A 113,631-nucleotide genomic window follows, 5' to 3' on the forward strand; every position below is an offset into this window, starting at 1 on the left:
CGTATGCCACCGAGCTCGGCGAGGCCGTCGCGTCCGGCCCGTTCTTCAACTCGTACATCCAGAATCTGCTGCCGATGCAGGTCATCGAACCGGCCCTCACCGCCGCGCTCGAGAACGCGGGCATCACCGCTCCGGGAGGTACACCGTGACGCGACTGCGTCCCCTGATCTCGTGGGGTATCCCGATTATTCTTCTCGCCGTCGTCGCGGTGGTGTCGTTCACCGTCGCACCGTGGCGGTCCATCGATGAGTACGCGGCCGAATTCACCTCGAGCCGTGGACTGTACGTCGGCGACGACGTGCGCATCATGGGCGTCGAGGTCGGTCGCGTGACGGAGATCGAACCGCGCGGAGATCGTGTGCTCGTGCGTTTCGATATCGACTCCGACCGCCGTATCCCCGCCGACGCGCACGCCGCGATCATCGCCCCCACCCTGGTCTCCGCCCGCTTCGTCCAGCTCACCCCGCCGCATACGGGAGGTCCCGAACTGCTCGTGGGCGCAACGATTCCCGTCGAACGTACGGCGGTACCCGTCGAATGGGACGAGATCACCGAACAACTCACGCGGTTGACCACCGACCTCGGCCCCAGCGCGACCGACCCGCAGGGCGCGCTCGGCGAGGTGCTCGACGTCGCGGCCGCCAACGCCGACGGGCACGGTCCCGCGCTGCGCGACAGCCTCCAGCAACTCGCCGGGGCGATGCGCACGATCTCCGACGGCCGGCACGACCTGTTCGGCACCCTCGGCAACCTGCAGGTCTTCGTCGAGGCGCTGTCGATGAGCGGCGATCAGATCGTCTCGTTCCACGACCGGCTCGCATCCGTCACGGAGGTCCTCGATGCGAACCGCGACGACATGGGCGCCGCGCTGGCGGGACTCGACGCCGTCCTCGTCGACGTCGAGCGGTTCGTCCGCGACAACCGCGGAGGCGTCGACATGACCGTCGATCGCACGGCCGCGCTGACCGAGACCCTGGCGGCGCAGCGTGACGGCATCGCGCAGGTACTGCACGTCGCGCCGACGGCCCTGTCCAATCTGCAGGGCATCTACCAGCCCGCTCACAACACGGTGGTCTCGGCGTTGTCGCTGACCAACTTCGCGAATCCGGCCCAGTTCATCTGCTCTGCGCTCGCCGCGGCCGAACAGGTCGACGCGCATACGGGCTCGGAGTTGTGCGTGCAGTATCTCGGCCCGATCCTGCCGTTGCTCGCGATGGACTACCCGCCGGTGCGCATCAACCCGACGCGCGACGTCGGTGCGCTGCCCGACCAGCTCGTCTACACCGAGCCCGAGCTGAGGCCGGCACCAGGAGCACCGTCGCCGACCTCGCTGGCCGACCTGCTCGCCCCGGGAGCGCCGTGAGAACACGAGTCCTCCGCACGATCGGCGTCCTCGCCTGCCTGACACTCACCGCCGGGTGCGACTGGCGAGGACTGAACAGCCTGCCTCTTCCCGGCACACACGGACGCGGCGACGACGCATTCGCCGTGACCATCGAGATGCCCGACGTCACGACGCTCGAACGCAACTCGCGGGTCCGCGTCGGCGACGTCACCGTCGGGCGGGTCGCCGACCTGCAACTCGGGAACGGTCACGCGCTCGTGACGGTGATGGTCGACGGCGGCACGGTGCTCCCCGAGAACTCGGTCGCGAAGATCGGGCAGACGAGCCTGCTCGGTTCCGCCCACGTCGAACTGTCCCCTCCCCTCGCCGAACCCGCCCGTGGCCGGCTCGGCGACGGGGACGTCATCCCCCTCGAGCGGGCCGGCGCATTCCCCACTACTGAGCAGACGCTGTCGTCGTTGTCGCTGGTGCTCAGTGGCGGTGGCCTCGCCCAGGCCCAGGAGATCACCCGCGAACTGAACCGGGCACTGGACGGGCGTCAGGAATCGGTGCGGGCTCTGCTCCCCCGCCTCGACGCGGTGCTCGCCGGGCTGGACGGTCAGAAGGAGCAGATCGTGAGCGCGATGGAATCGCTCGACGCCCTCGCCGTCGAGGTCGCCGAACACAACGCCGAGATCGCCGCGGCGTCCGACGACCTCGCCCCCGCCATGGAGGTGCTCTCCTCCCAGCGCGACGACTTGACGCGCGCCGCCGACGCCCTCGGACAGTTCGGGCGCGTCGCGAACGAGGTCGTCGGGGCGAGCGGTGACGACGTGGTCGCGAACCTGCGCGATCTCGAACCGGTGCTGGCGTCGCTCGCGTCGACGGGCGAGTCACTCACCGAGTCGTTGCGCTACTTGCTGACCTTCCCGTTCCCCATCGACACCTACCGCAACGCGGTGCGCGGCGATTACGCCAACGGCACGGTCATCCTCGACCTCACCCTGCCCACCCTCGAGAACGCGTTGCTGCTCGGCACACCTTTCGAGGGCGCACTCACCGGCGGACGACGCGTGCCGGATCTGGTGTCGCTGCTGGTCCCACCTGTATCGGAGCCGACCCGGTGAGCCCGGCCGCGGCGCTGCGCCGCAGACTGCTGGTGTTCTTCACCGTCGGTGTCGCCGCGGTGCTGATCGTCGCCCTGTTCGTCGTGAATCTGCCAGCCCTGTTCGGGGTGGGGCGGTACGAGGTGCGTCTCGACCTCGCCGACGCCGGTGGCCTGTATCCGTCGGCCAACGTCACTTACCGCGGCGTCGAGATCGGCCGGGTGACCTCGTTGACGATGACCACGAGCGGTGCCGAGGCGGTCCTGTCGCTCGACTCGGATGTCCCGGTGCCGGCCGATTCGGCGGCGCAGATCCGCAGCATGTCGGCGATCGGCGAGCAGTACGTCGAGTTCCTGCCCGACGGTGAGGACGGCCCGTATCTGGCTGCGGGCTCGGTGATCCCGCGCGATCGCATCTCCGTTCCGGCACCCATCGGCGGTGCCCTCGATCAACTCGACGCGACCCTGCAATCCGTCGGTCCCGACCGTCTCGCGCTGCTGCTCGACGAAACCCATACAGCAGTAGCCGATTCCGGCGACGCGCTACGAATCCTCATCGAGGCCGGTGCGGCGGTGAGCGCCGAGGCCGCCGCGAGCGCGGACAGCATCGCGGCACTGATCGATCAGGTCGGCCCACTGCTCGACACGCAGGTCACGTCGTCGGATGCGATCACCCGATGGGCATCCTCCCTGGCCGGTACCACCGGGCAGTTGCGCGACTCCGACAGCGACGTGCGGACGCTCCTCGGCGTGACGGCCCCTGCCGCCGCACAGGTGCAGGCGCTGTTCGAGGAGGCCGAACCGACCCTGCCTCTGCTGCTCGCCAATCTCGTCACCGTCGAGCAGGTCGCCGCGGTGTACCGGCCGTCGCTCGAACAGATGCTGGTGCTGTTCCCCTCCATCATGGCGTCGACCCAGTCGGCGGGTCTGCCCAACGTCGACAATCCGGCGCAGAACACGTACTTCACGGCGACCTTCAACGACCCGCCGCCGTGCATCACCGGCTTCCTGCCGCCGGAACAGCGACGTTCGCCCACCGAGTTCGACGTGCCCGAGACGCCGCCCGATCTGTACTGCACACTCCCGGCGGATTCACCGATCGCGGTGCGCGGGGCTCGGAACATGCCGTGCATCGAGTACCCGGGCCGTCGCGCTCCCACCGTACAGTTGTGCCGCGACGGGGGTTATTCGGCGACGATCTTGGAAGGGCTTCTGTCACCGCCGAATTGAGTGTTTCGACGGTGATCGTTGTTCGTCGTCGTTAGATTCGGTTCATGACCGCGGACCGCACCGACGACGGCCGGTACGTCGTGATCGACGGCCGACGGTGGCGAGCGACCGATCCACGGATCCCCGAACCACTCCGGAAACAGCTGGTGACGGAGCTGATGCGCGCCCGCCGTCTGGTGAAGACCGACGGGGACTCCGCGCGGCATCGTGTTCAGGACGCGAAGGTCGCGCTCGGCGAGCGTGGGCAGCCCTGGTGGGAGCCGCGTGAGGAGGACGCTGCTCGCGAACGACTGGCGGCCACGATCTGCGCGCTGCTTCGGGAGCGGAACCCGTCCACGATCTGTCCCAGCGACGCGGCGCGGGTTGCGGGCGGGGACTCGTGGCGCGACCTGATGGACGCCGCCCGCTCGGTGGCCGCCGATCTGGAACACAGCGGTCACGTGGTGATCACCCAGAAGGGTGAGCCGGTCGACGTCGAGACTGCCCGAGGTCCGATCCGGATCGCACCCGGACCTGACCTCGAACAACCACGCCCTACTACTTGAAGATCCGGTGTTCTCGACCTCGCTGTGCGCGGTCGAGAACACCGGATCTCAGCCGTTCACGCGTTCGCGGCGTCGTTCAGCTTCTCGAGCGTGCCGGTCGCCTCGAGGTACTCCTGCACCCAGCGTTCGATGACCGTCGAGGTCTTGTCGACCTTCGTGAACTGCCCGACGACCTGGCCGACGGGGTTGAACGCGACGTCGACGGACTCGTCCGGGTATTTGTGGGTGGCTGCGACCGCCATACCGGACACCATGTACTGCAACGGCATTCCGAGGGGCTTCGGGTTGCCCTCCTGCTCCCAGGCCTCGGTCCAGTCGTTGCGGAGCATGCGGCAGGGCTTACCGGTGAACGACCGGCTACGCACGGTGTCGCGGCTGCTCGCCTTGATGTAGGCCTCCTGCTGCACCGGGGTGTTCTCGGCCTCCTCGACCATGAGCCACTGCGAACCGGTCCATGCGCCCTGAGCTCCGAGTGCAAGCGCGGCCGCGATCTGCTGGCCGCTGCCGATGCCGCCGGCAGCCAGCACCGGAACCGGCGCGACCTCCTTGACGACCTGCGGCCACAGCACGATCGAGCCGACCTCGCCGCAATGGCCACCCCCCTCGCCACCCTGCGCGATGATGATGTCCACCCCGGCGTCGGCATGCTTGCGGGCCTGCTTCGGGGAACCGCACAGCGCCGCGACCTTGCGACCCGCATTGTGGATGTGCTCGATCATGTCGGCAGGCGGAGTGCCGAGCGCGTTCGCGATGAGAGTGACCTTCGGGTGCTGCAGTGCCACCTCGACCTGTGGGGTGGCCGTGGCCTCGGTCCAGCCGAGGAGCTGCAACGCGTTATCGTCACCCTCGGGCAGCGGCACCCCGTGGTCGGTGAGGATCTTGCGGCCGAATTCGAGGGTCTCCTGCGGGACCATCGACTGCAGCATCTTCGTGAGTTCCTCGGCGGAGAGGTTCGCGTCCATGCCTTCGTACTTGTTGGGGATGACGATGTCGACGCCGTACGGGCGGTCGCCGATGTGTTCGTCGATCCAGTTCAGCTCGATTTCGAGCTCTTCCGGCGTGAACCCCACGGCCCCGAGGACGCCGAAGCCTCCGGCCTTGGCGACGGCAACGACGACGTCGCGGCAATGGGTGAACGCGAAGATCGGGAACTCGATGCCGAGTTCGTCGCAGATGGGCGTGTGCATCGGGCACTCCTCATAGACGTTCGCAAGACTGTAACACGTTCTACCTTAGTGCCATATAGGTCTCCGGGGAAGCAGGCAACGACGAAAGAAGGCTCGCAACACCAGCAGTGACTGCCGATGTTGCGAGCCTCATGTTCGTGTTGCGTGTCTCAGATGATGCCGCGTGCGCGCAGTTCCTTCTGCTCGACCTCGCTCAGGCCGAGCACCTCGCCGTAGACCGCCGCGTTGTCGTATCCCGCGATGGGTGGGCCCGCGCGGCGCACCGAACCGGGCGTCTCACCGAGCACCGGCACCACACCGGGGCCGAGCACATCGGTGTCCGTGCGCTCGTCGTGGTGAGGCACGATCATGTCGCGCGCACGGAACTGCGGATCGGTGACCACCTCGGCCACGGTGTTCACCGGGCCGGCCACCACACCGGTCTCCGACAGATGCGCAAGCAGGTCCTCGAGCGTCGACGTCGCGGCCCAGTCACCGATGAGCGCGTCGAGTTCGTCCTGATTCACGCCGCGAGCGAGATGATCGGCGAAGCGCGGATCGTCGGCGAGCTCGGGGCGATCCATCGCTGTGCACAGCCGGCGAAAGACCGTGTCCTGGTTCGCGGCGATGATGATCCACATATCGTCGGACGTGCGGTAGAGGTTCGACGGCGCGATGCCCTCGAGGCGGGTTCCGGACGGGCCCCTCACCACGCCGGCCGCGTCGTAATCCGGAATCACCGACTCCTGGACGGCGAGGCACGCCTCGGTGAGCGCCACGTCGACGACCTGACCGCGACCTGTACGTTCGCGGCTCAGCAGTGCGGCGAGCACGCCCTGCACCGCGAACATGCCGCCGAGAGTGTCCCCGAGCGACAACGCGAGTCGCGGGGGTGCCTGTCCTGGGTAACCGTTGAGATGCCGTAGTCCGCTCTCCCCCTCGGCCACCGAGGCGTACCCCGCGCGACCGGCCTTCGGACCGGTCTGCCCGTAGCCGGAGACCCGCGCCAGGACGATGCCCGGATTGATCTCGGAGAGCACGTCGTAGGCGAGACCCCACTTCTCGAGCGTTCCGGGACGGAAATTCTCGACGATGACGTCCGACTCCGCAACGAGGCGCCGGAAGAGTTCCTGTCCGTCGGGTGCCCGGAGATCGAGGGTGATGCAGCGCTTGTTGCGGGCGTGCACCGTCCAGAAGAAGCGGTGCCCGTCCCGCTCACCCTGTCCCCAGGTGCGGAGCGGATCGGGACGCTTCGGGTCCTCGATCTTGACGACGTCGGCGCCCATGTCGCCGAGCAGGCGTCCTGCATACGGGCCGGCGATCAGGGTTCCCAGTTCGAGCACCCTGATCTCTGCCAGCGCTCCAGTTGCCTGCGACTCGGCCTGTGTCACTGCGTCTTCCGTCCTCTGGTCAGTAACCGAGGTGAACCGTCTTCTCCTCGGTGAACGCTTCGAGTCCGCTGCGGCCCAGTTCACGACCGATGCCGCTCGCGTCACGTCCACCCCAGGGTAGTGCGGGATCGGGCACGCCCCAGCCGTTGACCCACACAGTGCCCACGCGCAGTTGCGGGATCACGCTGTGCACGGTCGACAGGTTCTGACTGAAGATGAACGCGTTGAGCCCGTACTTCGTGGCGTTCGCCAGCCGCACGGCCTCCTCGGTTGTCTTGAAGGTGATAACTGTGGCGACCGGGCCGAAGATCTCCTCGCGGGCGATGGTGAGGTCGTTGGTGCCGCGGAAGACTGTCGGCTCGACGAAGAAGCCGCGCTCCCCCACCCGCGACCCGCCGGTGAGCAGCTTCGCACCTTCGCTCTTGCCCATCTCGATGTAGCCGAGGATGCGGTCGAGCTGCTTGCGGTTGACGATCGTGCCCTGGGTTGTCGACGCATCGAAGGGGTCGCCGATCACCGCACCGCGGGCGAATTCGACGAGTCCCTCGACCACTTGGTCGGCGATTGATTCGTGCACGATCACCCTGGTGCCGGCCGCGCACACCTGGCCCTGGTGGTAGAAGTTGCCCATCGCGATCCACGGCAGCGACGCCTCGAGGTCGGCGTCGGGGAAGATCAGCTGTGGCGCCTTGCCGCCGAGTTCCAGGGTGACCTTGCGGAACTTCTCGCCGGCGAGCGACGTGATGGTCTTGCCGACGGCCGGGCTGCCGGTGAAGGTGATCTTGTCGATTCCCTCGTGCGCGGCGAGCGCGGCACCGGCTTCGGGGCCGAGACCGGACACGACGTTGAACGCGCCGTCCGGCACACCCGCCTCACCGAGCAGGTCGGCGAGCTTCAGGGTGGACAGCGAGGCGTCCTCGGCGGGCTTGACGACCACCGAGCAACCGGCAGCGAGAGCCGGCGCGATCTTCCAGGCAGCGACTACGGTGGGGTTGTTCCACGGCGTGATCGCACCGACCACACCGAGCGGCTGCCGCAGGGTGAACCCGAAACGGTGCTGCGGACCCACATCGGGGAGGATCATCGCCTCACCGGCGATCTTGTCGGCCCAACCGGCGTAGTGCCGGAACGACGCCGCGGCGGCGGGGATGTCCCCGGCGACGGTATCGGCGTAGAGCTTGCCCATCTCCGCGGTCTCGAGCGCCGACAGTTCCGGGGCGTGCTGCTCGATGAGGTCGGCGGCACGGGAGAGGACCCGGCCGCGCTCGGCACCGGCCATCCGCGACCACGCACCGGATTCGAAGGTGTCGCGGGCCGCGGCGACGGCGGCGTCGATGTCGGCGGCCCCACCGGCAGCGACCTCGGCGACGACCTCCTCCGTCGCCGGGTTGATCGACGAGAAGTGGGCGCCCGAGCGTGCGGGCACGGCTCGGCCGCCGATCCGCAACTGCGGGTCTGGAACGACGACGGGTGCGGGGGCGGACAGTTCGGTCATCACGACTCCTGGGGAGAAGGTGGGGTGAAACGTCGGGTGAGGCCGGACCACGAGGAGTCGTAGTTCGGTTGGCGATGCGCCGCGCGGTGGGCCGCGTCGGTAACGGAGAGGGCGAGTCTCGTCTCGAACATGAACGACAGGGTGTTCACGAGCTTGACCGGCTTCAACTCGGCCGACGTGGCGAGATCGAAGGTCTCGACGTCGGGCCCGTGGGCGCCCCACTGGTTGTGGAGCGAGGCACCGCCCGGGACGAATCCTTCCGCCTTCGAGTCGTGCTGTCCACGAACCAGTCCCATGAACTCGGTCATGACGTTGCGATGGAAGTGCGGTGGCCGGAAGGTGTGCTCTCCGACCACCCAGCGATCCGGGAAGACACAGAAGTCGACGTTGGCCTGCCCCGGAATGGAGGTGGGCGAGGTGAGCACGGTGAAGATCGACGGATCGGGATGATCCCAGCCGGCCGTGGTCATCGCGTTGAACCGGCCGAGATCGTACTTGTAGGCACCGTGCGTGCCGTGCCAGGCGACGACGTCGAGCGGCGAGTGGTCGAGTTCGGTGGCCCACAGGTGCCCGCCGAACTTCTGCACGACTTGTACCGGCCCCGACCGGTCTTCGTACCAGGCCGTCGGGTAGACGAAGTCGCGGGCGTGGGCGAGGCCGTTCGCCCCGATGGGACCGAGTTCCGGCAGGGTCAGAGCGGCACCGTAGTTCTCGAGCAGGTAGCCGGTTGCGTTGCCGCCGGGCAGGTCCACCCGGAACCGCAGACCCCGCCCGATCACGGCGATCTCGCCGGGTTCGACGAGGAGCCGGCCGAGTTCGGTGCACAACAGCAGCGCGCCGTCCTGCGGTACGAACAACAGTTCCCCGTCGGTGTCGACGAAGTAGCGGTCGGCCATCGACTGCGACACCGCGTACAGATGGATCGCGATGCCGGTGCGGCACCGTACATCTCCGTTGACGGCGTAGGTCGTCACACCGTCGACGAAGTCGGTGCCGGACACCGGCGTCGGTTGCGGGTCCCATCGCAACCGGTTGGGGGTGAGCACTCCCCCGGCATCGGGTGCCGACACCCAGCCGGCGTCGTCGATCCGCTCGAACGGGCCGTGTGCTGCGGACGGCATGATCCGGTACGTCCATGTGCGACGGTTGATCTCGCGCGGCTCGGTGAAGGCGGTGGCAGAATGCTGTTCGGCGTAGAGACCGTACGCCACCCGCTGGGGTGAGTTCTGGCCCCACGGAAGCACACCCGGAACGGCTTCGCTGTGATGCTCGTTGCCGAAGCCGGGAAGGTATTCGAGACCCGCGCCGGCATCCGCACCGATGTTCATGTCAACGCGACCATCTCGTGCAGTGTCGAACCCGAACGCTCGTGGTCGGTTCCGTCGACGGTCACCGTCATCGTGAAATCGGAACGGAACCGGAAGTAGCCGGGATGGCCCACGAGCCGGTTGACGAGCGGCTTGAGCAGCTTGCTCGACGCGAGCGGAACGTCGTCGAGCAGATTGTGGGCGTGCACGATCTCGCGGACGGTGAGTTTCACGTCGAGGGACCCCGGGATGCGGATGCGGATCCATGCCGGATAGGTGCGATCGGCGACCGTGTTGTGCACGGTCGGCCCCTCTGTCAATTCCACCTCGCCGTTGCTGAGGATCACGTCGCGGCCGTGCGCGACCATCACCGGCTGCGACCAGTGCGAGCCGTACTTCTTCTGGGTGTGCACCATCGCGTAGACGAGGGTGAAGTCCTCGGTGTACAGGCGGCCCCAGTACCACTTGTCGATGAGACGCTTCATGTCGCCGACGCCCCAGTTGTGGTCGTGGTAACCGCGTCCGGTGACCTCGGTGGTCTTTCCGTCCACCGTCACCGTTCCCGCGACCCGCGCGCGGGGTGCACCGACGACCCATGCGAAGAACTCACGTTCGTTGTAGCTGGTCTGTCCGCGTCCCGGCATCCACGGCGGGACCTCGGCGGTGAAGGTCAGGTCGAAGGCGAGATCGCCTTCGGATACCGATACGTGGTAGACGGGCAGCCCGTCCTCATCTCCGACCAGTTTCGCGAAGCTCTGTCCGACCCGGACGTCGCATCGCTCGGTGGACACCGCGAGGTCGGCGTCGGTGTACGACCGGCTCGCCTCCCGCCGCTTGCCGTCCGCGCTGTAGACGTGGATCTCGACACCGGGCTTGCGGTGCACCAGTTCCCGGGTCTGGATCATCGCCACGACGATCCGCCCGTCGTCGAGATGGGCGTCGAAGTACCAGTGTTCGAAGGCGTGCTTGTCGGTGGAGGGGTGGGCGCCGTTGTCACCGGCGGCGACGGTGGTGATCTCGCCGTCGCGGCGCCCGGGCCCGTTCCAGGCTTCGACGATCTGTAGGGTCATGACTTCTCCGGTCTCGGTGTGGTGAGGAGTGAAGCGGGACGATCAACGGCGTAGTGCTCCATCGGCGCCTATCGCCGCAGCGCTCCGCTGGCATCGAATTGCGCTTCGCGTCCGTCCATCTGGGCGCGGTACCAGTTCTCGCGGTGGGCGCACATGATCTTCTCGTGCACACCCGCGGCACCGGGGACGAACCGCCGGACGAGTTCCATCGCGGTGATGAGTGGGAAGCGGACGATCGGGATGATCATCCATGGAAGTACTGTCGGCATCGAGTACTTGCGGCGCGTACCCGGCCCCATGAACATCGCCGAGTACACCGAGTTGATGCGGAAGTTGTACTGCTCGCGCAGCTTCTTCAGACCGCGGTGCCCGTCACGCGGGGCGAACGCCTGCGGGTAGGACTCGATGAGTTCCTTGCCGTGCTCGCCGGAGTCGTAGGAACGGGAGATCACAGTGGTCATCAGCGCGCGGATGCTGTCGGCGATGGTCTCGGGATACCACTGCATGCGCACTCCGAGCAGGTAGCCCATGTACTTCTGGAAGTGTATGAGCGCGCGGATCTCTCGCGGTGTGGTGTGGTAGCCGAGGGTCCACAGGGCCAAGCCCGGGGTGAGGCTGCCCGCGATGAGGGTCAGCAGCATGTAGGTCTGGCTGATCGGCAGTCCCCATTTGGCGACATCCCATTCCGGGTGCCTCGCCACGCGGGAGCGCACCGACACATGCATCACGCGCACCTTCAGCGCGGTCGCCCGCCCCTTCGAACCCGGGGTGAGCAGCGCACCGGGTTCGGACACGTCGATCCAGAACCGGCACGTCTCGAGGAAACGTCGTAGCGCGTTGTCCCCGGCGTAACCTCCGGCGAGCGACAGCGGGGTCGCGACCGCCGCCTCCGTGTAGATCTCGAGGGTCTCGGCGCCGGCGAAGCTGAACAGCATCGTGCCCCAGCGCCGCCAGATCGCGGCGCCCTGCTCGACGAGTTCGGGCTGCACCCAGTCGGGGACGGTTTCGAACTCCTCGAACAGGGCCTTCATCGCCTCGGGTACGTCGTCGAGTGAGTCGATGCCGTCGACGAGGGCCGTGTCGAGCATCTCTCGGGTCGTCTGCGGCCCGGTCTTGCCGTGGTAGACCTCGTCGACGAAGCGTTCCGCCGTGGGGTCGCCGCTGAACAGATCGTTGCACAGGGCCCGGGCCTGGTCGTCTGTGGGCAGGAAATCGAAACCGGTGAGGCGGCGGACGAAGGCGCGGGTGCGTTTCACACCGGGCTTCTGCAGGGCCTGCCAGTAGGGGAAGGCGCTCGGGCACCGGTCCTGTGTGGTGGATGCGGGAGGGGCGAGTGTGCCGGTCATGCCGATACCTCCTCGAGTACCGTTCGGCGGATCCATCCGACGAGCCGTCCGACGACCTCGGAGAGCCCGTGCGGTTGATCCACGAGATAGTGGTTGAGGTTCCGCATCTCGATCAGTTCGTTGTGGGTGCCCGCGAGCGCGTCGTACATCAGCCGCGAGTCCTCGGCGAAGGCCGCCTGGTCGCCGAGCAGGCTCATCACCATCGTCGGGGTAGTGACGTTGCGGAGGTCGGTGAGGGCATCGGCGTGGGTGTGGTCGACGCTCCAGGTGCTCAACCAACTCCGCACGGTGACGAAGCGCGCCAATCCCCCTGCGGCGGTGTTGGCGGCCTTCGGATCTCCGTACATCGAGCCGAGTTCACGATCGCTCGGGTCGATGCTCAGGTCGACGAAACGTGGATCCGCGACGGTGCGGTGCACCACGAATCCACGGTCGGAGGCGCCGCTGCGTTCGAGTTCGACGAGCTGGTCGAGCGCCCACGCGTCGATCCGTCGCATCCGCGCGAGCTGCGCAGCGCGGTATCGCTGCAACCATTCGAGGTCCAGCGGTGCGGTGCGGCCCGGGGCGTACAGGTCGAGGTCGGGATCGGTGGCGTAGGGGTCGGATTCGTCGGTGACCGCGCCGTCTATCCAGTGCCGGAGCACGCGTGCCCGACCCGGGTGCGCACCCACGAGCATCACGGCGTCGGCCGGTCGCAGGTTCGCCTCGGCGAACGGTGCCGGGTCGCCGGCGGGGGTGGCCGTCACGGTGGGGTTCTGTGCCTGCGACTGGTAGAACGACGCGAGCGATCCACCGCCGCTGAACCCGAGGAGCACGACCTTCTCGAAGCCGAGTTCGTCGGCCATCCAGCGCACACCGGTGCCGAGGTCGAAGGCGGCCCGCTCCATGATGAGCGCCGGTTCGTTGGAGGAGTAGCGGGTGTTGAGTCCCATTGCGGGAACACCTGCTTCGGCGAAGGCACGGAGCAGGAAGTGGCTCAGGAAGTTCGATGCCGGGTGGCACATGACCACGCCGACGTCCTTCGAATACCCGGGCTGTGCGACCAGGTTGCCGTGCAGTGTCGGGTAGTGGCGGCTGAGTCCGGAGTGCATCTCGACGCGACCGTCGTTCGCCGGCTCGTACGGGATGCGCTGGAAGTGGTCTCGGGTGGTGGTGGAACTGATGGAAGTCATGTCACCGTCCGGTATTTGAGCATCATGTCGTGGTCTTCGTGGTCGAGGATGTGGCAGTGCCACACATATCCCTGCAGGTCGCCGTGGCCGGTATGGCCTGAGTGATCGCCGGGCGCGCCGTGCCCGGCGCGATGCGGATCGAAGGTGTGCACCTCGCGCGAGAACGCCGCATCGGGGTCGAAACCGAGTTCGTCGGCCGTCGGGAAATAGGCAACGATGCGGGTCACCGAGTTCGGATCGCAGATGACGGTGTCCTTGTATCCCGTCTCCCACGGCTCCGGTCCCCGCATCGGTTCGACCACGTACGGGTCGGGATCAGGTGTCCACTTGATCCCGATGGGCGGTTGCGGCTGCCGCGCGCACATCGCGAGCGTGTTGATCGCCTGCCGCCCCAGAACACGGAAGTGCACGAGATGCAGGTGGATCGGGTGAGGGTCGGGGGTCGCGTTGACGATGTTCCACTGCTCGACGGTGCCCTGACGTGGCATCTCGATGTCGTCGCTGTGGTAGTTCAGGTTGTTCAACGACATGATCGACGGCGGAATACGCACGGCCGAAGGCTGACTCAACGACACGTTGCGGATGTTCTGCGGCGTCGGGATCGGACCGACGAGCGGTGGCAGCGCCGGACCGCCGCGCAGCCGCTGCGGCACCGGGCCGGTGAAACCCTTCGACCGGCCGGCTCGGATGCGCAGGAACAGTGGCATGTGGACGGCGCCGATCTGCGCGGCCTGCGGCGCGGCGGGTTCGGAGTTGCGCAGTTCGACGGTGGCATCCGCATCGAGGTGCGCGAAATCGACGAGTAGGTCCACCCGTTCGCCGGGCGACAGTCGCACGCGAGTCGTGGGAACCGGTGCGTCGAGCAGGCCCCCTTCCATGCCGATCACCCAGAACGGCATGCCATTGGAGAAGTGCAGATCCCAGATGCTGAACGAGGCCGCGTTGAGCAACCGGAGCCGATAGAGACCGCGCGCGACCCGCGCCTCGGGCCAGATCTTGCCGTTGACGACTCCGACGTCGCCGACGGCGCCACCCTCCCACCGTCCCTGCGGGACGATCGGGGTGGAACGGATGCTCTGTGAGCCGTCGCCGTTGACGATCTTCTCCTGCAACACCAGATCGAGTTCGAACTCACCGGTGGGCAGGCCCAGCGGATTGCCGGGCAACCCGGTGTCGTATTCGTCGCGGAGCAGGTAGAGACCTGCGAGACCCGCATAGGCGTTCAGACGCGTGACGGCCATGGCGTGGTCGTGGTACCACATCGTCGTCGCGCCCTGGCGGTTCGGGAACCGGTAGGTGAATCCTTGTCCGGGACGGGATATCTGCTCCGGATTGCCGTCGAACTCGGGTGGCGTCACGCCGCCGTGCAGGTGCATCGAGGTGGGGACGTCGGTGCGGTCGCGTTCGCTCAAACCGTGCAGCGTGGTGTCGAAGTCGGGGGCGAAGGGGTGCCTGTCGATCACGTTGCGGTACTCGATCGATGTCTCCTGCCCACGGTGCGCAACGAGAGTCGGGCCGCCGTAGGTGTTGTCGCCGTACGCGAGGGTGGGTCCCGGCGGAAGGTCGCGGTGGAAACTGTGCGTCGCGCTGACGGCGTCGATCCGGTACGTCGCCGCGTCCAGACGCGGTAGGACGGGCAGTTCGTCGACGAAGGGTTCGAGTCGCGGGGAGCGGAACAACAGGGGGCGGGAGACGTCCGGGCCGTCCGCGAACGCCCGCCCGCCGAGCAGTACCGCGCCGGTTCCTGCGGCGAACCCGGCGAGAAGGGTTCTACGGGTGATTCTCTGCATGACGCGACTTTCTCTGTTCCGGATCGGGAATCGACGCGGACATCATCGTGATCGCCGCCACAGTACCATACGGTATGGTTTGGTCAACAGTGCGTACGGAGGTGTGCAGATCACCCGATTTCCAGAGCTACATCGCATCGTCTTCCATTGCGACGGACTCGTGGCGCCGCCCGGAAGCGGGCACTGCCCAGCTCTACCGTCGTCACGCTTCCCGGACAGGATTCGGCTCCATGCGTGCACTATTGGCCCGTCCCGTACCACGACTCGGCACGTGATGCCATCCTCACGGCACTGTCCCGGTCGGACATGTAGTCTCGATTTCGGATCCGACCGAGACGAGGTGACCATCCGTGGCAGAGCAACCGGCGAAGAGTGGTCGCCGGTCGGGCAGGCGACCACGGTTGTCCCTCGACGACTGGACCGGAGCGGGTCTGCGCCTACTCGTCTCCGAAGGCCGCAGCGCCGTGAAGATCTCGCGCCTGTGCGACGACCTCGGAGTCACCAAAGGTAGCTTCTACTGGCACTTCTCCGATATCGACGATCTGATGAAGGCCATCGCCACCCGCTACACCTCGCAGGACAACGACGCCGCGCGCGGCTTGACGAGCCTCGAGGAACTGCCCGTCGACGAACGGCTCGCCCGCATGGGTGCGATGCTCGTCGACGAACGTGCCTGGGAGGCCGAGGTCGCGGTGCGAGAATGGGCGCGCAGCGACCCGCAGGTCGCCGAGTCGGTCCGCGCGCTGGACCAGCGCATCATGGCCGTCGTCCGAAACTGTTTCCTCGAACTGGGTTTCGACGAGGACGAAGCGGAGCTACGCGCCGGCACCCTCGTCTACGCGGGGATCGGTTTCCTGTACGGCCGCGACAGTTTGCCCTCCCCCACCGCCACACAGATTCAGGAATTGCTGAAGATCCTGGTCCGGCGCTGATCCCGAGCGGACGATGCCCGGGGCGGATCACTCCGCCCCGGGCATCTGCCACCCCACCACTGTGGACTTGTCGAGCCGTGTCGTCTATCGGGCTCTGTTCAGCCGATCGACCGCCTCGTCGTAACCCCGGACGAGTTCGGCCATGATCTCCGCGACCGGACGGATCTCGTTCATCCGCCCCACCACCTGCCCGACCGGCATCGCGACAGCCTCGGGATCGTCGGCCGCCGACATGCGCTGGTGCGCTTCACTCACCAGGATGTTCTGCAGCGGCATCGGCAGCGGTTCGGGCGCATCGGGTTTCGACCACGCTTCTGTCCACTTGGTCTTGAGCAGACGCGCCGGCTTGCCCGAGTAGATCCGCGACCGCACCGTGTCGGACGAGCTCGCGCCGAGCAGAGCACGCTGGATCGACGACGGGCCGTGCGCGGCAGAGCCGAGTTTGTACTCCGCAGTGGTGAGCCAGTACGAACCCATCCACACACCCGACGCGCCGAGGGCCAGCGCCGCCGCGACCTGCCGTCCCGAACCCACACCCCCGGCCGCGAGCACGGCTGTCGAATCGCCCAGAGCGTCGACGATTTCGGGCCACAACACCATCGACGCGATCTCACCCGTGTGCCCGCCGGCCTCGTAGCCCTGCGCGATCACGATGTCGACACCGTTCTCGACGTGCCGCTTCGCGTGCTCGACCGCTCCCGCAAGTGCCGCGACCGGCACTCCCTTCTCGTGCGCAAGGTCGATGACGTCCTTCGGCGGGGAGCCGAGCGCATTCGCGATCAGCGCAGGCCGGTGGGCGAGGGCGACCTCGACGTGCGAACGCGCCACCGAATGCAGCCAACCCAGCACACCGCTCGCCTCGGCGACGTCCCCCGACAACGGTGGGACACCGAGTTCGTCGAGTGTGCGGTTCACAAAGGCCCGGTGTTCGGCCGGGATCAGCTTGTCGAGGTCGACGGCGGCACCCTCGGTGGGCACCTTGGCGGGCATCACGACGTCGACGCCGTACGGTTTGCCGTCGGTGTTCTCGTCCATCCACGTCAGGACGGCGTCGAGTTCCTCCGGGTCGTTGAACCGCACACACCCGAGGACACCGAGTCCACCTGCGCGGCTGATCGCCGCCGCAACGTGCTCGGAGGGCGTGAATCCGAAGATCGGATACTCGATGCCGAACTTCCTGCTGAGGCCGGTCTGCATGTGCCCTCTATCCCGTCGCCGCGGCGCCGTTGCCGTCGCCGTTGTTGTAGACCTCGTCGGCCGGGCGCAGTCCCGTCTGGTCCTTGGCCCACCGGTAGTCGGGCTTGCCGGCCGGCGACCGCTTGATCTCACCGACGAACCACACCGCGCGCGGCACCTTGTACCCCGCGATCTTCGACCGTGCCGTCGTCATGAGTTCCTCGAGCGTCGCCTGCGCCCCCTCGCGCAACGCGACGACAGCGGAGACCCGCTCACCGAACCGCTCGTCGGGAACACCCACCACCAGCGCATCGAAGACTGCCGGATGCTCCTTGAGCGCACCCTCGACCTCTTCGGGGTAGACCTTCTCGCCACCACTGTTGATCGAGACCGAACCGCGGCCGAGCATGGTGACCGTGCCGTCCTCCTCGACACGGGCATAGTCGCCCGGGATCGAGTAGCGGACACCGTTGTACTCCCGGAAGGTCGCCTTCGTTTTGGCTTCGTCCTTGTAGTAACCGAGCGGGATGTTGCCCGTACGCGCGACCATGCCGACCTTGCCGGAACCCGGTTCGATCGGGTTGCCGTCGTCGTCGATAACGGTGGTCGACTCGTCGATCTTCACCGTCGGCCCGCCGCCGAGAGTCTTGCCCTTCTCGTGGATGCCGATGCCGCCGAATCCCGTTTCGGACGAGCCGATGGAGTCGGTGATGACCTTGCCGGGAAGGAGTTCGAGGAAGCGGTCCTTGATGGACGGAGAGAACAGGGCCGCACTCGATGCCATGGCGAACAGGGTCGAGAGGTCGTAGGGCTTACCGGTTGTCGGGTTACCCTCCTCGAGTGCGTCGAGCATGGGGCGGGCCATGGCATCGCCGGTGATGAAGATGACGTTGACCTTGTGGTCGTCGATGATGCGCCACACCTCGTGGCCCGAGAACTCGGGGTGCATGACGACCTTGCTGCCGCTGAACAACGACTGGAACAGCGCCCACTGGGCACCACCGTGGATCATCGGCGGGATGGGATAGCGCACGAGACCGGGATTCTCGGCGCCCTCCTTCGCGAGTTGCCACTCGTCCTTGACCCACTCACCGGTCATGAAGTTGATACCGCCGCCGAGGACGCGCCACACATCCTCGTGGCGCCACATCACGCCCTTGGGATGACCGGTGGTGCCGCCGGTGTAGAGCATGTAGATGTCGTCGGCGCTGCGTGCCTCGAAGTCGCGTTCCGGGCGGCTCTGTGCCAGCGCCGCTTCGTATTCGATGCCGGCATAGGACGAGAAGTCGGCGTCGGTGCCGTCCTCCACGACCACCACGGTCTTCACCAGCGGCGTGCTCGGCAGGACGTTCGCGACCTTGTCGGAGTAGCGACGTTCGTGGACGAGCGCGACCATGTCCGAGTTGTCGAAGATGTACTGCAACTCGTTCTCGACATAGCGGTAGTTGACGTTGATCATGATCGCGCGGATCTTGAAGACCGCGATCATCGCCTCGACGGCCTCGATGGTGTTGCGCGAGTAGATGCCGACCTTGTCGCCCGGCTTCACACCTTGTTCGCGCAGGTAATGAGCAAGTCGGTTGGCTCGTTCCTCCAGCTGTGCGTAGGTGACCTCACGTCCGTCCGATGCCAGCGCGACGCGTTCGGGAACGAGGTCGATTGCGTGTTCGACGAGGTCTGCGATGTTTAGGGCCACGCTGACAAAAGTAGAACGTGTTACCGTTCCTGACAAGACCCGAGTATGATCCAGTTCACAACACCGCGAGGAGTCCCGCCAGTGTCCGCTACCGAAGCCCCCGGCGCAGCCGATTCGGACATCTCGTCCCGCGAACCGCACTGCCTCGTCGAGCAACGCGGCCACGTCCTGATCGTCACACTCAACCGCCCCGAGGCGCGGAATGCGCTGTCCGGCGAAATGATGGCGATCATGAACGAGGCCTGGGATCGCGTCGACAGCGATCCCGAGATCCGCGTCGCGATCCTCACCGGTGCCGGTGGAGCGTTCTGTGCGGGAGCCGATCTCAAGGCGATGAACCAGTCCGCCCCCGGCGACAAATTCGAGGGTGGGGGTTGGGACCTGTCGAGGTTGCCGGCGCTGCTCAAGGGACGCCGCCTGACCAAGCCGCTCATCGCAGCGGTGGAAGGTGCCGCCATCGCCGGCGGCACCGAAATCCTGCAGGGCACCGACATCCGCGTCGCCGGCGAGAGCGCGAAATTCGGTGTTTCCGAGGCGAAGTGGGGACTGTTCCCACTCGGCGGCTCCGCGGTGCGCCTCGTCCGGCAGATCCCGTACACGATCGCCGCCGACATCCTGCTCACCGGCCGCCACATCAAGGCTGCCGAGGCCAAGGAGATCGGCCTCATCGGCTACGTCGTTCCCGACGGCACTGCGCTCGACAAGGCCCTCGAGATCGCCGAGACGATCGCGAACAACGGGCCGGTCGCCGTGCAGGCCATTCTCAAGACGATCCGCGACTCGGAAGGACTGCACGAGGAGGAGGCCTTCCGAATCGACGCCGAACTCGGTGCCGCCGTCTTCAAGAGCGCAGACGCCAAGGAGGGCCCGCGTGCGTTCGCCGAGAAGCGCGCCCCCAGGTTCACCGGCTCCTGACCTGTCGCTGCAGACCGCGCTCCCACCCATGAGAGCGTGGCCACAGTCATCTCCTTAGCTCTGCTACATTGCCCGCTGTGACCCAGGACACAGGGTCACAGCGTTCGTCGAGGCAATGAGGAGCCCCATGTATCCAGGAGTGCACGCCAGGACCGCCCCGGACAAACTCGCCGTCGTCCTGGCCGACAGCGACCGGAGCCTGACCTACCGCGAACTCGACGACCGGTCGGCAGCGCTGGCCCGCGTCCTGCACGATGCGGGTCTGCGCACCGGTGACGTCGTCGCCCTGCTCACCGACAATCAGCCCGAGGCCTTCGAGGTCTTCTGGGCCGCTCTCCGGTCCGGTCTGTACATCACGGCGGTCAACAGTCACCTCACCCCCGGCGAGGTTGCGTACATCGTCGAGGACAGCGGCGCGAAGGCACTGATCGTGTCGGCGACGCTCGGCGAGCTCCCCGAACAGGTCGGCGAGAAGGTCGCGATCGGCTCGGTGCGACTCGCGTTCGGCGGCGCCGTGCGCGGCTTCGGGTCGTACGACGACGCCCTCGCCGCGGCCGGCCCTCGCCTCGACGAGGAGCCGTGCGGCGCCATCATGTTGTATTCGTCCGGAACCACGGGCTTTCCGAAGGGGATCCAGCCGCCACTGCCGGAACGTCGCGTCGACGAACCCGGCGAAGCGCTGGTGACGGTGGCGCAGTTCCTCTTCGGCATCACCGACTCCGACATCTACTACTCCCCCGCCCCGATCTACCACGCGGCGCCTCTGCGCTGGGGCGGCGCGATCCACGCGCTCGGCGGCACCGTGGTTCTCGCCGAGAGGTTCGACGCCGAGACCGCGCTGCGGCACATCGAGGAACACAAGATCACCGCCGGTCAGATGGTGCCGACGATGTTCGTCCGCATGCTCAAGCTCGACGACGACATCCGTGCCCGCCACGACCTGTCGAGCCTGCGCGTGCTCGTCCACGCCGCAGCTCCGTGCCCGCCGGAGGTCAAGCGGGCGATGATCGACTGGCTCGGACCGGTGATCTACGAGTACTACAGTTCCACCGAGGCCAACGGGATCACCTTCATCAACAGCCAGGAATGGCTCGACCACCCGGGTTCGGTGGGCAAGAGCGTGCTCGGTCCCGCGCACATCTGCGACGAGAAGGGCCGGGAACTGCCGGTCGGGGAGGTGGGGACCATCTACCTCGAAACCGAGAACGTTCCGTTCTCGTACCACAACGATCCCGCGAAGACGGCGGCGTCTCAGCATCCCGAGCATCCGAACTGGACCACGGTCGGCGATCTCGGTTATCTCGACGAGGACGGTTATCTGTATCTGACCGACCGCAAGTCGTTCACGATCATCTCCGGTGGCGTGAACATCTATCCGCAGGAGATCGAGAACATCCTCGCGCTGCACCCGGCCGTCGAAGACGTCGCCGTGATCGGCGTGCCGCACCAGGAGATGGGCGAGGAGGTCAAGGCGGTCGTCCAGGTGTCGTCGGGCACTACCGGATCACCCGATCTCGCCGACGACCTCATCGCGTACGTCCGCGAGCGTGTCGCGCACTTCAAGGTGCCGCGGTCGGTGGACTTCGTCGACGAACTGCCCCGCACACCCACGGGCAAGCTGGTGAAGGGAAAGCTGAAGGCGGCCTACACCTCCTGAGGCCCGCAGGCTACGCCTGCTGAGGCCCGTCACCCGACAGCGGGCGTGAACCGTCCTCACGGAACGGTTCACGCCCGCTGTCGCGTTCCTGACGCAGAACCACGTCGGCGATCGTGTGCACCTGGTCGACGTCGCGACAACCGACCAGCAGCATCGTCACGCCGGCCTCCTCCCAGCGCTTCACACCCTCGCGGACCTCGCCGGCGTTGCCGACGATCATCGTCTCGGTGACCATCTCGTCCGGAATCGCCGCCGCCGCTTCGTCCTTGCGACCGGCACGGAACAGCGCCGTCACCTCCTCGACCACGGCGTCGTAGCCCATCCGCCGGTAGACCTGCGCGTGGAAGTTCAACTCCGGCGCACCCATTCCCCCGACGTACAGCGCGGTCACCGGTTTCATCGCCGCGATCGTCCCTGCGCGATCGTCCGTGACGACCACTTGGCAGGTCGCCGCGATCTCGAAATCCTCACGGGTGCGCCGGGCGCCCGGCCGAGCGAATCCTTCGTCGAGCCATTCGTCGTACATCGACGCCAGCCGGGGGGTGTAGTAGATCGCGAGCCAGCCGTCGGCGATCTCGGCGGTGAGCGCGACGTTCTTCGGCCCTTCGGCGCCGATCCAGATGGGGATGTCCGACCGCAGCGGGTGCGTGATGGGCTTGAGCGGTTTGCCGAGCCCGGTGGATCCCGCACCCGCATAGGGCAGCGGGAAGTGCGGACCGTCGCTGGTCACCGGCGCTTCGCGCGCAAGCACCGTGCGGATCACGTCGACGTACTCGCGGGTGCGCGCGAGAGGTTTCGCGAATGGCTGCCCGTACCAGCCCTCCACCACCTGTGGCCCCGAGACACCGAGCCCGAGGATGTGCCGGCCGCCGGAGAGGTGATCGAGTGTCAGCGCGTGCATCGCGCAACTCGTCGGGGTACGCGCGGAGATCTGCACGACCGACGTGCCGAGCCGTACCCGTTCGGTGGACGAACCCCACCACGCCAGCGGAGTGAATGCGTCCGACCCCCACGACTCGGCGGCGAAGACGGCGTCGAATCCTTCGGCCTCGGCCGCAGCGACGAGTTCCGGTGCGTTCGAGGGCGGCTGAGCACCCCAGTAACCCAGTTGCAGTCCCAGTTTCATTGGACGCCTTTCCTGTCGGACGAATTGCGACGAGGTGCAGTTCGCGCGCCGCTCTTGCCAGCAACACTAGAACCTGTTCTACTCGAAATTGTGAGCCTGGGAAAGAGCGCGGTTGCCGAGCCACCGCTGAACGCACCGCTGAATCTGAAGTTCGACTACACACGATCCACCGGGCCGACCGTCGGAGCCTTCGTCACCGGACTGCGCGACGGCCGCATTCTCGGCGCCCGCGGATCCGACGGACGGGTTCTCGTCCCGCCCCCCGAATTCGACGCGGTCACCCATGAGCCGCTCACCGATTTCGTCGAGGTCGGTCGGACCGGCACTGTGGTGAGCTGGACGTGGAACGCCGAGCCGCTGCCCGGGCAGCCGTTCGACCGGCCGTTCGCGTGGGCGTTGATCCGCCTCGACGGAGCCGACACGACGCTGCTGCACGCGGTCGACGTCGCATCCCCGGACGAGATCGAGACGGGTCTGCGCGTGCGGGCCCGCTGGGCCGCCGAACGTACCGGCGACATCCACGACATCGAAGCCTTCGAACCCGGCGAGGCGACGATCACCGTCGCAGCGACCGAGGGCGAACCGGTCACGATGATCACCACCCCCGTCGACCTGCACTACCGACATGCAGCCTCCCCCGAAGAGTCCTGGTACCTGCGAGGGCTCAAGGAAGGCAAGATCATCGGCGGCCGCACCGGACCGGGCGGCAAGGTCTACGTGCCCCCGCGCGGCGCGAGTCCCACCGACGGGGTGCCCACCAAGGAACCCGTCGAGCTTCCCGACAGAGGCATCGTCACCACCTTCTGCATCGTGAACGTGCCGTTCATGGGCCAGCAGATCAAGCCGCCCTACGTTGCCGCGTACGTGCTGCTCGACGGCGCCGACATCGCGTTCCTGCACCTGATCCTCGAGTGCGACGCATCCGAGGTGCGGATGGGGATGCGCGTCGAGGCGAAGTGGCGTCCGCGCGAGGAGTGGGACCACACGCTGCGCAACATCGAGTACTTCCGGCCCACCGGCGAACCCGACGCCGATTACGACACCTTCAAACACCACCTCTGAGAGCGGCGAATTCATGACAGACATTGCAGTCGTCGGCTTCGCGCACGCTCCGCACGTGCGCGAGACGTTCGGCACCACCAACGGCGTCGAGATGCTCGTCCCGTGCTTCCAGGAGCTGTACGACAAGCTCGGCATCACCAAGTCCGACATCGGTTTCTGGTGCTCGGGTTCCTCCGATTATCTTGCCGGACGCGCATTCTCGTTCATCTCGGCGATCGACGCGATCGGCGCCGTTCCTCCCATCAACGAGTCACACGTCGAGATGGACGCGGCCTGGGCGTTGTACGAGGCGTGGGTCAAGCTCATCACCGGTGAGGTCGACACCGCCCTGGTGTACGGTTTCGGCAAGTCGTCGGCCGGCACCCTGCGGCGCACGCTCTCCCTGCAGCTCGACCCGTACCTCGTGGCGCCACTGGGCGTCGACTCCGTCTCACTCGCCGGCCTGCAGGCGCGCATGGGTCTCGAATCCGGCAAGTGGACGGCACGCGAGATGGCCGAGGTTGCCGTCCGCAGCCACGCGGCTGCGAAGGGCAATCCCAGGGCGCAGCTCTCGGGAGACCTCGACATCGACGAACTGCTCACGCAGCCGTACATCGCCGATCCGCTCCGCAAGCACGACTGCGCTCCCGTCACCGACGGTGCTGCCGCCATCGTCCTCGCGACCGGCGACCGCGCTCGCGAACTGTGCGAGAACCCCGCGTGGATCACCGGGATCGAGCACCGCACCGACTCACCGAACTTCGGTTCGCTCGACCTCACGGTGTCGCCGTCGACGCGGGCCGCAGCGCAGGCCGTCACCGGCGGCGACACCGCCTTCGACGTCGCCGAACTGCACGCGCCGTTCACGCACCAGGAACTCATCCTCCGCGAGGCGATCGGCCTGGGCGAGTCGACGACGATCAACCCGTCCGGCGGACCGCTGACGGGCAACCCGATGTTCTCCGGCGGTCTCGAGCGCATCGGCTACGCCGCGCAGGCGATCATGACCGGCACCGCCGGACGCGCACTCGCGCATGCGACGAGTGGTGCTGTGCTGCAACAGAATCTGGTAGCCGTTCTGGAGGGACGCAACTGATGGCGAAGCAACCCGCAGCTGTCCTCGGCACCGGGCAGACCCACTACGTCGCCAAGCGGCACGACGTGTCGATGTCCGGACTCGTCCGCGAAGCGATCGACTGCGCCATGGCCGACGCGCAGGTCGGCTGGGACGACATCGACGCCGTCGTCATCGGCAAGGCCCCCGACCTGTTCGAAGGTGTCATGATGCCCGAACTGTCGATGGTCGACGCCATCGGTGCCACGGGCAAACCGATGCTGCGCGTGCACACCGCCGGGTCCGTCGGGGGTTCGACGGCGAACGTCGCGGCAAGCCTCGTGCAGGCCGGTGTCCACCGTCGGGTGCTCGCGGTGGCCTGGGAGAAGCAGTCGGAATCCAACGCGATGTGGGCGCTGTCCACTCCGGTACCGTTCACCATGCCGGTCGGCGCCGGTGCCGGCGGATACTTCGCGCCGCACGTCCGCTCGTACATCCGCCGGGCCGGCGCTCCCGAACACATCGGGGCAATGGTCGCCGTCAAGGACCGTCTCAACGGCGCGAAGAATCCGTATGCCCATCTGAAGCAGCCCGACATCACCCTCGAGAAGGTGCAGGCCTCGCAGATGCTGTGGGATCCGATCCGGTACGACGAGACGTGCCCGTCGTCCGACGGTGCGTGCGCGGTGGTGCTCGGCGACGAGGACACCGCGAAGGCTGCCGAGCAGGCAGGCCGCCGAGTGGCCTGGATCCACGCCACGGCGATGCGCACCGAACCGACCACCTACGCGGGTCGCGACCAGGTCAATCCCGAAGCCGGCCGCATCGCCGCCGCAGCCTTGTGGAAGCAGGCCGGTATCACCGATCCACTCACCGAGATCGACTGCGCCGAGATCTACGTGCCGTTCTCGTGGTTCGAGCCGATGTGGCTCGAGAACCTCGGTTTCGCCCCCGAAGGTTCGGGATGGAAACTCACCGAGGCCGGTGAGACCGCTATCGGCGGTCAGTTACCGATCAACATGTCCGGTGGCGTGCTCTGCTCCAACCCGATCGGTGCGTCGGGGATGATCCGGTTCGCGGAGGCCGCGATCCAGGTGATGGGCAAGGCCGGGGAACATCAGGTCGACGGTGCCCGCAAGGCACTCGGGCACGCCTACGGCGGTGGATCGCAGTACTTCTCGATGTGGGTGGTGGGCTCCGACCGGCCCACGAATTAGGAGGCGTCATGGTCTCGTTCACCGTCGGGGTCGCGATGACCCCGCTCGACCAGCTCACCGGCATCGCGCAGACGGCCGAGGAGTGCGGTTACACCTCGATCACACTGCCCGACTCGCTGTTCTTCATGGAGAAGCAGACGGTCGACTATCCGTACACGCCCGACGGTTCGCGGATGTGGACACCCGACACCCCGTGGGTCGATCCGCTCATCGCCGCGGCATCCATGGCGGCGGCTACGTCGACGATCCGGTTCTACACGCAGGTCCTCAAGCTCGGCTCCCGCAATCCGGTCCTGCTGGCACGCCAGGTGGGGTCGGTCGCGAACCTTACCGGCAACCGGTTCGGTCTCGGTGTCGGGATCGGCTGGGCACCGGAGGAATTCGAGTGGTGCGGTGTTCCCTATGCGAAGCGGGGTAAACGCGTCGACGAGATGATCGACGTGCTGAAGCTGATCCTCGGTGGCGGCATGGTCGAACACCACGGCGAGTTCTACGAGTTCGACCGGTTGCAGATGAGCCCGGCACCCACCGAACCGGTGCCCTTCTACGTGGGCGGGCACACCGATGTCGCGCTTCGCCGTGCCGCGCGCATCGGCGACGGTTGGACGTCGGCGATGATCAAGTTCGACGATCTCGTCGGTGTCGTCACGCGGCTGCGTGAACTGCGTGACGAATACGGCCGCAGCGACCTGCCGTTCGAGATCCAGGCGGTATGCATCGACAGGTTCGGCTCGTCCGGATATGCGGAACTGGCCGACGCGGGGGTCACCGACATCATCGTCGTGCCGTGGATCTTCGACGGCCACGGATTCGACTCCCCGCTCGAGGCGAAGCAGGAATCGTTGCGGAAGTTCGCCGACAAGTACATTCACGGAAAGGGCTCGGCATGAGCGAGGAGCACCCCGCACGGGTGGCGGCACGGGCGTCGCAGGCGGCGGCGAGCGGCAGACGCAAGTACGAATGGTTGGCGTTGTTCGCCGAGGACGCGTGTGTCGAGGATCCGGTCGGACCGTCCGGTTTCGACCCCGAGGGCAAGGGCCATCACGGCCACGAGGCCATCGGCAAGTTCTACGACATGACCATCGCGAACACCGAGAAACTCGAGTTCCTGATCGACGACGTGCTGGTGTGCGGTGACGAGTGCGTGAACATCGGCACCATTCGTACGACGATGGGCGGAAACCTCATCGACGCGGAAGGGGTGTTCGTCTACCGGGTGAACGGGGACGGGAAGATCGTGTCGTTGCGCGCGTTCTGGGAAGTGGATCGAGCGATGAAGACCATCCGACCTGTCTCGTAGAGTCGGGCTATGGGCACAGCCGGGATCGTTCTTGCGGCAGGGGACGGCTCGCGATTGGGTGGACGTGCGAAAGCGCTGCTCCCCCACCGCGGCCGCCCCCTGCTGCATACCGTCGTCGATGCTCTGCTCGACGGCGGATGCGACGCCGTCGTGGTGGTGACCGGCGCGTACGGAGACGACGTGGCGACGGCATGCCCGCCCGGCACCACCGCCGTACACAATCCCGACTGGCCCGACGGTATGTCGACCTCCCTGCGCCGTGGGGTCGATGCCGCGCGGGCCCACGACCGGATCGCGCTCACCGTCGTCGATTTTCCCGGTATCACAAGCGAACTGGTTCGATATCTTCTCGATGTGCACCGCCCGGGTACGGTGACGCTCCCGATCTTCGGCGATCGCCCCGGTCATCCGGTGGTGTTCGATATCGCCGACGCTCTCGTCGCCGCCGACGAAGCCACCGGCGACGAGGGAGCACGATCATTCCTCGCCCGGAACCGTGAACGGGTGCGCCGCGTCGAGTGCACACCCCTCGCCGATGCCGGTGATATCGATACTCCCGAGGATCTGCAGCGCCTCGACTGATTTCGCGTAACGGATCAGGCGAGGGTCGTACGGGACTTCATTTTTTCGGCCCATTGCTCGGCGTCGTCGACACCCAGCACGAGCGCCGTGCGCCTGTGGCCTTCCAATTCGATGCGCACGGCGGGCTGCCCACGCCGCACGGAGACGAGTTCGTTGCGTCCGCGACCACGCCAGGAACCGATCTTGCGCACACCCGGCAGTCCGAGACCCGGAGCGCGGATTCCGCGTGCCGCAGCAAGCCCGTCGGCGTGCGCTTCCACCTTCCGGATCGCGGTCAGCGGCACATCGACATTGCCGATCAGTCCGGCGATCTTCTCGAAGACCGTGAAACGCACCTGCAAGGTTTCGTTGTTCCAAGCCATCGTTGTCATATCAACGATTATTCTCATTTATGAGAACAATGTCAACTGTGAGAAGGTCGAGCATGGAGGGAGAGCATGACGACCGCAGAACTGTTGTTGCATCCGGTACGCCTACGCATCGTCCAGGCGCTGCTCGGAGACCGAACCGCTACCCCTGCACAACTGAAAGCGTTGCTCGACGACGTCTCCACCGCGACCCTCTACCGGCAGATCGCCGTCCTGGCCGATGCCGGCATCCTCGAGGTCGTGGCCGAACGCCGCGTCCGGGGCACGGTCGAGCGCACCTACCGTCTCGTCGTAGAACGCGCGCAGGTGACCGGGGACGACGCGGTCGCGATGAGCAACGACGAGCACCGGCGAGCCTTTCTCGCGTTCACCGCGCAGTTGCTCGCCGACTTCGACGCCTATCTCGACGACCCGGCGCGTCGCAGCCTGGCCGAGGACGTCGTCGGCTATCGGCAGGTCGCCCTCGACCTGACGGACGAGGAGGCACTGTCGATGGTGTCCGAGATCGGCGGGGTACTCGCGCGCTTTGCGGAACTCGGCCCGGCACCGGACCGGCGGCGCCGGCTGATCAGTAGAATCATCATGCCGGGCCGAGACGTCGCGGACTGATCCGCTCCCGATGCCGGGAGGGCGAGCCCGCTCGGACAACGCACGAGACCCCCGACCACGCAACGGCAATCGGGGACCTCTTCCGAGAACTCGGATCAGTGCTGGACCGGGCACCCACCCGAAGTCTTGTAGTCCACCTTGAATTCCTTGATGCCGTTGAGCCAACCCGACCGCAGGCGGTGCGGGTCGCCGATCTTCGTGATATCCGGGACGTGATCCGCGATCGCATTGAAGATCAGGTCGATCTCCATGCGGGCGAGATTGGCGCCCAGGCAGTAATGTGCTCCCGTCCCACCGAATGCCAAGTGCGGGTTCGGATCCCGGAGAATGTTGAACTCACGAGGGTTCTCGAACACTTCTTCGTCGTTGTTGGCCGACGCGTACAGCATGACCACGCGCTCGCCCTTGCGGATCGTCTGCCCGCCGAGTTCGGTGTCCTCGAGTGCGGTGCGCTGGAACGAGGTGACCGGCGTGGCCCAGCGAATGATCTCGTCGGCGGCGGTCTTCGGACGGTCGCGCTTGAAGATCTCCCACTGCTCCGGGTTGTCGAGGAAGGCGGCCATGCCGTGGGTGATGGCGTTGCGTGTGGTCTCGTTGCCTGCCACCGCGAGGACGATGAAGAAGAAGCCGAATTCTTCTGGGGCGAGTTCGTCGCCGTCGATGTCGGCTTCGATGAGAGTGGTGACGATGTCGTCCGCCGGGTTCGCCTTGCGCTCGGCTGCCATCTGGTACGCGTACCCGAGCACTTCCATCGACGCGGCCGCCGGGTCGGCGGTGTTGTCCGGGTCGTCGTAGCCCGTCATCTGGTTGGACCATTCGAAGATCTTGGCGCGGTCCTCCTGCGGCACACCGATGAGATCGGCGATGGCCTGCAACGGGAGTTCAGCGGCGATCTGCGTGACGAAGTCGCCACCGCCGGCCTCACACGCCTCTCCGACAATGGCCCTCGCGCGGCGATCCAGTTCGTCGCGCAGGCCGTTGATCGCGCGCGGCGTGAACCCGCGGGCGACGAGTTTGCGCAGTTTGGTGTGTTCGGGAGCGTCCTTGTTGAGCAGGACGTGACGCTGCAGTTCGATGGCTTCGCGCGGCATGTCGTCGTTGAACCGCGGAATCGCAGTGTTCTCCCAGTTGGAGAACACGTCGCTCCGGCGGGAGACCTCACGGACCTCCTCGTGCCGGGAGACAACCCAGAATCCGTCGTCGTGGAACCCACCGACGTCGGGAGACTTCTTGTTCCACCACACCGGCGCCGTCTTCCGCAGTTCCGCGAACTCTTCGAACGGCATACGGTCTAGATACAGATCGGGGTCGGTGAAGTCGATGTCCTCGGGGATGTTCGGCTGCGCCACTGATATCTCTCCTGCCCTGGCGAGTACCGCTCGCGTGATATGGAACACGTTCTAAAACCATTCAAACACAGCTCTGCCGCGCGACCAAGGGATCCGCACGTCCCGTGGGATAATCGAGTTCTGTTGCCTGTCGAGGAAACCTGTTCTATTTTGCGAAGAACGTAGGAGAAAGGAGCCCGAAGTGGGCACACCAGTCATCGTCGAGGCCGCACGGACCCCGATCGGCAAGCGAGGTGGATGGCTCGCGGGCCTGCACGCTGCCGAGATCCTGGGCGCCGTCCAGGGCGGACTCGTCGAACGCGCCGGTATCGACGCCGAGCTCGTCGAACAGGTCATCGGTGGCTGCGTCACCCAGGCGGGCGCCCAGTCCAACAACATCACCCGCACCGCGTGGCTCAATGCAGGCCTGCCCTGGCAGGTCGGCGCGACCACCATCGACGCCCAGTGCGGGTCGGCGCAGCAGGCCAACCACCTCATCGCGGGTCTCATCGCCACCGGCGCCATCGACGTGGGCATCGCGTGCGGCATCGAGGCGATGACCCAGGTCCCCCTCGGTGCCAACGTCGGTGATCAGGCCGGCCCGCGCCGGCCGGAGTCCTGGAACATCGACATGCCCAACCAGTTCGAGGCGGCCGAACGTATCGCGCGGCGTCGCGGCATCACCCGCGAGGACGTCGACGCGCTCGGAGTGCGATCACAGCAGCTCGCGAAGCAGGCCTGGGACGAGGGCCGGTTCGACCGCGAGGTGCTGCCGGTCGTCGCGCCCGTCGTGGACAAGGAAGGCAACCGCACCGGCGAGAAGATGACGGTCACCCGCGATCAGGGTCTGCGCGAGACGTCGACCGAGTCGCTGGCGAAGCTGAAGCCGGTGCTCGAGGGCGGCATCCACACGGCCGGCACGTCGTCGCAGATCTCGGACGGGGCCGCAGCCGTGCTGCTCATGGATTCCGACCGGGCGAAAGCGCTCGGATTGAAGCCGCGGGCGCGGATCGTCGCGCAGGCGCTCGTGGGGGCCGAACCCGAATTCCACCTCGACGGTCCCGTGCAGGCGACCGAAAAGGTGCTGAGGAAGGCAGGCATGAGCATCGACGATCTCGACCTGTTCGAGGTCAACGAGGCCTTCGCGTCGGTGCTGCTGTCCTGGGCTCAGGTGCACGGACCCGACATGGACAAGGTCAACGTCAACGGGGGTGCCATCGCACTGGGCCATCCCGTGGGTTCCACGGGTTCCCGACTGATCACCACCGCACTGCACGAACTCGAGCGTCGCGACGCGTCGACTGCACTGATCTCGATGTGCGCCGGTGGCGCGCTGGCGACGGGCACGATCATCGAGCGCATCTGACGTGGGCAGCGAAGCAGCACCGAAGGGCCTGGATTCGAAGGCCACCGTCTCGATCATCAAGTGGATGTCCCGATTCAACGTCGCGGCGTACCGGGCAACAGGAGGGCGCCTCGGCGGGAAGTGGCGAGTGGGCAGCGCCTTCCCGTGGGGCATCCCGGTGTGCCTGGTGACCACGATCGGGCGGAAGACCGGACAGCCGCGCACGGCCCCGCTGCTGTTCCTCGAGGACGGCGACAAGGTGATACTGGTGGCATCCCAGGGAGGACTTCCGAAGCACCCCTTGTGGTTCCGTAACATCCAGGCGAATCCTGAGGTCACCGTCCAGATCAAGTCGCGGATCCGGACGATGCGGGCTCGCGTGGCGAGCGACGAGGAGCGGGCCGCGTACTGGCCGAAGCTCACGGCGATGTATCCGGATTTCGACAACTACCAGTCGTGGACCGACCGGGTCATTCCCGTCGTCGTGTGCGAGTGAGCCGGGTTCACGGACTGCACGGTCGCCCGGATCGTCTCGGGCGGGAATACTGAGTCCCGTACGTCCATGTTCTCGACGAAGGGATGTCGCACGATGGCAACCACGAATCACGACAAGGTACTCGACCGGCGCGAGATCGCAGCTGCGCTGCTTCGAGCACTCGAGAGACGCCACGAGGTGCTCGACGTGATCGTCGAAAGCAAGGACCGGGCCGAGGCCGTCTCTGAGCTCGCCTCGCTGCTCGACACCGACGAGTTCTGTGCGGAGGCCGTGCTCAATCTTCCGTTCCGCCGCCTGACGCAGGCGGAGCGGAAGAAGATCCGCGAGGAACTCGACGATCTCGATGCGGTACTGCAGTGGACGACGGCGGCGCGGCCGTACGCGACCGGCGCGCATTTCCGGCTGCGTCCCATCTCCCACAGCGCGGCCGACACCGCGCTGTTCACGGTGCGCTGCGCCGACCAGCTGGGCGACGACAGCGACGAGCGGGTCGAGTCGGAACGACAGCGTGGCGCCGAGTTGATGGACGACGAGTCCGGGATGTGGCTTGTGGCCGAAGACCTTTCGGGCGACGAGCCGAAGGCCATCGGGTTCGCGTTCGGTGAGCTGACCGGCAACGAGGTCGACGTGCGGATCTGGGTGCATCCCGAGTTCCGCAAGCAGGGTTACGGCACCGCCACGCTCAAGCAGGCGCGTTCCGAACTCGCCGCGTACTTTCCCGGCTCCACCCTCATCATCCGCACACCGGCTTAGGCGGCTGCGCCGCTCGTGCGCGTTTCCGGTAGCAATTGCTACCGGAAACGCGCACGGGGGCCGTCAGGCCCCGTATACCGGAGTCGGCGGCTGTGACGCCGCGATCAGCTTTTCGACGACGGGGCCGAGTTCCTTGGGATCCCAGCGGTCGCCCTTGTCGATCGCCTCGCCGTGCCGCCACCCGTCGGCCAGCGACACCTTGCCGCCCTCGGCCTCGAACACGCGACCGGTCACGTCCTTCGCTTCGGCACTGCCGAGCCACACGACCAGCGGCGAGACGTTCTCCGGCGCCATGGCGTCGAAACCCTCGTCGGGCGCAGCCATCATCTCGGCCATCGCGCCCCCGGCGCCGACGGTCATCCGGGTGCGTGCCGACGGTGCGATCGCGTTGACGGTCACACCGTAGCGGCCGAATTCGGCTGCGGCCTGGATGGTGAGCGTTGCGATACCGGCCTTGGCGGCGGCGTAGTTGCCCTGACCGATGCTGCCCATCAGACCGGCGCCCGAGCTGGTGTTGATGATGCGGGCGTCGACGGGGTTACCGGCCTTGGCCTCGGCGCGCCAATAGGACATGGCGTGACGCATCGGCGCGAAATGCCCCTTGAGGTGCACGCGGATGACGGCATCCCACTCGTCCTCGCTCATGTTGGCGAGCATGCGGTCGCGCAGGAAGCCGGCATTGTTGACGAGCACGTCGAGCCGGCCGAAATTGTCGAGCGCCGTCTTCACGAGGTTCTCGGCACCGGCCCAGTCGGCGACGTCGTCACCGTTGACGACGGCTTCGCCGCCTGCGGCACGGATCTCCTCGACGACCAGTTCACCCGGGCTCTCACCCGTGGCGGATCCGTCGCTGCCGACACCGATGTCGTTGACGACGACCTTTGCCCCCTCGGCCGCGAAGGCCAGGGCGTGGGCGCGGCCGAGGCCACGCCCGGCGCCGGTCACGATGACGACGCGCCCGTCCAGCAGTCCACTCACTTCGTCTCCTTCGTTCGGGCCGCTGCCATATAGGCAGGGCGTTCACCGCCGCCGTGGACGGTCAATGTCGATCCGCTGACGTAGCTCGACAGCGGAGAGGCCAGGAACGCGGCGCAGTGGCCGATGTCCTCGGGCTGAGCCAGCCGGCCCAGTGGGACGGTCTCGCCGACTGCGGCGACACCCGCCTTGTCTCCGTAGAACAGGTGCGACTGTTCGGTTTCGACCAGGCCGACCACCACCGAGTTCACCCGTACCTTCGGTGCCCACTCGACGGCGAGCGACTGTGCAAGGCTGTCGACGCCCGCCTTGGCCGCACCGTAGGCCGCGGTGCCCGGGGAGGGGCGGGATCCGCTCACGCTCGAGATGTTGACGATCGATCCCCCGGTGTCCTGCTTCTGCATCACCGCGTTGGCGGCCTGCGCGACCAGCAGCGGGGACAGCAGGTTCAGCTCCACGATCTTGGCGTGGAACTTCGGGCTGGCATCGGCTGCCAGCGCGAACGGCGAGCCACCGGCATTGTTCACCACGACGTCGAGCCGGCCGTGGCGGTCCACGATCGTCTCGATCAACGTGCCGACCTGATCGGCGTCGCGGACGTCGCACTTCAGGAACTCCGCGGTCCGCCCGTCTGCTTCGAGTGGCTGTTCGGGTTCGTTGCGTGCACACGTCACGACTGTCGCGCCGGCGCGGAGGAACACCTTGGTGATACCTGCACCGACTCCTCGTATCCCCCCGGTGACGAGCACGACCGCACCGTCGAGTCCCAGATCCATTCGCTGCCTCCACGTCGTTCACCCCGCAGGATGCGCGGGTCTCACGCCGACAACTTACCAAGCAATCGCTTGGTTTGGTACCGGCTCCCCCGCCCTCCGACCTCCGCTCCTGCTCAGTGGGAATCGAGGGATGTTGCTTGTCGACCCCACTTAGCGTGACGACGAACGCGCGTGCCGAAGAGGAGTGATTGGCCATGCAGACCGTCGAGCAGGATTACGAGAAATACGTCGGGCAGGTGGCCGAACCACCCCGCGTGGCGCGATACGCGGTCAACGACGCCATGATCCGCAACTGGGTCGAGGCCCACGACGACTTCAATCCGATCTACGTCGACGCCGAGGTCGCCCGCGAAACCGGACGCGATTCGATCGTCTGCCCGCCCGCCATGATCTCCACCTGGATCATGGCCGGCTACCGCCGCTGGCGTGAGGTCCAGCGCAAGCGCGCCGAGGGCGTGGTGGAAGACTTCGCGTACTCCCGGATGCTCGCCGACCTCGATCGTGAGGGTTTCACCTCCGTCGTCGCGACGAACGTCGAGCAGGACTACCACCGCGAACTCGCCCCGGGCGACCACATCACCGCCCATTACACGATCGAGTCCGTATCCGAGGTCAAGCGAACGGGTCTCGGCGACGGCCGATTCTTCACGCTCTACAAGCGTTACGAGGATCAGAACGGCGAACTCGTCGCCGAAGAACGTTTCCGGATGCTCCGGTTCGACCCGAACACCGACAAGGAGACGCGATGACCGCCGTCCCCCGGCTCACCATCACCCAGGACAACCAGTTCTGGTTCGACGCCGTCCGTGAGGGCCGACTCGAGATCCAGCAGTGCAACGAGTGCGGTACCCTGCGCCACCCTCCGGGTCCGGCATGCCCGGCGTGCCGCTCGTTCGAGTGGAAGACCGTCGAATCCTCCCGGCGCGGAACGCTTCACAGCTGGACGATCATCCACCATCCCCAGGATCCGGCCTTCGAGTACCCGCTCGCCGTCGGACTGATCGACCTCGACGAAGGAATCCGCATCGTCGCCGACATCGCCGGCGTCGACCACGACACCCTCGAGATCGGCATGGAACTCGAGGTGGGATTCGCCGAGCACGCACACGGCGAGATCCTGCCTCAGCTGCGCAAGCCCGGAGGAGACGCATGAACCTCGTCGAATGCACTGTCGGGCAGGAACTTCCCGAACTCGTCCTGCCGATGGATCGCACCACCATCGTGGCCACCGCGATCGCCTCGCAGGATTTCGAAGATGTTCACCACGACCCGGATGCCGCACTCGGACGCGGCACCCCGGACGTCTTCATGAGTATCAACGCCACGAACGGTTTCGTCGACCGGTACGTCACCGATTGGACCGGACCGTCGGCGCGGGTACGCCGCGCGTCGTTGCGCCTGGGCGTGCCCTGCTTCCCCGGTGATCCCATGCACATGAACGGTGAGGTGACCGCCGTCGACGGCGCGACCGTCACTCTGAAGGTGCAGGGCCGCAACAGCAGAGGCGTCCACGTCACCGCCGAGGTCGTGGTGGAGCCCTACGAGAGGAAGGCACGATGACCGTCAAGGGCTTCTCCGGAACCGCTGCTATCGCCGGCATCGGAGCCACCGAATTCTCCAAGAACTCCGGTCGCAGCGAATGGCAGCTCGCGTGTGAGGCGGTACTCGCAGCGCTCGCCGACGCACAGATCGGCGTCGAAGAGGTCGACGGCTTCGCGTTGTTCACCATGGAGACGAACCCCGAGATCGCGGTCGCCCGCGCACTCGGCATTCCCGAGCTGAAGTTCTTCAGCCGCATCCCGCACGGCGGCGGTGGTGCCTGTGCCCCCGTGCAGCAGGCCGCACTGGCCGTCTCGAGCGGTGTCGCCGACGTCGTTGTGGTCTACCGCGCCTTCAACGAGCGCTCCGGCCACCGATTCGGTGCCGGACCGCCGCCGTTCGCCTACAACTCGAGTACCGACCAGGAATACCGGAACTGGATCAACCCGTACGGCCTGCTCACTCCCGCACAGCAGGAAGCCTTCCTGGCGCGCACCTACATGCACAAGTACGGCGCCACGAGCGCGGACTTCGGGCAGATCTCCGTGCTCTCGCGCAAGCACGCGGCGAACAATCCCAAGGCCTGGTTCTACGAGCGACCCATCACCATCGACGACCACCAGAATTCGCGGATGCTCGCCGACCCGCTACGTCTGCTCGACTGCTGCCAGGAGAGCGACGGCGGCCAGGCCCTGGTCATCGTGAGTGCCGAACGCGCACGTGATCTTCCGCATCCCCCTGCGATCATCACTGCCGCAGCGCAGGGCGTCGGTCCCCAGCAGATCTCGATGAGCAGTTACTACCGTGACGACATCGACGCGATGCCCGAGGTCGAACTCGTCGCCCGGCAGATGTGGGCCCAGGCCGGTTTCGGCCCCGAGGGCATCGACGCCGCGATTCTCTACGACGCCTTCACCCCCATGGTCCTCCTCCAGCTCGAGGAGTACGGCTTCTGCGGTCGTGGCGAGGCGAAGGACTTCATCGCCGACGGCAACCTGGAGGTGGACGGGCGGCTCCCGATCAACACCCACGGTGGTCAGCTCGGCGAAGGCTACATCCACGGCGTCAACGGCATCGCCGAAGGCGTCCGGCTCATCCGCGGCACGTCCGTGAACCAGCCGGCCAAGAACCTGGACAACGTGCTCGTCACGGGTGGATCGCCGGTGCCGCACAGCGCGATCGTCCTCTCGGCCGACCGTTAGGCCCGTAACCCGGGCCCCGAACACCTCTCAGGAGACCACATGCATCCCGAGCTGTCCGACACGTCACGGCGGCTGCGTACCGAACTGCGGGAGTATTTCGCCCGCATCATCGACGACGACGATCGACGTGCCCTGGTCGACCAGACCGAGGGCGGACCGGTCTTCGACAAGATCTACCGGCAGATGGGCTCCGACGGCTGGCTCGGCCTGGGATGGCCCGAGGAGTACGGCGGACGCGGCGAGGACCCCGAGGCACTCTACGTCTTCTACGACGAGACGATCCGCGCCGGCGCGCCGGTCTCGCTGGTCACGCTCAACACCGTCGCCCCGGCGCTGATGAAGTACGGCACGCAGGAGCAGAAGGACTTCTTCCTTCCCAAGATCCTCACGGGTGAACTGAAGTTCGCGATCGGGTACACCGAGCCCGGTGCCGGCACCGACCTTGCCGCACTACAGACCAAGGCGCGCGTCGACGGGGACGAACTGGTCATCAACGGCAACAAGCTGTTCACGTCTTCCGCCATCTTTGCCGATTGGATCTGGCTCGCCGTCCGTACCGATCCGGATGCTCCGCGCCACAAGGGGATCTCGGTCGTGCTCGTACCGACCTCCTCGCCGGGCTTCTCCGCCACCGAGATCAAGACCGTCGGTGGCATCAGCACCGCCGTGACGTACTACGAGGACATCCGCGTCCCGCTGAGCAACGTCGTCGGCGAACTCAACGGCGGCTGGACTCTGATCACGAGCCAGCTCAACCACGAGCGTGTCGCGCTGGCCGCCCGCGGGGGCATCGCCAACGAGATGTACGACGAGGTCCTCGCCTGGGCGAAGCAGGAACCATTCGGTCCCGGCGTGCTGTTCGACGTCCCGTGGGTACGTTCGACTCTCGCCGAGGTCTACGCGCTGCTGTCGGCAGCCGACCTCGTGAACCTGCGCCTGGTGTCGGACATCGCGGCCAACACACTCGACGGTGGCGACTCCGCCGCTGCGAAGGTGTTCGGAACCGAAGGCGTGGTCGCGGCGTACGGAATGTTGCAGGAGGTGCTCGGTGCCCGTGGTCTGCTGCGTCCCGGCAGCCCCGGAGCGGTGATCGAGGGCCGCGTCGAAGCACTCGGTCGACGCGCGCAGAACAACACCTTCGGCGGCGGAAGCAACGAGGTGATGCGCGAGATCGTGGCGGCCAGGACCCTCGGGATGACACTCGGCGCCCGACGACGTCCCGATACAACGGCCACGAAGACACCCGCCGAGACGAGGAGCTGACATGGAATTCGAACTCGATGACGACCTGATCGCGGTCGAGGATCTCGCCTCACAGGTCTTCGGCTCGCTCGCCACGGTCGAGCGGGTCGTCGAGGTGGAGCGCACCGAGGGCGGTTTCGACACCACCCTGTGGAAGGCACTCGCCGACTCCGGCCTGCTCGGACTCGCCCTGCCCGAGTCCGCCGGTGGTGCCGGCATGGGGATGCTCGGACTGACGACGATCCTGCAACAGCAGGGCCGCCGCGTCGCGCCCGTCCCCGTGTGGTCGACCGTCGCCGGTGCCGCTCTCCCGATCGCCCACTTCGGGTCGAGCACCCAGACAGCCCGGTTCCTGCCGGGCCTCCTCGATGGTTCCGTCGTCCTGACCGGCGCGTTCGACGACACCCCCGGCACGAGCCCGACCGTCACCGCCATCCGCAAAGGCGACGACCTCGTCGTCAGCGGTGAAATCCCATCCGTCCCGTGGGCTCCCGCCGTTGCGGGAGTCGTCGTCCCCGTCCGGTGCGACGACGACTCGGTTGCCGTCGTGATCGCACCGGTGGATGCGACCGGTGTCGAGACCACCCCGGTGGACGTGACCGGTCGGGGTGCCGAGGCGGCCGTGCGGTTCGCCGACGTGCACATCGGCGCCGAGGACGTCCTGATCGGTGACGGTGAGGAGATCGCCGCCTGGACCCGTCGTCGCATCCGCGTCGCTCTGGCCGCCGTCCAGCTGGGGGTGTGCGAGGAGACGCTGCGGGCTACGGCGAAGTACACCTCCGAGCGCGTGCAGTTCGGTCGTCCCCTGTCGACCAACCAGGCCGTCGCCCTGCGCGCAGCCGACGCCTACCTCGATACCGAAGCGATCCGACTCACCATGCGCAAGGCAGCGTGGTTGCTCGACGTCGGACGGGAGGACGAGGCCGACTCCGCGGCCCTGGTCGCGAAGTGGTGGGCGTCCCGCGGCGGTGTGCGTGTCGGCCTGACCGGTCAGCATCTGCACGGCGGCATCGGGGCCGATATCGACTACCCGATCCACCGTTACTTCCTGTGGGGACGGCAGTTGGCGTTCACCTTCGGAGGCGCGGACGCCACAGCAGCCGCTCTGGGTGACGTCCTGGACACCGCACCCCCGATCGGTGCGGCCGGATAACGAGCCGACTGTGCGACGCGAGTCCCCCTCCCCACGACCGTGGAGGGGGACTCGCGCGTTTCCGGCCCCTACTCCGACAGGTGCACGAGGAGCAGATCGCAGCTGCTCCGCACATCCGCCTCGGTCTCCTCGAGGGTCGCTGCCCCGTTGAGGTACGCCACCAGCAGCCCGGACCACATCATCGACAACAACCGCACGGCGTTCCGATCCTGTTCGGTCGGGTCGTCGAGGCCGGCCTTCTCGAACAGGATCCGATGGAACGTCCGCCTCACCTCTTCGGAGTCCGGCACCACCGCCGCCGGGGCGGTGCTGTTGGACAGCAGCATCGCCGAGGCCAGGCGAGGCCGGTCGACGAACCGCCTGGTCATCTCGACGAGCACCTCGGTAATCGCCTCGCGCGCGTTCACACCCGGCTTCCGCTCGGGGAGCCGGTCGGCGCCGAGCTCGAGTCTGTGGAGCAGCAACGCCACGAACAGATGCGTCTTCGACGGGAAATACCGGTACAGGGTGCCGATCGCGACCCCAGCGTTCTTCGCCACCTCGGCCATCTGGACACGGGACAGCTCGTGCTCGGACCCCAGTTCCGCCGCGGCCTCGAGGATCCGCACCTGCCGTCGCCGCTGCTCGGCCGAGGTCGGCTCCGCTCCGTCCCGTGCATTACCGATTCTGGGCACCGGTTCCCCTTTCCCTGATGACGGCCCGTCGATTCTGCACCGAACCACCGGGCAGATTGTCGCATCGCGGATTCTTCGCGGTCCCGAACGGTGGGATCCGAAGCTCGAAACGGCGTGCAGACACGGCGCTGCGGCCGGAAGTCCACTCAGCGAGAAGTTGCTCTGGCGTGTCGCGCGTCACCCATACGCTCGATTCCGAAGGACGTCGCCGCAGGCAGCGACCAGAACGAATCGGAGTGAGCCACATGCAGACCCGGATACCGACCCACGCAGCCGAGTTCGGCGTCGACCTGCCCACTCCGGACGAGATGCGTCGCGCCATGGGTCGTTTCGCGAGCGGAGTCACCGTCGTGACCGGTCTCGACGAGGACGGACCCACCGGCTTCGCGTGCCAGTCGTTCGCGTCGGTCTCACTCGAACCACCCCTGGTGTTGTTCTGCGCAGACCATCGCGGACGTGCGTGGCCGCGAATTCGCAACACCGGCCGGTTCACCGTCAACGTACTCGGTGCCGACCAGAGTGATCTGTGCGCGCGCTTCGGGTCGAGCCGCGGCCTGAAGTTCGACGGTCTCGACTGGGAACTCTCCCGCTGGGGCACTCCGTCGCTGCCGGATGTTCTCCTGCGGGTGCACGCGACGGTGGAGGACGTACACGTCGCGGGTGATCACGACGTCGTCATCGGGCGCGTCACCGAGCTCGAGTGCCTCGACGACGACAGCCCGATGGTGTTCTACCGCGGGGCGTTCGGGATCGAGCGGCGGTAAGGGCCCGGGGCCGGGCTTCGCAGACGACGACCTCCCACTCGCCGTCCTCCAGCGCCGAAGCCGACTCCTCCGCGGTGAACAGAAAGGAACGGTCACCGTGACGGAACCCTGTCGCCATATCGTCCGGATGGTGCCCCGCGACCAACAAGGTACCGCCGGGCGATCTCGACTCGGCTCGGTACGGAACCTCATAGGGCACCGTGCGCCGGTAACAGCCGCATCCGTCGTGCGCAGCTGCACGACAGTGGCGGGTTCGGTCTCTCGCGTGCGTGTGCGTATTTCGGGACCCTCGATGGATAATCACCGCTGTTCCCTCCAGTGTCCGGATAGGGCCGTCCGCCCCTATGGCAGAATCGTGGGAGCTGTGGAGGGGAGTATCCCCGAGTCCGCGGCGGTCTCGTCAATACGTTCGGCACCGATGCCGTTCCGGGGCCGCCGGTCCGGGAACGCTCCGGACGGGAGAGACCTCCGGCAGGTACACACCTACCGGAAGACGGGGCATTCCCATGCAAGTTTCCTTGACGACCTGGTTGATCACCATCGCCGTCATCGCGGCGCTGTTCGTGTTCGACTTCTATGCGCACGTGCGTAAACCTCACGCGCCGACCCTGAGAGAGTCGGGATTCTGGTCGGCGGTGTTCATTGCGATCGCACTCGTGTTCGGTGTGTTCGTGTTCCTGAACTGGGGATCGACCTACGGCGGTGAGTATTTTGCAGGTTATGTCACCGAGAAGGCACTGTCGGTGGACAACCTGTTCGTGTTCGTCATTCTCATGGCGACATTTGCAGTACCGCGTGAGTATCAGCAGAAGGTCCTCACCATCGGCATCGTTCTGGCGTTGGTCATGCGCGGGATCTTCATCGCCGTCGGCGCTGCCGCGATCAACGCCTACAGCTGGGTCTTCTATCTGTTCGGGATCTTCTTGATCTACACCGCCGTCAAGCTGATCCGCGATCACGGCAACGAGACCGAGAGCGTCTCCGAGAACAAGATGGTCGTCCTCGCCCGCAAATTCCTGCCGGTGCACGACGAGTACGACGGCGACAAGCTGGTCACCAGGATCGACGGCAAGAAGATGGTCACCCCGATGCTGCTCGCGCTTCTCGCGATCGGTTTCACCGACATCCTGTTCGCACTCGATTCGATCCCGGCGATCTACGGACTGACCGAAGAGCCGTATCTCGTGTTCACCGCCAACGCATTCGCCTTGATGGGCCTGCGCCAGTTGTTCTTCCTGATCGGCGGCCTGCTCGAACGCCTGGTCTACTTGTCCTACGGACTGTCGGTGATCCTTGCATTCATCGGCGTCAAGCTGGTGCTGCACGCGCTGCACGAGAACACCCTGGGCTGGATCAACGGTGGCGAGCACGTGGCGGTTCCGGAGATCTCCACCGGATTGTCACTGACCGTCATCGTCGGAGTTCTCGTCATCACGACCGTCGCGAGCCTGCTGAAAACGAAGCAGGCGAAGGACACTGTCGACAGCTGAGAACACGTCGGCGGCTCCCCGATGGCGCCGCCGGTCGCGGCAACGACGACCTCACTGTTCGGCCGCTATCGAATATGTGTCCTCAGGTGGCGCAACGCCATTCGAGGCGGCCGGTGGCCGGTTCCCGGAAAAGGGAACCGGCCACCGGTGTTCGAGGTGTCGGTCAGGCCGCGGTGTCGGCGGTGGGCATGAGTCGGGTGAGCACGTCGTTGAGGGTGATCAACCCGACCACTCGTCCCCCGTCGGTCACCGTCGCCAGGTGGTTACGACTCTCACGCATGGTGCGCAGCGCCTCGTACACCGGGACCTGAGCCTCCAGGGTCAGCGCCGGCCTCATGAGCCGCGCCGCGGTCGCTCCCGGCTCGGCCGCAAGAGCATCGCGCACATGCACCACCCCGTCGACGTGGCCGTTGCCGCGCACGAGCAGTCGAAGATGCCCGGTGCGGCGGGCGGTGTCGCGGATCAGTGCCGTATCCGCTTCGGGTGGGACACTGCTCGGATGGGCGTTGGGACGGACGATGTCACCGACCGTCAACGCCTCGAGTTCGAGCGCGCTGGTCAGGTGCCCGTGGTAACGCTCGTCGAGGGTGCCGACGGTAGCCGAGTGCTCGACCAGGTGTCGTAGAGCATCGGGATCCTGACCTGCCGCGACTTGGTCGACCGGGTCCACACCGACCTTGCGCAGGCACCAGTTGGCCATGTGGTTGAGCTGGACGATCAACGGTCGAGCGAACCACATGAATGCCCGCATCGGGATCGCCAGCATGGTCGCCGACTTCTCCGGGTGCGCGATCGCCCACGACTTCGGTGCCATCTCCCCCACCACCAGGTGCAGGAAGGTGACGATGATCAGCGCGAGGACGAACCCGACCACATCGGCCAGCCACAGCGGAGCTCCCCAGCTCTCGAAGGCCGGAGTCAGCCAATGGTGCACCGCGGGTTTGGTCACAGCACCCAAGGCCAGGGTGCATACGGTGATGCCGAGCTGGGAGCCGGCGAGCAACACCGACAGTTCGGAGGCGCTACGCAGCGCGGCACGGGCCGCACGGCTGTTCGGAGCGGCGTCCTCGAGACGATGGCGGCGGGCAGCGATCAGCGCGAACTCGACTGCGACGAAGAACGCGCTCGCCGCGATCAGGCCGACAGTGACCGCCAACACGATCCACGGGTTATCCATCGGTGTTCTCCGCTTCGTGAGTGCCCGCCGTGGAGGTCGAGGTACTCACCCGCACCAGGGACGGCACGTGCTTGTCCACCTCGAGCACCTCGGCATGCAGAGCCCGCCCACGCGGTGCATTCTCGTGCACCAGATCGGCAGGGTCCGGGACGAGTTCGATCGTGACGGTCTGTCCCATCTCGGGCAGCCCCCCGTATTCGGCGATGACCAGGCCGGCGAGGGTTTCGAAATCGCCCTGGGGTAGTTCGTGGTCGAGGGTGCGGGCGACCTCGTCCAGGTGCACGTCGCCGCGGATACGCCAGCCGTCACCATCGGGCACGATGACCTGCGCTTCGAAAGCCGGGTCGTGTTCATCGGCGATCTCGCCGACCAGTTCTTCCGCCATGTCCTCGATGGTGACCACACCGGCGAAACCACCGTACTCATCGATGACCAGGGCCATTTCCTCTTTCTCCTCGGACAGACGGGTCAGCACGTCCGGCAAGGGCAGCGTGGTCGGAACGATCACCGCCGGACGCAGAGCCTGCTCCACGGATCCGGCATCGGACTCACGGTCGAGCAGATCGTGCAGGTGCACCACCCCACGCAGATCGTCGGCGCTGTCGCCGACGACCGGATAGCGGGTATGCCCGGTGCTCATCTTCGCCAGCACCTGGGTGAGCGGTTCGTCGGCGCGGACGTAGTCCACCCGAGCCCGCGGAATCATCGCGTGTTCGGCGGTGCGGGTAGGGAAGTCGAGTATCCGATCGAGCAGCGTCGACAACTCCCGCGGCAACTCACCGGTATCGCGGGACTCGGCCACTATGTGCTCGAGATCGCGCGGCGTCGCCGAATGCTCCACATCGTGCACCGGTTCGATACGCAACATCCGCAGTAACAGGTTCGACGAAGCGTCGAACAGGGTGATCAGCCACCCGAACACTTTCAGGTAGATCGTCGTGGAGAATGCCAACCACCGGGCCACCGGCTCGGGACGGGCGATCGCAAGGTTCTTCGGGAACAGTTCGCCGAAGACCATCTGCACCACGGTGGAGAACGCCACCGCGAGCACCGTGCCGATCGCGATTCCGACCGCCGTGGGAATCCCGACGCCGCCGAGCAACTCCCCGAGACCACTGCCGATCAGCGGTTCGGCGACGTAGCCGACGAGCAATCCGGTCACGGTGATACCCAACTGGGCACCGGACAGCATGAAGGAGGTGCGGCGAGTGACCGACAGGGCGCGGGCGGCGGCGTTGTCACCGGCCTCGGCGCGGGCTTTGAGCCGAGAACGATCCACGGCCATATAGGCGAATTCCTGCGCGACGAAGTAACCGGTCAGCGCGGTAATGCCCAGGACGACGAGAATTCCGAGCACGATACCGGCGGCGGTCAGCACGGTCGGCTCCGATGTGCGGTGACGGGAAAATCGTCACACAGGGGCTGGGAGGGTCTTCGAGGTTTGCGCTTGGCGCGTCTCATGGCTCTCTCTGCGGTAGGAAACAACTACCCGATCCAGTGTATGGGCATTCTCTTACTCCATCCTGTCGATGTCGCCGGTACCGCAAACTCCCTCGTGGGTGTCACGGCGAGTCCGGTCGTGGCCGGTTACTGTGGTCGTCACTGGTGGCGTGGCCGTGCTGCTGCATCGGAGGATTCGTGATGGCCGGTAGGTTGCGGGTGCCGCTGCGACGCTCGGACACACTCACCGACCGCCCCGACTTCGCTCTGGTCGGGGTCCTGCGGGTACCGGAGGAGCAGACCAGCCCGGGCCGCGCGATCGTCCGCCGGATCGGTTACGCCTTGGCCGCGCTGACGGTGGCGGTGATCGTGGTGTATCTGGGTCGGGACGGTTACCGCGATGCACAGGACACTCCGCTCTCGCTGCTCGATTGCATCTACTACGCCACGGTGTCGCTGTCGACCACCGGTTACGGCGACATCACCCCGCTGACACCCCAGGCCCGGCTGATCAACATCCTGGTCATCACGCCGTTGCGGGTGTTCTTCCTCATCGTGCTGGTCGGTACCACCCTGTCGGCGTTGACCGAAAGTTCTCGACAGGCGTTCAAGATCCAGCGGTGGCGCCGCCGCACCCGCAGTCACACCGTGGTCGTCGGTTACGGCACCAAGGGCCGCAGCGCCGTCGATGCGCTGCTGGCCGACGGACTCGCTCCGTCGGAGATCGTGGTGGTCGATACCGATCCGGTGAGTCTGGACATCGCATCGCGTCAGGGTCTGGTGACCGTGCAGGGCTCGGCCACCAAGTCGGACGTGCTGCAACTGGCCGGGGCCCGGCACGCCGGCTCGATCATCGTGGCCGTCAACCGGGACGACACCGCGGTACTGGTCACCCTCACCGCCCGGCAGCTCGCGCCACAGGCACGCATCGCCGCCGCGGTCCGAGAGGCGGAGAACACCCACGTGTTGCGTCAGTCCGGCGCCGATACGGTGGTGGTCTCCGCCGAGACGGCGGGCCGGTTGCTGGGGTTGGCCCCCGCCACCCCGACTGTGGTGGAGATGATCGAGGACCTGTTGACCCCGGAGGACGGCTTCGCCGTCTCCGAACGCGATGTCGAACCGCACGAGGTCGGTCTGCCGCCGCGGGAGCTGTCTCAGATCGTGCTCGGCGTGGTTCGCGGGGGACAGCTGATCCGCGTAGATTCACCCGAGCTCGGCGTTGTCGCCGCCGCCGACAGGCTGCTGTATCTGCGTCTGGTGTCGAATTGACACCGCATGGACCAGGATCCCACAGCACACGCGACGAACACTTCGAGGACGATGCACCGCGCAGTGATGGGGCGGGATCCTGAACTCCTACCGTCCGACCACCACGATCCGAACAGCGGAGGCACGATGACCGACGACGATATGACCGGAGCTCCGTACCGCAACGGTGTCGGCAGCACCTCCCTGATAGCCGGTATTGCCGCTGCAGTGTTCGCTTTCGTGCCCTTCATCGGTGACTTCATCACCATCCCTGCCGGGGTGATCGCCGTGGTGTGCGGATGGATCGGGTTGAACCGCGTCGACAAGGGAGTCGCGTCCAACCCGCGCGATGCCGTCATCGGCGCAGGCCTCGGGGTCGCGGCACTATTCGTGGTGTTCATCGTCTATGCCGCGACCTACAGCACCCCTTAGTACATCGCCGACTCGAGAATCTGTTCCCGAGGATGCCTGCGTGTCCTTCGACGCCGGCATGGCAGAGTAAACCGCGTATCACTTCCGAAACTCGACCCGAAGGACAATCGTGGCATTCTGGGACCAGCTCAAGGCCAAGACCACCGAGCTGAGCGCGCAACTCAAGACGAAAAGTGATCAGTTCCGCAACAAGGAGTTCGCCAATGCCAGCATGGCAATGTGTGCACTGATCGCAGCGGCCGACGGAACCATCGATCCCAGCGAGCGTCAGAAGACCGCTGCACTCATCATGAGCAACGACACCCTCGCGGTGTTCCCGTCGAGCGAGCTGCGGGAGAAGTTCGACTGGTACTGCAGCAAACTCGAATCCGATTTCGACTTCGGCAAGGTCGAGGCCACCGCGACGATCGCCAAACTGAAGGCCAAACAGGATCAAGCACGCGCGGTGATCCAGATCGGCATCATCATCGGGGGCGCCGACGGATTCTTCGACGACGACGAAAAGGCCGTGGTGCGCAGCGCCGCCCATGCCGTCGGCATCGACCCTGCCGAGTTCGATCTCTGACCGACGTAACCCTACGGTTCGGTATCTCGCAGGATGGTTCCAGCGCGAGCGATCCCGACGTGCAGGGGAGCCTGCTGTACCACGTCACTGCGAAGCGGCACGTATCCCCGCACGTCGGCCGAAGAAGCTGCCGTCTCCCAGTGAGATACCGCTGCAGTAACCCCACGCCGCCAGACCCGATGTGCACCGGCCCGCCGCGTACAGGTCGGGGATCGGATCTCCGTCCACGTGAAGGACTTCCGAGTCGACCGAGGTCTGCAGTCCGCCCAGGGTGAAACCGCCGGTCATGTTCCGCAGGTCGATCGCCGCGATCGGCGAGCCGATCGGTCGCACCCATTCGGATTTCTTCCCGAGTACCGGGTCCGTCCTCGACTCGGCGTGCCGATTGTAGAGCTCCACCGTCGCGGTCAGGGCTCCCTCGGGCAGTCCCATCTCGGATTCGAGTTCGGCGACCGTCTCGCACACCCAGGTCGGCTGGTGACGCAACTGCGGGCTCGAACTCGGCGCCGCCATTCCTTCCTCGTAGGCCTGCTCGTCGAGGACGAGGAACGCCTGATTGTCGTTCTGGTACATGGTGAGCTGCCCGACGCGGCCGGGATAGGTGTCCTCGGTGACATAGCGCTGTCCGCGAGCGTTGACGAGGATGCCGCGCGCGATCAACTGGGGGTCGCAGAAGAACGCGACCTCGCACGCGTCCATGTGTGCCAGACGCGCACCCAGCGCCTGCGCCATGAGGATGCCGCGACCGTCGTGTTCCTCGACCGTGGCCGCGGGGCGCTTGTACAGCCGCGGCGCGTATGCCTGCATCATCTCGTCGTTGTAGGCGAACGAGCCGGTGGCGAGCACGACGCCACCGCGCGCACGGACTGCGAGCGTCTCGCCGAACCTCGTGGCGACGATACCCACCACTCGTCCGGTCTCGTCGACGACGAGTCGCTGTACCCGAACGTCGGATTCGACGCGCACGCCGAGGTCGGCAGCCTTCGCGATCAAGGTGGTCATGAGCACGTAACCGGCTGCCTGCTCACCGTTACGCGGCATGGGTACCCGGGCGAGGTGTCCGCGCGGAGCCGGCTCGACGAGTGCGGTGAACGGCGCGGCGTTCTCTCCGCCGCTGTACATCAGGGAGTCGCCCACCGGGCACTCCCATCCTGGCTGCGACCAGAAGCTCTCCTTGTAGGCACGCCGCACGCTTCGAGCCAGTCGAAGTGGCCGACGCTACCCTCGCAGTAGGCGTCGAGCTTGTCCTCGTCGACACCCGGACCGAGGGCCGCGGCGAGGAACGACTTCATGTTCTTGGGAGTGTCGTCGAATCCACAGGCCTTCTGAAGTCGTGTCCCGCCACCGAGATAGACGATGCCACCCGACAACGCCGCCGCTCCCCCACCGCCGCCGGTACGTTCGAGCACCACCACGTCCGCACCACTCTCGGCCGCACCGATCGCGGCGGAGACACCGGCGATGCCGAAGCCGGCAACCACGACGTCTGCTTCGAGATCCCAGCGTCCGATATCCCCGACGGACACCGGGCGGACCGGAGAATTGCTCATGGCGACAGTTCCTTCCGACGACGGAGTGCGGCACGCACGATTCCGCACGAGGGGTCGAGTGATCCCCTCGGGACCGTAGAGGTCGTCCCATATCGGCGGCGAGAAATTCCCGGTGGTCGAGAAACAGGAGGAAACGATCGAGCTCCGGGGGGATCCTCGCTCACCGATCGACTGTCACGACCCGGAGCATTTCTTCCCAGTGCTGCAACGGCAACAGATGCCCTTCTCTCTCGCGGAGGACCAACTCGGCGTTCGGCAACTCCGCTGCAAGCCATGTGCCGTTGGCCGGCGGCGCCATCATGTCTCGGCTGCCGTACCAGAGGTGGACGGGGGATGAGACATCGTGGATGTCGAAGCCCCACGGTCCGACGAACGCGACGTTGTCCCAGGCGATGGCCATGGGTCCTTGCCGGAGCGCTTCCCGGAAGGAGACGTGGAGTGCCTGCCGCAGCGCAGGTTCGGCGACCACATCGGGGTCGCTTTCTCCCCAGAGCCAGTCGATCCACGGTGCCGTTTCGTCGTCCTTCATCGACATCATGGCGTCGAGAAGCTGCCGGTTACCCGCAAGAAACTGATCCGCTGCCTTCGCCGGATCGTCGGGAAGAAAGGACAGGGCAAGGAGATCGTTCTCGGTCAGCGCTTCTCGCGCCTCAGGAACATGCTGCGCGGGAGCCGGCCCGCCCGATATCCCGACTCGGGTCACGCGCTCGCCCAGCACGGCTGCTGCGGCCAACGCGAACGGCCCGCCACCCGACCACCCGAATGCGGCGAAGTTCCCCACCTCGAGGCTGTCGAGAACCGCTTCGACGTCCCGTGCCACCAGCCCGAGATCGGTCGCGCAGGCCGCGGACCGCCCGTAACCCGGTCGGTCGAAACTGATGACGCGAACCCCCGTCCCGAGGGCGATCTCGTCCCCGAAACCCACTTCGAGCCGCGAGCCCGGGGTGCCGTGGAAATACACGAGAGGAAAGCCGTGTTCATCTCCCGCGTCCCGGACCATGACCGATCTGTTCCCCGCGACGGAGACTTCGAATTGATCCATACGGGAAGGCTATGCCGCGTCCGGCGGATCGGCAGGCTGCCGCGTGTCGCTCGCTATACAAGGTTGTCTTCGACCGGCAACCCGAACGCATCTCTTCCGTAGAGCGCATAGGCACGTTCGGGTTCGTTCGCGACGTGGACGCTTCCGGCATGCGCGTCGCGCCACGCGCGTTCGACGACGCCGCCGAGGAACAACGACGTACCGCCGGCAGTCTTGAACAACAGGTCGATCGCCTCGACCGCCCGCTCGGTGGCGCGTACCTGATCGCGCCGGGTGCGCAGGCGCAACTGCATCGGGATCTCTTTCCCCGCCTGCGCCAACTCCCACAGTTCGCGGATGTTGCGGTCGAGTTGCAGCGTCGCGGCATCGATATCCGACGCGGCACGCCCCACCGCGACCTGCGCGAACGGATCATCCACGAACCGTCCCCCGCCCAGGCTCAACCGTACTCGTTCGCGCATCGCCGACAGGTACTCCTCGTAACAGCCCGCGACGACTCCGACGACGGGGACGGCCACGCTCGTGGTGAACAGCGCGGCGAACGGAAGCCGGTACAGCGGGCCGGTGTTCACCTTCCGCCCCGGACCCCGGAATTGCGACGTCTCGTAATTGCTCTTGACACGATGGTCGGGCACGAAGACGTCGTCGACCACGATCTCGTCGCTGCTCGTCCCCCGCATACCCACGACGTTCCAGACGTCGCGGATCGTGTAGTCACCGCGCGGCACGAGCACCGTGACGAAATCGACCGGCCTGCCCTCGGATCCGACCACCACCGCGCCGAGCAGCGCCCACGAGGCGAACCTGCATCCGGAGGAGAACATCCACGTGCCCGACAACCGGTAACCGCCGTCGACGGGGATCAGACGACCGACCGGGGCATACGCCGACGACACGAGTGTCGAGTCGTCCTCACCCCAGACGTCGCGCTGCGCCCGGTCGTCGAACAGAGCCAGATGCCAAGGATGGACGCCGACGACGGACGCGATCCACCCCGTCGATCCGCAGGCCCCCGAGATCGTCCGCACGACCTCGAAGAACCGTGCCGGTTCGGCCTCGAACCCGCCGTGCCGGCGTGGCTGCAGCATGCGGAACACACCGGCGGCGACGAGTTCGCGAACCGTCTCGTCGGGGACGCGGCCGAGTCTATCGGTATCGACTGCGCGAGCGGCGATTCCGGGAATCAGGCCACGGATCGAATCCAGGACGTCGTCGGCGACCATCGGACGTCGAGGGTCAGCCTGCCGGAGGTGAGAACGCCGCGAGAGGTTCGGAGCCCGACCAGTCGTGGCCCCAGTAGCTGTCCGCGGTGATTTCCTCTGCGGTGTAGAAGGTTTCGTCGACGAGCATGCCTTCGGTACCGAATTCGATGTCCCACCCACCGGGAGCGCGGACGTAGAAGGAGACCATCTTGTCGTTGGTGTGCCTGCCCAGGGTCGACGAGATCGAGAAACCGAGCTTGTCGACCCGGTCCAGGGCTTGGCCGACCGCGTCGAGCGTCTCGACCTCGAGCATCAGGTGCACGAGACCCGGGTCGCTTCCGGGCGGCGCCGGGCACAGCGCGAGGCTGTGATGGCGACGGTTGACGCCGAGGAAGCGCACGCGCCGGACCGGCGGAGGCGCCGACAGGCCACCGAGGCGTGTCGCTCCGCGCGGCAGGAAACCGAGGACCTCGGTGTAGAACTCGTACGATTCGGCGAATGCCGCGGTGGGAAGGACGACGTGCCCCAGCCCTTCCTCGCCGGTGTGGAAGGTGCCGCCGAACGGCGTCACGATCGGACTGTGGTCGAGCACCGGACCGAAGAACACCTCGGTGCGGGTGCCACCCGGATCGTCGAATGCGATGACCTGCTCGGCATCGCGATAAGTCGACTCCTCCTCGGACAGGACCTCCACGGCGATGCCGGCCTTCTCGACCGCTTCGCGCACGCGACGCAGCGCGAACTCGTCACGCACCTCCCAGCCCACGGCGAGTGCCTTGTCGACTTCGCCGGGCAGCACGATCAGCCGTGCCCGTCGCTCGTCGATGCGCAGGTACAGACCGTCGGTTTCGGGCCCGGTGCCGACCGCCATACCGAGTCCGTCGACGACGAGTTCCCGCCACCGGGTGATGTCTGTGGTCTGGATCCTGAGATAACCCAGGCCCCGGATGTCCGTCATATCCGAATATTCCTTCGCCGTAATGGATGTGATGTCAGATCATCGACCGCATCATGCCCTGCGGCTCTTCGCCCAGTTGGCAGAGCGTCGAAGCATGGAAGATCGATCCGGGGACGTGGATGGCGTGGCTCAGGCCCGCATGGGCGTCGCGCCAGAAGCGTTGCAGCGGATTGGTCATCTGCAGTGCGCCACCGCCGGCACGGGCGAAGATCTCGTCGACGGCTGACACCGCGCGCCAGGCAGCAGCGGTCTGCGTGCGCCGACCGATCGCGCGCTGCTCGAAGGTGACTTCCACGCCCTTCTCGGTGAGATCCCAGAATCGATCGACGGTCTCGAGGATCGCGGCGCGGGACGCGGCGATCTCCGCGGCAGCGTTCCCGAGGGCCGACAAGACGTAGGGGTCCTGCTTGATCGCCGTGCCGGACACCGTGACCCGCTCGCGCTGCGACTCGATGTAGCAGTTCAATGCGCCCTCGGCGATGCCGATGAGCGACGAGGTGATACCGAGCGGGAAGATGCACGAGAAAGGAAACTTGTAGAGCGTCTCGTCGCGTCCCGCGTCCTTCCACGCCACGCCACCCATGACGCGCTCGGCACGCAGGGTGCGGTATTCGGGGAGGAAGGCGTTCTCGACGATGAGATCCTTCGATCCGGTGCCGCGCAAGCCGACCACGTTCCAGCTCTCGTGATCGATGCGGTAGTCCGACCGCGGCAGCAGAACGTGCAGACTCTGCGGGGGGCTCAGTCGATTGCCGTCCTTGTCGCCGACAGCGGCGCCGATCATCACCCAGTCGCAGTGATCCGTACCCGAGGAGAACGACCAGCGGCCATTGAGGATGTACCCGCCGTCGACGGGGGTTGCGACACCCATCGGTGCGTACGGCGAGGCGATCCAGGTGTCGGGATTCTCGCCCCACACCTCCTGCTGGGCCTTCGGATCGAAGAAGGCCATCTCCCAGGGGTGGACACCGACGATGCCGCTGACCCAGCCGGTCGCACCGTCCATCGCTCCAATGGCCATGGCGGTTTCCGCGAACTCGCGCGGGTGTGCTTCCAGACCTCCGAATTCCTTCGGCTGAAGAAGCCGGATGACGCCGGCATCACGAAGCCGCTTGGCACTGCGGTCGGTCAGACGCATGAGCGTGTCGCCCTCGGCGCCGTCTGCGCGGATCTCGTCAGCGAACTCCGAAACGGAGTCGAGCACCTGTCCCATGATCTCTCCAGCTCTGTAAAGGGTGACGCCCCCGATACGGCATGGCGAGCGTCCGTTCCGTCTGCGCTCACGGTCTCAGGAGTACGGCCCTCGCATCGTCGGCTTTCCACTGAGCGGGAACCGTCTGGACGGGTGCCGGGACGGCGGACGGCGTCCCGGCACCCGGTCGTCTAGGCGTCCTGCCGGTTCAGGAATGCGAGGACGGCCGACAGCCACGCGTCGCGGGCTTCGATCATGGTCCAGTGCCCGCAGTTGGGGAACACGTGCAGTTCACCCCGGCGCAGTTCGCGCATGGGGAGCATCGCCATGTCGACGGGGCTGACCCGGTCGTCACGTCCCCAGGTGAGCAGGGTCGGTGCGGTGATCTTGTGGAGCTGCGCCCAGTAGGGGGTGGCGTCGGAGGCGGCAGCTGCCTTCGCGGATGCGGCGAATGCCGCAGTGCTGTACATACGCCGGGCGATCTCGAGGGTCTTCGGCTCGGTGGCGAGCGCCCACCTCTCCTCGATGAGTTCCTCGGTCACGATCGCCGGGTCGTAGACCATCGAGCGCAGCCAGCGGACGAGCTTCTCGCGGGTCGGGTCGTCCGTGAACTCCATGAGCAACCGGATGCCTTCACCGGGTGCGGGCGCGAACACCGAGCGTCCCGCCCCTCCGATGCTGACGAGCTTCTTCACACGCTCGGGCTGCGCGATCGCGAACTGCGTCCCGACGATCCCCCCCATCGAGTTGCCGATGATCGAGACGCGGTCGAGGCCGAGTCCGTCGAGGAAGTCGGTCACCGCGACCGACGCCATGGCCATCGGGTGTCCTTCGCACGGGTCGCTCACGCCGAAGCCGGGGAACTCCAGGACGAGGCACCGATAGTGCTCCGCGAGGTCGGCGAGCACACCGCGGTAGTTCCGCCAGCCGGTGACGCCCGGCCCGGAGCCGTGGAGCAGCAGGAGTGGTTCTCCCTGACCGGCTTCGTGGTAGCGGAGCGTGCCGCGGTCGGTCGCGAGTTCTCTCGCCGTGTTCTCGAAACTCAATTCCGTCGTCATGACGCCGAGGTTCCCAGTGATACACCTCACGTCGCTCGGACGCTCCCGATCACCGGGATGTTTCCTCCGCCGAGAGCCGCGGCGTGATGCCCTCGATTCAGGACGTCAGATCCAGCCGTTCGACTGCGTGGCGAGCATCCGCTCCATGACCTGCGGCGACCACGATGCCTCGGACGTTCGCGCGGCCCGGTTGCGCCGAGGGGCGTCGAGTTCGGGATAGAGGGTGCGCGAGATCGTGCGGACCGCATCGGCGACCAGGGGTGCGATGCGTTCGAGGTGGCCGGGGCGGGTGGGGCCGCACAGTGAGATCGCGGCGACCGGCGACGCGGGGCTGCGGATCGCGGCGCCGACGCAGGACATGCCGGCCGTGGCCTCGCCCGTCTCGAAGGCGAGGCCGTGACGGCGGCGGATGCGGTTGAGTTCGAGGTGCAGAGTGGACAGGTCGGTGATGGTCCGCTCGGTGCGAGGCGGCAGTGCCGGTCCGCCGTAGAGGGCATCGACCTGTTCCGGTTCGAGACCGGCGAGCAGCGCCTTGCCTCCGGCGGTCGCGTAGGCGGGTGAGCGTCCACCGACACGCGACGGCAGCGCCGCGGCGAGTTGACCGCCGATCTTGTCGAGGTAGACGCAGTCGCCTCCGTCGAGTACGGACAGGTGCGCGACCATGCCTGTGGTCATGTGCAGTTCGTGAAGGTGCGGCGCCGCCGCCTCCCGGATACGGATGTGCCCGTTGTCGCCGTCGCCCATGGCCTTGGCGCGACGTCCGAGGCAGTAGCCGAACGACGCGTGGTCGATCCAATCGAGCCGCACCATCTGGTCGAGGATGCGATGGACGGTCGACCGCGGAAGCTGTGTACGACAGGCGACCTCCTCGAGGGTGAGTCGCGAGGAGAGATCATCGAAAGCGTCGAGGATCAGGGTCATACGTTCGACCATCGAAGCGGGCAGTTCGCGCTTCGGCGCTCGGGATACCTGCTCATGTTGCGACGGGGACATCGCCACCCTTTCTCCGAAGAACCGATCACCCACCGGCGAAAACTGAAATTCATTCTTGTGGGTACCGCTCAGAGTACTAGGGCAGTGACCTATTGCACAATTCTCTGCGAACACGCTCGGTACCGGACGGCGTATCTCACTGAGCAGGAGACGCCTGCCCCCTCCGCCCGACCCTGGGTACAACTCGGATGCGGATCGAATCCGCCCGCACCCGTCACCCGCCCGAGCCGAAAGAGTCGAGACCACGATGCCGGATACCGAGTCCCCCCTCTTCCGCCCCCTGACGGTGCGCTCCCTCGAGCTCCGGAACCGCATCGTGATGTCGCCGATGACCCGGTCCCATTCGCCCGGCGGCGTCCCCGGCCCCGACGTCGTCGAGTACTACCGGCGCCGTGCAGCCGGCGGCACGGCACTGATCATCACCGAGGGTGTTGCCATCGATCACCCGACAGCAGTCGACAATCCGCGCGTACCCCACATGTACGGCGCTGCCGCCCTCGAAGGCTGGAGCCGTGTCGTCGATGCGATCCATGCCGAGGGTGGACGCATCGTCCCTCAGCTCTGGCACGTCGGCCCCCTGTGGGGTGCGATGACCGCCGACGTCGATCCCGCACTCACCCCCATGCGCCCGTCCGGGATCTGGGGAGAGCCGGGTGTGACCTCCTACGGCGAGGATTACGTCACGCGAGCATCCGCACCCACCCGGGCGATGACGACCGAGGACATCGAGCAGGTGATCTCGGCATACGCGCACGCCGCCGCCGACGCTGCGGAGGTCGGTTTCGACGGCATCGCACTGCACGGAGGGCACGGCTACCTGCTCGACGCATTCCTGTGGGAAGGCACCAACCTCCGCGACGACGAGTGGGGCGGCGATATCGAGCGCCGTACGCGCTTCCCTGCGGCGGTCGTGGCAGCCATCCGCTCCCGGATCGGCACCGAACTACCGATCTTCTACCGGTTCTCGCAGCACAAGCAGCAGAACTACGAAGCGCGGATCGCCCACACCCCGGACGAACTGAAGGCCGTCCTCACCCCCTTGAAGGAAGCCGGCGTCGACGTGTTCGACGCGAGCATCCGCCGCTTCGACATCCCGGCCTTCGAGGGAAGCGATCTGACGCTCGCCGGATGGGCGAAGAAGGTCACCGGCGCCCTGTCGATGGCGGTGGGCAGCGTCGGTATCGCGACGTCGTTGCGCGAGAGCCGCATGCAGGGAAGCGCGCCCGTGCGCAACAACGTTCCCGAACTCGAGCGACGTCTCGGCGAGGACGAGTTCGACCTCATCGCCATCGGACGCCTGCACCTCGCAGACCCGTCCCTCGCGACGATCCTTCGTGAAGGCGCCGAGTTGCCCGAGTTCGATCGCACGGTACACGAGGCCGCATTGATCTGATCTGCGCGTCGGACGTGGTCTCGCTCAGCGAGAGTGCGCGGCGAGACGACTCTCACCTGCCCTAGAAAGTGATCCGAACCACTCCCTTTTCTGGGGTCAGGAACTGCGGCCCGTGATCGGGCCGCCGAGAGTCTGGAATGTGCCGTGACGTCCTACGCGAACGAACTCTCCCCATCGGAATCCGCAATCCCGAAGGGGCGTGGCCGATTCGACCGGAAGAAGCCGGTATGGGTGATCGTATCGGTCCTGATCGCCGTCGAGATCATCAGCGCGTTCGAAACATCGATGATGTTCGCTGCGATCCCGACCCTGATCACCGAATTCGACAGCAACGCATCGACGGTCGGATGGGCGGTGACGGCGTTCCTCCTCGTCTCCGCCGCCTCCGCTGCCGTCTGCGGCCGGCTCGGCGATATGTACGGCCGCGAACGGATCCTCATGGTCCTTCTCGCCGTCGCGGCGCTGGGATCGATCGTCAGTGCCGTCGGTGACAGCCTCACCAGCATCATCATCGGTCGCGCGATCCAAGGTGTGGCCGGCGCGATCCTGCCGCTGTGTATCGGCTTGGCACGCGAGCACCTTCCCGCAGATCGTGTTCCTGTTGCAGTCGCGCTGATCTCCGGTTCGGCCGTGGCCGCGGGGTCCGCGTCGCTGCTCGTCGCCGGCCTGCTGATCGACAACGCCAGCTGGCACATGATCTTCGTCGTGGCCGCCGTGTACGCGATCTTCGCCCTGCTGCTGGTGTGGTTCGTCCTGCCCTGGAGCCGGCCGACCGGCACCTCCCAGAAGATCGACTATCTCGGAGCCGTCGCCTTCGCGGGTGCGGTCGCCGCGATTCTGCTCGGCGTCAACAAGTCCCAGGCGTGGGGCTGGTCCGATGCACGCACCCTCGGCCTGATCCTCGGTGGCACCGTCGCGTTGGTCCTGTTCGTGCGCTGGGAACTGCGGATCCCCTCCCCCATCATCAACGTGCGCCTGTTCACCGATCGCAAGTTCTCCCTCACGATGCTGGCCACCGTGGCGATCGCGGCAGGACCGCTGGGTGTGATCACCATGATCATCCCGATCATCATGCAGACACCGTCGACCGGCGACTTCGGCCTCGGTCTCAGCGCGACACACGCGGGCTGGCTGTCGTTCATCGGCTCCCTGTTCGGATTCGTGTGCACACCGCTGAGCGGACGGATCTCCGCCGCAGTGGGTTCACGAGTGTCGATGTTGCTCGGCACAGGTCTGTTCATCGTCGGCACCGTCGTCATGCTCACCGCGCACCACTCGGTGATCGCGATGACCGCGATGGTCGTGGTGGTCTCGGTCGCCACCGCCTTCGCCTACACGGCGATCCCGAACCTGATCGTCGAATCCGTACCCGAGCACAACACGAGCGAGACGACCGGCACGAACGCCGTGCTGCGCACCGCCGGTCAGGGTGTCGGTACTTCGATCGCGACCATGCTGCTCGCCTTCGCGGCAACCCCACTTGCCGGAATCAACATGGTCGGCGTCATGCTCATCGTCCTGTCCGTGGTGACCATCGGGATCACGCTGCTGATCCCGCGTGCGCCCCGCGCGGCCTGATCCGGAAAGCGCGTCTCCTCCCGGTGTCCCGATTACCGGGAGGAGACGCGCTTTCGGTCGGGTGGCGTTCTACCGTGGTCCGATCGAGAAGTTGTTGTATCGAAGGGAACCGCTCCGATGACAGCCGTCCAGGCACCGGTCAGTTCACGTTCTGCTGTGCTGACCGTCAGTGCAGTCGTCCGGGAGACCACCGACGCCGTTTCACTGGTGTTCGACGTACCTGCCGATCGTCGAGCGGACTTCACCTACAAACCCGGCCAGTTTCTGACGCTGCGCATTCCGAGCGACCGGACGGGTTCCGTGGCGCGGTGCTACTCCCTGGCGAGTTCACCGCACGCCGACGAACCGCTCAAGGTCACGGTCAAACGCACCGCGGACGGGTACGGATCGAACTGGCTGTGCGACAACATCACCGCGGGCCAGAGCATGGAGGTGCTGCCTCCCGCAGGAGTCTTCACCCCGGTCGACCTCACCGAGAAACTCGTACTGTTCGCCGGCGGAAGCGGAATCACCCCCGTCATGTCGATCCTCAAGTCGGCACTGCACAGTGGAAACCGCAATGTGGTGGTGGTCTACGGCAATCGTGACGAGAAATCCGTCATCTTCGCCGAGGAACTCCGTGAGCTCGCCGCCCGGCACGCCGATGCTCTCACCGTCGTCCACTGGCTCGAGAGCGTGCAGGGCCTGCCGTCCCCACAGCAACTCGCGACGCTGATCTCCTCCTTCACCGATCACCGCGCGTACATGTGCGGACCCGGCCCCTTCATGGACACGGTCCGCGAAGGACTGCTCCTGGCCGGCGTGCCGAAGGACCGGATCCACGCAGAGGTCTTCACCTCGTTGTCCGGCGATCCGTTCGCCGACGTCCCGGCCGTCGAGATCGACGAGTCGGATGCCGACGCGACCTCGGCGACAGTACAACTCGACGGTGAGGAACACGAGCTCGTGTGGCCCCGCAGCGCCACCCTGGTGGACATCATGCTGTCGAAAGGCCTCGACGTGCCCTACTCGTGCCGGGAGGGCGAGTGCGGGTCGTGCGCGTGCACCGTCCTCGAAGGCGAGGTGGACACCCCGCCGTCCGCGATCCTCGACGAGGAGGACATCGCCAACGGTTACGTCCTCGCGTGCCAGGCCAGGCCCAAGAGCAAGAACGTGCGCATCGACTTCTGAGCCGACGAATCGAGCAGAAGGCCCCGTACCGCGTCCGCGGTACGGGGCCTTCTTTCGTCCGGACAGGATCGTGCCGGGCGGGGATGCCGTGAGCGAAGGGTCGTGAAATGGGGCGTCCCCGGGTGCCGTACGGCATCCGGGGACGAGTAGGGGGATCCGCTGCGGATCAGCGGTTCAGAAGAGCTCGCATCGCTGCGGCTGCACCTTCGACGAGCTTGTTGCGAGGGAAGCCGCTGCGCTTGACGGCGGCTTCGTAGTTTCCTCCGGCCACCCACACCGGGCCGTCCTGGAGGTGCTCGAGGCCCTCACGCGCGACGTCTTCCGGTTCGGCGACGAGCATCCCGGGGATGTCGAAGTTCAGACCCGCGCGCACCATCGCCGGCGTGCGGGTGACACCGAGCACGAGTTCGACCACGTGCACACCGTGCGGCGCGAGCTCGAGCCACAGGCTCTCGGCGAAGACGCGGCTGAACGCCTTCGACGCCGCGTAGATGCTCTGATGTTCGGCGCCCATGTACCCGGAGAGCGAGCCGAGCAGCATGATGCCGCCACGTCCGCGCTCCTTCATCGGTCCGCCGAACAGATGCGACAGCTCGATCTGCCGGTGGACGTTGAGTTCTATGACACCGCGGAAGCCGTCGAGATCGCCGGTGACGAACTCGTGGCCGTAGCTGTTCGCCCCGGCGTTGAAGATGAACAGGCCGACCTCGATGTCCTCGGTCGCCTTGCGGATCTCCTCGACGGCGTCGTCGTCGAGCAGGTCGAGTGCGAGGGTGCGCACCTGCACCCCGTTGCTGCGGGCCTTGTCCGCGGTCTCCTCGAGCGGGCCGGGTTTGCGCGCGATGAGCACGAGATCGAAACCCGCGCGGCTCAATTCGTCGGCGAATGCCGCGCCGACGCCTTCCGATCCGCCGGCGATGACGGCCCACGGGCCGTAGTGCGAGCGGTCGAGGTCGAGGGTTTCGGTCATCGTTGGTCCTTCGAGAAGTAGTGGGAAGCTTGCGGTGTCACTGCGCGAATGTCACTACACGAATGTCATTGCACGATGGGAGCTCGGACCGGAGTGTCGTCGAAGACCTCGATGACACCTGCGGTGGCCGCTCGGGCGATCGCTGCGTCGAGATGTGAGCACGACATCCGGGGTGCACCGGGACGGCCGTCACGTCCGCCGTCCTCCTGTACGACAGGACAACGACGGCGTGCGTCGGCGTTCCACTGGATGGACGTGTGCTCCCAGCTGTTCTTCTGGACCAGCACCTGCGCGGCACATTCGCCGCACCGCAACGGTTCCATCCGGTTCTGCATGATCGTCGCTCCTAGCCCGTGGTGGCGGACTGCTCCGCGGAGTCGGCCTTACGAGCGAGGTTCTCCTCGACTTCCTTCATCCACGCGGCCACCGGACGAGTGGTGTCCATCTCGAATTCGAAGCGATCGGTCATTTCCGGCGTGACGTTCTCGACGTCGACGTAGAACTGCTCGTACCAGCGACGCAGCTGGTAGACGGGACCGTCCTCCTCGCACAGGAGCGGGTTGTCGATGCGAGTCTTGTTCCGCCAGATCTCGATGTCCTGCTCGAAGCCCTTCGCAATGAAGTTCCCGAACTGCTGCGCGGTCTGCAGCGCCTTCTCGCCTTCGAGGCGGTCGGACTTCTTGACGATCATGCCGTACATCAGGACGAACTTGTCCTGCGACACCGGATAGTGGCAGTTGATCAGGACCGACTCGACGTCGTATCCCTCGTACTTGTAGACGAGATCGTCGATCATGAAAGACGGTCCGAAATAGCTTGCATCGGAACTGCTTCCGAGCATCTTCGGCTGCCCCTCCGTATTCGGACGGGTATCCTCGCGGGCCTGGCCCCGCATGAACTGGCTGGCCACGTGACCTTCGAAGACGTTCTTGAAGTAGACCGGGAAGGAGTAGTGCACGTAGAAGAAGTGCGCCATGTCGACGATGTTGTCGATGATCTCGCGGCAGTTGGTGTCGACCTCGGTGGTGTACCAGACCCAGTCGGTCCACTCGTCACTCGTCGCGCCTTCGATGCGCGGGATGGTCACGTCGGCCGGCGGTGGGTTCCCCTGGGGGTCGTGCCACACGAAGAGCATGCCGTCCTGGTCGAGGGTGTGCCATGCGCGGGTCTTCGCGATCGGAGGGACGCGCCGCGCGTACGGGATGTTCTTGCAGCGGCCGTTGCCACCCCAGCGCCAATCGTGGAACGGGCACGCGATCTCGTCACCCTTGACGGTGCCCTGGCTGAGATCGCCACCCATGTGCCGGCAGTACGCGTCGAGAATCCTGATCTCGTCGTTGCTGTCGGCCCACACTACGAGCTTTGTACCGAAGGCATGGACGGAGTGCGGCTTGCCGTCCTTGAAGTCCTTCGACAGACCGAGGCAGTGCCAGCCTCGGGCGAAGCGGGCAGGAGCCGACCCGGCGACGATCTCACGGATTTCGGATTGTTCGGAAGTGCCGAGGCTCACGGTCGTCCGTCCTTTCGGGAGGCAGGAAAGCTTGGGGAATATCCGGCGGCGGAGTCCGCCGGGCGTTCCGTCGCGATACGACCGAACGCTAGGTGATCGGCATCACCCCAGGTGGGGACATCTCACTGGTCGAGACCTTCCGCCGCGGTCATGCGACCGAGGCGGGCTCGGCGGTCGGCAACAGCGCCGCCCGGCCGCTGGCGACGAATTCCTGTTCGATGCGAGCGCGCATCTCGTCGTCGAGCAGGACGTACTCGGGCGTCCGTCCGACGCGCACGTAGACCGGGTCGGTGGTGTTCCACGCGACCGCTCGCAGCGGCGCCTTGTTCACCTTGTTGCTTCCCGTGAGTGGGATCCCGTCGGTGACCCGCACGAACCGCGGCCACCACTTGTCGCCCATGTCGGGTTGCTCGGCGAGGAACGTCCCGAACGTCACCGGATCGAACTCCGCGCCGGACTCGAGTTCGACGGCGCACATGACCTGGTCGCCGGTCGTGGGATCGGGTACGGCAAAGACGGCTGCCGACAGGATGCCCGGTGCTCGGAGGACGATCCGTTCGACGGGGGTCGCGGAGAAGTTCTCGCTGTCCACACGCAGCCAGTCCGACGACCGGCCGGCGAAGTAGAAGAAGTCGTTCTCGTCGCGGTATCCGAGATCCCCCGACCAGAAGTCGTCGCCCTTGATGCGGTCGGCCATCGCCTCCGGGTTCTTGTAGTAGCCCTCGAAGGTGTGCGCGGTACCGCACGCGACGATCTGGCCGACGGCGTCGCTGTTGAGGAGACGCCCCGACTCGTCGAACCGCGCGCGGGGGCACTCCTGGCCGGTGGCCTCGTCGAGGATGCGGACGTCGACCCCGCCGACCGCGACGCCGAGCGACCCGGGCGGGGTGTCGGGGGTGCGGTTGATGCGGAAGACGCCTTCACTCATTCCGTAGCCTTCGACAACCGTGCATCCGAAGCGTTCGGAGAAGCGGGCGACGTCGGCTTCCGACGCCTCGGTGCCGAATGCCAGTTCCAGGGTGCTCGTGCGGTCGCGCGGGTCCTCCGGCCGGCTCAGGACGTACGACAGGGCGCGTCCCACATAGTTGACGAAGGTGGCGCCGTAGCGGTGGATGTCCTCCGAGAACCGGCTCGCGGAGAACTTCCGGATGAGGCAGACGGTCGCGCCGGCCCGCATGGCCGTACCGAGGTTGAGCATCAGCGCATTGCCGTGGAAGAGCGGCATGCACAGATAGGCGACCGAATCCTCGCGCATGCGAACACGTTCGGTGAGAGGGCCGAGGAGCCGCGCGAGTCGGCCCTGGCCGACGATCACGGCCTTGGGGGCCCCGGTGGAACCGGAACTGAACAACAACAGCGCGATGTCGTCGGCGGACGGGATCGTGTCCGGCAGATCCGCGCCGCGGAAGGGCGCGAGGAACTCCTCGTAACGATCGTCGTCGATGTCGAGGATGCGGTCGGCCGGCAATCCGTGGCCGGTGCCCTCGAGCAGGTGGGCGAGGCGGGATTCGGTGACGACCAGGTCGATGTCCGCGTGCTCGATGTCGCGGGCGATCTCCGGGCCACTGCGGCTGGCGTTGATGCCCACGACGGCCGCACCGGCCATCGCGCCGGCACCGATCCAGAAGACGAAGTCCGGGACGTTCTCGAGCAGCACCCCGATGTGGCGCTGCCGATCTGCGGGAACAGGCACGGCCGCGACGAGCGCGGCGGCACGATCCGCACTCTCCTGCACGACCTCCCCCCAGGTCCACTGCCGGTCCTCGAAACGCAGACCCACCTTCGGGTCACCGTGACGAGCGCGCACTACTTCGGCGAACGTGTCCAACTCTTTCCTCCAGACAGTTGTGCGGATCAGGCGAATGCGGCGCGGCCACCGGACAGGACGGCCCCGGCGTCGGTGACGACGTCGAACCGGGCGTCCGTCGCGTCACCCCAGGCACGTACCTGTGCGGTGTGACCGGGGAAGACGGGGGCCGCGAACCGTCCGAACAGCGTCGTCAGGTCGGCGGGGTGGACTCCGAGCATGTCCGCCAGCGGCAGGGTCGCGGCCGCGAGCGTGCACAGTCCGTGCAGGATGGGGCGCGGTTGACCGATACGGGCAGCCGCAGCGGGATCGATGTGGATATGGTGCCGGTCGCCGGTGAGACGGTAGAGCGCGGCCTGGTCGGCGTGCGTGGCGAGCGTGCCGACCACGTCCGCCTGCCCTTCCGGTGCAGCCGGTGCCGACGGTCCACGCTCACCACCGAAGCCGCCCGCTCCCGGTGCGAACAACGACCAGGTCGCCACGAAGAAGGCGCTCTCTACGACGACCTCGAAGACCGCCGCGCGACCCTTGTCCCAGACCTCCCCGACACGCGCCGACATCATGATCTCCCCCGACCGGGGCAACGGAGCGAGAACCTCGAGGCTCTGGGAGCCGTGCAGTGCGGTGCTCGTGTCGAATGCACCGAGTGCGCCGAGCGCATCGGGTGCCCACTGGGCCAGTGTGAGGGCGAACGTCGGCAGCACCCGTAGCTGCTCCTCGAACACGAGGTCGAGATCGGTGGCAGAGGCACCCACGGCGAGCGCGTACAGGATCGCGTCCCGTTCGTCGTAGCCGATCGTGCGGGTGCCCAGGTCGTGGCCGCGCCACTGCGCGGGCGACACCGTCGTTGCGGTCATGGGATCGGATGTCCTCTCTCGGGTACGGCGCCGGGCCGCGGTCCCACGGACACAGGACCTCGGTTGCCTACAGACGCCCAGGTCGAAGGCTAAAGAGCCCGACGGTGCCCGTCACCGCTCGTCTCACTCACCGGTACATTCGAAACCTGGATGACGGGTCGTGAGATTCTGGCGAGACGCACTCGTCGGAGGAGGGACGTTCGTGAAGCGCGCAGGGGCAACGGTGGGAGACGCGCGATGACCATCCCGTCCGATCCCTCCCATTTCCTCGACCAGCTGGTCTCCCGGCTCACGGGTCCGGGCGGCGAGTTCGAGATCGTCATGCAGGAAGTCCTGGGCACCGAGATGCCCGTCATGCGCAAACGCGACCTTGCCGTCGCCGACCTGCTGTCGCAATCCCTCGTGTGGGGCGACCGCGAGTACCTCGTCACCACCGATCAGCGGATCACCTTCGCCCAGAATGCCCGCATGTCCTATGCCCTCGCCGCCGGGCTTCACGAGCGGTACGGGGTGGGCGTGGGCGACCGGGTCGCGATCCTGTCGGCGAACAGACCCGAGTGGGTCACCGCGTTCTGGGCGACGCAGGCCCTCGGTGCGATCGCGGTGGGCCTGAACGCGTGGTGGGTGCAGCCGGAACTCGAGTTCGGTATCCGCCATTCGCGGCCCCGCGTGGTGTTCGTCGACGGTCCGCGCGTTGCGGCCGTGGCCGGCATCGATCGCACGGAGACGGTGGTGCTGTCGATCGAGGAGGACCTGCCGCGTCTGATCGCCGAATTCGACGGCGCACAACCGCCGCCCCCGAGGATCGCCGAGGACGATCCGGCCGTCCTCCTGTACACCTCCGGCACGAGTGGCGACCCGAAGGGTGCGCTGCACTCGCAGCGGAATCTGCTGGCGGTGGTCGACTACCACCGGTACCTCGACGCGATCGCGACGATCTGGACCGGAGCGGCCTACGACCGGTCGGTGCCGTCGGATTCGCGATACCTGCTGACGTCGTCGCTGTTCCACATCACGAGCCTGCACAACACGATCGTTCCGCGTCTGGCCACCGGCAGCGCCGTGGTGATGAACCAGGGATGGTTCGGGGTGCGCCCGGTGCTCGAGCTCATCGAGGCGGAGCAGGTCACCCACTGGATGGCCGTGCCGTCGATGGCGGCGCGGATGCTCGAGGACGAGGATCTGGATCGTTACGACCTGACATCCCTGAACCGCTTCACGTTGTCCTCGGAGCCGTCGACGCCGGAGTTCAAACAACGACTGCGCGAACGCCTTCCGTTCGGCAAGCACGCCATGGTCGACAGCTACACCATCACCGAGTGCAGTACCTCGATCGCCGTGGCGTCCGCCGCGGAACTCGAACGGTATCCCGGCACGGTGGGCGCGCCGATCATCACGGTGAGCCTGGAGATCCGGGATCGGACGGGCGCCTGGCTCCCCGACGGTCACGTGGGCGAGGTGTGCGTGCGCAGCCCGTTCGTCATGTTGGGTTATTGGGACGACGAGGCCGCGACGGCCGCGGCGATCACTCCCGACCGTTGGTTGCGCACGGGTGATTTCGGCGTCGTCGAGAACGGCCGGTTGCGGCTGGTGGGCCGGCGGGCCGATCTCATCGAGCAGAACGGCGAGAACGTCTATCCCTCGGAGGTCGAAGGCGTACTGGCGCAACACCCGGCGGTCCGCGAGTGCATGGTGACCGGCGCACCCCATCAGGAGTGGGGGCAGGAGGTCGCGGCGGTGGTGGTGCTCGTCGAGGGCCGTTCGGTCACCGCCGAGGAACTGACGACCTTCGTCTCCGAGAAGCTCGCGTATTTCAAAGTGCCCACACAGTGGACACTGACCCGTGAACTGCTGCCACGCAACGCGACCGGGAAGATCATCCGCAAGGGCTGGCGCGACACGTCCGGCCCCTGGTAGCCGCACGCCGCCTCCCACGCCCGCCACCGGGTGGACCGGACCGGAGCCCGGTCCACCCGAACGGGGTGTGCTCAGCTCAACCGCTCGAGCACCATCGCCATGCCCTGACCGCCGCCGACGCACATCGTCTCGACACCGAACTGCTTGTCGTGGGTGCGCAGGTTGTTGATGAGCGTCGTGGTGATGCGAGCACCGGTCATACCGAAGGGATGACCGAGGGCGATCGCGCCACCGGCGACATTGAGCTTGTCCTCGTCGATCCCCAGTTCGCGGGCCGAACCGAGCACCTGCACGGCGAACGCCTCGTTGATCTCGAACAGGTCGATGTCGTCGATGCCCATGTTCGCATTCGCGAGGGCCTTGCGAGTCGCATCGATGGGTCCGAGGCCCATGATCTCCGGCGACAGGCCCGAGACACCGGTGGAGACGATGCGCGCCAGCGGGGTGAGCCCGAGTTCCTTCGCCTTCGTGTCGGACATGATCACCAGAGCGGCGGCACCGTCGTTGAGCGGGCACGCGTTGCCGGCGGTCACGGTCCCGTCGGGACGGAAGACCGGCTTCAACTGGCTGACCGCCTCGTAGGTGGTGCCCGGTCGCGGACCGTCGTCGGTGCTGACGACCGTGCCGTCGGCGAGGGTCACCGGGGTGATCTCCCGTTCGAAGAAGCCGCTCTTGATGGCCTCCTCGGCCCGATTGTGCGAGCGCACGCCCCAGCGGTCCTGGTCCTCGCGGGAGATCCCGGTGTGGGACGCGACGTTCTCGGCGGTCTGCCCCATCCCGAGGTAGACATCGGGCAGGAGACCCTCTGTTCGCGGGTCGGTCCACGGCACTCCGCCTTCGGCGAGCTTCGCACTGCGCGCCTGGGCGTCGTCGAACAACGGGTTCTTGGTGTCGGGCAGACCGTCGGCATTGCCGGTCACGAAGCTCGACACCGATTCGACACCGGCGGAGACGAACACGTCGCCTTCACCGGCTTTGATGGCGTGCAGCGCCATGCGCGTGGTCTGCAGCGACGACGAGCAGTACCGGTTGACCGTCACCCCGGGAAGGAAGTCGTAGCCGAGCTGCACCGCGACCACGCGGGCGATGTTGAAGCCGGACTGACCTGCGGGCTGTCCACAGCCGAGCATGAGGTCGTCGATCTCGGTGGGATCGAGGTCGGGGACCTTCGCGAGCGCCGCGGCGACCATCTGGGTCGCCAGGTCGTCCGGACGGATCGACGCGAGCGAGCCCTTGCGTGCTCGCCCGATCGGCGACCGTACTGCGGACACGATTACTGCTTCGGGCATCTTCTCTCCTCGATGTTCCGGTCGTACTGCGACCTTACGACCCTCTGGGTCCAGCGGCTATCCTGTGCTAACTTACCAAGCAATCGCTTGGTTCGGTACAGACGTTAGGAACATGCCATGGGCATCACCTCGACCTCCGACAGCGCCGGTATCACCACGGTCACCGTCGACTTCCCGCCCGTGAACGCTCTCCCCTCACAGGCCTGGTTCGACCTGGCCGAGGCCGTCACCACGGCCGGGCGCAGCCTCGACACCCACGCGGTGATCCTGCGCGCCGAAGGCAGAGGCTTCAACGCAGGTGTGGACATCAAGGAAATGCAGGCCACGGAGGGCTACGACGCCCTCATCGCCGCCAACCACGGTTGCGCCGCCGCGTTCGCCGCGGTCTACGACTGCGAAGTACCGGTGATCGTCGCCGTCAACGGCTTCTGCGTCGGTGGGGGCATCGGCCTCGTCGGCAACGCGGACGTCATCGTCGCCTCCGACGACGCCGTCTTCGGCCTGCCCGAGGTGGACCGCGGCGCACTCGGAGCCGCAACCCATCTCGCGCGCCTCGTCCCCCAGCACATGATGCGCACCCTGTACTACACGGCGCAGAACGTCACCGCGCAGCAGCTCGAGCACTTCGGTTCGGTGTACAAGGTCGTCCCGCGCAACGAACTCGACGCTGTCGCACGCGAGATCGCCGAGACGATCGCCGCGAAGGACACCCGCGTCATCCGGCGCGCGAAGGAAGCCATCAACCGCATCGACCCCGTCGACGTCAAGACGAGCTACCGCCTCGAGCAGGGGTTCACCTTCGAACTGAATCTCGCCGGCATCGCCGACGAGCACCGCGACGAGTTCGTCGCAACCGGAAAACCGCGCAGCAACAGCTGACGCCTCACACCACCAGGAGTTCGGAACACCATGCGTGACAAGAGAATGTCGCTCGACGACGTGGTCGGCGAGCTGCGCAGCGGAATGACCATCGGCCTCGGTGGCTGGGGGTCGCGCCGCAAGCCTATGGCCCTCGTCCGAGCGATCCTCCGCTCGGATGTCGAGGATCTGACGGTCGTCACCTACGGCGGCCCCGATCTGGGTCTGCTGTGCTCGGCGGGCAAGGTGAAGAAGGCGTACTACGGGTTCGTGTCGCTCGATTCGGCACCGTTCTACGACCCGTGGTTCGCCAAGGCCCGGACGAACGGCGAGATCGTCGCCCGCGAGATGGACGAGGGCATGATCAAGTGCGGCCTGGAAGCCGCCGCCGCACGTTTGCCGTTCCTGCCCATCCGCGCAGGCCTGGGCTCGGCCGTCGTCGACTTCTGGGAGGGCGAACTGAAAACCGTCACGTCGCCGTATCCCGGACCGGCCGGCACGGAGACCCTCATCGCCATGCCGGCGCTGAACCTCGATGCGGCGTTCGTGCATCTCAACATCGGCGACAAGCACGGCAACGCCGGCTACCAGGGTGTCGACCCGTACTTCGACGACCTCTACTGCATGGCAGCCGAACGGCGCTACGTCTCCGTCGAGAAGATCGTCGAGACCGAGCAGCTCGTGAAAGAGGTTCCGCTGCAGCAGCTCCTGCTCAATCGCATGATGGTCGACGGGATCGTCGAAGCGCCGAACGGGGCGCACTTCACCCTCGCCGGCGACAGCTACGGTCGCGACGAGAAGTTCCAGCGCCACTACGCCGAGTCCGCCAAGGACCCCGAGTCCTGGAAGGCATTCGTCGACCGCTTCCTCTCGGGCAGCGAGGACGACTACCAGGCCGCAGTCCAGAAGTTCGCACAGGAGCAGTCATGACCACCACCGAGACCGTGACCCGCGCCGAGTACTGCGCGATCGCATGCGCCGACATCTTCTCCGGTGCCGGCGAGATCATGGCGAGCCCGATGGCGACGCTGCCGCAGATCGGGGCGCGGCTGGCCAAGCTCACCACCGAGCCCGACCTGCTGATCACCGACGGAGAAGCACTCATCCTCGCCGACGTTCCGGCCCTCGGAGCGAAAGCGCCGATCGAAGGCTGGATGCCGTTCCGCAAGGTGTTCGACGTCGTCGCGTCGGGTCGCCGCCACGTGGTGATGGGCGCCAACCAGATCGACCGCTACGGCAACCAGAACCTGTCGGCCTTCGGTCCGCTCCAGCAGCCGACACGTCAGATGTTCGGTGTGCGCGGCGCTCCCGGCAACACCATCAACCACGCGACCAGCTACTGGGTCGGCAAGCACTCGTCGCGCGTGTTCGTGGACACGGTCGACATCGTCTCCGGTGTCGGATACGACAAGGTCGATCCCGAGAACCCGGCGTTCCGCTTCCTGAACATCCCGCGGGTCGTCACCAACCTCGGTGTCTTCGACTTCGGCGGCCCCGGCCACACCTTCCGCGCACTCTCGCTGCACCCCGGTGTCGAGGCCGCGACCGTCGCCGAGAACACCTCCTTCGAGGTCACCGGTCTCGACGAGGCCGACGTGACCCGCGAGCCCACCGCCGAGGAACTGCGCCTGATCCGAGAGGTCATCGACCCCAGGGGACTCCGCGACCGTGAGGTTGCGCTGTGAGCACCTTGCGCACAGCACTGACGGAGCTCGTGGGCATCGAACATCCCGTCGTCCAGACCGGCATGGGCTGGGTGTCCGGTCCGCGGCTGACAGCCGCGACCTCGAACGCCGGTGGCCTCGGTATCCTCGCGTCGGCAACGATGACCTATCCCGAACTCGAAGCGGCAGTGACGAAGACGAAGTCGCTCACCGACAAGCCGTTCGGTGTCAACATGCGCGCCGACGCTTCCGACGCGGGCGAGCGCATCGACCTGCTGATCCGCGAGAAGGTGAAGGTCGCGTCGTTCGCCCTCGCACCGAAGAAGGAGCTGATCGCCAAGCTCAAGGACCACGGCATCGTCGTGATCCCGTCGATCGGAGCGGCGAAGCACGCCGTGAAGGTCGCTTCGTGGGGGGCCGACGCGGTGATCGTGCAGGGCGGTGAGGGCGGTGGCCACACCGGTCCGGTCGCGACCACCCTGCTGCTCCCGAGCGTGCTGGACGCCGTCGACATCCCGGTGGTCGCCGCCGGTGGCTTCTTCGACGGTCGCGGGCTCGCGGCCGCACTGTCCTACGGTGCAGCGGGTGTCGCCATGGGAACGCGCTTCCTGCTCACCAGCGACAGCGCGGTGCCCGATTCCGTGAAGCAGCAGTACCTCGCGCGTGGCCTCCAGGACACGACGGTCTCGCTCAAGGTCGACGGCATGCCGCACCGGGTGCTCAACACCGATCTGGTGAACAGTCTCGAGAAGTCGAGTTACGCCAAGGGGCTGGTCGCGGCCGCGCGGAACGCGGCGAAGTTCAAGTCGATGACGGGCATGAAATGGTCGACCATCGTCAAGGACGGCCTCGCCATGAAGAAGGCGAGCGACCGCACCTGGCAGCAGATCATCATGGCCGCCAACACCCCGATGCTCCTCAAGGCCGGTCTGGTGGAAGGCAACACCGAAGCCGGTGTGCTCGCCTCCGGTCAGGTCGTCGGCATGCTCGACGACCTGCCGAGCTGCCAGGAGTTGATCGACCGTATCGTCGCCGAGGCCGTCGAACGCATCGACGCTCTCGCGGCTCTCCGTCATACGGAACCGTCCGTATAACAACCGGATTCGAGACCGGTGTTGTTGTCGAAACTTTCGAGGGAATCGACAACGACACCGGTCTCGTTCGTTCCGGCGGCAGTTATTCGGCAGTGAGAGCGCTCAGGAGCGTTCTCGTGCGGTGAACCGACGCTCGCGCATCGTCGCCGACGGGGAAGATCGCGGCCCAGATGTCGGTAGCGCCCGCGTCGAGCAGTCCCTGCAGTTGCCGGCGCACCGACTCCTCGTCGCCGACGATCGCAATGTCCGCCGGGGTGCTTGCGCCCCCTTCCTCCAGGACCCGTCGATAGCTGGGCATCCCCGCGTAGGACGTCGCGGTCGCGGCGACCGCGTCACGCGCCGCATCCGGATCGTCGTGGACTGCGACGGGCAGTCCCGCCACGATGCGCGGCGCCGGTCGGCCGGCGCGTTCGGCAGCCGACCGGATTGCGGGTGAGATCCGCGATTCGATCACCTTCGGTGCCGCCATCCACAGGACCGTCCCGTCTGCGTACTGCCCTGCGACCCGCAGCATCCGCGGCGACATGGCGGACAGCAGGACCGGCACCTCATGTGCGACGGCGACCATCCGGCCCGCACTCCGGGTGGACCACGCCTCGCCTCTGAAGTCGACCTCCTCACCGCGCAGGAGTGCGGCGACGATCCGGATGTATTCCTCGGTGTTCTGCCCCGGAGTGTCGTACGACAGTCCGTAGACGTCCCGGACCAGACTCTCGTGCGACGGCCCCAGCCCGAGCGTGAAACCCGGCCGACCCATCGCCTCGGCTACCGACGCCACCCGGTTCGCCTGGAGCAGCGGGTGGCACGGGTAGGTCTGGAGCACGGCAGTGCCGAGTTCGATCGACCGGGTTTCGCGACCGGCAACCGCAAGAGCCGTCAGCGGATCTCCCGCCACAGTGCTCGCGAACCACAGCGACGTGAAACCGTCCGCCTCCGCCTTCTGCACCTGTTTCACGATCTTGTTCGTGGACGACGCGCCGCCCGTGAGTCCGATACGCATGATGCACCTCCGCCACACCCGTTCACATTTGTTGTCGAGAACAGTACTCTCCTGAAACGAGAGTGTTAATTCCCAGCGGAGGAGACCACTGTGTTTGCCGATACCCAGTCGATCTCCGCGGAGATCGGCGTCGAGATCTCCGGCGTCGACGGACGCTCCCTGACCGATCCGCGCGCGGCCGAACGCTGCCGTGAACTCATCGACGAATACGGTGTCGTCGTCTTCCGCGAGACCGGCATCGACGATGCCGACCTCGTGACGTTGAGCCGGATGCTCGGCGAGGTCGTCGTCCCCCGCATGGGTGGCCAGGAAGACCATCCCGAGGTCTCCGCCATCAGCCTCGACCCGACCAAGACCGTCCTCGCCGCATACAACCAGGGCACCTTCCACTGGCATATCGACGGCGCCACAGACGAGATCCCGCAGAAGGGAACCCTTCTCACCGCTCTGGAGGTGTCGGACGAAGGTGGGGACACCGAGTTCGCGAACACCTATGCGTCGTACGAGGCACTGTCCGACCGGGACAAGGCCGAGTTCGAGAATCTTCGTGTCGTCCACAGCTTCGCGACCGCACAGCGGCTCGCCAACCCGGATCCGACCGACAAGCAGGAAGCAGCCTGGGCGACGGTCCCCGACCGCGAGCATCCGCTCGTGTGGACCAGGCGCAACGGTCGCAAGTCGCTGTTGATCGGAGCGACTGCGTCCCACGTGGTCGGCCGGCCGGAAGAGAAGGGACGGCGCCTCATCGGCAGGCTGCTCGCCTGGTCGACCCAACCGCGCTTCTCGCTCCGGCACCACTGGCGCCCGGGTGATCTGGTGCTGTGGGACAACACCGGCATGCTGCATCGCGCAGTCCCCTACGCCCCCACATCTCCACGGCTGATGCACCGGACCACCCTCGCCGGCGAGGAAGCAGTCGCATGAGCGATCTCGCCGACCTGCAACGCGATGTCCGGTACCTCCTCGACCGCACCGCCATCCTCGACTGCATCGCCGCACACGCCCGCGGGTGTGATCGGCACGACGCCGACCTGCTCTGCAGCACTTACCACGACGACGGGATCGACGAGCACGGCACGACCGTCAACAGCGGTCCGGACTACGCGCAGTGGGCGAACACCGTGCACGCCGCCACCTCACGAGCACACACCCACAATGTCACCACTCATCTCTGCGAGATCGACGGTGACACGGCCCACTGCGAGAGCTACGTGCTCGTCGGTCTGCTCGGACCGGACGCGCGCACGGTCCAGCTGATGAGCGGGCGGTACATCGACCGGCTCGAGAAGCGCGACGGCACGTGGCGGATCGCCGTCCGGAGGTCCACGGTGGAATGGAGCGCGGCGGCCGACGCGTCGATCCTGACGTCGCCGTATTTCCTTCGTCAGGGCTTCGCCAACGGCACGCGGGACACCGACGACCTGTCCTATCGCCGCCCCTTGTGCGCGGAGACTCCCGCACCCGCCCGGTGGGCACAGGCGAGCGACTCGGTTCCCGGGTCACAGGAAGGACCCCTATGAGTCGACGGAGATCGTCGTACCCCGCGCTCCTCGCGCTCTGTTCGACACTGTTCCTCATCACTGCCTGCGGAGGTTCCGGTGCGGGCGCTGCCGCCTCGGCGAACGAGTCCGCCGGTGATCCGGTACTCGGCGGATCCGCGCGGATCGTCCAGGTTCGCGAGCCCGTCACGCTCGACCCGGCGGTCCTCGCCAACAACTGGGTCGGACAGGCGATGCTGGGCAACGCTGTGTTCGGAACACTGATGGTCGACGACCCGGCGACACTCGAGGTGGAACACAAACTTGCCACGGACTTCTCGACCGCAGACGGTGGTGCCACGTTCACGTTGACCCTCCGGCCGGATCTCGTATTCTCGGACGGAACGCCGCTCGACGCGGAGGCAGTGGCGTTCAACTGGAATCGGCACCGCGACCCGGCCGTCGCATCGAATGCGCTCGCGCAGGCGTCGCAGATCGCATCGACCGAAGTAGTGGACGACGCCACCCTGCAGATCACCATGCGCTCGCCGAATCCCCACTTCGCTCATGCGATCACCTCGAGTTCACTGAATTGGATCGCCTCCCCCACCGCCCTCGCGAAGGGCCCGGAAGCGTTCAATGCCGAACCGATCGGTGCGGGCCCCTTCGTCCTGACCGAATGGGCACGCCAGGATCGCATGGAACTCGAACGGAACCCGAACTATTGGGACTCACCGCGACCGTACCTGGACCGCATCACGTTGGTCACCGTCAGCGACGTCAACCAACGCACGAATGTGCTTGCCAGTGGCGCAGTGGATCTGGTCGCGGAGTCGAGTTGGTCGGCGCTGACACGGGCGGAGCAGGCGGGGTTCCCGACGCAGATCGTCCCGGAAGGCGGTGGGCAGTACATCGCCCTCAACGCGCGGCGAGCACCGTTCGACGACGTCAGAGCGCGAAAGGCTGTGGCCGCCGCGGTGCAACTCGACGACATCAACAACGCGGTCTTCGAAGGAAACGGCGAAGTGCCGGGTACGTTGTTCCAGGAGTCGTCGCCGTTCTTCGCGGACATACCGCTGCAACGACACGATCCCGCCGAGGCACAGCGGCTGTTCGACGAACTCGCTTCCGAGGGTAAGCCGGTGGAGTTCACATTCCTGGCCACATCTCTCGTCGAGATCCGAACGGTGGCAGAGACGGTTCAGGCGCAACTCGGCGCCTACGACAACGTCGACGTCAAGGTCGAAGTACTCGACTATGCGGCCTTCATGCCGCGGTACGCAGCACGGGATTTCGACGCGACCATCTGGTCGGCCGATGTACAGGAACCGCACACCACGCTGTGGCACCAGTTCCATTCTGCGTCGTCGGGAAATGTTGCAGGTATCGCCGACCCCGCGCTGGACGCCGCCCTCGAGTCCGGCCGGCTGGCGACCTCACCGGACGAGCGGGTCGAGGCCTACACGACGGTCCAACAGCGACTTTCCGATCTCGACGTCGGCATCTGGTACGTGCGCGCGGCGCCCTCGGTGATCCACAGTTCCGACATCCACGGAGTCCGCATGTACGCGTTGGGTTCTCCCCTGCCGGAAGAACTGTGGTCGACCGAGTCCGGATAGCCCACGCAATCGAGTCCGGCGTTGTTGTCGATCTTTCACCGACGAACGACAACAACGTCGGTCCCGATCCGCCGGTCCGGTCGTTGACGAATCCGTCGACCCCGCGTTAACGTGCGCAGAACTGCTACCGAGGCATGGGGGCCCGGGTGATGTCACGCACTGTCGCTTTCGTCGTGGCGGCCGTGGTCGCCTGCACGATCACATCCGCAGGATCGGCGACCGCCGAACCCACAGGCGGTGCCGCCGGCGCCTCTTGGCAGCGCATCGTCGACGCTCCGGACGCCTACCCGGCCACCGCCGTCGAATGGGACGTTCCCATCACCCTGAGCGACGGGACGGTCCTCCGCGCCAACGTCTTCCGCCCCGCCCATGCCGACGGCACGCCGATCGACGAACCCACACCGGTCGTCCTGGGTCTCACCCCGTACACCAAACCGCTGTCGACGCTGGCGTCGGTTGCGATGGAGGCCCCGGAGTTCGCCCCGCTGGTGGACGAGCTCGGATCCATTCTGAACTTCGGTGCTCCCTTCGACGGCATCACCGAACTCGCAGCCCCGGCAACGCAACTCGGCCGTGCCTTCGGACTCGACCGCGATCTGGTGCAGAACGGCTACACACAGGTGATCGTCGACGTGCGCGGCACCGGTTTCTCCCACGGGCAGTGGGACGTCCTCGGTCCGCGCGAACAGCAGGACACCGTCGAGGTCATCGACTGGGCAGCGAAGCAGCCGTGGTCGAACGGACGTGTCGGAACGACCGGTGTCTCCTACTCCGCGATCAATCAGATCCAGGCCGCCGGGCTGCAACCCGACGCCCTCGACGCGGTCTTCGCCGTCGAACCCGGCAACGACCTGCTGCGCGACATCGTCGGTACCGGTGGCGCAGTGGGTGTGGGTTTCATGCCTGCCTGGCTCGCCCTCGTCAACGGTCTCAAGTGGATCCCCGACATGGAGGCACTTCTCCAGGGCAGGTTCGACGCGCAGTGGTTGCGCGACAGGATGGCCGATCCTGCGACGAAGCTTCCCGAACTCTTCGAGGTGCTCACCGCACCGAGCATCGATACCGCCTCCCCCTCCGCCCTCGAGGTCGCGCAGGACGGACCGTTCTACCAGGAGCGGCAGGCACGACTCGAGTCGATCGAGGTGCCCGCCTTCGTGTTCGGGAACTGGCACGACATCTTCGCCAACAGCGAGCCCGACATCTACAACCGCATCCCCGTCGAACCCGGCCGGAAACAACTGGTGATGGGCGACGGCTACCACGCTGTCCTCGGTACCGGATTCGGCACTCCGGGACACCCACCGAACATCACAGCGCTCCAGCACGCGTGGTTCGACCGTTGGCTCAAGGACATCGACAACGGTATCGACGAGTACGGTCCGGTGACCCTCCTGCAGCAGGGCGGCGGCTGGATCACCGCTGACGAGTTCCCGCGCAGCGCCGTCGACTACGAGAAGCTCTTCCTCTCTGCGGCGCCGAGCGGAACCGCCGGGCACGCTCTCCACGACGGCACGCTCCTCGCCTCGGCACCCGAGACCGCGCAGCGACTCACTGTCGCCCCTGGTCTACGCGGTGTCTGCTCCCGTGAGGCCGCGCAGGGCACAGCCGGCCTCGCGGTGCTGCTGGGCGCGGGATGCACGAAGGACGCCCGGTTCAACGAGGCCGAGGGCCTCACGTTCACGAGCGAGCCGGTCACCGAACCGACCGTGCTCTCGGGGCCGGTCAACGTGCACCTCGAGACCGTTCTCGACGCCACCGACGGGTTCTGGTCGGTCTCCGTGAACGACGTCGCTCCGGACGGACGGTCCACCGTGATCACCACCGGTTCCCTCGTCTCGTCGCTGCGCGCGATCGATGACTCGAAGAGCACGTTCACCGCCGACGGCGATTACGTGCAGGCACATCCGGTCCTGACCCTCGAGTCCCGGCAACCGATCGTCCCGGGGCAGCCGACCACCCTCGACATCAGCACCCTGCCGACGGAAGCGGTGCTGCAGCCGGGGCACCGTATCCGGGTCGACGTCTATGCCGCGAGCGTCCCACGTTCACTCCCGCTCGGCCCGATGCTCGTCGAGAGCGGTCTGCGACCGCAGCACCTCGAACTCAACTCCACCGCACCGAGTTTCGTGACGATCCCCGTGGTGCGGTAGAAGTCGCGTCAGCCCGCGCCGGATCGCTCCAGATTGCCCCGATCCCACGCAGCGAGCCGGGCGGCTGCGTCGTAGGTGCTGCGCAGGAACTGGAGCAGTTCCGCGTCGGGATCGGCCGCGGTCCGCACCGCCTCGTAGGGCAGCACGAACTCCCCCAGCTCAGCGGCATAGAGGGCGGCGTCCGGGCGCACCGGAGACTGGGCGAAGCCTTCGAGTGCAGGGTAGACGTACGAATAGAACGCCCCCTCGTCCCCACCGCCCGGCCAGAATCCACAGCTGCTGAGCTCGTGAGAGTAGGCCTCCGTCATCACTTCGTCGGGGCAGTTCGGGATTCCCCCGGGATGGGGCGGAGCAGCGCGTCCGGAGAATCGGGTGCATGCGAGGTCCATCGCACCCCAGAAGAAGTGCACCGGACTCACCTTGCCGAGGAAATCTGCTCGGAACCGGAGCAGGACACGGTGCGCCTGCACGAGTTGCCGCCAGAAGAGATGAGCCGCCTCGGGGTCGTAGGAATCATGTTCACGGTCCTGTGCGAACGGGATCGCCGGATCCACCTCGTTGGGTATGCCCTGGATCCGGGTCGTGATACCCAGCTCGTCCAGAGCTCCGAAAGTGCGGGTGTAGAACTCCGCCACCGGTTGTGCGATGAGAGGCACCGAACGGCTGCGACCGTCGCTCGCACGGATGTGCAGGCGGTGCTCGAAGAAGTCGAACTCCATGTCGAAGACGGCGTGCCCATAGGGAATCGACGAGGTGCCCAGCCCACGCGGCGTGACGTACAGCGTCGTCTGCCACCAGTGGTTGACCATCGGTGTATGGGCCATGCGGATCTTGCCGACGATCTGCAACCACATGTGAAGGGTGTCCCGGGTGTCGGTCCATTCCGCTGTGCGCAGACTCGGCCACGCGTCACCGGAAACAGGTGCTGGGTCGTTCACGATGCCTCCCGCGGTCCGGAAATCGACCCTACTCCGCCGAAGCCGGAGCCATGGCCCGGTCAGGAAGATTCCCGATACCGCGTGACAACAGTTCGTCGCTGTTTCAGCGAATTGTGCTCGGCAGGGAGCCAGGCAGGGGTATCAGTGTCCCGTTGCGCACGGCACAGGCGCGGTCGACGAGAGTCAGCCGGCTCAGGTCGTGAGTGACCATCACGATCGCCACATCCCGATCCCGGCTCAGATCGGCGAGCAGGGCCACGACCTCGCGGCTGCGGTTCTCGTCGAGGGCCGAGGTGGGCTCGTCGACGAGCAACACCGAGGGGTCGTTCATCAGGCCTCGCGCGATGGCAACCCGTTGCCGTTGACCTCCCGACAGTTGGTGGGGACGCCGGTCCAGGTGCCCGTCGAGACCCAACGAACACAACAGGTCCGTGGCACGGGCACGACTCTCGCGGACCGAGTCGCCGGCGAGATGGGACATCATCTGCAGTTGTTCGACTGCGGTCAACGAGGGCAGCAGGTTCGACTGCTGGAACACGAATCCGAGCTTCTCGCGTCGCATGGTCGTGCGCTCGTCACGGTCCAGTCCCGTCATGTCGCTGCCGTCGATAACGACACGACCCGAATCCGGGGTGATGAGCAGGCCGGCGACAGCGAGCAGGCTCGATTTGCCGGACCCGGAAGGACCGGTCACGGCCACGAATTCGCCGCGTCGGACCTCGAAATCCACGTCGTCGAGGACGCATCGATGCCCGTCACCGTCGGGATAGCTGAGGACGATGTTGCGTAAGCAGATACTCATGTCGAAGTCCTTCGTTCTCGGTAGATGACTCATCGAGCGGCTGCAAGGGCAGCGAGCGGGTCGACCTTGGCGATACGGACCAGGGAAGCGGCCGCGCCGATCATGCCCGTCGCAACGAGGGCGAGGAACGGAACCGCGGTGGTGGACACCGTGAGCGAGAACGGAACCGACTGCGAGGCTGCCGTTCCGAGACCGGCTGCGGCCAGGGTTCCAAGTCCGGATCCGAGTACCAGCACGATCGAGCTCTGCCCGAGTGCGTCCTGGAGCAGGTAGCGGGTGGAGGCACCGACAGCCTTGAGCACAGCGAGGTCCTGGCCGCGCTGGATGGTCCATACCGTGAAGAAGGCTCCGACGACCAAGGCGCTGACGATCATCAGCATCGTCTGCATCAACAGCAGCGATCCACGCTCGGAGGTGTACGACCCGATCGCATTCAGCGCACCGCGGCCGTCGGTGACGGCCGTCCCGGTCGCCTCACCGACAGAATCGGCGTCGAACCCTGCGGAGGTACGCAATGCAACGACGGTGCCGTCACTGCCACCGGCCGACGGCAGTGACATCCATGCGTCGTGGTCCATCCAGACCACGGGCTGATGACTGTAGAACGAGTCGTCGACCAGAGCGGTGATGGTGAATACCTTTCCGCTCATCGAAATCCGTGTTCCGTTCGTCCATCCGTTGTCCTTGGCGAGGTCGGCGTCCACGGCTACCGAGCCGGTACCGAGCACGACCGGAGCAGCGAAAGAATGCCCGTCGACGCCGAACGCAGAAGCGGCGACTTCTCGACCGTCGACGCTGATCCGAGCGGGCGCCACCCCGATGATCGACGCAGCATCGACACCGTCGGCCTCCGCAAGTTCCGCATACTGCCGCGTCGTCACGGTCGACTCGGCGAACGAGACCGAGCGGCCATCGGGGGGAGCACCGAATGCGAAGTGGTCGGCGCCGATGTTCCCGATCGCAGCGATGGACCGATTACCCAGTCCGGAGGTCAGCCCCGACAGCGTGACCACCATCAGCGAAATGAGGAACAGGGCCGAGGTCATCAGCGTAAAGCGACCTTTGGCGAAGCGGAGATCACGGAAAGCGAGGAACATGCATCTCAGCGTCGTGCAAGGGAGCATTCCCGGCATCGCGCATTGGTTGGGTTCGCTGATCCATCGAAAGTTGGAGATCTCCGATCGGTGCGGTCGACGGCATAGTGCGGTATTAGAGTGGGCGAAATGCGGAATTCCGATGGGTCTCACTCGGACGGGGCCGTGCCGGTGCTACGCGCCATGCAATTCGGCGCCCATCTGCTGTTCTTCCTGCTCCTCGCGGTGGGTGTCGTGCGCACGGTTACCGACAGTGCTCATCCCGTTCCGATCGTCGCGCTCGCTGTCGTGGTGGCGGGGTGGTATCTCTTCGGGATCTGGTTCGCGCGGCGTGAGGGCTTCGAGAACGGGGAGCCGGTACAGCGCCGATCGGGGCAGATCTGGTTCGCGGCGCTCGGGCTGGGCTGGCTGGCTCTCGTGGTGGCGGATGTCAATTTCGTCTGGTTGGCGTTCGCCCTGTTTTTCTTGTGCTTTCCCCTGTTCTCCACTCCGGTCGCGTTGACGGTGACGATCATGCTGACCGCGATAGCGATCGCAGCGACGCTGTGGCACGGCACCACGAACACGGTTGCCTCGATTCTCGGACCGGTGTTCGGGGCGGCAGCTGCCGCCGGAATGGCCGTCGTCTATCAACAGTTGGTGCGGCAGTCCGCGCAGCGACAGCAGTTGGTGGACGAACTCACCGAGGCGCACCGAGAGTTGCTCGGGGCGCAGGACGAATTGGTCGCGCTGCAACGGGAAGCGGGCGCACTGACCGAACGTTCCCGCCTCGCGCGTGACATCCACGACACTCTGGCGCAGGGATTTTCGTCCATTCTGCTGCTCTCTCGAGCCGGGCAGCGCGCTCCCGACAATTCCGCGGCGATCTTCGCGCAGATCGCGGACACCGCGCAGCAGAATCTGATCGAGGCCCGCCGGGTGGTCGACGCGCTCGCGCCGGTTGCGCTCGAGTCCGCACCGCTCGAATCCGCGTTGCGGCGCCTGCTCGACCAACTCGAACAGCAGACCGGAATCACCGGTGACCTGCTCACCGACAGCGATCCGATCCCGCTGGTGACGGACTTCGACGTCGCCTTGCTCCGCGTCGCCCAGAGTGCTCTCGCCAACGTGCGGTTGCATTCGCGGGCGCGTCGGGTACGGGTGACATTGAGCTACGCATCCGACGAAGTACGGCTCGATATCGTCGACGACGGTATCGGCTTCGATCAACGTCAGGACGGTGGATTCGGCTTACGGTCGATGCGGGAACGACTGGCCGAACTGGGTGGCACACTCGTCGTGGAATCGGCACCCCGAGACGGAACCGCGGTTGCCGCAACCCTTCCGGTCGGGCGGGTCGCATGAGTGCGGTACGTGTACTGCTCGTCGACGATCACCCGGTGGTACGGGCGGGACTACGCGCGTTGCTGGCGTCGCACGATGACATCGTGGTGGTGGCCGAAGCATCGTCGGGTGAGGAAGCCGTGGCTTCGGCGTCGGCCGCGAAACCCGATGTGGTGCTGATGGATCTGCGTCTGGGATCGGGGATCGACGGGGCGCAGGCGACCGCCCGGATCCTGACGGCGGCCGATCCGCCGAGGGTCGTCGTACTCACCACCTACGACACGGACGCGGATATTCTGCGCGCGGTCGAAGCCGGTGCGGCGGGCTACCTCCTCAAGGACACCGACCCGAAAGTGCTGATCGAATCGGTGTTCGCGGCGGCCCGTGGGGAGACCGTCCTGGACCCGGACGTGGCCCAGCGCCTTTACCGCCGCATGCAGCAGCCCCGCGCCGACCTCAGCGCCCGCGAAATCGAAGTGCTGTCGCTGGTCGCCGAAGGGTTGTCCAATCGTGCGATCGCCAAACAGCTCTTCGTCAGCGAGGCAACCGTGAAATCCCATCTGGTGCACGCGTTCACCAAATTGGAGGTGGATAATCGCACCGCCGCAGTGGTCGCGGCGCGCGAGCGGGGCCTGATCGTGTGATCGGTGTCGAGGATCGGGTCAGGAGAACGAACCGTGTCGGCCCTCCCCGGACGCGAACCGCGCGGCCCCTCCGACCGTGTCACTTCCGACGGACTCCATGCCGATAGTGAATTCGAATCCGAGCGCCTCGGATTCGGAACGGCCGACCTGTTCGTTGACCGAGCGGCGGTCGTTGCGCATGCAGGTCTGTGGGAAGACTGTGATCTCCCGGGCCATGCGTTCGGCGGCGTCGCGCGTCGTTCCGGGTTCGACCACGCGGTTGGCCAGGCCGAATTCGCGTGCTTCCGCCGCACCGACGGGCCGGCCCGTCAGGATCATGTCCATGGCCCGACTCGTGCCGATCAGGCGGGGCAGCCGAACGGTGCCGCCGTCGATCAACGGCACTCCCCACCGGCGGCAGAAGACACCGAACACCGCGTCGGAGGAGACGACGCGCAGATCACACCAGATCGCCAGTTCGAGTCCACCGGCAACCGCGTAGCCTTCCACCGCCGCGATCACCGGTTTGGAGAGCACGAGGCGCGTCGGTCCCATCGGGCCGTCGCCGTCCGCACCGAGAACGTTCTGCCGGTCGGTACCGATCGATGTGAGATCCGCTCCTGCACAGAAGTTTCCACCGTCTCCGTGGAGGACAGCGACATCGGCGGCGGGGTCTGCGTCGAATGCCCTGAAGGCGTGGGCCAGCTCGGCGGCCATCGGACCGTCGACCGCGTTCCGGCGCTCGGGACGGGCCATGATCACGGTCGTCACCCGATCGCGCGTCTCGACGCGGATCGATTCGTACGGCGTCATGCCCGACCTCCCCGCTCAACAGCATCGGCTTCCCGGGTTCGCATCTGCTGCGGCGTGCCGCTCACGCCAGTAGTCGCGTTCGCTCAGCGGCGGCCGATCGGGATGCAGCCGGCGGTGCAGTTCGACGTACCTCGCGTAGTCGTGGTCGCCCATGACCGCCCCGACCCACCACCACGCCCGACGCAGTGCTGTGATCACGACCCACCTCCGTCCCCGTCGCGATGCCGCGAGGCATGGGTGTGTGCGGCGCCCGGGGCGCGGACCTTGCCCGATGCGATCAGTTCGTCCCACTCCTTCTGCAGTTCCCTCTCGGCCGGGGTCGGCACGAAACCCGCGGGCGCGAATATCTTCGACGGCACGTCGGGTGTCTCGGTGGTGGGCATACCTCCGACCCGGACCGATCTGATGCACACCACTACTCCTGCGGCGACCACGATGAGCACGAGCACTGCGAACACGATCGACAACGTGCCCTGGATGAACGTGTTGCGGATGACGGCGTCGATCTCGTCGGCAGTCTTCGCCGAACCGAAAGTGGTTGCTCCGGAGTTCTTCGCGTCGACGAAGGCCCGGTGCTGCGCCCAGTACCCGACCGCGCGGTCGCCGGAGAAGATCTTCTGCCACGACGCCGTCATGGTCACGATCAGATCCCACACCAGCGGCACGCCGGGGATCCACGCCCACTTCACCAGTCCCTTCTTCACGACGATGGTGAGCACGACCGTCAGGGCGATCGCGGCGAGCAATTGGTTGGCGATGCCGAACAGTGGGAAGAGCGTGTTGATGCCGCCCAGCGGGTCGGTGACGCCCATCAGCAGGATCGCACCCCACAGACCGACGACGACCGCGGAGCACAACCACGCACCGGGTCGCCAGGACGGATCCTTGAAGCGGCGAGCGGGACCGCCGAAGTTGCCGAGCGAGTCCGACAGCATGAACCGCGCGACACGCGTTCCCGCGTCGACGGTGGTGAGGATGAACAGCGCCTCGAACATGATCGCGAAGTGGTACCAGAACGATTTGAGGCTGTCGCCGCCGAACAGGTCGCTGAGCACCTGGGACATGCCGAACGCGAGCGTCGGTGCGCCACCGGTGCGAGAGATGATCGACTCCTCCCCGACGGATTCGGCTGCCGCCGAGATCTGTTCGGGGGTGATGTCGGGCGACCCCAGCCCGAGACCGTTGACGTAGGCGGCGGCGGTCTCCGGAGTGCCTCCGGTCACGGCGGCCGGAGCGTTGAGCGTGAAATACAGGTGCTGGTCGATGATGCAGGCGGTGACCAGCGCCATGATCGCGACGAACGACTCGGTGAGCATGCCGCCGTAGCCGATGAGCCGGATCTGCTTCTCCTTCTCGATCAGCTTCGGTGTCGTCCCCGAGGAGATCAGCGCGTGGAAACCCGAGAGTGCACCACACGCGATGGTGATGAACAGGAACGGGAACAGGGATCCCGCGAACGCCGGACCGTCGCCGTCGATCGCGAACGACGTGATGTCGGGCATCTCCAGGTTCGGTCGTGCGACGAGGATCCCGATCGCGAGCAGGACGATCGTGCCGACCTTCATGAAGGTCGAGAGGTAGTCGCGCGGGGCGAGCAGCAGCCAGACCGGCAACACCGACGCCGCGAATCCGTAGGCGATCATCAACCACGAGATCGTCACCGGGGACAGGGTGAACCAGTTCGTTCCCCAGTCGGTCTCGGCGACCCAGCCGCCCGCGATGATCGCGACGAGCAACAGCACGACGCCGATCAGTGACACTTCCGCAACCTTGCCGGGTCGCAGGTACCGGAGGTAGACCCCCATGAACAACGCGATGGGGATGGTCATCGCGATGGAGAACAGACCCCACGGGCTGTCGGCGAGCGCATTCACGACCACCAGCGCGAGCACCGCGATGAGGATGATCATGATGACGAAGACCGCGATCAGAGCCGCGACGCCACCGATCGGTCCGAGTTCCTCGCGGGCCATCTGACCGAGGCTGCGGCCGCGGCGGCGCGACGAGATCCACAGGACGAGGAAGTCCTGGACCGCACCGGCGAAGACGACACCGACGATGATCCAGATCGTGCCGGGGAGATAGCCCATCTGGGCGGCGAGAACCGGGCCGACGAGCGGGCCGGCGCCGGCGATGGCGGCGAAGTGATGGCCGAACAACACCCGACGGTCCGTCGGCATGTAGTCCTTGCCGTTCTCCAGTTCTTCTGCGGGTGTCGCACGATCGTCGCGTGGCTGCACGATCCTGCGTTCGATGAACTTCGCGTAGAAGCGGTAGGCGACGAGATAGGTGCACACGGCGGCGATGACGAACCAGACCGCGTTGATCTCCTCACCGCGCACGAGCGCGATGATCGACCATGCGACCGCACCGAGAATCGCGAGCACGAGGAAGACGATGCGCGCGGTAGGCGAGATCGGTGTCCGGTCGACGACACCGACCGGTGGAAGATCGGGATCGGTCCGGAGGTACTCGACTTCGCTCGTTCTCGACGCAGGATCGACGGCCATATCGGCTCCTCACCAGGACCGTCGCGACTCCGCATACCGCCTGTGACGGTCCTCGACAACGTGCACGCTGCTGACCACCGTGACGCTACCCGACCCGACCTGTTCGCCGACGGGACTTGCATGTCTCGATACGCCGTCTCCGATTACAGGAATGTCCGAAAATCACCTGAACGCCATTGTATTGAAAACGGGAGCGTTCTACGCTTGTCGTATGGCGACGGTGGAGTACGGCTCGTCGGCTCCGGAGGGTTCCGGAACCCGCAGCTACCGCTCGCCACGACGGCAGATGCAAGCGGCACAGACACGAGCTGCGGCACTCGAGGCCGCCGCCCGATTGTTCGCTGAACGCGGCTGGACGGGAACCGCGATGCGCGACGTCGCCCGAGCCGCCCAGGTGTCGGTCGAAACCCTCTATGCAGCATTCGGATCCAAGGCCCGGTTGTTGAAGTCGGCTGTAGAGGCTGCGGTCGTCGGCGACGACGTGCAGAAAGCCCTGGCCGAACGCCCGGCTTACAAGGCAATCGGAGAGGGGCGCACCGTCGGCGCTCGTATCGAGGCGGCCGCGCACATGGTCGCCGTGATCAATGAGCGCCTCCACCCGTTGGCGGCGGCGCTTCGCCACGGAGCCACGACGGATCCTGTACTCGCTACTGCGATCGCCGATCTCGACGCACAGCGCAGGAGTTCGGTCACCGACGCCGCCGAGATGATCACCGGCCACCGATCCGATCCCGAGCGGATCGACGAACTGTGGGTCCAGACCGACGACCAGGTCTACGCCCTGTTCGTCCACCACTGCGGTTGGAGTCGTGCCCGCTACGAGGCATGGCTGATCGACCGCATAGAACACATCCTCGGCCCCGTGTGACACACGGGCGTCGCCTTCTGGAGTACGTCATGACAACCCCTACGCTCCCCGGCGCCGACACTCGGATCATGCGCATCGTGCACTCCGCCCTGCGCCGCGATCTCACGCGCGCCACGGCAGTCCTGAGCACGGAACCCGGTCCTGATGGGATCCGGCGTGTCGCGCTCGCGGATCACCTCGTGTGGATGATGCATTTCCTGCATCTGCACCACAGCGGAGAGGACAGTGCACTGTGGCCCCTCGTCCGCGAGGCGAATCCGGCGGCCGGTGCACTGCTCGACGAGATGGACGCAGACCACGCGCGTATCGCCCCCGAGATCGAACGGGTCACTGCTGCAGCCATCGACCACCGCACGCACCCCGGTACCCGAGACGATCTCCTCCGGTCTCTCACCGCGCTCGGAGAGGTACTGCTACCGCACCTTCGGCGTGAGGAAGCGGAGACGATGCCGGTCGTCGCTCGGACGTTGACCTCCCGCGAGTGGGACGAGGTGGAGCAGCGTGTGTTCATCGCATCGAAAATCAAGCGGGAGTTGGGCATCGAAGCCCACTGGCTGATCGACGGCGTGGATCGGGAGGACTACGACGTCGTCGTCGGCAAGGTCGACCCCATCACCCGGTTCGTCCTCCTCCATGCCTTCCGGCGGTCCTACCTGCGTGCATGTGCCGACCGGTGGGGTGCCGACCTCGACGTCGGTCCTCGACTCCCCCGCCCCTTCCGCACCGAGGGTGCGGTCGAACTGTGGATCGACGCCCCGGCCGACGAACTGTACGACACGGTCGCCGACGTCACCCACATCGGCGACCGCAGCCCCGAATGCCGCAGCTGCGCATGGCTTCCGGGCCGGGCCCCGGGAACCGTGGGAGCCCGGTTCCGCGGGCGCAACCGCGCACATCACATGCGCTGGTCGCGGGTGTGCGAGGTGACCACCGCCGAGCGGGGCCGGGCGTTCGAGTTCCGCACCGTCTCGGACCGGCGCAACCCGCTGTACCACGACTCGACGACCTGGTCGTACACCTTCACGACGGACGGCGACGGGACCCGGGTGACGCACGGCTACCGGATTCACACGCTGCCCTACCGGCCTCTCCTCGCGCTCTACTCCCGCGTGCAACCACAGCACCGCGACATGCGCCCTCAGATGCACCAGAATCTGGAGGCGCTGCAGCGGCAGTTCGTCGCCGGCCCGCCCGGCGGCACATCGCCGGAACGGATGCGACGCTCCGCGTAAGCGGGTGGGTGGTGGGTCAGCCGCGTGCGGCGATCCTCGCCCGCACCTCGGGCCGACGTAACGGCGGCACCGACGGCGGTGGTTGCCGCCGCTCGGGAAGGGCCTCGAGCAATCGCATGGTCGTCGCGGTGACCTCGGCGACGGCCTGCTCGAAGGGCTCCCGGGTGGCGTCGGAAAGTTTGTGGATCCCGCTGACCTTACGGACGTACTGCCGCGCAGCCGCTTCGATCTCCTCGGCGGTCGCAGCCGGCTCGAGCCCGCGCAGCTCCGTGATGTTCCGGCACATGATTCGAGGGTAGACGTCACCTCCGGACCGGACCATACGTTCGCTTCCGCGCGCCCGCTGTCCGTCCGCTGCGGCGATCGCAGCAGCGGATGACGAACGGGCGCGCGGATACGAAGGAGCAGATCAGAGGCGTTCGATGATGGTCACGTTGGCGGTGCCGCCACCCTCGCAGATGGTGAGCAGACCGTAGCGGCCACCGGTGCGCTCGAGCTCGTTGAGCAGCGTCGCCATGAGCTTGGTGCCGGTCGCGCCGAGCGGGTGACCGAGGGCGATCGCACCACCGTTGACGTTGACCTTCGACGGGTCGGCGCCGATCTCCTTGATCCAGGCGAGGACGACCGGCGCGAAGGCCTCGTTGATCTCGATCAAGTCGATGTCGTCGATCGTCAGACCGGCCTTCTCGAGGGCGTACTGCGTGGCCGGGATGGGAGCGGTGAGCATGAAGATCGGGTCGTCGCCGCGGGCGCTGAGGTGGTGGATGCGCGCGCGGGGCTTCAGCCCGTACTTCTTCACGGCCTCGTCGGACGCGAGCAGTACCGCGGACGCGCCGTCGGAGATCTGGCTGGCGACGGCGGCGGTGAGGCGGCCGCCCTCGACGAGCGGCTGCAGCGACGCCATCTTCTCGAGGCTGGTCTCGCGCGGTCCCTCGTCGACGGTGGCGTCACCGAGCGGGACGATCTCGTTGTCGAAGCGCCCCTCGGCGATGGCGGCCTTGGCGCGCTCGTGGCTCTGCAGTGCCCACTTCTCGAGTTCCTCGCGGCTGATGTCCCACTTCTCGGCGATCATCTCGGCGCCCTTGAACTGCGAGACCTCATCGTCGCCGTAGCGCTCGGTCCATCCCTTCGAGCCGCCGAAGGGGCTGTCGAAGCCGTACTGCTGTCCGACGATCATGGCCGCGGAGATCGGAATCTGCGTCATGTTCTGCACTCCACCGGCGACGATGAGGTCGGCGGTGTTGCTGAGGATCGCCTGTGCGCCGAAGTGCAGGGCCTGCTGGCTCGACCCGCACTGGCGGTCGACGGTCACGCCGGGCACGTGCTGCGGGTAGCCCGCGGCGAGCCACGAGGTGCGGGCGATGTTGCCGGCCTGGCCACCGATGGCGTCGACGCAACCGAACACCACGTCGTCGACGTCGGCGGGGTCGATGCCCGTGCGATCGACGAGCGCCTTGATCACGTGCGCGCCCAGGTCGGCCGGGTGCACGTCCGCCAGCCCGCCCTTCTTCTTGCCGATGGGGGTGCGAACCGCGTCGACGATGTAGGCCTCGGTCATGATGTCTCCTTAGGAAGAATTCTGGTTCGACAGTCCGTCGAGAACGATGGAAAGGTACTGCTGGGCAACCTGATCGATAGTGAGGGAGCCTCCGGGCCGGTACCAGCGCACCGCCACCCACACGGTGTCGCGCAGGAACCGGAAGACGAGTTCGACGTCGACGTCGGGCCGGAAGGAGCCGTCGGCGACGCCGCGTTCGATCACCCCCACCCACAGGTCGCGGAACTCGGTGTTGAGTTCGCCGATGTAGGCGAAGCGATCGCCCTCGAGGTGTTTGGCCTCGCCCTGGTAGATGGCCACCGCGGCGTGCGACCGGTCGATCGCCTCGTAGGAGGTCGTCACGAGTGCCGCGAGGGTGTCGCGGGACGGAAGACCCGACGCGACGATCTTGCGGTACCGATCGAAGAGATCACCGAGGAACGCGCGCAGGATCTCGTCGACCATCGACTCCTTCGAATCGAAATGGTGGTAGAGGCTTCCGGAAAGGATCCCGGCGGCATCGGCGATGTCGCGCACGGTCGTTGCTCGGACGCCGCGTGAGGCGAACAGGTCGGCGGCGATGTCGAGCAGTTCCGCGCGGCGTCCGGACTTGCCGGCGTTGTCGTCACGAGCAGGAGTCATGGAGACATCCTTTCAAGCCGACGGGTGGCGAGCTCATGCGCGCTGAGAGGAGACCGACACGACCTCGCCGGTCAGGTAGGTGGTGTAGTCGCTGGCGAGCATGGCGATCGTCGCCGCGACCTCCCAGACCTCCGCCGCGCGACCGTATGCCTCACCGGCGGCCAGGTTGTCGAGCAGTTCCTCGCTGGTGACCTTCGCGAGGAAGGCGTGGCGCGCGATGGACGGGGCGACGGCGTTGATCCTCACCCCGTACTCGGCAGCCTCGATCGCGGAGCAGCGGGTCAGGGCCATGACACCGGCCTTCGCGGCGGCGTAGTGCGCTTGCGAGTGCTGTGCACGCCAGCCGAGGACCGAGGCGTTGTTGACGAGCACACCGCCGTGATCCACCGAGCGGAAGTACCGCAGAGCGGCGCGGGTCGCGCGGAAGGTGCTGGTGAGCGTGATGTCGAGAACGCGATCCCACTGTTCGTCGGTCATGTCCACGACCGGGGTCTCACCCCCGAGCCCGGCATTGTTGATGAGGACGTCGATGCGCCCGAGCGTCTCGGCTGCGCCGGTGATGAGCGCGTCGACCTGTTCGGTGGACGAGACGTCGCACACGATCGACGCGACCTGCTGTTCCGGGAACTCGGCAGCGAGCTTGTCCGCAGCCTCACCGAGTCGGCGTTCGTGGAAGTCGGAGATCACGACGTCGGCACCCTCGAGCAGCGCCCGCCGTGCGGAGGAGAACCCGATGCCGGTTCCGGCGGCGGCGGTGACGACGACCTTCTTGCCGGCGAGCAGGCCGTGGCCCGGGGTCTCGACGGGCGGGGTCGCGAGGGGCGAGGTGGTCTGGGGTGAAGCGGTCACGGACGTGCCTCCCGGGGAAGGCCGAGCACACGCTCGGCGATGATGTTGCGCTGGACCTCGTTGGATCCGCCGTAGATGGTGTCGGCGCGGGTGAACAGGAACAGACGCTGCCACTCCGCGAGTTCGAGGTGCTCGGGATCGGTGATATCGGAGGGATTTCCGGCATGATCGTGGCCCGGTCCGACGAGCGACGACGCGCCCTGGATGTCCATGGCGAGCTGACCGAGGTCGCGATGCCAGTTGGCCCACAACAGTTTCGCGACCGAAGCCTGGCCGGGATCGGCGTCGCCGAGGGTGCGCAGCGCATGAGCACGCATGACCCGCAGGCCGATTCGGGCTCGGGCTATACGTTCGCCGATGTGCGGATCATCGATCGCACCGTTGGTCTCCGCCACGGAGACGATGCTGTCGAGTTCGCGGGCGAAGCCGATCTGCTGCCCGAGGGTGGATACGCCGCGCTCGAAGGTCAGCAGACCCATCGCGACCTTCCATCCGTCGCCGGGGGCACCGACGACGAGGTCGGCATCGGTGACGGCGTCGTCGAAGAAGACCTCGTTGAACTCGGAGGTGCCGGTGAGCTGCTGGATGGGTCGCACCGTGACACCGGGCTGATCGAGGGGCACGAGCAGGAAGCTCAGGCCGTGGTGGCGGGTCGAGCCGGGTTCGGTCCGGGCGACGACGAACGCCCATTGCGCGACGTGGGCGAGTGACGTCCAGACCTTCTGGCCGTTGATCACCCACTTGTCGCCCTCGAGGCGCGCGGTGGTGGAGACATTGGCGAGGTCGGAGCCGGCGCCCGGCTCGGAGTATCCCTGCGCCCACAGTTCGGTGACGTTGCGGATCCCGGGCAGGAAGCGCTTCTTCTGCTCCTCGGTCCCGAAGGCGATGAGGGTGGGGCCGAGCAGTTCCTCACCGAGGTGGTTGACGCGTGCGGGCGCGTTCGCCTTCGCGTACTCCTCGTGGAAGATCACCCGCTGATCCATGCTCGCACCGCGTCCGCCGTACTCGGTGGGCCACCCGATGCAGGTCCACCCGGCAGCCGCCAGGTGGCGGTCCCACGCGAGTCGCTGATCGAAGAACTCATGTTCGCTTCCGGGCCCGCCCTTGCCTCTGAGCTCGGCAAATTCGCCGGTCAGATTCTCTTCGAGCCACTGCCGTACGGTGGCCGCGAACTCCGCATTGTCCTGGCTCTCGCTCTCGTGCACGTCTGTACGATAACCTACCAAGCAATTGCTAGGTAGGGAGCTACGTGAACACAACACCCGGAACCACGCCGGCCGCCCTCATCCGTGCCGTCCGCGACCACGCCGACCGGTGCGCCCTCGTCGACGGCGACATCCGATTGAGTTTCGCTCGACTGCACGAACACGTCCGGGCTTTCGCTGCCGCGCTCGTGGCGCGAGGTCTGCAACCCGGTGAGCGCGTCGCGATCTGGTCCCCGAACACCTTCCATTGGGAGGTCGCCGCACTGGGCGTGCACTGGGCGGGCGGGGTCGTCGTCCCCGTCAACACCCGGTACACCGGCAGCGAGGCAGCCGACATCGTCGAACGTGTGCAGGCCACCGCCCTCGTCGTCGCGGGCGACTTCCTCGGCTCCGACCGGTTCAGCGCTCTGCGCGAGGCCGCACCCGACCTCACCGTTCCCACGGTGATACGAATCCCGCTGGGCGGCAGCGATAAACCGGACCGTGGTGTCTTCGAGTGGGAGGATTTCCTCGGCCTCGCCACGGAGTCGTTGCTCGAGCAGGCGGACGAGCGCGCGCGATCGGTACGGCCCGACGACGTCTGCGACATCCTCTTCACCTCCGGCACGACAGGCCGCAGCAAAGGCGTCCTGAGCGCACACCGTCAGCTGATCGGTGTCGCACAGGCCTGGGCCGAATGCGCCGCGCTGACCCCCGACGACAACTACCTGATCATCAACCCGTTCTTCCACAGCTTCGGCTACAAGGCGGGTTTCGTCGCCGCACTGCTCGCTGGCTCCACCGTCGTGCCGATGGCCGTATTCGACACGGAGAAGGTCATGGCGATCGTCGCGCAGGAGAACATCAGCGTGCTGCCCGGCGCGCCGACGATCTACCAGAGCATCCTCGACCACCCGCGTCGCGACGACTACGACATGTCCACTCTGCGGGTCGCCGTCACAGGCGCCGCACCGGTGCCCGTCGCCCTCGTCGAACGCATGCAGAACGAACTGAGCTTCGACGCGGTGCTCACCGCCTACGGACAGACCGAAGCCGTGGTGGCCACGATGTGCCGTATCGACGACGATCCCGTGACCGTGTCGAACTCGTCGGGTCGCGCCACCGCCGACTTCGAGGTGCGCATCGGCGACAAGGGCGAGATCCTGCTGCGCGGTCCCAACGTGATGTTGGGATATCTCGACGACCCCGAGGCCACAGCGAAGACGATCGACGAGGACGGCTGGCTCCACACCGGCGACGTGGGCGTACTCGACGAGCGCGGTTATCTCGACATCACCGACCGTCTCAAGGACATGTACATCAGCGGGGGCTTCAACGTGTATCCCGCCGAAGTCGAGGCGGCGCTGCTGCGCCTGCCGGGAGTGCACGAGGTCGCGGTGGTCGGTGTCCCCGACGAGCGCATGGGCGAAGTCGGCAAGGCGTTCGTCGTCCCACTGGACGGACATCCGCTCACCGAGGACTCCGTGATCGCGTATGCCCGAGAGAAACTCGCCAACTTCAAAGCGCCGCGATCGGTTCGGTTCGTCGATGCGCTGCCCCGAAACCCGTCCGGCAAGGTACTGAAGAACGTTCTGCGTGAGGAGAAGTCATGACCGTCCCGTTCGAACCCGATGTCGTCACCTACGAGGTGCGCGACGGCGTCGCGATCGTCACTCTCAATCGACCCGATTACCGCAACGCCCAGAACTCGGTCATGACCTACGCCCTCGACGCCGCCTTCGAGAAGGCCGTCGAGGACGACGAGGTCAAGGTGATCGTGCTGGCCGGCAACGGCAAGCACTTCTCCGCCGGCCACGATCTGGGCACCCCCGGCCGCGACCACCACGTGCATTACGACAACAAGGCCGTCATGTGGTGGGACCACGTCGACAAAGAAGGCGGCGACCAGCGTTACGCCCGGGAGATGGAGGTGTACCTGGGGATGTGCCGTCGCTGGCGTGAGATCCCCAAGCCCACTATCGCCTCGGTGCAGGGTGCCTGCATCGCCGGCGGCCTGATGCTCGCGTGGGTGTGCGACCTCATCGTCGCCTCCGAGGACGCCTTCTTCTCCGACCCCGTCGTGCGCATGGGCATCCCCGGCGTCGAGTACTTCGCCCACCCGTGGGTCCTCGGCACCCGCTTCGCGAAGGAGATCCTCTACACCGGCGACCGGTTCTCGGCGCAGCGCGCGTACGAGGTGGGCATGGTCAACCGGGTCGTCCCGCGCGACGAGCTCGAGTCCGAGACCCTCGCTCTCGCCGCCCGCATCGCGGAGATGCCCCGCTTCGGTCTCGCACTCACCAAGCGCGCCGTCAACCAGTGCGAGGACCAGATGGGTATGCGCAACGGTATGGACTCGGTGTTCGGCCTGCACCACTTCGCCCATGCGCACAACGCCGAGGTCGGCACCGACTCCCTCGGTGGCATGAACGCCAAGTCGATGGCTGCGAGCGCGCGTCCGGCAGAAGGAGCGAAGTAGTGGATCTGCAACTCGACGACGCCACCCTCGCGTTCCGCGACGAGGTGCGCGCCTTTCTCACCGAGAACGTGCCGAAGACCCCGCTGAAGTCGATGGACACGGCCGAGGGCTTCGAAGAACACCGGCAGTGGGAGCGAACCCTCGCCGACGCTCGCCTGTCGGTCGTCTCCTGGCCCGAGAACCTCGGTGGCCGCGACGCGACCCTCGAACAGTGGGTCGTGTTCGAGGAGGAGTACTACCGCGCCGGCGCTCCCGGCCGTGTGAGCCAGAACGGCATCTTCCTGCTCGCGCCCACCCTGTTCGAGCACGCGCATCCCGAGCAGCTCGCCCGCATCATGCCGCGCATGGCCCGCGCCGACGACATCTGGGCCCAGGCCTGGTCGGAGCCGGAGTCGGGTTCGGACCTCGCGTCGCTGCGCTCGACCGCCACGAAGGTCGACGGTGGGTGGCTGCTCAACGGCCAGAAGACGTGGAGCTCACGCGCGTCCTACGCCGACATGGGCTTCGGTCTGTTCCGTTCCGATCCGGATGCCCAGCGACACAAGGGCATCACCTACTTCATGTTCGATCTGCGTGCCGAGGGCGTCACCGTGCGTCCCATCCCGCAGCTCGACGGTGAGCCGGGATTCGCCGAGATCTTCCTCGAGGACGTCTTCGTCCCCGACGACCCGGAGCGTCCCGGTGAATCCGGGGTGATCGGTGCCGTGAACGAGGGGTGGCGGGTCGCGATGAGCACCGCCTCCAACGAGCGCGGTCTGTCGCTGCGTGCACCGGGCCGCTTCCTGGCGACCACCGACCGGTTGCTGCGCGCCTACCGCGACTCCGATCTCCACGGCGACACCGCGCTGCGCAACCGCGTCGCCGACGCGTGGATCGGCGCTCGTGCCTACGAGCTGTCGACCTGGGCGACCGTCACGCGACTGACCTCGGGCGGGCAGCTCGGCGCCGAATCGTCGATCAACAAGGTGTTCTGGTCCGAATGGGACATCGCCGCACACGAGACGGCACTCGACCTGCAGGGCGCGGACGCCGAGCTCGTCGACGGCTGGACCGACGGCTATCTGTTCTCGCTGTCGGGCCCGATCTACGCCGGTACCAACGAAATCCAGAAGAACGTCATCGCCGAGCGGCTGCTCGGCCTTCCGAGGGGTGACCGATGAGATTCTCACTCGACGAGTCCCACGAGGACTTCGCGTCCAGTATCGACGCCCTGCTCACCAAGTCGGACATGCCGCAGGTGATCCGCGCATGGAACAGTGGTGACACGGCCCCCGGCCTGCAGGTCTGGGAGCGGTTGGCCGAGACCGGTGTCAACGGTCTGCTCGTCGCCGAGGACCACGACGGTCTCGGCGCCGACGCCGTCGACCTCGTCGTCGCCGTCGAACAGCTCGGCCGGCACGCCGTGCCCGGACCGGTGGTCGAAACCGTGGCGGTGGCGCCGGTTCTGCTCGCCGCCGTCGCGCCCGAGCGCCTCGGCCCGCTGGCCGCCGGTTCGCTCGCCACCGTCGCGATGCTCCCCCACGTGCCCTACGCCGTGGACACGCACGTCGCGGCTCTCGCCCTGCACGTCGCCGACGGCACCGTCTCGGTGGGCACCCCCGGCGAGTCGCGCGCGTCGGTCGACAGGTCACGGACGCTCACCTCGCTCACCCCGGCCGAGACGCTCGGATCCATCGATATCGCAGCCGCTTTCGACATCGGTGTCCTCGCCTCCGCCGCGCAGCTCCAGGGACTGGGCCGCACGCTGCTCGACACCACCGTCGAGTACGCCCAGCAACGCAAGCAGTTCGGCCGCGCGATCGGTTCGTTCCAGGCGATCAAGCACCACCTCGCGGAGGTGGCGGTCGCGCTGGAGATGGCGCGCCCGCTCCTGCACGGCGCCGCTCTGGCGGTGCGCGCCGGCCTGCCGACCGCCGCACGGGACGTCTCGGCCGCGAAGGTCGCGTGCGGGAACGCCGCCCATCTCGCCGCGCGTACGGCCCTGCAGGTGCACGGTGCGATCGGCTACACCCAGGAATACGATCTGTCGCTGTGGATCACGAAGGTCCGCGCGCTCGTCACCGCATGGGGCACCCCCGACGAGCACCGGGCCCGGGTGGTCGCAGCTCTGGAGAGCGAGGCATCATGACGTTCGAGACGGAAGAGCGTGCCGCACTGAGGGAATCGGTGCGTACCCTGCTCGCCAAGCATTCCGATTCGGCTGCCGTCCGGCGCGCGATCACCACCGACAGCGGGTACGACGACGACCTGTGGACGATGCTCGTCGAACAGATCGGGGTCGCGGCCCTCGCCGTCCCGGAGGAATACGACGGTGTGGGTGCCTCGTGGGTCGAAACCCACGTGGTGCTCGAAGAGCTCGGCCGCACGCTCACACCGTCGCCGTTCCTCGGGTCGGCGGTGCTCGCAGCGCAGGCCGTGCTGTTGTCCGGTGACGCCGACGCGGCGGCGCGCCTGCTCCCCGGCCTCGCGGCCGGCGAGGTCGTCGCGGTGTGCTGGGCGTCGGCCACCGGATGGCAACATCCCGGCGTGAGCACCGATGGGGACGTGCTGACCGGGACCGCGCACTACGTGCTCGGGGGTGACACCGCATCGACCCTGCTCGTCCTCGCGGCCGACGACGACTCGGTGGCCCTGTTCGAGGTGGACCCGGACACCGACGGGGTGACACGCCGCCGTGTTCCCACGATGGATCCCACGCGTGCGCTCGCGGAGGTGTCGTTCTCCGCGGTGACCGGTCGCCGCCTGTCGTCGTCCGACGATCTCGTCGACCGGCTGCGGGCATCCGCCTCGATCGCCCTGTCCGCCGAGCAGGTCGGCGCTGCGCAAGCGGTACTCGACCTGACCGTCGAGTACACGAAGAACCGCAAGCAGTTCGGACGCGTCATCGGCTCGTTCCAGGCGCTCAAGCACCGCATGGCCGACATGTACGCACTGGTGGAGACCGCACGTTCGATGTCGTATGCGGCTGCACTGTCGCAGGATCCGCAGGACGCGTACGCCGCGAAGATCTACTGCTCGGAGGCCTTCCAGCAGGTCGCGTCGGAGGCCGTGCAGCTCCACGGCGGGATCGCGATCACGTGGGAACACGACGCGCAGCTGTTCTTCAAGCGCGCGCACGGCAGCGCCCAGTTGTTCGGGCAACCTCGCGAATACCTGGGCGCAGTCTCGGCCTGAGCAATATCGTCGGCGGCGATCCCTGCGGAAGGAGATACATGAGAATCCGATACGCGAGTGCCGCCGCCGTCCTGTCCGCCGCTGCGATCACCCTGACCACGCCGGGCGTGGCCGGGGCCGCAGCGACCGCGGAGGTCGTCCCGGGACGCACCCGGATCATGGTGACCGTGCACGGTGTGCCGGTGCATCCGGAAAGCTGCCGGGTCGACCCCGACGCGAACGGGAATACCCGGAGCCTGCCGGTGGAACCGTCGGGGACGATGGTCGCGCACTTCGTCGACCCCGGTCCCCGGCGGGTCCTGGTCTGGTGTCCCGATGGAGGCATCATCTACGACCGCATCGTCGACGTCCGGCCCTCCGACCCCATCGCCGATGCCGCCGACATCGTCTTCCGCACCGCCGGGAGCAGCGACCGCGTCACCGACCCGACCATGCGGTAGTGGCCACCTCGAGTCCTCGGCAGCCGCGGTCCGGAGAACACCCGATCGTCCGGGATTGCTCGCGCCCGTCGCGGAGGCTCGCTAACGTCGGAAAGATGACACCTTCCACGATCACGCTGAATTCCGGAACGACGATCCCTCAGCTGGGCCTGGGTGTCTGGCAGGCCACCAACGACGAGACCGAACGCGCGGTCCGATACGCGATCGACGAGGCCGGCTACCGGCACATCGACACAGCTGCGGCCTACGGCAACGAGGAAGGCGTCGGCCGCGCGCTCGCCGCGTCGTCGGTGCCGCGCGAGGACATCTTCGTCACCACGAAGCTGTGGAACTCGGATCAGGGTTACGAGCCGGCACTGAAGGCCTTCGACACGAGCCTGAAGAAGCTGGGCACCGACTACGTCGACCTGTATCTCATCCATTGGCCGCTGCAGGACCGCGACCGGATCCTGCGCACCTGGGATGCGCTCGAGAAGATCGCCGAATCAGGTCGCGCGAAGGCGGTCGGGGTGTGCAACTTCGAACCGCACCACCTGCAATTGCTGGTCGATCGTGGTGGTCTCCTCCCGGCGGTGGACCAGGTGGAGTTGCATCCGCATCTACCGCAGCAGGATATCCGCCGATTCGCGTCCGAACACGGCATTGCCGTGGAGTCGTGGAGTCCACTCGGGGGCACGAGCAATTCGGGCTGGGGTCCGAACTCGAAGCCGAACACCCTGCTCGTCGACCCGATCGTCACCCGCATCGCCGACCGCCACAGCAAGTCGGCCGCGCAGGTGCTCATCCGCTGGCATCTGCAGAACGGGCTCATCGTCATCCCGAAGTCGGTGCACGAGCAGCGCATCTCCCAGAACATCGACGTCTTCGACTTCGAACTCGACGAACTCGACCTCAGCGAACTCGACACCCTCGACGACGGCACCAGAGTGGGGGCGCATCCCGACGAGATGAACATCGGCGCACCCGCCTGATCCCTTCCCTCCGGAACTGGAACGTGTTCTCATTGCTGGGGTACGCACGTCCGACTTCCGGAAGGCAGCGATGAGCGAGACGACGACGCATCTGGTCCTGGGCAGACCGGTCACGATGCCCGTGCAGGTCCGGACCGCCACGGCGTTCATGGGGATGTTCTCCGTACCCGTGCGCCCCGCACAGGAACTCGTCGCCCACACCGGGCTCGAGATCCTGCAGTACCGGCCGGGCCACGGGATCTGCACCCTCGTCTTCGTGGACTACGTCGACGGGGATCTCGGCCCCTACAACGAGTTCGGAGTGTGCTTCCTCGTCCGCGACCATCGCAAGGGCGGAGACGGCATCATCGGAGACTGGCGGAGTCTTCTCGGCGGGCAGGCAGGTGCATTCATCCACCACCTGCCCGTCGACGGGGATTTCACCCTCGCGGCCGGACGCGGCATCTGGGGCTTCCCCAAGACTCTCGCCGACTTCGACGCCGACCACGACAGCAGCACCAGACGCGGTTCGGTCTCCGCGGACGGAGCACTGATCGCCGAGTTGACCGTGGCGCCCGGAATTCGCGTCCCCGGCAAGGGTCTCGCCGCATCGCTCGCCGCGTATTCACACATCGACGGCGTCACCCGATGCACGACCTGGGAGATGAACCCGAGCGGGGTGCGTACCCGGCTCGGCGGCGCGACCCTGCAGTTGGGTATGCATCCGATCGCCGAGGAACTGCGGTCGCTCGGCCTTCCTCGACGCGCACTCGCCTCGTCGTCGATCCCCGCCCTGCGGATGACCTTCGGGGACGCGACCGTCGTCTGACGACCACGCGCTCAGGCGAGCGCACCCGTCACGGCGAGAACGATCACCGCCACACCCAGCAGGGTGTCGAGCACGCCGCAGAACTCCGCGAGCGAGCGAGCGACCACGGTGTTCCGCCGGAAGTGGACATGGTCCCACGCGGCGTGGCCCAGCAGCCCGAGTCCGACGATCACTCCGGCCGGGACGGGAGCGAGCATCGTCGTGGCCACCGCGACGGCACCGAATCCGAGCATGGCCACTGCCGACGGCCCGATGAGCATCGCCCGGCCGGCCGGAGTGCGCGCCGGCCCGTAGACGGCGCCGACGGCACCCAGAGCGACCATCAGCACGGTGACCGGCACCGGCACGCCGAAGGCGACGACGGCAACCTTGCCGACCCCGATCAACAGGACGGCGCCGAGGAACAACGGCCAGGCCGCACTGCGACGGCCCAGTACAGCCGCACCGAGATAGACGAGCGCTGCGCCGGTCAGGATCGCCGGGAAGTCGGTGCCACCGTCGGCAAGAACGAACGCGGCGAGGGCAACCGCGACGAGGCTGGGCCACCTGCGCAGCACCCCTCGTAGCAGCGCTTTCGGGCCGACGCCGGCCGCAGGTCGATCGACTGGGAGGGTGGTGATGCCGGAACTTGTCATGGCGATCCGCCTAAGTTGAACAGTAATGTTCGATTTGTCGATCAGCGTAACCTGAACACCAGTGTTCGACAAGAGGAGGATCCGTGACCGCCGACAAGACATCCCTCGGACCTCGCTCCCCCCGCGTCAGGAAGCGCGCGGACGCCGAACGGAACATCGAGGCGATCCTCGATGCCGCCCGGATCACCTTGAGCCACGACCCCGACGCGAGCATCGGGGAGATCGCCGAGGCCGCGGGCGTCGGACGTGTCACGCTCTACGGCCACTTCCCCACTCGCGCCGAGCTCGTCACCGCGGTGGTGCAACGCGCGCTCGCCGAGGCGGAAGAGACCGTGGACCGGATCGATCTCACCGGCAATCCCCGCGACGCCCTGCACCGCCTGATCGCGGGTTCGTGGTCGCTCACTGCGGACGCGGGGACACTGCTCGCCGCCGCCGGACAAGCGCTGCCCGCCGAGGAGGTCCGCGCCGCGCACGACGGACTGCTGGCCCGCGCGACCGCCCTCATCGATCGCGGTCGAACCGAGGGGTTCTTTCGCACCGACCTGCCGTCGTCCTGGCTCGCGTCCGTCCTCCACAGTCTGGTCCATTGCGCCGCAGGCGAAGTCGCCGCCGGGCGACTGTCGGCGGAGGACGCCGCGGACTACATCGCCGCGACGGCCCTGTCGTCGTTCGCCCCACCCGACTGACCGGCTTCAGCCCGAGGCGATCACGCCGTCGACGTCCTGACGCTCGCGGAGTCGGTTCACCGTGTCGTGCAGATGCTCGTCGAGCAGTCGCCGCACATCGTCCCGGTCGGCGGTGCGGATCGCCTCCCGGAGTACAACATGCTCGTCCACCTGTACGTGCAGGTCGGGATAGGTGGTCTGCAACGCCCCGAGGCACATTCGCGTCTCGACGAGCAGGGTACGGGCAGCCCGAACGAGCCGCGGACTCCCTGCGCTCGCCACGAGGATCTCGTGGAAGCGACGGTCGCCGTCCGAGACACCGGTGGCGTCCTCGCGCTCGGCGGCGGTGCGCATCTCCTCGATCGCGGGTTCGAGGGCCTTCCACGTCTGCTCGCGACGGCCGTCCAGCACCAGGTCGAGTGCGCCGCCCTCGATGACCCAGCGACTGCGGTAGATGTCGACGACGTCGTCGAAGGTGAGCTCGGTGACGAAGATCCCGCGGTTGCGGATGCTGTAGAGCAACCCTTCGGACAGCAACCGCTGCATGGCTTCTCGCAGCGGCCCCCGGGAGACCTCGAAGTGCGCCGCGAGTTCGGCTTCGCCCAGCTGCGCACCGGGGGCGAGCGCGCCCCGGACGATGGCCGACCTGATCTGCTCGGCGATGAGCTCGGCCGTGGACGGACGGGTGACAGGACGTAGATCTCCCAGATCACCGAGCACCATGATCGATATCCTCCTCGAACAGCGAGCCCAGCTCCGGGCATCCCACTGTATATCCGGCCAGCTCCAGGCCGTGCCACACGGTGACCTGGTTGGCAGTGAGAACCGGCTTGCCTGTCTCCTTCTCGAGCTCCCGCAGGATACGAAGCGTGTGCATCGCGGTGTCGGGCACCAGCACCGCCTGCGCGTCGGGATGATCGTTGTTCCGCGCGAATTCGAGCACCGCCTCCTCCGTCAGAGCGCCGACCTCGGCGGCGGTGTCGATGCCTGCGTCTGCGAGGGACACGACGTCGATGCCTGCGTCCGCGAGGAAGGCGACGAACAGTTCGGCGACGTCCCGCGGATAGCTCGCCGCCACGGCCACCCGAGTGATCCCGAGCGACCGGATCGCGGCGACGAACGCGACGCCGGTGCTCGTCGTGGGCACACCACCGGCAGCCCGGGAGAGCTGCTCGACCTGAGTACGCGCCCCCTCCGACCCGTAGACGAAGCTGCCGGACGTGCACGCCCATACGAGGGCATCGAGGCGCTCGTCCGCGAACTGTGCCGCCCCTCCGGCGAGCTTGGCCGGGCTCCCCAGGTCGAGAAGTTCGGGAACGGCGTGCAGGTCGGTGCCGTAGATGTGGACGACGGGCAGGGTCACCCCCAGGAGCTCGGCGGCGAACGGATAGTCGTCCTCGGCGGCATGATCCGGATAGACGACCCCGACGGTCGGGCGGCGGCCACGATGCATTCAGAACACTCCTCTCAACCACTTCCCCGGCCCGGTCATGGGTAGTTTCATCCGTCCGAGGCACGCCCAGATGGTGAGCTGGTTGGCCGTAAGGACCGGTTTGCCGAGTTCCCGTTCGAGCGGTGCGATCAGGTCGTAGGTCGGCAGGTTGGTGCAACTGACGAAGATTGCCTGCACGTCGGGTGTGTCGGCCCCGATGATGTGTTCGGCGATGGTGCGGTAGTTGACCTTCCAGATGCCGCCACCCAGACCGAGATGCGACGATCGGACTACCTCGGTCCCGGCCTCGTCCAGGAAGTCGCGCAGCAGGTCGGTGAGTTCCCGGTCGTAGGGGGTGATCACCGAGATGCGGGTCAGGTCGAGCTTCCGGAGCGCTTCGAGGAGCGCGCCGGAGGTCGTGACCGCACACGAGGCACCCGCCTCGCAGATCGCGTCGCACAGGGCCTTCTCGTAGGCCACCCCGTTGACGAAGCTTCCCGAGGTACAAAGATAGGCAACGACTTCCGGTTCCACCGACAGGACGTCGCGGGTCGCGACCATCAAGTGCCGACGGTCGGAGACCAGTTCGGCCATGGCACGGCTCACGGGCACCGGTTCGTAGGGGGTCCGAGCGAGGTGCAGGCTGACCTCGAGCGGCGCCCATCGCCACAGTTCTCGTTCCAGAGCGAGATCGAAGGGTGCGATAACACCGATGCCCCGCTGAGCCAGAGGACCTTCGAATTCGGGAATGTTCAGTTCCATACGGTCCCTCGGCTTCGTCAAGAGTTCCCTCAGCCTTGAGGATTGTTGACAATAATACGAGGCGCTCATACGGTGTCAACGTGGGTGCCGAGCCGGTCGTGACAGTGCTTCATGCCGAAGCCGTGCCGGACCGTGCGCGGATGGCCCCGGTGGCCGAACACGCCACGGTGCGCTACACCGACGCCACCGGTCTGGCCGCCGGCCTCGAGGGCGCAGACATCCTGTTCGCGTACGACTTCCTCACCGATGCCCTGCCCGCGGCGTGGCACGCCGCGACGTCCCTGCGGTGGATCCACGTCGCCGCGGCCGGTGTCGACGCCCTCATGTTCCCCGAGCTGCGCGACAGCGACGTCGTCGTCACCAACTCCCGCGGCGTCTTCGACGGTGCCATCGCCGAATATGTACTCGCCCAGATCCTCTCGTTCGCAAAGGACATTCCCGAATCGCTGCGGCTCCAACACGGGCACATCTGGAAGCACCGCGAGTCCGAACGCATCGCCGGTCGCTCCGTGCTCGTCGTCGGCACCGGCCCCATCGGCCGCGCCATCGCGCGGCTGCTCTCCGCCGTGGGCATGACGGTCTGCGGCTCCGGCCGACGACCTCGCGACGACGACCCCGATTTCGGCAACGTCACCGCCACCGCCGAACTTCCGGTCGCTGTCGCCGACGCCGATTTCGTCGTCGCCGCGGCGCCTCTCACGGAACAGACCCGGCACCTTTTCGACGCCCGGATGTTCGCCGCGATGAAGCCGGAGGCCCGGTTCGTCAACGTCGGACGGGGCGAACTCGTGCGCACCGGCGACCTGGTCGAGGCACTGCGTTCGGGCACGATCGCCGGCGCCGCACTCGACGTGCTCGACGTCGAGCCGCTCCCCGACGACCATCCGCTCTGGGACATGCCGAACGTCTCGATCACACCGCACAATTCGGGAGACTTCGTCGGCTGGCGCGACGCGCTGGTGGACGTCTTCGTCGACAACTTCCTCCGTCTCCGAGACGGCGACCCCCTTCGGAACGTGGTGGACAAGAAGCTGGGTTACGTGCCCGGCGCGTGAGAGTCGGCAACGTCCGACGAGAAGGAGGCACGATGGAGCCCACAGACATGACCGCCGTCGAACTCGTGTCGGCCTTCTCCTCGGGCGAACTGTCTCCCGTCGAGGCGACGAGGGCCGTACTCGAGCGGATCGCGGCCCGCGATCGCGAGATCAACGCGTTCTGCCTCGTCGACGAGGAGAAGGCGCTCGACCAGGCCCGCAGATCCGAGGAGCGGTGGCGGACCGGTTATTCGAAGGGTCTGCTCGACGGAGTGCCGATTTCGATCAAGGACGTCTTCCTCACCGACGGATGGCCTACATTGAGGGGTTCGCAGGCCGTCGACGAGAACCAGGACTGGAACGTCGACAGTCCGGTCGCGGCCCGTCTGCGTGAGGACGGAATGGTATTGGTGGGCAAGACCACCACACCGGAGATCGCCTGGAAGGCGGTGACCGACTCGGCGCTGTACGGGGTGACCACCAATCCCGTCGATCCGACGAAGACCGCCGGCGGTTCGTCCGGAGGAAGCGCGGCGGCGGTCGCGGCCGGATTCGGTCCGTGCTCCGTCGGCACCGACGGTGGGGGCAGCATCCGCATTCCCGCGTCGTTCTGCGGCGTCGTCGGTTTCAAGCCCACCCACGGGCGGATCCCGATCTTTCCCGCCAGCCCGTTCGGGCCGCTGGCGCATGCCGGACCGATCACCCGGACGGTCGAGGACGCGGCGCTGCTCACCGACATCCTCGCCCTGCCCGACCCCCGGGATCCGACAGCGCTGGCGCCGCCCCTCGCGACCTTCCGCGGTGGCCTGCACCGTGAGGTGGTGGGGATGGACGTCGCCTACTCGAAGACTCTCGGGTACGTCCACGTCGACCCCGAGGTCGGCGAGATCGTCGACCGGGCGGTTCGCGTGCTCGACGAGGCCGGACTACGGGTGACCGCCGCCGATCCCGGCTTCGACGACCCGCTCGACGCCTTCGAGGACCTCTGGGCGGCAGGCGCCGCCACCATGCTGAAGACGTTCCCCGAGGGAACGCGGGACAAGGTGGATCCCGGCCTCGGACGCGTGTGGGCACACGGCGAACAGCTCGGAGCCGTGGACTATCTCGAAGCCCGCGCCGTGGCGGCGGCGATCGGGATCACGATGGGGATCTTCCATCAGAAGTACAACCTGCTGATCACTCCGACGATGCCGATCACTGCCTTCGAGGCCGGCTACGACGTGCCCCCCGGTTCGACGGCGACCTCGTGGCCGCAGTGGACCCCGTTCACCTATCCCTTCAATCTCACGCAGCAGCCCGCCATCAGCCTGCCCGTCGGGACGACCTCGGCGGGCCTGCCCGTGGGTCTGCAGATCGTCGGGCCGCGGCACTCGGACGACCTGCTGCTCGCGGTGGCGAGATTCGCCGAGTATGCACTGAGCTGACACACCGAACGGCACCACACATCGCGCGGTGCCGTTCGGTTCGGCGTCCGTCTACGCGCGGGCGAAGCTCAGCGTCTCCCCTACGACACCCTGAATCCACAGGTCGTTGCACGCCACGGCGAGTTCGGGCAGACCGTCCTCGATGCTCGCGAAGACACTGCCCGGCACCCAGCCGACATCGCCGTTGAGCAACAGATTGTTCCGTCCGTAGAACAACGCGAGATCGGTCGCCCCCTGCGAGGCGTGGGCCTGCGAGCCGGGTTCGTAACCATAGGCGGGATTGCCGATCTCCCACGGCTCGAAATCGAACAGGCACACGTCGCCGGGGATCGGCGTCACCGTCGGATTCTCCCGATGCGGCGCCGAGGTGATCCTCGGCACCAGGGTGTACAGCTCGTTGCGGGCGTACTTGGCGTGGAAGGCAGCACCGCTCTGCGGCAACGCATCCCACACCGCCGCGCAGGTGAGCGGGGCTTCGTCGTCGAGAAGTCGTGCTCTGCACGTGATGTCGCGCTTGTCGAGAGTGATCGTGATGTATCGGGCCACGCGGACTCCCTCATTCGACGGATTATCGGACCTCTGCGAGGACCTCGGACCAGATGCCGAGCGCATCCTCGATCTGCTCTGCGGTGACGATCAGGGGTGGGATCATGCGCACCACATTCATGTGGGCACCACAGGTCAACAGCAGCAACCCTTTTCGGGATGCGAGCTGTTGCGCGGCGGCTGCACGGTCCCGATCGGGAGACCCGTCGGTGGTGAATTCGAGACCCACCATGAGACCGAGCCCCCGCACGTCGCCGATATCGTCGGTCGCACGCTCCCGCGCGCCGGAGAGCAATTCGCGTCCACGCGCAGCCGCGTTGTCGACGAGCCCTTCCTTCTCGATCACATCGAGGGTGGCCACGGCCGCCGCGCACGAGACCGCGTTCGCCCCGTACGTCCCGCCCTGCGATCCCGGGCGGGCGCGCCCCATGAGCTCCTCGGAGGCGGCGATACCCGACAGCGGAAAACCGCTCGCGAGTCCCTTGGCGATGGTGATGACGTCGGGAAGTACTCCGAAGTGCTGGTGGCCGAAGAACTTTCCGGTTCGGCCGAAACCGGTCTGGATCTCGTCGAAGACGAGCAGGATTCCGTGCTCGTCGGCCCGCTGCCGCAATCCCCGGAAGAACCGCGCGTTCCCGGGTACGTAACCACCCTCTCCCAGGACCGGTTCGACGACGAAGGCCGCGATCTCGTCCGGCGCCGCCAGGGTCGCGAACAGGTAGTCCAGTTCCTGTAGGGCGAAATCGGTCGCCTCCTCCTCCGACCAGCCGTATCGATAGGCGGTGGGAAACGGAGCGACGTGCACGCCCCCCATGAGCGGTGAGAATCCCGCGGAAAAACGGGTTCCCGAGGTCGTCATCGTCGCGGCGGCGACGGTCCGGCCGTGGAAACCGCCGTGGAAGACGACGATTCCGGGGCGTCCCGTCGCCTGCCGGGCCAGACGCAACGCCGCTTCGACGGCCTCGCTACCCGAATTGGCGAAGAACAACGAATCGAGCCCTTCGGGCAACACCGCACCCAGCCTCTCGGTGAGTTCGAGCAGAGGCCGGTGCATCACGGTCGTGTACTGCCCGTGGATGAGCGAGCCGACCTGCCGGCGCGCGGCTTCGACGACGTGCGGATGACAGTGGCCGGTGCTCGTCACGCCGATACCGGCGGTGAAGTCGAGATAACGGCGTCCGTCCGTGCCGTGGATGTAGCACCCCTCGGCGTGGTCGACGGTGACGGGAGTCGCCTGCAGCAGGCGGGGTGACAGTCGGGTCATGACGATCCCTCCGAACGGCCGAGGGAGCGAACCCTCGAACCGGTTGTCGGATTGTTGACAATATGGATAACACGCGGAGAAGGGTCGTGCAATGGCGAGCGGTGTGACGACGGCGTTTCGTCACTCTCACCGGAGGGCATCCGCACTGCAGTAAGCCGCATCGCCCACGGATGAGGACATCATGATCAGCAACGACGATATCGACACCCTCGCTCGTGCCACCGCGTACGGGCCCGACGGTGACAAGCTCGGACGCGTCGGAGAGGTGTACCTGGACAACGACACGGGCCGACCCGCATGGATCACTGTCGTCACGGGACTGTTCGGCACACGCCGGCACTTCGCCCCCATCGACGAAGCCGAACTCGACAGCAGCGGAGTGCGCCTGCCCTTCGACAAGGACACGATCACCGGCGCCCCGAACATCGACGAGAACGGTGAGCTGACCCCGCTCGAAGAGGACGAACTGTACCGCTACTACCGCCGGTTCGGGGATACCCCGGCAGGCAAGAGCGGTCTCACCGACGACCGGGCCGGCCTCGACGAGAGGAGCCCGGCCGGCGGGGGTCTCGGCGGTGGCACCGCGGGTGGTCTCGGCGGTGGAACCGCGGGTGGACTCGGCAGTGGAACCGCGGGTGGAGTCGGCAGTGGCACTGGAGCGCCGCACACGGGCGAGACGTACGGCACCGCCACGCCGTCCGCCACCGGCCATTCGCCCACCCCGGGCACGGCGCATCCGCCCACCCCGGGCACCGGACCTTCGCACACGCCGCCCGACGTCGCGCGCGAAGGGATCGCCGGCAACTACCGGCCGAGCGAGGGCCAGCGGGACGAACCGCTCGAGCACTCGATGCCCGGGCAGACCGCGTCGACGCCGTCCGAGCCGTCCGGCACCGCACGACCTGCGGCGGACACCGCCCGGCACGCGGCCGGCGGCACCGGGAGCGAACAGGAGATCGTCGGTCCGGGACCGACCGGTCCGGCGCACTTCACACCGCCGTCACGCGACACAGATACGAACGCGACGGCCGACACGAGCACTACAGCGGCAGGCGACGCGGATGCCGACCGGCCGCGGAAGCCGCGTCTGGTGCGCCGCGTCGTGACCACCGAGTACTACGAGGAGACTCCGGACGACACGACCGACGCCGATCGTTCCTGAGTCCGCAACGCGGAAAGACGAAGCCGGGACGGCCACATACCGTGTGGCCGCCCCGGCTTCGTCGTCCGGTGCTGCTGCGTCGTGCGGTCTACAACCAGGTGTCCTCCGTGACGGAGGTGAGGAACGCTTCGAGATCGTCGCGCCAGGGCGCCGGAGTGGTCTTCTCCGGTTCGATCCCGGTGTACTGCCCCCGGTAGAAGAGCAGCGGGCGCTCCTTCTCGTCGCGCACTTCGCTCAGCGACGACACGCGCCCGAACACCACCCAGTGGTCTCCTCCGTCGTGCACCGTCTCGACCGTGCAGTCGATGTGCGCGAGCGAGCCGGTGAGGACGGGTGAATCCAGCGGCGAGGACGTCCAGTCGAGGCCGGCGAACTTGTCGGGTTCGCGGGAGCCGAACCGTGCACAGGTCTGCTGCTGCTCCTCGGCGAGGACGTTGACGCAGAACCGGCCCGCTCGTTCGATCGCCGCCCACGACCGCGACTGCTTCGTGGGACAGAACAGGACCAGTGGCGGATCGAGCGACAACGCGGCGAACGACTGGCACGCGAATCCCACTGGCGTTCCGTCGTCCTCGGTGGTGGTGATGACGGTGACGCCGGTGCAGAACTGCCCGAGCACGGTGCGGAAGGCCCGCGGGTCGATCGCACCGTCCTGTCCGGCCTCCGGCGCGGTCATTACTGCATTCCCACCGAGAAGTCGTGGCCCCACAGACTCACGGCCGTGGATTCACGAGCGATCCAGCCGTCGTCGTCCTCGACCTGCAGCCCCTCGCACCCGAATTCGACGTCGAATCCGCCGGGGGTCTTCATGTAGAAGGACAGCATCTTGTCGTTGACGTGGCGCCCCAGCGTCGCCGACATCTTGACCTTCTTCCGCAGCGCGCGGTCGAGAGCGAGGCCGACGTCGTCGGAGTTCTCCACCTCGATCATCAGGTGCACGATGCCCGACGGGGTGGGCATGGGCATGAAGGCGAGACTGTGGTGGCGCGGATTGCATCCGAAGAACCTCAGCCACGCGGGTTTTCCGTCGGCGGGCCGGCCGACCATCTGCGGGGGCATCCGCATGGAGTCGCGCAGACGGAAACCGAGCACGTCGCGGTAGAAGTGCAGCGCTTCCTCGTCGTCACGGGTCGAGAGCACCACGTGCCCGAGACCCTGATCACCGGTGACGAACTTGTGCCCGTACGGGCTGACCACACGGCGATGTTCGAGCGCGGCACCGTGGAACGCCTCGAGCGTGTTGCCCGACGGATCCTGGAAGACGATCAGTTCGTCGACGCGACGATCGGCGAGCTGTTCGGCGGTGCCCTCCTTGAACGGCACGCCCGCCGCCGAAAGGTTGTCGCGAACCGACTGGAGATCGGCCGCGTTCGCGGTCTCCCACCCCGAAACGAGCAGCTTGTCGGACTCGTGCGGCTCGATCACGAGCCGGGCCGGGAAGTCGTCCATCCGAAGGTACAGCGCATCGGAGTGGACGCCCTTGCCCTCGATCATGCCGAGGACCTTGAGACCGTACTCGCGCCAGGCCGAGACGTCGGTGGCGCCGATCCGCAGATATGCCAGCGACCGGATACTCATCTATTCGACTCCATCCGTGAGGAAATCCACTGTCAGGCGGTTGAATTCGTCGAACTTCTCGAGCTGTGCCCAGTGACCGCATCCACCGAACACGTGCAGCTGGGCACGGGGGATCATCTTCAGGGCGACGAGAGCACCGTCGAGCGGGTTCACGCGGTCCTCACGACCCCAGATCAGCAGCACCCGCTGGCGGAGCGTGTAGGCCTCACGCCAGAGCATTCCCTTCTCGAACTCGGTGCCGGAGAAGGACTTCCCCATGGCCTTCGCCGCAGCCAGCGACTCGGGTGTGCTCGCCGATGCGAAGCGTTCCTCGACCAGTTCGGGAGTGATGAGCGACTGGTCGAAGACCATGATCCGCAGGAACGCCTCGAGATTCTCGCGGGTGGGCTCGTAGGCGAACTTACCGAGATTCTTGACACCCTCGGTGGGATCGGGTGCGAACAGGTTGACACTCAATCCACCCGGGCCCATCAGGACGAGTCGTCCGGCGCTCTCGGGATAGTCGAGCGCGAACCGCACCGCGGCACCACCACCGAGCGAGTTGCCGAGGAGGTGGACGCGGTCGGTGATGCCGAGGGTGTCGAGCAGATCCTTCAGCGCCGACGAACTGTGCACGAAGTACTGCGGGTGTTCGGTCGGCTTGTCGGATCTGCCGTAACCCGGCTGATCGACGGCGAGCACGTGGAACCGTTGTGCCAGCACCGGGATGTTCTTCGCGAAGTTCGACCACGACGACGCCCCCGGCCCACCACCGTGGAGCAGCACGATCGTGGTGTCGTTGCCGACCCCCGCTTCGTGGTAGTGCAGGCGGAGGTCGTCGCGGACCTGCGCGAAACGGGAGGTCGATTCGTAGGTGATCTCGTCGATTGCGGTCACATCCACCCCTAGACCATCGTGTCGGTGATCGGCAGACCGAACTCGGCGGCGCCGAACATCACGTAGGCGCGTTCGGCGTCGTTCGCGGCGTGTACACGACCCGCGTGCGCGTCGCGCCAGAAACGCTGGATCGGCGTGCCGTCCGCGAGCGCGGTGGCACCCGAGTTCTCGAAGAGACGGTCGATCGACGCGATGGCACGGCCGGTCGCGCGGACCTGGTCGCGGCGTGCCCGCAGGCGCAGTTCCATAGGAACCTCGTCGCCGGCGAGGAGATGGGCGTACTCGTCGGTGACGTTGCCCGACAGCTGGCGCCATGCCGCGTCGATGTCGCTGGAGGCCTCGGCGATGCGGACCTTCGCGAACGGATCGTCCTTGGCCTTCTCGCCGGCGTAGGCGGCGCGGACGCGCTTGCCCTGGTGCTCGACGTGTGCCTCGTACGCGCCGTAGGCCATACCGACGATGGGTGTCGAGATGGTGGTGGGATGGATCGTGCCCCACGGCATCCGGTAGACGGGCGCGGTGTTGCGCTCGAGCCCGGGCGACGCCAGGTCGTTCATGGTCTTGAAGCTGAGGAAACGGTGTCGGGGGACGAAGACGTCGTCGACCTTGACCGTGTTGGATCCGGTGCCGCGGAGACCGACCACGTGCCATACGTCGTCGATCTCGTATTCGGAGCGAGGGATCAGAAAGCTGCCGAAGTCGACGGGGCGGCCGTCCTTGATGACCGGGCCACCCACCACGACCCAGCTCGCGTGGTCGCATCCGGACGACCAGGCCCACGCACCGTTGACCTTGTATCCACCGTCGACGACCTCGCCGGCACCCATGGGCGCGTAGGACGACGAGATCCGGACGTCGGTGTCGTCGCCCCAGACGTCTTCCTGTGCCTGCTGCCCGAAGAGCGCGAGGTGCCAGTTGTGGACGCCGATGATGCCGGAGACCCATCCGGTCGAGCCGCACGCGCTCGCGATGTTGCGCACCGCGGTGAAGAAGGTGACGGGATCGGCCTCGTATCCACCCCATTGGGCCGGTTGCAGAAGCTTGAAGAAGCCGGCCTCCTGGAGCTCCTTGATCGAGTCGTCGGGCACCCGGCGCAGATTCTCGGCCTCCTGCGCACGTTCGCGCAGCGTGGGCAGCAGAGCGTCGATCCGCTGCAGTACCTCGTGGCTGTCGTGGTCACCCACTGGACGCTCCCGTCTGTTCAGGAATTGATCGCTTGTTTCGAGACTAGAACATGTTCTTATTCGTGTCGAGATGCAGGACCGTCGCAGGTAGGCAACCCCTATGGGGGACCAAAGTCCCCGAACCCTTCCGCTCCGCACCCGAATTCTATAACGTGTTCTAGAGGAGATTTCCGGAAGGAAGTGAGCGGACATGGCACAGATTCGCGAGATCGACGTCGGAGAGGTCCGGACGCGTTTCGCGCGAGGCTGGCATTGCCTCGGCCTCAGTCGCACGTTCAAGGACGGCAAGCCCCACGCCGTCGAGGCCTTCGGCACGAAGCTCGTGGTGTGGGCCGACAGCAACGGCGATGTGAAGGTGCTCGACGCGTACTGCCGCCACATGGGCGGCGACCTGTCACAAGGCGAGATCAAGGGCGATTCGGTTGCGTGCCCGTTCCACGACTGGCGCTGGGGCGGCAACGGGAAGTGCACGGACATCCCGTACGCCAAGCGGGTTCCACCGCTGGCCCGCACCCGTTCGTGGATCACGATGGAGAAGCACGGCCAGGTGTTCGTGTGGAACGACCCCGAGGGCAACACCCCGCCTCCGGAGGTCACCGTTCCCGAGATCGAGCAGTACGGCTCGGACGAATGGACGGACTGGACGTGGAACCAGATCCGGATCGAGGGTTCCAACTGCCGCGAAATCATCGACAACGTCGTCGACATGGCGCACTTCTTCTACATCCACTACGCCTTCCCCACGTTCTTCAAGAACGTCTTCGAAGGACACATCGCCGAGCAGTACCTCAACACCCGTGGCCGGCCGGACAAGGGCATGGCGACGCAGTACGGGCTGGAGTCCACGCTCGAGTCGTATGCGGCCTATTACGGCCCCTCCTACATGATCAACCCGCTCAAGAACAACTACGGCGGGTACCAGACCGAATCCGTGCTGATCAACTGCCATTACCCGATCACCCACGATTCGTTCATGCTCCAGTACGGCATCATCGTCAAGAAGCCCACGGGCATGTCGGCAGAGCAGTCGGACGTGCTGGCCGCCAAGCTCACCGAAGGTGTCGGTGAGGGCTTCCTGCAGGACGTCGAGATCTGGAAGAACAAGACCAAGATCGAGAATCCGCTGCTGTGCGACGAGGACGGCCCGGTCTACCAGCTCCGGCGCTGGTACGAGCAGTTCTACGTCGACGTCGCCGACGTCACGGAGAAGATGACGG

At 66.6% G+C, this 113,631-nt stretch carries 109 protein-coding genes and 2 pseudogenes (2 of these 111 only partly in view); 58 read left to right on the plus strand and 53 right to left on the minus strand.

Annotation, left to right across the window (positions count from 1 at the left end):
* The 5 genes in view from GON09_RS14640 to GON09_RS14660 are tightly spaced (at most 44 nt apart) and all read left to right on the plus strand, a layout consistent with a single transcriptional unit that may run on beyond the window.
* Positions 1–149, plus strand: partial view of an MCE family protein gene (locus tag GON09_RS14640; protein WP_244865515.1) — the 3' portion only. The gene continues 871 nt to the left of window position 1, outside the view; the window shows 149 of its 1,020 coding nt (coding positions 872–1,020); the start codon falls outside the window, past its left edge; the stop codon is at positions 147–149.
* The gene (locus GON09_RS14645) at positions 146–1,363 is read left to right on the plus strand and encodes an MCE family protein (RefSeq protein ID WP_213932416.1); all 1,218 of its coding nucleotides are present in this window, start codon (positions 146–148) and stop codon (positions 1,361–1,363) included. Before GON09_RS14640 ends, GON09_RS14645 begins: the two co-directional genes overlap by 4 nt.
* Complete coding sequence (locus GON09_RS14650; RefSeq protein ID WP_213932417.1) at positions 1,360–2,451, plus strand: MCE family protein; 1,092 nt, start codon at positions 1,360–1,362, stop codon at positions 2,449–2,451. Before GON09_RS14645 ends, GON09_RS14650 begins: the two co-directional genes overlap by 4 nt.
* Entirely contained in the window at positions 2,448–3,659 is a 1,212-nt protein-coding gene (locus tag GON09_RS14655) for an MCE family protein (protein WP_213932418.1), read from the plus strand. The genes GON09_RS14650 and GON09_RS14655 overlap by 4 nt, the downstream gene beginning before the upstream one ends.
* Positions 3,660–3,703: 44 nt before the next feature.
* Positions 3,704–4,204, plus strand: coding sequence for a DUF3253 domain-containing protein (locus GON09_RS14660; protein ID WP_213932419.1), 501 nt, complete (start codon positions 3,704–3,706; stop codon positions 4,202–4,204).
* A gap of 56 nt (positions 4,205–4,260) precedes the next feature.
* Here GON09_RS14660 and GON09_RS14665 read toward each other — a convergent pair whose 3' ends face one another.
* The 8 genes from GON09_RS14665 to GON09_RS14700 form a co-directional block, all read right to left on the minus strand.
* Complete coding sequence (locus GON09_RS14665; protein ID WP_213932420.1) at positions 4,261–5,391, minus strand: nitronate monooxygenase; 1,131 nt, start codon at positions 5,389–5,391, stop codon at positions 4,261–4,263.
* Between the two features lie 149 nt (positions 5,392–5,540).
* Complete coding sequence (locus GON09_RS14670) at positions 5,541–6,761, minus strand: CaiB/BaiF CoA transferase family protein (protein ID WP_213932421.1); 1,221 nt, start codon at positions 6,759–6,761, stop codon at positions 5,541–5,543.
* A gap of 19 nt (positions 6,762–6,780) precedes the next feature.
* Positions 6,781–8,256, minus strand: coding sequence for an aldehyde dehydrogenase family protein (locus GON09_RS14675; RefSeq protein WP_213932422.1), 1,476 nt, complete (start codon positions 8,254–8,256; stop codon positions 6,781–6,783).
* Positions 8,256–9,584 (minus strand): homogentisate 1,2-dioxygenase, encoded by a 1,329-nt coding sequence (gene hmgA, locus GON09_RS14680; protein ID WP_213932423.1) that lies wholly within the window; start codon positions 9,582–9,584, stop codon positions 8,256–8,258. Before hmgA ends, GON09_RS14675 begins: the two co-directional genes overlap by 1 nt.
* Complete coding sequence (locus GON09_RS14685; RefSeq protein WP_213932424.1) at positions 9,581–10,633, minus strand: lipocalin-like domain-containing protein; 1,053 nt, start codon at positions 10,631–10,633, stop codon at positions 9,581–9,583. The genes hmgA and GON09_RS14685 overlap by 4 nt, the downstream gene beginning before the upstream one ends.
* Before the next feature lie 68 nt (positions 10,634–10,701).
* Positions 10,702–11,979, minus strand: a complete 1,278-nt coding sequence (locus GON09_RS14690; protein WP_213932425.1) for an oxygenase MpaB family protein — start codon at positions 11,977–11,979, stop codon at positions 10,702–10,704.
* Positions 11,976–13,151 carry an alpha/beta hydrolase gene (locus GON09_RS14695; RefSeq protein ID WP_213932426.1) on the minus strand — a complete coding sequence of 392 codons (1,176 nt, stop codon included), beginning with the start codon at positions 13,149–13,151 and terminating at the stop codon, positions 11,976–11,978. Before GON09_RS14695 ends, GON09_RS14690 begins: the two co-directional genes overlap by 4 nt.
* The gene (locus GON09_RS14700) at positions 13,148–14,941 is read right to left on the minus strand and encodes a multicopper oxidase family protein (RefSeq protein WP_213932427.1); all 1,794 of its coding nucleotides are present in this window, start codon (positions 14,939–14,941) and stop codon (positions 13,148–13,150) included. Before GON09_RS14700 ends, GON09_RS14695 begins: the two co-directional genes overlap by 4 nt.
* A gap of 350 nt (positions 14,942–15,291) precedes the next feature.
* On the opposite strand from GON09_RS14700, the gene GON09_RS14705 reads away from it, so the two are divergent.
* Positions 15,292–15,873, plus strand: a complete 582-nt coding sequence (locus tag GON09_RS14705) for a TetR/AcrR family transcriptional regulator (protein WP_307854382.1) — start codon at positions 15,292–15,294, stop codon at positions 15,871–15,873.
* A gap of 84 nt (positions 15,874–15,957) precedes the next feature.
* Here GON09_RS14705 and GON09_RS14710 read toward each other — a convergent pair whose 3' ends face one another.
* Entirely contained in the window at positions 15,958–17,070 is a 1,113-nt protein-coding gene (locus GON09_RS14710) for an NAD(P)H-dependent flavin oxidoreductase (RefSeq protein ID WP_213932428.1), read from the minus strand.
* Between the two features lie 7 nt (positions 17,071–17,077).
* Entirely contained in the window at positions 17,078–18,745 is a 1,668-nt protein-coding gene (locus tag GON09_RS14715) for an acyl-CoA synthetase (RefSeq protein WP_213932429.1), read from the minus strand.
* A 45-nt stretch (positions 18,746–18,790) separates the two neighbouring features.
* Here GON09_RS14715 and GON09_RS14720 point away from each other — a divergent pair, with 45 nt between their 5' ends.
* Together GON09_RS14720 and GON09_RS14725 are read left to right on the plus strand one after the other, a co-directional pair.
* Positions 18,791–19,660: a crotonase/enoyl-CoA hydratase family protein gene (locus tag GON09_RS14720; protein WP_244865516.1), complete on the plus strand. Its 870-nt coding sequence runs from the start codon at positions 18,791–18,793 to the stop codon at positions 19,658–19,660.
* Between the two features lie 127 nt (positions 19,661–19,787).
* A complete protein-coding gene (locus tag GON09_RS14725; RefSeq protein WP_213932431.1) occupies positions 19,788–21,317 on the plus strand; it encodes an AMP-binding protein in 1,530 nt (509 codons plus the stop codon).
* A gap of 94 nt (positions 21,318–21,411) precedes the next feature.
* Here the strand turns inward: GON09_RS14725 and GON09_RS14730 are convergent.
* Positions 21,412–22,443: pseudogene (locus GON09_RS14730) on the minus strand (LLM class F420-dependent oxidoreductase); the annotation flags it as partial.
* Positions 22,444–22,533: 90 nt separating this feature from the next.
* Between GON09_RS14730 and GON09_RS14735 the strand changes: the two are divergent.
* From GON09_RS14735 to GON09_RS14760, 6 genes are read left to right on the plus strand one after another with little or no spacing between them, the layout of a single operon-like run.
* A complete protein-coding gene (locus GON09_RS14735) occupies positions 22,534–23,505 on the plus strand; it encodes a Zn-ribbon domain-containing OB-fold protein (protein WP_213932432.1) in 972 nt (323 codons plus the stop codon).
* Positions 23,506–23,518: 13 nt separating this feature from the next.
* Positions 23,519–24,580: a thiolase domain-containing protein gene (locus GON09_RS14740; RefSeq protein ID WP_213932433.1), complete on the plus strand. Its 1,062-nt coding sequence runs from the start codon at positions 23,519–23,521 to the stop codon at positions 24,578–24,580.
* The gene (locus GON09_RS14745) at positions 24,580–25,755 is read left to right on the plus strand and encodes a thiolase domain-containing protein (protein ID WP_213932434.1); all 1,176 of its coding nucleotides are present in this window, start codon (positions 24,580–24,582) and stop codon (positions 25,753–25,755) included. The genes GON09_RS14740 and GON09_RS14745 overlap by 1 nt, the downstream gene beginning before the upstream one ends.
* An 8-nt stretch (positions 25,756–25,763) precedes the next feature.
* A complete protein-coding gene (locus GON09_RS14750; RefSeq protein WP_213932435.1) occupies positions 25,764–26,645 on the plus strand; it encodes a TIGR03619 family F420-dependent LLM class oxidoreductase in 882 nt (293 codons plus the stop codon).
* Positions 26,642–27,055 carry a nuclear transport factor 2 family protein gene (locus tag GON09_RS14755; protein WP_213932436.1) on the plus strand — a complete coding sequence of 138 codons (414 nt, stop codon included), beginning with the start codon at positions 26,642–26,644 and terminating at the stop codon, positions 27,053–27,055. The genes GON09_RS14750 and GON09_RS14755 overlap by 4 nt, the downstream gene beginning before the upstream one ends.
* Before the next feature lie 9 nt (positions 27,056–27,064).
* Positions 27,065–27,637 (plus strand): nucleotidyltransferase family protein, encoded by a 573-nt coding sequence (locus tag GON09_RS14760; protein WP_213932437.1) that lies wholly within the window; start codon positions 27,065–27,067, stop codon positions 27,635–27,637.
* A 14-nt stretch (positions 27,638–27,651) separates the two neighbouring features.
* Here GON09_RS14760 and GON09_RS14765 read toward each other — a convergent pair whose 3' ends face one another.
* Positions 27,652–28,008 carry a hypothetical protein gene (locus GON09_RS14765; RefSeq protein ID WP_213932438.1) on the minus strand — a complete coding sequence of 119 codons (357 nt, stop codon included), beginning with the start codon at positions 28,006–28,008 and terminating at the stop codon, positions 27,652–27,654.
* Positions 28,009–28,074: 66 nt separating this feature from the next.
* On the opposite strand from GON09_RS14765, the gene GON09_RS14770 reads away from it, so the two are divergent.
* Positions 28,075–28,614 (plus strand): helix-turn-helix domain-containing protein, encoded by a 540-nt coding sequence (locus tag GON09_RS14770; RefSeq protein WP_213932439.1) that lies wholly within the window; start codon positions 28,075–28,077, stop codon positions 28,612–28,614.
* Between the two features lie 95 nt (positions 28,615–28,709).
* Here GON09_RS14770 and GON09_RS14775 read toward each other — a convergent pair whose 3' ends face one another.
* Entirely contained in the window at positions 28,710–29,963 is a 1,254-nt protein-coding gene (locus GON09_RS14775) for a cytochrome P450 (RefSeq protein WP_213932440.1), read from the minus strand.
* 181 nt (positions 29,964–30,144) lie between these two features.
* Here GON09_RS14775 and GON09_RS14780 point away from each other — a divergent pair, with 181 nt between their 5' ends.
* The 3 genes from GON09_RS14780 to GON09_RS14790 all read left to right on the plus strand — a co-directional run bounded on the left by GON09_RS14780 (position 30,145) and on the right by GON09_RS14790 (position 32,536).
* Positions 30,145–31,308: a steroid 3-ketoacyl-CoA thiolase gene (locus GON09_RS14780; RefSeq protein ID WP_213932441.1), complete on the plus strand. Its 1,164-nt coding sequence runs from the start codon at positions 30,145–30,147 to the stop codon at positions 31,306–31,308.
* A gap of 1 nt (position 31,309) precedes the next feature.
* Positions 31,310–31,783 (plus strand): nitroreductase family deazaflavin-dependent oxidoreductase, encoded by a 474-nt coding sequence (locus GON09_RS14785; protein ID WP_213932442.1) that lies wholly within the window; start codon positions 31,310–31,312, stop codon positions 31,781–31,783.
* Positions 31,784–31,876: 93 nt separating this feature from the next.
* Positions 31,877–32,536 (plus strand): GNAT family N-acetyltransferase, encoded by a 660-nt coding sequence (locus GON09_RS14790; protein ID WP_213932443.1) that lies wholly within the window; start codon positions 31,877–31,879, stop codon positions 32,534–32,536.
* Positions 32,537–32,599: 63 nt separating this feature from the next.
* Here GON09_RS14790 and GON09_RS14795 read toward each other — a convergent pair whose 3' ends face one another.
* Positions 32,600–33,514 (minus strand): SDR family oxidoreductase, encoded by a 915-nt coding sequence (locus tag GON09_RS14795; RefSeq protein ID WP_213932444.1) that lies wholly within the window; start codon positions 33,512–33,514, stop codon positions 32,600–32,602.
* Complete coding sequence (locus tag GON09_RS14800; protein ID WP_213932445.1) at positions 33,511–34,287, minus strand: SDR family oxidoreductase; 777 nt, start codon at positions 34,285–34,287, stop codon at positions 33,511–33,513. The genes GON09_RS14795 and GON09_RS14800 overlap by 4 nt, the downstream gene beginning before the upstream one ends.
* A gap of 194 nt (positions 34,288–34,481) precedes the next feature.
* Here GON09_RS14800 and GON09_RS14805 point away from each other — a divergent pair, with 194 nt between their 5' ends.
* The 6 genes from GON09_RS14805 to GON09_RS14830 are packed head-to-tail and all read left to right on the plus strand — an operon-like array spanning position 34,482 to position 39,423.
* On the plus strand, positions 34,482–35,036 hold the full coding sequence (locus GON09_RS14805; RefSeq protein WP_213932446.1) for an FAS1-like dehydratase domain-containing protein: 555 nt from the start codon (positions 34,482–34,484) through the stop codon (positions 35,034–35,036).
* Positions 35,033–35,440, plus strand: a complete 408-nt coding sequence (locus tag GON09_RS14810) for a Zn-ribbon domain-containing OB-fold protein (protein ID WP_213932447.1) — start codon at positions 35,033–35,035, stop codon at positions 35,438–35,440. Before GON09_RS14805 ends, GON09_RS14810 begins: the two co-directional genes overlap by 4 nt.
* On the plus strand, positions 35,437–35,847 hold the full coding sequence (locus GON09_RS14815) for a MaoC/PaaZ C-terminal domain-containing protein (RefSeq protein ID WP_213932448.1): 411 nt from the start codon (positions 35,437–35,439) through the stop codon (positions 35,845–35,847). Before GON09_RS14810 ends, GON09_RS14815 begins: the two co-directional genes overlap by 4 nt.
* Complete coding sequence (locus tag GON09_RS14820) at positions 35,844–37,028, plus strand: lipid-transfer protein (RefSeq protein ID WP_213932449.1); 1,185 nt, start codon at positions 35,844–35,846, stop codon at positions 37,026–37,028. The genes GON09_RS14815 and GON09_RS14820 overlap by 4 nt, the downstream gene beginning before the upstream one ends.
* 39 nt (positions 37,029–37,067) lie before the next feature.
* Complete coding sequence (locus GON09_RS14825) at positions 37,068–38,291, plus strand: acyl-CoA dehydrogenase family protein (protein WP_213932450.1); 1,224 nt, start codon at positions 37,068–37,070, stop codon at positions 38,289–38,291.
* A 1-nt stretch (position 38,292) separates the two neighbouring features.
* On the plus strand, positions 38,293–39,423 hold the full coding sequence (locus GON09_RS14830; protein ID WP_213932451.1) for an acyl-CoA dehydrogenase family protein: 1,131 nt from the start codon (positions 38,293–38,295) through the stop codon (positions 39,421–39,423).
* Between the two features lie 68 nt (positions 39,424–39,491).
* Here the strand turns inward: GON09_RS14830 and GON09_RS14835 are convergent, their stop codons facing one another.
* The gene (locus tag GON09_RS14835; protein ID WP_307854383.1) at positions 39,492–40,097 is read right to left on the minus strand and encodes a TetR family transcriptional regulator; all 606 of its coding nucleotides are present in this window, start codon (positions 40,095–40,097) and stop codon (positions 39,492–39,494) included.
* Positions 40,098–40,342: 245 nt separating this feature from the next.
* On the opposite strand from GON09_RS14835, the gene GON09_RS14840 reads away from it, so the two are divergent.
* On the plus strand, positions 40,343–40,861 hold the full coding sequence (locus tag GON09_RS14840) for a flavin reductase family protein (protein WP_213934454.1): 519 nt from the start codon (positions 40,343–40,345) through the stop codon (positions 40,859–40,861).
* Between the two features lie 506 nt (positions 40,862–41,367).
* Complete coding sequence (locus GON09_RS14845) at positions 41,368–42,351, plus strand: TerC family protein (RefSeq protein ID WP_213932452.1); 984 nt, start codon at positions 41,368–41,370, stop codon at positions 42,349–42,351.
* A gap of 163 nt (positions 42,352–42,514) precedes the next feature.
* Here the strand turns inward: GON09_RS14845 and GON09_RS14850 are convergent, their stop codons facing one another.
* Together GON09_RS14850 and GON09_RS14855 are read right to left on the minus strand one after the other, a co-directional pair.
* A complete protein-coding gene (locus GON09_RS14850) occupies positions 42,515–43,528 on the minus strand; it encodes a hemolysin family protein (protein WP_213932453.1) in 1,014 nt (337 codons plus the stop codon).
* Positions 43,521–44,906 carry a hemolysin family protein gene (locus tag GON09_RS14855; protein WP_213932454.1) on the minus strand — a complete coding sequence of 462 codons (1,386 nt, stop codon included), beginning with the start codon at positions 44,904–44,906 and terminating at the stop codon, positions 43,521–43,523. The genes GON09_RS14850 and GON09_RS14855 overlap by 8 nt, the downstream gene beginning before the upstream one ends.
* Before the next feature lie 263 nt (positions 44,907–45,169).
* On the opposite strand from GON09_RS14855, the gene GON09_RS14860 reads away from it, so the two are divergent.
* The 3 genes from GON09_RS14860 to GON09_RS14870 all read left to right on the plus strand — a co-directional run bounded on the left by GON09_RS14860 (position 45,170) and on the right by GON09_RS14870 (position 47,213).
* Positions 45,170–46,237 carry a potassium channel family protein gene (locus GON09_RS14860; RefSeq protein ID WP_213932455.1) on the plus strand — a complete coding sequence of 356 codons (1,068 nt, stop codon included), beginning with the start codon at positions 45,170–45,172 and terminating at the stop codon, positions 46,235–46,237.
* A gap of 126 nt (positions 46,238–46,363) precedes the next feature.
* Positions 46,364–46,648: a hypothetical protein gene (locus GON09_RS14865; protein WP_213932456.1), complete on the plus strand. Its 285-nt coding sequence runs from the start codon at positions 46,364–46,366 to the stop codon at positions 46,646–46,648.
* A gap of 109 nt (positions 46,649–46,757) precedes the next feature.
* Entirely contained in the window at positions 46,758–47,213 is a 456-nt protein-coding gene (locus tag GON09_RS14870; protein ID WP_213932457.1) for a tellurite resistance TerB family protein, read from the plus strand.
* A gap of 84 nt (positions 47,214–47,297) precedes the next feature.
* Here the strand turns inward: GON09_RS14870 and GON09_RS14875 are convergent.
* The 7 genes and pseudogenes from GON09_RS14875 to GON09_RS14905 all read right to left on the minus strand — a co-directional run bounded on the left by GON09_RS14875 (position 47,298) and on the right by GON09_RS14905 (position 55,208).
* A pseudogene (locus tag GON09_RS14875) lies at positions 47,298–48,763 on the minus strand (FAD-dependent oxidoreductase).
* 160 nt (positions 48,764–48,923) lie between these two features.
* Complete coding sequence (locus tag GON09_RS14880) at positions 48,924–49,805, minus strand: alpha/beta fold hydrolase (protein ID WP_213932458.1); 882 nt, start codon at positions 49,803–49,805, stop codon at positions 48,924–48,926.
* A gap of 53 nt (positions 49,806–49,858) precedes the next feature.
* Positions 49,859–51,028: a 3-hydroxy-9,10-secoandrosta-1,3,5(10)-triene-9,17-dione monooxygenase oxygenase subunit gene (gene hsaA / locus GON09_RS14885; protein ID WP_213932459.1), complete on the minus strand. Its 1,170-nt coding sequence runs from the start codon at positions 51,026–51,028 to the stop codon at positions 49,859–49,861.
* A 13-nt stretch (positions 51,029–51,041) separates the two neighbouring features.
* Entirely contained in the window at positions 51,042–51,965 is a 924-nt protein-coding gene (gene bphC / locus GON09_RS14890; protein ID WP_213932460.1) for a biphenyl-2,3-diol 1,2-dioxygenase, read from the minus strand.
* A 34-nt stretch (positions 51,966–51,999) separates the two neighbouring features.
* Positions 52,000–53,178 (minus strand): acyl-CoA dehydrogenase family protein, encoded by a 1,179-nt coding sequence (locus tag GON09_RS14895; RefSeq protein WP_213932461.1) that lies wholly within the window; start codon positions 53,176–53,178, stop codon positions 52,000–52,002.
* 170 nt (positions 53,179–53,348) lie between these two features.
* On the minus strand, positions 53,349–54,215 hold the full coding sequence (locus GON09_RS14900) for an alpha/beta fold hydrolase (protein ID WP_213932462.1): 867 nt from the start codon (positions 54,213–54,215) through the stop codon (positions 53,349–53,351).
* A gap of 105 nt (positions 54,216–54,320) precedes the next feature.
* Complete coding sequence (locus GON09_RS14905) at positions 54,321–55,208, minus strand: IclR family transcriptional regulator (RefSeq protein ID WP_213932463.1); 888 nt, start codon at positions 55,206–55,208, stop codon at positions 54,321–54,323.
* Between the two features lie 247 nt (positions 55,209–55,455).
* Here GON09_RS14905 and GON09_RS14910 point away from each other — a divergent pair, with 247 nt between their 5' ends.
* From GON09_RS14910 to GON09_RS14920, 3 genes are all read left to right on the plus strand, one after another.
* Complete coding sequence (locus GON09_RS14910) at positions 55,456–56,601, plus strand: oxidoreductase (RefSeq protein ID WP_213932464.1); 1,146 nt, start codon at positions 55,456–55,458, stop codon at positions 56,599–56,601.
* A 231-nt stretch (positions 56,602–56,832) separates the two neighbouring features.
* Positions 56,833–58,179 carry an MFS transporter gene (locus tag GON09_RS14915; RefSeq protein ID WP_213934455.1) on the plus strand — a complete coding sequence of 449 codons (1,347 nt, stop codon included), beginning with the start codon at positions 56,833–56,835 and terminating at the stop codon, positions 58,177–58,179.
* Between the two features lie 117 nt (positions 58,180–58,296).
* Positions 58,297–59,349, plus strand: coding sequence for a ferredoxin--NADP reductase (locus GON09_RS14920; protein WP_213932465.1), 1,053 nt, complete (start codon positions 58,297–58,299; stop codon positions 59,347–59,349).
* 166 nt (positions 59,350–59,515) lie between these two features.
* Here GON09_RS14920 and GON09_RS14925 read toward each other — a convergent pair whose 3' ends face one another.
* The 5 genes from GON09_RS14925 to GON09_RS14945 all read right to left on the minus strand — a co-directional run bounded on the left by GON09_RS14925 (position 59,516) and on the right by GON09_RS14945 (position 64,493).
* Positions 59,516–60,319 (minus strand): SDR family NAD(P)-dependent oxidoreductase, encoded by an 804-nt coding sequence (locus GON09_RS14925; protein ID WP_213932466.1) that lies wholly within the window; start codon positions 60,317–60,319, stop codon positions 59,516–59,518.
* A 65-nt stretch (positions 60,320–60,384) separates the two neighbouring features.
* Complete coding sequence (locus GON09_RS14930) at positions 60,385–60,654, minus strand: hypothetical protein (protein WP_244865517.1); 270 nt, start codon at positions 60,652–60,654, stop codon at positions 60,385–60,387.
* Between the two features lie 11 nt (positions 60,655–60,665).
* Complete coding sequence (locus tag GON09_RS14935) at positions 60,666–61,829, minus strand: Rieske 2Fe-2S domain-containing protein (RefSeq protein WP_213932467.1); 1,164 nt, start codon at positions 61,827–61,829, stop codon at positions 60,666–60,668.
* Positions 61,830–61,977: 148 nt separating this feature from the next.
* On the minus strand, positions 61,978–63,657 hold the full coding sequence (locus GON09_RS14940) for an AMP-binding protein (protein WP_244865518.1): 1,680 nt from the start codon (positions 63,655–63,657) through the stop codon (positions 61,978–61,980).
* Between the two features lie 26 nt (positions 63,658–63,683).
* Positions 63,684–64,493, minus strand: coding sequence for a MaoC/PaaZ C-terminal domain-containing protein (locus GON09_RS14945; protein WP_213932468.1), 810 nt, complete (start codon positions 64,491–64,493; stop codon positions 63,684–63,686).
* A gap of 237 nt (positions 64,494–64,730) precedes the next feature.
* Here GON09_RS14945 and GON09_RS14950 point away from each other — a divergent pair, with 237 nt between their 5' ends.
* Complete coding sequence (locus tag GON09_RS14950) at positions 64,731–66,410, plus strand: class I adenylate-forming enzyme family protein (RefSeq protein WP_213932469.1); 1,680 nt, start codon at positions 64,731–64,733, stop codon at positions 66,408–66,410.
* Between the two features lie 71 nt (positions 66,411–66,481).
* Here the strand turns inward: GON09_RS14950 and GON09_RS14955 are convergent, their stop codons facing one another.
* On the minus strand, positions 66,482–67,699 hold the full coding sequence (locus GON09_RS14955) for an acetyl-CoA C-acetyltransferase (protein ID WP_213932470.1): 1,218 nt from the start codon (positions 67,697–67,699) through the stop codon (positions 66,482–66,484).
* Between the two features lie 117 nt (positions 67,700–67,816).
* On the opposite strand from GON09_RS14955, the gene echA20 reads away from it, so the two are divergent.
* From echA20 to ipdC, 4 genes are read left to right on the plus strand one after another with little or no spacing between them, the layout of a single operon-like run.
* Positions 67,817–68,578, plus strand: coding sequence for a (7aS)-7a-methyl-1,5-dioxo-2,3,5,6,7,7a-hexahydro-1H-indene-carboxyl-CoA hydrolase (gene echA20 / locus GON09_RS14960; protein ID WP_213932471.1), 762 nt, complete (start codon positions 67,817–67,819; stop codon positions 68,576–68,578).
* A gap of 30 nt (positions 68,579–68,608) precedes the next feature.
* Positions 68,609–69,487 (plus strand): CoA transferase subunit A, encoded by an 879-nt coding sequence (locus tag GON09_RS14965; protein ID WP_213932472.1) that lies wholly within the window; start codon positions 68,609–68,611, stop codon positions 69,485–69,487.
* A complete protein-coding gene (ipdB, locus tag GON09_RS14970) occupies positions 69,484–70,242 on the plus strand; it encodes a cholesterol ring-cleaving hydrolase subunit IpdB (RefSeq protein ID WP_213932473.1) in 759 nt (252 codons plus the stop codon). The genes GON09_RS14965 and ipdB overlap by 4 nt, the downstream gene beginning before the upstream one ends.
* Positions 70,239–71,315 (plus strand): (3aS,4S,5R,7aS)-5-hydroxy-7a-methyl-1-oxo-octahydro-1H-indene-4-carboxyl-CoA dehydrogenase, encoded by a 1,077-nt coding sequence (gene ipdC / locus GON09_RS14975; protein ID WP_213932474.1) that lies wholly within the window; start codon positions 70,239–70,241, stop codon positions 71,313–71,315. Before ipdB ends, ipdC begins: the two co-directional genes overlap by 4 nt.
* Before the next feature lie 82 nt (positions 71,316–71,397).
* Here ipdC and GON09_RS14980 read toward each other — a convergent pair whose 3' ends face one another.
* Positions 71,398–72,315 (minus strand): TIGR03564 family F420-dependent LLM class oxidoreductase, encoded by a 918-nt coding sequence (locus tag GON09_RS14980; RefSeq protein ID WP_213932475.1) that lies wholly within the window; start codon positions 72,313–72,315, stop codon positions 71,398–71,400.
* A 90-nt stretch (positions 72,316–72,405) separates the two neighbouring features.
* Here GON09_RS14980 and GON09_RS14985 point away from each other — a divergent pair, with 90 nt between their 5' ends.
* The 4 genes from GON09_RS14985 (at position 72,406) to GON09_RS15000 (ending at position 77,562) form a co-directional block, all read left to right on the plus strand.
* Positions 72,406–73,239: a TauD/TfdA dioxygenase family protein gene (locus GON09_RS14985; RefSeq protein ID WP_213932476.1), complete on the plus strand. Its 834-nt coding sequence runs from the start codon at positions 72,406–72,408 to the stop codon at positions 73,237–73,239.
* Positions 73,236–73,835: a nuclear transport factor 2 family protein gene (locus GON09_RS14990; protein ID WP_213932477.1), complete on the plus strand. Its 600-nt coding sequence runs from the start codon at positions 73,236–73,238 to the stop codon at positions 73,833–73,835. Before GON09_RS14985 ends, GON09_RS14990 begins: the two co-directional genes overlap by 4 nt.
* Positions 73,832–75,412: an ABC transporter substrate-binding protein gene (locus tag GON09_RS14995; protein WP_213932478.1), complete on the plus strand. Its 1,581-nt coding sequence runs from the start codon at positions 73,832–73,834 to the stop codon at positions 75,410–75,412. Before GON09_RS14990 ends, GON09_RS14995 begins: the two co-directional genes overlap by 4 nt.
* 149 nt (positions 75,413–75,561) lie before the next feature.
* On the plus strand, positions 75,562–77,562 hold the full coding sequence (locus tag GON09_RS15000; RefSeq protein WP_244866465.1) for a CocE/NonD family hydrolase: 2,001 nt from the start codon (positions 75,562–75,564) through the stop codon (positions 77,560–77,562).
* An 8-nt stretch (positions 77,563–77,570) separates the two neighbouring features.
* Here the strand turns inward: GON09_RS15000 and GON09_RS15005 are convergent, their stop codons facing one another.
* The 3 genes from GON09_RS15005 to GON09_RS15015 form a co-directional block, all read right to left on the minus strand.
* Positions 77,571–78,503: a DUF5996 family protein gene (locus tag GON09_RS15005; protein WP_213934459.1), complete on the minus strand. Its 933-nt coding sequence runs from the start codon at positions 78,501–78,503 to the stop codon at positions 77,571–77,573.
* Between the two features lie 100 nt (positions 78,504–78,603).
* Entirely contained in the window at positions 78,604–79,302 is a 699-nt protein-coding gene (locus GON09_RS15010) for an ABC transporter ATP-binding protein (protein ID WP_213932479.1), read from the minus strand.
* Between the two features lie 29 nt (positions 79,303–79,331).
* Entirely contained in the window at positions 79,332–80,399 is a 1,068-nt protein-coding gene (locus tag GON09_RS15015) for an ABC transporter permease (protein WP_213932480.1), read from the minus strand.
* Positions 80,400–80,525: 126 nt separating this feature from the next.
* Here GON09_RS15015 and GON09_RS15020 point away from each other — a divergent pair, with 126 nt between their 5' ends.
* On the plus strand, positions 80,526–81,740 hold the full coding sequence (locus GON09_RS15020) for a sensor histidine kinase (RefSeq protein WP_213932481.1): 1,215 nt from the start codon (positions 80,526–80,528) through the stop codon (positions 81,738–81,740).
* Positions 81,737–82,363 (plus strand): response regulator, encoded by a 627-nt coding sequence (locus GON09_RS15025; protein ID WP_213932482.1) that lies wholly within the window; start codon positions 81,737–81,739, stop codon positions 82,361–82,363. The genes GON09_RS15020 and GON09_RS15025 overlap by 4 nt, the downstream gene beginning before the upstream one ends.
* 18 nt (positions 82,364–82,381) lie before the next feature.
* On the opposite strand, the gene GON09_RS15030 is transcribed toward GON09_RS15025, so the two are convergent.
* The 3 genes from GON09_RS15030 to GON09_RS15040 are packed head-to-tail and all read right to left on the minus strand — an operon-like array spanning position 82,382 to position 85,665.
* A complete protein-coding gene (locus GON09_RS15030; RefSeq protein WP_213932483.1) occupies positions 82,382–83,155 on the minus strand; it encodes a crotonase/enoyl-CoA hydratase family protein in 774 nt (257 codons plus the stop codon).
* A gap of 15 nt (positions 83,156–83,170) precedes the next feature.
* On the minus strand, positions 83,171–83,353 hold the full coding sequence (locus GON09_RS15035) for a YbdD/YjiX family protein (RefSeq protein ID WP_197481868.1): 183 nt from the start codon (positions 83,351–83,353) through the stop codon (positions 83,171–83,173).
* Positions 83,350–85,665 carry a carbon starvation CstA family protein gene (locus tag GON09_RS15040; protein ID WP_213932484.1) on the minus strand — a complete coding sequence of 772 codons (2,316 nt, stop codon included), beginning with the start codon at positions 85,663–85,665 and terminating at the stop codon, positions 83,350–83,352. Before GON09_RS15040 ends, GON09_RS15035 begins: the two co-directional genes overlap by 4 nt.
* Before the next feature lie 211 nt (positions 85,666–85,876).
* On the opposite strand from GON09_RS15040, the gene GON09_RS15045 reads away from it, so the two are divergent.
* Together GON09_RS15045 and GON09_RS15050 are read left to right on the plus strand one after the other, a co-directional pair.
* Positions 85,877–86,533 carry a TetR/AcrR family transcriptional regulator gene (locus GON09_RS15045; protein ID WP_213932485.1) on the plus strand — a complete coding sequence of 219 codons (657 nt, stop codon included), beginning with the start codon at positions 85,877–85,879 and terminating at the stop codon, positions 86,531–86,533.
* Between the two features lie 29 nt (positions 86,534–86,562).
* Positions 86,563–87,765 (plus strand): hemerythrin domain-containing protein, encoded by a 1,203-nt coding sequence (locus tag GON09_RS15050; protein WP_213932486.1) that lies wholly within the window; start codon positions 86,563–86,565, stop codon positions 87,763–87,765.
* A 16-nt stretch (positions 87,766–87,781) separates the two neighbouring features.
* Here GON09_RS15050 and GON09_RS15055 read toward each other — a convergent pair whose 3' ends face one another.
* The 5 genes from GON09_RS15055 to GON09_RS15075 form a co-directional block, all read right to left on the minus strand.
* Positions 87,782–88,051, minus strand: a complete 270-nt coding sequence (locus GON09_RS15055) for a DUF2277 domain-containing protein (protein WP_213932487.1) — start codon at positions 88,049–88,051, stop codon at positions 87,782–87,784.
* Positions 88,052–88,174: 123 nt separating this feature from the next.
* A complete protein-coding gene (locus tag GON09_RS15060; protein ID WP_213932488.1) occupies positions 88,175–89,323 on the minus strand; it encodes an acetyl-CoA C-acetyltransferase in 1,149 nt (382 codons plus the stop codon).
* Positions 89,324–89,332: 9 nt separating this feature from the next.
* Positions 89,333–89,944 (minus strand): TetR/AcrR family transcriptional regulator, encoded by a 612-nt coding sequence (locus GON09_RS15065; RefSeq protein ID WP_213932489.1) that lies wholly within the window; start codon positions 89,942–89,944, stop codon positions 89,333–89,335.
* A 33-nt stretch (positions 89,945–89,977) separates the two neighbouring features.
* The gene (locus GON09_RS15070; protein ID WP_213932490.1) at positions 89,978–90,793 is read right to left on the minus strand and encodes an SDR family oxidoreductase; all 816 of its coding nucleotides are present in this window, start codon (positions 90,791–90,793) and stop codon (positions 89,978–89,980) included.
* Positions 90,790–91,998, minus strand: a complete 1,209-nt coding sequence (locus GON09_RS15075; RefSeq protein WP_213932491.1) for an acyl-CoA dehydrogenase family protein — start codon at positions 91,996–91,998, stop codon at positions 90,790–90,792. Before GON09_RS15075 ends, GON09_RS15070 begins: the two co-directional genes overlap by 4 nt.
* 44 nt (positions 91,999–92,042) lie before the next feature.
* Here GON09_RS15075 and GON09_RS15080 point away from each other — a divergent pair, with 44 nt between their 5' ends.
* From GON09_RS15080 to GON09_RS15115, 8 genes are all read left to right on the plus strand, one after another.
* Entirely contained in the window at positions 92,043–93,590 is a 1,548-nt protein-coding gene (locus tag GON09_RS15080; RefSeq protein WP_213932492.1) for a FadD3 family acyl-CoA ligase, read from the plus strand.
* The gene (locus GON09_RS15085) at positions 93,587–94,456 is read left to right on the plus strand and encodes an enoyl-CoA hydratase (RefSeq protein WP_213932493.1); all 870 of its coding nucleotides are present in this window, start codon (positions 93,587–93,589) and stop codon (positions 94,454–94,456) included. The genes GON09_RS15080 and GON09_RS15085 overlap by 4 nt, the downstream gene beginning before the upstream one ends.
* A complete protein-coding gene (locus GON09_RS15090) occupies positions 94,456–95,616 on the plus strand; it encodes an acyl-CoA dehydrogenase family protein (RefSeq protein ID WP_213932494.1) in 1,161 nt (386 codons plus the stop codon). The genes GON09_RS15085 and GON09_RS15090 overlap by 1 nt, the downstream gene beginning before the upstream one ends.
* Positions 95,613–96,584, plus strand: coding sequence for an acyl-CoA dehydrogenase family protein (locus GON09_RS15095; RefSeq protein WP_213932495.1), 972 nt, complete (start codon positions 95,613–95,615; stop codon positions 96,582–96,584). The genes GON09_RS15090 and GON09_RS15095 overlap by 4 nt, the downstream gene beginning before the upstream one ends.
* Complete coding sequence (locus GON09_RS15100; RefSeq protein ID WP_213932496.1) at positions 96,581–97,630, plus strand: acyl-CoA dehydrogenase family protein; 1,050 nt, start codon at positions 96,581–96,583, stop codon at positions 97,628–97,630. Before GON09_RS15095 ends, GON09_RS15100 begins: the two co-directional genes overlap by 4 nt.
* Before the next feature lie 38 nt (positions 97,631–97,668).
* Positions 97,669–98,070, plus strand: a complete 402-nt coding sequence (locus GON09_RS15105; protein WP_213932497.1) for a hypothetical protein — start codon at positions 97,669–97,671, stop codon at positions 98,068–98,070.
* Between the two features lie 95 nt (positions 98,071–98,165).
* Positions 98,166–99,041, plus strand: a complete 876-nt coding sequence (locus GON09_RS15110) for an aldo/keto reductase (RefSeq protein ID WP_213932498.1) — start codon at positions 98,166–98,168, stop codon at positions 99,039–99,041.
* A 70-nt stretch (positions 99,042–99,111) separates the two neighbouring features.
* Positions 99,112–99,849 carry an acetoacetate decarboxylase family protein gene (locus GON09_RS15115; protein WP_213932499.1) on the plus strand — a complete coding sequence of 246 codons (738 nt, stop codon included), beginning with the start codon at positions 99,112–99,114 and terminating at the stop codon, positions 99,847–99,849.
* A gap of 11 nt (positions 99,850–99,860) precedes the next feature.
* Here the strand turns inward: GON09_RS15115 and GON09_RS15120 are convergent, their stop codons facing one another.
* Complete coding sequence (locus tag GON09_RS15120; RefSeq protein WP_213932500.1) at positions 99,861–100,484, minus strand: hypothetical protein; 624 nt, start codon at positions 100,482–100,484, stop codon at positions 99,861–99,863.
* 83 nt (positions 100,485–100,567) lie between these two features.
* Between GON09_RS15120 and GON09_RS15125 the strand changes: the two genes are divergently transcribed.
* A complete protein-coding gene (locus tag GON09_RS15125; protein WP_213932501.1) occupies positions 100,568–101,173 on the plus strand; it encodes a TetR/AcrR family transcriptional regulator in 606 nt (201 codons plus the stop codon).
* Positions 101,174–101,179: 6 nt separating this feature from the next.
* On the opposite strand, the gene GON09_RS15130 is transcribed toward GON09_RS15125, so the two are convergent.
* From GON09_RS15130 to GON09_RS15140, 3 genes are read right to left on the minus strand one after another with little or no spacing between them, the layout of a single operon-like run.
* Positions 101,180–101,875, minus strand: coding sequence for a GntR family transcriptional regulator (locus GON09_RS15130; RefSeq protein WP_213932502.1), 696 nt, complete (start codon positions 101,873–101,875; stop codon positions 101,180–101,182).
* On the minus strand, positions 101,862–102,605 hold the full coding sequence (locus GON09_RS15135) for a maleate cis-trans isomerase family protein (RefSeq protein ID WP_213932503.1): 744 nt from the start codon (positions 102,603–102,605) through the stop codon (positions 101,862–101,864). Before GON09_RS15135 ends, GON09_RS15130 begins: the two co-directional genes overlap by 14 nt.
* Positions 102,606–103,346: a maleate cis-trans isomerase family protein gene (locus GON09_RS15140; protein ID WP_213932504.1), complete on the minus strand. Its 741-nt coding sequence runs from the start codon at positions 103,344–103,346 to the stop codon at positions 102,606–102,608.
* 140 nt (positions 103,347–103,486) lie between these two features.
* On the opposite strand from GON09_RS15140, the gene GON09_RS15145 reads away from it, so the two are divergent.
* Together GON09_RS15145 and GON09_RS15150 are read left to right on the plus strand one after the other, a co-directional pair.
* Positions 103,487–104,401 (plus strand): D-2-hydroxyacid dehydrogenase, encoded by a 915-nt coding sequence (locus GON09_RS15145; protein ID WP_244866474.1) that lies wholly within the window; start codon positions 103,487–103,489, stop codon positions 104,399–104,401.
* A 32-nt stretch (positions 104,402–104,433) separates the two neighbouring features.
* A complete protein-coding gene (locus GON09_RS15150; RefSeq protein ID WP_213932506.1) occupies positions 104,434–105,804 on the plus strand; it encodes an amidase in 1,371 nt (456 codons plus the stop codon).
* A gap of 51 nt (positions 105,805–105,855) precedes the next feature.
* On the opposite strand, the gene GON09_RS15155 is transcribed toward GON09_RS15150, so the two are convergent.
* Together GON09_RS15155 and GON09_RS15160 are read right to left on the minus strand one after the other, a co-directional pair.
* A complete protein-coding gene (locus tag GON09_RS15155) occupies positions 105,856–106,350 on the minus strand; it encodes a DUF3830 family protein (protein WP_213932507.1) in 495 nt (164 codons plus the stop codon).
* A 22-nt stretch (positions 106,351–106,372) separates the two neighbouring features.
* Positions 106,373–107,614: an aspartate aminotransferase family protein gene (locus GON09_RS15160; RefSeq protein WP_213932508.1), complete on the minus strand. Its 1,242-nt coding sequence runs from the start codon at positions 107,612–107,614 to the stop codon at positions 106,373–106,375.
* A 181-nt stretch (positions 107,615–107,795) separates the two neighbouring features.
* On the opposite strand from GON09_RS15160, the gene GON09_RS15165 reads away from it, so the two are divergent.
* Positions 107,796–108,776, plus strand: coding sequence for a PRC-barrel domain-containing protein (locus GON09_RS15165; protein ID WP_213932509.1), 981 nt, complete (start codon positions 107,796–107,798; stop codon positions 108,774–108,776).
* An 88-nt stretch (positions 108,777–108,864) separates the two neighbouring features.
* Here GON09_RS15165 and hsaB read toward each other — a convergent pair whose 3' ends face one another.
* The 4 genes from hsaB to hsaA (GON09_RS15185) are packed head-to-tail and all read right to left on the minus strand — an operon-like array spanning position 108,865 to position 112,414.
* Positions 108,865–109,452 carry a 3-hydroxy-9,10-secoandrosta-1,3,5(10)-triene-9,17-dione monooxygenase reductase subunit gene (gene hsaB, locus GON09_RS15170; RefSeq protein ID WP_213932510.1) on the minus strand — a complete coding sequence of 196 codons (588 nt, stop codon included), beginning with the start codon at positions 109,450–109,452 and terminating at the stop codon, positions 108,865–108,867.
* Positions 109,452–110,354, minus strand: coding sequence for an iron-dependent extradiol dioxygenase HsaC (hsaC, locus tag GON09_RS15175; RefSeq protein ID WP_213932511.1), 903 nt, complete (start codon positions 110,352–110,354; stop codon positions 109,452–109,454). The genes hsaB and hsaC overlap by 1 nt, the downstream gene beginning before the upstream one ends.
* Positions 110,355–111,230, minus strand: a complete 876-nt coding sequence (gene hsaD, locus GON09_RS15180; RefSeq protein ID WP_213932512.1) for a 4,5:9,10-diseco-3-hydroxy-5,9,17-trioxoandrosta-1(10),2-diene-4-oate hydrolase — start codon at positions 111,228–111,230, stop codon at positions 110,355–110,357.
* An 8-nt stretch (positions 111,231–111,238) separates the two neighbouring features.
* Positions 111,239–112,414, minus strand: a complete 1,176-nt coding sequence (hsaA, locus tag GON09_RS15185) for a 3-hydroxy-9,10-secoandrosta-1,3,5(10)-triene-9,17-dione monooxygenase oxygenase subunit (protein ID WP_213932513.1) — start codon at positions 112,412–112,414, stop codon at positions 111,239–111,241.
* A gap of 190 nt (positions 112,415–112,604) precedes the next feature.
* Here hsaA (GON09_RS15185) and GON09_RS15190 point away from each other — a divergent pair, with 190 nt between their 5' ends.
* A protein-coding gene (locus GON09_RS15190) for a Rieske 2Fe-2S domain-containing protein (protein ID WP_213932514.1) crosses the window boundary here: on the plus strand, positions 112,605–113,631 show its 5' portion. It continues 122 nt past the right edge of the window; 1,027 of the gene's 1,149 nt are visible here — the first part of the coding sequence; it begins with the start codon at positions 112,605–112,607; the stop codon falls past the right edge of the window.

It is taken from the genome of Rhodococcus sp. B50, assembly GCF_013602415.1.
Classification (GTDB): domain Bacteria; phylum Actinomycetota; class Actinomycetes; order Mycobacteriales; family Mycobacteriaceae; genus Rhodococcus.

What these genes read in the sequence shown, in the direction of transcription:
- bphC (WP_213932460.1), bottom strand. Translation starts at nt 51,965, where the DNA reads ATGACGGACATCCGGGGCCTGGGTTATCTCAGGATCCAGACCACAGAC.
- GON09_RS15115 (WP_213932499.1), top strand. Translation starts at nt 99,112, where the DNA reads ATGAGCGAGACGACGACGCATCTGGTCCTGGGCAGACCGGTCACGATG.
- GON09_RS14725 (WP_213932431.1), top strand. Translation starts at nt 19,788, where the DNA reads ATGTATCCAGGAGTGCACGCCAGGACCGCCCCGGACAAACTCGCCGTC.
- GON09_RS15010 (WP_213932479.1), bottom strand. Translation starts at nt 79,302, where the DNA reads ATGAGTATCTGCTTACGCAACATCGTCCTCAGCTATCCCGACGGTGAC.
- GON09_RS15085 (WP_213932493.1), top strand. Translation starts at nt 93,587, where the DNA reads ATGACCGTCCCGTTCGAACCCGATGTCGTCACCTACGAGGTGCGCGAC.
- GON09_RS14995 (WP_213932478.1), top strand. Translation starts at nt 73,832, where the DNA reads ATGAGTCGACGGAGATCGTCGTACCCCGCGCTCCTCGCGCTCTGTTCG.
- GON09_RS14910 (WP_213932464.1), top strand. Translation starts at nt 55,456, where the DNA reads ATGCCGGATACCGAGTCCCCCCTCTTCCGCCCCCTGACGGTGCGCTCC.
- GON09_RS14900 (WP_213932462.1), bottom strand. Translation starts at nt 54,215, where the DNA reads ATGACGACGGAATTGAGTTTCGAGAACACGGCGAGAGAACTCGCGACC.
- GON09_RS15110 (WP_213932498.1), top strand. Translation starts at nt 98,166, where the DNA reads ATGACACCTTCCACGATCACGCTGAATTCCGGAACGACGATCCCTCAG.
- GON09_RS14695 (WP_213932426.1), bottom strand. Translation starts at nt 13,151, where the DNA reads ATGACTTCCATCAGTTCCACCACCACCCGAGACCACTTCCAGCGCATC.
- GON09_RS15165 (WP_213932509.1), top strand. Translation starts at nt 107,796, where the DNA reads ATGATCAGCAACGACGATATCGACACCCTCGCTCGTGCCACCGCGTAC.
- GON09_RS15025 (WP_213932482.1), top strand. Translation starts at nt 81,737, where the DNA reads ATGAGTGCGGTACGTGTACTGCTCGTCGACGATCACCCGGTGGTACGG.
- hsaC (WP_213932511.1), bottom strand. Translation starts at nt 110,354, where the DNA reads ATGAGTATCCGGTCGCTGGCATATCTGCGGATCGGCGCCACCGACGTC.
- GON09_RS14830 (WP_213932451.1), top strand. Translation starts at nt 38,293, where the DNA reads ATGGAATTCGAACTCGATGACGACCTGATCGCGGTCGAGGATCTCGCC.
- hmgA (WP_213932423.1), bottom strand. Translation starts at nt 9,584, where the DNA reads ATGAACATCGGTGCGGATGCCGGCGCGGGTCTCGAATACCTTCCCGGC.
- GON09_RS14990 (WP_213932477.1), top strand. Translation starts at nt 73,236, where the DNA reads ATGAGCGATCTCGCCGACCTGCAACGCGATGTCCGGTACCTCCTCGAC.
- GON09_RS14880 (WP_213932458.1), bottom strand. Translation starts at nt 49,805, where the DNA reads ATGGATCAATTCGAAGTCTCCGTCGCGGGGAACAGATCGGTCATGGTC.
- GON09_RS14770 (WP_213932439.1), top strand. Translation starts at nt 28,075, where the DNA reads ATGACGACCGCAGAACTGTTGTTGCATCCGGTACGCCTACGCATCGTC.
- GON09_RS15100 (WP_213932496.1), top strand. Translation starts at nt 96,581, where the DNA reads ATGACGTTCGAGACGGAAGAGCGTGCCGCACTGAGGGAATCGGTGCGT.
- GON09_RS14765 (WP_213932438.1), bottom strand. Translation starts at nt 28,008, where the DNA reads ATGACAACGATGGCTTGGAACAACGAAACCTTGCAGGTGCGTTTCACG.
- GON09_RS14815 (WP_213932448.1), top strand. Translation starts at nt 35,437, where the DNA reads ATGAACCTCGTCGAATGCACTGTCGGGCAGGAACTTCCCGAACTCGTC.
- GON09_RS14745 (WP_213932434.1), top strand. Translation starts at nt 24,580, where the DNA reads ATGGCGAAGCAACCCGCAGCTGTCCTCGGCACCGGGCAGACCCACTAC.
- GON09_RS15135 (WP_213932503.1), bottom strand. Translation starts at nt 102,605, where the DNA reads ATGCATCGTGGCCGCCGCCCGACCGTCGGGGTCGTCTATCCGGATCAT.
- GON09_RS14720 (WP_244865516.1), top strand. Translation starts at nt 18,791, where the DNA reads ATGATCCAGTTCACAACACCGCGAGGAGTCCCGCCAGTGTCCGCTACC.
- GON09_RS14675 (WP_213932422.1), bottom strand. Translation starts at nt 8,256, where the DNA reads ATGACCGAACTGTCCGCCCCCGCACCCGTCGTCGTTCCAGACCCGCAG.
- GON09_RS14850 (WP_213932453.1), bottom strand. Translation starts at nt 43,528, where the DNA reads ATGGATAACCCGTGGATCGTGTTGGCGGTCACTGTCGGCCTGATCGCG.
- GON09_RS15130 (WP_213932502.1), bottom strand. Translation starts at nt 101,875, where the DNA reads ATGGTGCTCGGTGATCTGGGAGATCTACGTCCTGTCACCCGTCCGTCC.
- GON09_RS14965 (WP_213932472.1), top strand. Translation starts at nt 68,609, where the DNA reads ATGCGTGACAAGAGAATGTCGCTCGACGACGTGGTCGGCGAGCTGCGC.
- GON09_RS14895 (WP_213932461.1), bottom strand. Translation starts at nt 53,178, where the DNA reads ATGGGACAGGTGCTCGACTCCGTTTCGGAGTTCGCTGACGAGATCCGC.
- GON09_RS14760 (WP_213932437.1), top strand. Translation starts at nt 27,065, where the DNA reads ATGGGCACAGCCGGGATCGTTCTTGCGGCAGGGGACGGCTCGCGATTG.
- GON09_RS14920 (WP_213932465.1), top strand. Translation starts at nt 58,297, where the DNA reads ATGACAGCCGTCCAGGCACCGGTCAGTTCACGTTCTGCTGTGCTGACC.
- GON09_RS14800 (WP_213932445.1), bottom strand. Translation starts at nt 34,287, where the DNA reads ATGGATCTGGGACTCGACGGTGCGGTCGTGCTCGTCACCGGGGGGATA.
- GON09_RS15015 (WP_213932480.1), bottom strand. Translation starts at nt 80,399, where the DNA reads ATGTTCCTCGCTTTCCGTGATCTCCGCTTCGCCAAAGGTCGCTTTACG.
- GON09_RS15030 (WP_213932483.1), bottom strand. Translation starts at nt 83,155, where the DNA reads ATGACGCCGTACGAATCGATCCGCGTCGAGACGCGCGATCGGGTGACG.
- GON09_RS14820 (WP_213932449.1), top strand. Translation starts at nt 35,844, where the DNA reads ATGACCGTCAAGGGCTTCTCCGGAACCGCTGCTATCGCCGGCATCGGA.
- GON09_RS15020 (WP_213932481.1), top strand. Translation starts at nt 80,526, where the DNA reads ATGCGGAATTCCGATGGGTCTCACTCGGACGGGGCCGTGCCGGTGCTA.
- GON09_RS14690 (WP_213932425.1), bottom strand. Translation starts at nt 11,979, where the DNA reads ATGACCGGCACACTCGCCCCTCCCGCATCCACCACACAGGACCGGTGC.
- GON09_RS14980 (WP_213932475.1), bottom strand. Translation starts at nt 72,315, where the DNA reads ATGCGTATCGGACTCACGGGCGGCGCGTCGTCCACGAACAAGATCGTG.
- GON09_RS14685 (WP_213932424.1), bottom strand. Translation starts at nt 10,633, where the DNA reads ATGACCCTACAGATCGTCGAAGCCTGGAACGGGCCCGGGCGCCGCGAC.
- GON09_RS15000 (WP_244866465.1), top strand. Translation starts at nt 75,562, where the DNA reads ATGTCACGCACTGTCGCTTTCGTCGTGGCGGCCGTGGTCGCCTGCACG.
- GON09_RS14925 (WP_213932466.1), bottom strand. Translation starts at nt 60,319, where the DNA reads ATGACCGAAACCCTCGACCTCGACCGCTCGCACTACGGCCCGTGGGCC.
- GON09_RS15055 (WP_213932487.1), bottom strand. Translation starts at nt 88,051, where the DNA reads ATGTGCCGGAACATCACGGAGCTGCGCGGGCTCGAGCCGGCTGCGACC.
- GON09_RS14840 (WP_213934454.1), top strand. Translation starts at nt 40,343, where the DNA reads ATGCAGACCCGGATACCGACCCACGCAGCCGAGTTCGGCGTCGACCTG.
- GON09_RS14805 (WP_213932446.1), top strand. Translation starts at nt 34,482, where the DNA reads ATGCAGACCGTCGAGCAGGATTACGAGAAATACGTCGGGCAGGTGGCC.
- GON09_RS15105 (WP_213932497.1), top strand. Translation starts at nt 97,669, where the DNA reads ATGAGAATCCGATACGCGAGTGCCGCCGCCGTCCTGTCCGCCGCTGCG.
- GON09_RS14700 (WP_213932427.1), bottom strand. Translation starts at nt 14,941, where the DNA reads ATGCAGAGAATCACCCGTAGAACCCTTCTCGCCGGGTTCGCCGCAGGA.
- GON09_RS14740 (WP_213932433.1), top strand. Translation starts at nt 23,519, where the DNA reads ATGACAGACATTGCAGTCGTCGGCTTCGCGCACGCTCCGCACGTGCGC.
- GON09_RS15120 (WP_213932500.1), bottom strand. Translation starts at nt 100,484, where the DNA reads ATGACAAGTTCCGGCATCACCACCCTCCCAGTCGATCGACCTGCGGCC.
- hsaA (WP_213932459.1), bottom strand. Translation starts at nt 51,028, where the DNA reads ATGGTCGCCGACGACGTCCTGGATTCGATCCGTGGCCTGATTCCCGGA.
- GON09_RS14905 (WP_213932463.1), bottom strand. Translation starts at nt 55,208, where the DNA reads ATGTCCCCGTCGCAACATGAGCAGGTATCCCGAGCGCCGAAGCGCGAA.
- GON09_RS15150 (WP_213932506.1), top strand. Translation starts at nt 104,434, where the DNA reads ATGGAGCCCACAGACATGACCGCCGTCGAACTCGTGTCGGCCTTCTCC.
- GON09_RS14660 (WP_213932419.1), top strand. Translation starts at nt 3,704, where the DNA reads ATGACCGCGGACCGCACCGACGACGGCCGGTACGTCGTGATCGACGGC.
- GON09_RS14790 (WP_213932443.1), top strand. Translation starts at nt 31,877, where the DNA reads ATGGCAACCACGAATCACGACAAGGTACTCGACCGGCGCGAGATCGCA.
- GON09_RS14750 (WP_213932435.1), top strand. Translation starts at nt 25,764, where the DNA reads ATGGTCTCGTTCACCGTCGGGGTCGCGATGACCCCGCTCGACCAGCTC.
- GON09_RS15040 (WP_213932484.1), bottom strand. Translation starts at nt 85,665, where the DNA reads ATGGCCGTCGATCCTGCGTCGAGAACGAGCGAAGTCGAGTACCTCCGG.
- GON09_RS14825 (WP_213932450.1), top strand. Translation starts at nt 37,068, where the DNA reads ATGCATCCCGAGCTGTCCGACACGTCACGGCGGCTGCGTACCGAACTG.
- GON09_RS14710 (WP_213932428.1), bottom strand. Translation starts at nt 17,070, where the DNA reads ATGCAGACCGGCCTCAGCAGGAAGTTCGGCATCGAGTATCCGATCTTC.
- GON09_RS14845 (WP_213932452.1), top strand. Translation starts at nt 41,368, where the DNA reads ATGCAAGTTTCCTTGACGACCTGGTTGATCACCATCGCCGTCATCGCG.
- GON09_RS14755 (WP_213932436.1), top strand. Translation starts at nt 26,642, where the DNA reads ATGAGCGAGGAGCACCCCGCACGGGTGGCGGCACGGGCGTCGCAGGCG.
- hsaB (WP_213932510.1), bottom strand. Translation starts at nt 109,452, where the DNA reads ATGACCGCGCCGGAGGCCGGACAGGACGGTGCGATCGACCCGCGGGCC.
- GON09_RS15050 (WP_213932486.1), top strand. Translation starts at nt 86,563, where the DNA reads ATGACAACCCCTACGCTCCCCGGCGCCGACACTCGGATCATGCGCATC.
- GON09_RS15065 (WP_213932489.1), bottom strand. Translation starts at nt 89,944, where the DNA reads ATGACTCCTGCTCGTGACGACAACGCCGGCAAGTCCGGACGCCGCGCG.
- GON09_RS15045 (WP_213932485.1), top strand. Translation starts at nt 85,877, where the DNA reads ATGGCGACGGTGGAGTACGGCTCGTCGGCTCCGGAGGGTTCCGGAACC.
- ipdB (WP_213932473.1), top strand. Translation starts at nt 69,484, where the DNA reads ATGACCACCACCGAGACCGTGACCCGCGCCGAGTACTGCGCGATCGCA.
- GON09_RS15095 (WP_213932495.1), top strand. Translation starts at nt 95,613, where the DNA reads ATGAGATTCTCACTCGACGAGTCCCACGAGGACTTCGCGTCCAGTATC.
- GON09_RS15160 (WP_213932508.1), bottom strand. Translation starts at nt 107,614, where the DNA reads ATGACCCGACTGTCACCCCGCCTGCTGCAGGCGACTCCCGTCACCGTC.
- GON09_RS14955 (WP_213932470.1), bottom strand. Translation starts at nt 67,699, where the DNA reads ATGCCCGAAGCAGTAATCGTGTCCGCAGTACGGTCGCCGATCGGGCGA.
- GON09_RS14810 (WP_213932447.1), top strand. Translation starts at nt 35,033, where the DNA reads ATGACCGCCGTCCCCCGGCTCACCATCACCCAGGACAACCAGTTCTGG.
- GON09_RS15060 (WP_213932488.1), bottom strand. Translation starts at nt 89,323, where the DNA reads ATGACCGAGGCCTACATCGTCGACGCGGTTCGCACCCCCATCGGCAAG.
- GON09_RS14865 (WP_213932456.1), top strand. Translation starts at nt 46,364, where the DNA reads ATGACCGACGACGATATGACCGGAGCTCCGTACCGCAACGGTGTCGGC.
- GON09_RS14950 (WP_213932469.1), top strand. Translation starts at nt 64,731, where the DNA reads ATGACCATCCCGTCCGATCCCTCCCATTTCCTCGACCAGCTGGTCTCC.
- echA20 (WP_213932471.1), top strand. Translation starts at nt 67,817, where the DNA reads ATGGGCATCACCTCGACCTCCGACAGCGCCGGTATCACCACGGTCACC.
- GON09_RS14930 (WP_244865517.1), bottom strand. Translation starts at nt 60,654, where the DNA reads ATGCAGAACCGGATGGAACCGTTGCGGTGCGGCGAATGTGCCGCGCAG.
- GON09_RS15140 (WP_213932504.1), bottom strand. Translation starts at nt 103,346, where the DNA reads ATGGAACTGAACATTCCCGAATTCGAAGGTCCTCTGGCTCAGCGGGGC.
- GON09_RS14945 (WP_213932468.1), bottom strand. Translation starts at nt 64,493, where the DNA reads ATGACCGCAACGACGGTGTCGCCCGCGCAGTGGCGCGGCCACGACCTG.
- GON09_RS14860 (WP_213932455.1), top strand. Translation starts at nt 45,170, where the DNA reads ATGGCCGGTAGGTTGCGGGTGCCGCTGCGACGCTCGGACACACTCACC.
- GON09_RS14665 (WP_213932420.1), bottom strand. Translation starts at nt 5,391, where the DNA reads ATGCACACGCCCATCTGCGACGAACTCGGCATCGAGTTCCCGATCTTC.
- GON09_RS15145 (WP_244866474.1), top strand. Translation starts at nt 103,487, where the DNA reads ATGGCCCCGGTGGCCGAACACGCCACGGTGCGCTACACCGACGCCACC.